Source organism: Mycobacterium dioxanotrophicus (assembly GCF_002157835.1).
GTDB classification, from domain to species: domain Bacteria; phylum Actinomycetota; class Actinomycetes; order Mycobacteriales; family Mycobacteriaceae; genus Mycobacterium; species Mycobacterium dioxanotrophicus.
Genome location: NZ_CP020809.1, coordinates 2,734,514 through 2,847,903, shown reverse-complemented (window position 1 = coordinate 2,847,903; position 113,390 = coordinate 2,734,514). Strand labels below are relative to the sequence as shown.

111 protein-coding genes, 1 tRNA gene, 1 other RNA gene and 4 pseudogenes (1 of these 117 cut by a window edge) are annotated in these 113,390 nt (G+C 68.0%); 44 read left to right on the top strand and 73 right to left on the bottom strand.

Annotated features, from left to right (window positions below):
• On the top strand, positions 1-32 hold the 3' portion of the coding sequence (locus tag BTO20_RS13770) for a response regulator (protein WP_087076673.1). The gene continues 649 nt to the left of window position 1, outside the view; 32 of the gene's 681 nt are visible here — the last part of the coding sequence; its start codon lies off the left edge, out of view; the stop codon is at positions 30-32.
• Between the two features lie 70 nt (positions 33-102).
• Positions 103-1,347, top strand: coding sequence for a cytochrome P450 (locus tag BTO20_RS13765; protein ID WP_087076671.1), 1,245 nt, complete (start codon positions 103-105; stop codon positions 1,345-1,347).
• Here the strand turns inward: BTO20_RS13765 and BTO20_RS13760 are convergent.
• Positions 1,304-1,687 carry a DUF2784 domain-containing protein gene (locus BTO20_RS13760; RefSeq protein WP_087076669.1) on the bottom strand — a complete coding sequence of 128 codons (384 nt, stop codon included), beginning with the start codon at positions 1,685-1,687 and terminating at the stop codon, positions 1,304-1,306. The genes BTO20_RS13765 and BTO20_RS13760 overlap by 44 nt on opposite strands.
• Positions 1,688-1,732: 45 nt before the next feature.
• Here BTO20_RS13760 and BTO20_RS13755 point away from each other — a divergent pair, with 45 nt between their 5' ends.
• Both BTO20_RS13755 and BTO20_RS13750 read left to right on the top strand, forming a co-directional pair.
• On the top strand, positions 1,733-2,455 hold the full coding sequence (locus BTO20_RS13755; protein ID WP_087082050.1) for a type 1 glutamine amidotransferase: 723 nt from the start codon (positions 1,733-1,735) through the stop codon (positions 2,453-2,455).
• Positions 2,456-2,482: 27 nt separating this feature from the next.
• A complete protein-coding gene (locus BTO20_RS13750) occupies positions 2,483-3,166 on the top strand; it encodes a phosphoribosyltransferase (protein WP_087076667.1) in 684 nt (227 codons plus the stop codon).
• Here BTO20_RS13750 and BTO20_RS13745 read toward each other — a convergent pair.
• The 20 genes from BTO20_RS13745 to BTO20_RS13645 all read right to left on the bottom strand — a co-directional run bounded on the left by BTO20_RS13745 (position 3,163) and on the right by BTO20_RS13645 (position 24,986).
• Positions 3,163-3,603, bottom strand: a complete 441-nt coding sequence (locus tag BTO20_RS13745) for a hypothetical protein (RefSeq protein ID WP_087076665.1) — start codon at positions 3,601-3,603, stop codon at positions 3,163-3,165. The genes BTO20_RS13750 and BTO20_RS13745 overlap by 4 nt on opposite strands.
• A 55-nt stretch (positions 3,604-3,658) precedes the next feature.
• Complete coding sequence (gene wag31, locus BTO20_RS13740) at positions 3,659-4,483, bottom strand: DivIVA-like cell division protein Wag31 (protein ID WP_087076662.1); 825 nt, start codon at positions 4,481-4,483, stop codon at positions 3,659-3,661.
• A gap of 218 nt (positions 4,484-4,701) precedes the next feature.
• Positions 4,702-4,992 (bottom strand): YggT family protein, encoded by a 291-nt coding sequence (locus BTO20_RS13735; protein WP_029368355.1) that lies wholly within the window; start codon positions 4,990-4,992, stop codon positions 4,702-4,704.
• Between the two features lie 133 nt (positions 4,993-5,125).
• Positions 5,126-5,767, bottom strand: coding sequence for a cell division protein SepF (locus BTO20_RS13730; protein WP_064945965.1), 642 nt, complete (start codon positions 5,765-5,767; stop codon positions 5,126-5,128).
• Positions 5,764-6,597: a YggS family pyridoxal phosphate-dependent enzyme gene (locus BTO20_RS13725; protein WP_087082048.1), complete on the bottom strand. Its 834-nt coding sequence runs from the start codon at positions 6,595-6,597 to the stop codon at positions 5,764-5,766. Before BTO20_RS13725 ends, BTO20_RS13730 begins: the two co-directional genes overlap by 4 nt.
• Entirely contained in the window at positions 6,594-7,313 is a 720-nt protein-coding gene (gene pgeF, locus BTO20_RS13720; RefSeq protein WP_087076660.1) for a peptidoglycan editing factor PgeF, read from the bottom strand. Before pgeF ends, BTO20_RS13725 begins: the two co-directional genes overlap by 4 nt.
• Positions 7,314-7,350: 37 nt before the next feature.
• Positions 7,351-8,505: a cell division protein FtsZ gene (ftsZ, locus tag BTO20_RS13715; protein ID WP_064945963.1), complete on the bottom strand. Its 1,155-nt coding sequence runs from the start codon at positions 8,503-8,505 to the stop codon at positions 7,351-7,353.
• A 171-nt stretch (positions 8,506-8,676) separates the two neighbouring features.
• Positions 8,677-9,669, bottom strand: coding sequence for a cell division protein FtsQ/DivIB (locus tag BTO20_RS13705; RefSeq protein WP_198344375.1), 993 nt, complete (start codon positions 9,667-9,669; stop codon positions 8,677-8,679).
• On the bottom strand, positions 9,666-11,111 hold the full coding sequence (gene murC / locus BTO20_RS13700) for a UDP-N-acetylmuramate--L-alanine ligase (protein ID WP_408632199.1): 1,446 nt from the start codon (positions 11,109-11,111) through the stop codon (positions 9,666-9,668). The genes BTO20_RS13705 and murC overlap by 4 nt, the downstream gene beginning before the upstream one ends.
• 38 nt (positions 11,112-11,149) lie before the next feature.
• Positions 11,150-12,295, bottom strand: coding sequence for an undecaprenyldiphospho-muramoylpentapeptide beta-N-acetylglucosaminyltransferase (gene murG / locus BTO20_RS13695; RefSeq protein WP_408632198.1), 1,146 nt, complete (start codon positions 12,293-12,295; stop codon positions 11,150-11,152).
• Positions 12,296-12,312: 17 nt separating this feature from the next.
• Entirely contained in the window at positions 12,313-13,944 is a 1,632-nt protein-coding gene (ftsW, locus tag BTO20_RS13690) for a putative lipid II flippase FtsW (RefSeq protein ID WP_087076654.1), read from the bottom strand.
• A 5-nt stretch (positions 13,945-13,949) separates the two neighbouring features.
• Positions 13,950-15,431 (bottom strand): UDP-N-acetylmuramoyl-L-alanine--D-glutamate ligase, encoded by a 1,482-nt coding sequence (gene murD, locus BTO20_RS13685; protein WP_087082044.1) that lies wholly within the window; start codon positions 15,429-15,431, stop codon positions 13,950-13,952.
• Between the two features lie 10 nt (positions 15,432-15,441).
• Complete coding sequence (gene mraY, locus BTO20_RS13680) at positions 15,442-16,521, bottom strand: phospho-N-acetylmuramoyl-pentapeptide-transferase (RefSeq protein WP_087076652.1); 1,080 nt, start codon at positions 16,519-16,521, stop codon at positions 15,442-15,444.
• Positions 16,518-18,029: a UDP-N-acetylmuramoyl-tripeptide--D-alanyl-D-alanine ligase gene (locus BTO20_RS13675; protein ID WP_087076650.1), complete on the bottom strand. Its 1,512-nt coding sequence runs from the start codon at positions 18,027-18,029 to the stop codon at positions 16,518-16,520. Before BTO20_RS13675 ends, mraY begins: the two co-directional genes overlap by 4 nt.
• The gene (locus BTO20_RS13670; protein WP_087076648.1) at positions 18,026-19,645 is read right to left on the bottom strand and encodes a UDP-N-acetylmuramoyl-L-alanyl-D-glutamate--2,6-diaminopimelate ligase; all 1,620 of its coding nucleotides are present in this window, start codon (positions 19,643-19,645) and stop codon (positions 18,026-18,028) included. Before BTO20_RS13670 ends, BTO20_RS13675 begins: the two co-directional genes overlap by 4 nt.
• Positions 19,646-19,683: 38 nt before the next feature.
• Positions 19,684-21,585 (bottom strand): peptidoglycan D,D-transpeptidase FtsI family protein, encoded by a 1,902-nt coding sequence (locus BTO20_RS13665; RefSeq protein WP_087076646.1) that lies wholly within the window; start codon positions 21,583-21,585, stop codon positions 19,684-19,686.
• A complete protein-coding gene (locus BTO20_RS13660; RefSeq protein WP_087076644.1) occupies positions 21,582-22,721 on the bottom strand; it encodes a hypothetical protein in 1,140 nt (379 codons plus the stop codon). The genes BTO20_RS13665 and BTO20_RS13660 overlap by 4 nt, the downstream gene beginning before the upstream one ends.
• Positions 22,718-23,866, bottom strand: a complete 1,149-nt coding sequence (gene rsmH, locus BTO20_RS13655) for a 16S rRNA (cytosine(1402)-N(4))-methyltransferase RsmH (protein ID WP_232491135.1) — start codon at positions 23,864-23,866, stop codon at positions 22,718-22,720. Before rsmH ends, BTO20_RS13660 begins: the two co-directional genes overlap by 4 nt.
• On the bottom strand, positions 23,841-24,272 hold the full coding sequence (mraZ, locus tag BTO20_RS13650) for a division/cell wall cluster transcriptional repressor MraZ (protein ID WP_064945953.1): 432 nt from the start codon (positions 24,270-24,272) through the stop codon (positions 23,841-23,843). Before mraZ ends, rsmH begins: the two co-directional genes overlap by 26 nt.
• 315 nt (positions 24,273-24,587) lie before the next feature.
• Complete coding sequence (locus BTO20_RS13645) at positions 24,588-24,986, bottom strand: DUF3040 domain-containing protein (protein ID WP_083166228.1); 399 nt, start codon at positions 24,984-24,986, stop codon at positions 24,588-24,590.
• Positions 24,987-25,225: 239 nt separating this feature from the next.
• Between BTO20_RS13645 and BTO20_RS13640 the strand changes: the two genes are divergently transcribed.
• The 4 genes from BTO20_RS13640 to BTO20_RS13625 all read left to right on the top strand — a co-directional run bounded on the left by BTO20_RS13640 (position 25,226) and on the right by BTO20_RS13625 (position 29,320).
• Positions 25,226-25,834: a GNAT family N-acetyltransferase gene (locus BTO20_RS13640; protein WP_198344510.1), complete on the top strand. Its 609-nt coding sequence runs from the start codon at positions 25,226-25,228 to the stop codon at positions 25,832-25,834.
• Positions 25,835-25,988: 154 nt separating this feature from the next.
• Entirely contained in the window at positions 25,989-26,609 is a 621-nt protein-coding gene (locus BTO20_RS13635; RefSeq protein ID WP_198344509.1) for an LppM family (lipo)protein, read from the top strand.
• 90 nt (positions 26,610-26,699) lie between these two features.
• A complete protein-coding gene (gene idsA2, locus BTO20_RS13630; protein ID WP_087076637.1) occupies positions 26,700-27,788 on the top strand; it encodes a bifunctional (2E,6E)-farnesyl/geranyl diphosphate synthase in 1,089 nt (362 codons plus the stop codon).
• Complete coding sequence (locus tag BTO20_RS13625; protein ID WP_087076635.1) at positions 27,785-29,320, top strand: alpha-(1->6)-mannopyranosyltransferase A; 1,536 nt, start codon at positions 27,785-27,787, stop codon at positions 29,318-29,320. The genes idsA2 and BTO20_RS13625 overlap by 4 nt, the downstream gene beginning before the upstream one ends.
• A gap of 175 nt (positions 29,321-29,495) precedes the next feature.
• Here the strand turns inward: BTO20_RS13625 and BTO20_RS13620 are convergent, their stop codons facing one another.
• Positions 29,496-29,900 (bottom strand): Rv2175c family DNA-binding protein, encoded by a 405-nt coding sequence (locus BTO20_RS13620; RefSeq protein WP_083166232.1) that lies wholly within the window; start codon positions 29,898-29,900, stop codon positions 29,496-29,498.
• A gap of 36 nt (positions 29,901-29,936) precedes the next feature.
• Here BTO20_RS13620 and BTO20_RS13615 point away from each other — a divergent pair, with 36 nt between their 5' ends.
• Positions 29,937-31,187 (top strand): protein kinase domain-containing protein, encoded by a 1,251-nt coding sequence (locus BTO20_RS13615; protein ID WP_087076633.1) that lies wholly within the window; start codon positions 29,937-29,939, stop codon positions 31,185-31,187.
• 18 nt (positions 31,188-31,205) lie between these two features.
• Here BTO20_RS13615 and BTO20_RS13610 read toward each other — a convergent pair whose 3' ends face one another.
• From BTO20_RS13610 to BTO20_RS13600, 3 genes are read right to left on the bottom strand one after another with little or no spacing between them, the layout of a single operon-like run.
• Entirely contained in the window at positions 31,206-32,594 is a 1,389-nt protein-coding gene (locus BTO20_RS13610) for a class II 3-deoxy-7-phosphoheptulonate synthase (protein WP_083166234.1), read from the bottom strand.
• A gap of 4 nt (positions 32,595-32,598) precedes the next feature.
• Positions 32,599-33,141 (bottom strand): polyadenylate-specific 3'-exoribonuclease AS, encoded by a 543-nt coding sequence (locus tag BTO20_RS13605; RefSeq protein WP_087076631.1) that lies wholly within the window; start codon positions 33,139-33,141, stop codon positions 32,599-32,601.
• Positions 33,141-33,992, bottom strand: coding sequence for a hypothetical protein (locus BTO20_RS13600; protein WP_087076629.1), 852 nt, complete (start codon positions 33,990-33,992; stop codon positions 33,141-33,143). Before BTO20_RS13600 ends, BTO20_RS13605 begins: the two co-directional genes overlap by 1 nt.
• A gap of 83 nt (positions 33,993-34,075) precedes the next feature.
• On the opposite strand from BTO20_RS13600, the gene BTO20_RS13595 reads away from it, so the two are divergent.
• Positions 34,076-35,371: a glycosyltransferase family 87 protein gene (locus BTO20_RS13595; RefSeq protein WP_087076627.1), complete on the top strand. Its 1,296-nt coding sequence runs from the start codon at positions 34,076-34,078 to the stop codon at positions 35,369-35,371.
• A gap of 60 nt (positions 35,372-35,431) precedes the next feature.
• Here BTO20_RS13595 and BTO20_RS13590 read toward each other — a convergent pair whose 3' ends face one another.
• The 5 genes from BTO20_RS13590 to BTO20_RS13570 form a co-directional block, all read right to left on the bottom strand.
• A complete protein-coding gene (locus BTO20_RS13590) occupies positions 35,432-36,160 on the bottom strand; it encodes a lysophospholipid acyltransferase family protein (RefSeq protein WP_087076625.1) in 729 nt (242 codons plus the stop codon).
• Between the two features lie 86 nt (positions 36,161-36,246).
• A complete protein-coding gene (locus BTO20_RS13585) occupies positions 36,247-36,627 on the bottom strand; it encodes a hypothetical protein (protein ID WP_087082040.1) in 381 nt (126 codons plus the stop codon).
• On the bottom strand, positions 36,624-37,865 hold the full coding sequence (locus BTO20_RS13580) for an ArsA family ATPase (protein ID WP_087076623.1): 1,242 nt from the start codon (positions 37,863-37,865) through the stop codon (positions 36,624-36,626). The genes BTO20_RS13585 and BTO20_RS13580 overlap by 4 nt, the downstream gene beginning before the upstream one ends.
• A gap of 1 nt (position 37,866) precedes the next feature.
• A complete protein-coding gene (locus BTO20_RS13575) occupies positions 37,867-38,304 on the bottom strand; it encodes an SRPBCC family protein (protein WP_087076621.1) in 438 nt (145 codons plus the stop codon).
• Between the two features lie 82 nt (positions 38,305-38,386).
• A complete protein-coding gene (locus tag BTO20_RS13570; protein WP_087076619.1) occupies positions 38,387-38,776 on the bottom strand; it encodes a polyketide cyclase / dehydrase and lipid transport in 390 nt (129 codons plus the stop codon).
• Positions 38,777-38,875: 99 nt separating this feature from the next.
• Here BTO20_RS13570 and BTO20_RS13565 point away from each other — a divergent pair, with 99 nt between their 5' ends.
• Positions 38,876-40,672 carry an AMP-dependent synthetase/ligase gene (locus tag BTO20_RS13565; RefSeq protein WP_087076616.1) on the top strand — a complete coding sequence of 599 codons (1,797 nt, stop codon included), beginning with the start codon at positions 38,876-38,878 and terminating at the stop codon, positions 40,670-40,672.
• Between the two features lie 21 nt (positions 40,673-40,693).
• Here the strand turns inward: BTO20_RS13565 and pimB are convergent, their stop codons facing one another.
• From pimB to BTO20_RS13545, 4 genes are all read right to left on the bottom strand, one after another.
• Positions 40,694-41,833, bottom strand: coding sequence for a GDP-mannose-dependent alpha-(1-6)-phosphatidylinositol monomannoside mannosyltransferase (pimB, locus tag BTO20_RS13560; protein ID WP_087076614.1), 1,140 nt, complete (start codon positions 41,831-41,833; stop codon positions 40,694-40,696).
• A gap of 86 nt (positions 41,834-41,919) precedes the next feature.
• Entirely contained in the window at positions 41,920-42,789 is an 870-nt protein-coding gene (locus BTO20_RS13555) for a gluzincin family metallopeptidase (RefSeq protein ID WP_087076613.1), read from the bottom strand.
• Positions 42,758-43,900, bottom strand: a complete 1,143-nt coding sequence (gene ripC, locus BTO20_RS13550) for a peptidoglycan hydrolase RipC (RefSeq protein WP_087076612.1) — start codon at positions 43,898-43,900, stop codon at positions 42,758-42,760. The genes BTO20_RS13555 and ripC overlap by 32 nt, the downstream gene beginning before the upstream one ends.
• A gap of 173 nt (positions 43,901-44,073) precedes the next feature.
• Positions 44,074-44,316 carry a hypothetical protein gene (locus BTO20_RS13545; protein WP_087076610.1) on the bottom strand — a complete coding sequence of 81 codons (243 nt, stop codon included), beginning with the start codon at positions 44,314-44,316 and terminating at the stop codon, positions 44,074-44,076.
• Between the two features lie 184 nt (positions 44,317-44,500).
• Here BTO20_RS13545 and BTO20_RS13540 point away from each other — a divergent pair.
• Positions 44,501-46,309: pseudogene (locus BTO20_RS13540) on the top strand (DEDD exonuclease domain-containing protein); the annotation flags it as partial.
• Here BTO20_RS13540 and trpD read toward each other — a convergent pair.
• Positions 46,247-47,341 carry an anthranilate phosphoribosyltransferase gene (gene trpD, locus BTO20_RS13535; RefSeq protein ID WP_087076606.1) on the bottom strand — a complete coding sequence of 365 codons (1,095 nt, stop codon included), beginning with the start codon at positions 47,339-47,341 and terminating at the stop codon, positions 46,247-46,249. The pseudogene BTO20_RS13540 and the gene trpD overlap by 63 nt on opposite strands.
• Before the next feature lie 131 nt (positions 47,342-47,472).
• On the opposite strand from trpD, the gene ctaE reads away from it, so the two are divergent.
• The 5 genes and pseudogenes from ctaE to BTO20_RS13510 all read left to right on the top strand — a co-directional run.
• Positions 47,473-48,084 carry an aa3-type cytochrome oxidase subunit III gene (gene ctaE, locus BTO20_RS13530; protein WP_087076604.1) on the top strand — a complete coding sequence of 204 codons (612 nt, stop codon included), beginning with the start codon at positions 47,473-47,475 and terminating at the stop codon, positions 48,082-48,084.
• Positions 48,085-48,095: 11 nt separating this feature from the next.
• Positions 48,096-48,926 carry a cytochrome bc1 complex diheme cytochrome c subunit gene (gene qcrC / locus BTO20_RS13525; RefSeq protein ID WP_198344374.1) on the top strand — a complete coding sequence of 277 codons (831 nt, stop codon included), beginning with the start codon at positions 48,096-48,098 and terminating at the stop codon, positions 48,924-48,926.
• Positions 48,923-50,092, top strand: coding sequence for a cytochrome bc1 complex Rieske iron-sulfur subunit (gene qcrA, locus BTO20_RS13520; RefSeq protein WP_087076600.1), 1,170 nt, complete (start codon positions 48,923-48,925; stop codon positions 50,090-50,092). The genes qcrC and qcrA overlap by 4 nt, the downstream gene beginning before the upstream one ends.
• Entirely contained in the window at positions 50,089-51,729 is a 1,641-nt protein-coding gene (qcrB, locus tag BTO20_RS13515) for a cytochrome bc1 complex cytochrome b subunit (protein ID WP_087076597.1), read from the top strand. Before qcrA ends, qcrB begins: the two co-directional genes overlap by 4 nt.
• A 162-nt stretch (positions 51,730-51,891) precedes the next feature.
• Positions 51,892-52,167, top strand: a pseudogene (locus tag BTO20_RS13510) (IS110 family transposase); the annotation flags it as partial.
• 11 nt (positions 52,168-52,178) lie between these two features.
• Here the strand turns inward: BTO20_RS13510 and BTO20_RS13505 are convergent.
• From BTO20_RS13505 to ctaC, 4 genes are all read right to left on the bottom strand, one after another.
• Positions 52,179-52,781, bottom strand: a complete 603-nt coding sequence (locus BTO20_RS13505) for a DUF2561 family protein (protein WP_087076595.1) — start codon at positions 52,779-52,781, stop codon at positions 52,179-52,181.
• Positions 52,781-53,680, bottom strand: coding sequence for an MmpS family transport accessory protein (locus BTO20_RS13500; RefSeq protein WP_087076593.1), 900 nt, complete (start codon positions 53,678-53,680; stop codon positions 52,781-52,783). Before BTO20_RS13500 ends, BTO20_RS13505 begins: the two co-directional genes overlap by 1 nt.
• A 177-nt stretch (positions 53,681-53,857) precedes the next feature.
• Complete coding sequence (locus BTO20_RS13495; RefSeq protein WP_029373780.1) at positions 53,858-54,277, bottom strand: cytochrome c oxidase subunit 4; 420 nt, start codon at positions 54,275-54,277, stop codon at positions 53,858-53,860.
• Positions 54,278-54,289: 12 nt separating this feature from the next.
• Positions 54,290-55,321 (bottom strand): aa3-type cytochrome oxidase subunit II, encoded by a 1,032-nt coding sequence (gene ctaC, locus BTO20_RS13490; protein WP_087076591.1) that lies wholly within the window; start codon positions 55,319-55,321, stop codon positions 54,290-54,292.
• A 182-nt stretch (positions 55,322-55,503) separates the two neighbouring features.
• Between ctaC and asnB the strand changes: the two genes are divergently transcribed.
• Complete coding sequence (asnB, locus tag BTO20_RS13485) at positions 55,504-57,480, top strand: asparagine synthase (glutamine-hydrolyzing) (protein WP_087076589.1); 1,977 nt, start codon at positions 55,504-55,506, stop codon at positions 57,478-57,480.
• 27 nt (positions 57,481-57,507) lie between these two features.
• On the opposite strand, the gene BTO20_RS13480 is transcribed toward asnB, so the two are convergent.
• A complete protein-coding gene (locus BTO20_RS13480; RefSeq protein ID WP_087076587.1) occupies positions 57,508-58,491 on the bottom strand; it encodes a carbohydrate kinase family protein in 984 nt (327 codons plus the stop codon).
• Between the two features lie 172 nt (positions 58,492-58,663).
• Here BTO20_RS13480 and BTO20_RS13475 point away from each other — a divergent pair, with 172 nt between their 5' ends.
• Entirely contained in the window at positions 58,664-59,275 is a 612-nt protein-coding gene (locus BTO20_RS13475) for an Rv0361 family membrane protein (RefSeq protein ID WP_087076585.1), read from the top strand.
• 36 nt (positions 59,276-59,311) lie between these two features.
• Here the strand turns inward: BTO20_RS13475 and BTO20_RS13470 are convergent, their stop codons facing one another.
• A complete protein-coding gene (locus BTO20_RS13470) occupies positions 59,312-59,668 on the bottom strand; it encodes a HesB/IscA family protein (RefSeq protein WP_087076583.1) in 357 nt (118 codons plus the stop codon).
• Between the two features lie 143 nt (positions 59,669-59,811).
• Between BTO20_RS13470 and BTO20_RS13465 the strand changes: the two genes are divergently transcribed.
• From BTO20_RS13465 to BTO20_RS13450, 4 genes are read left to right on the top strand one after another with little or no spacing between them, the layout of a single operon-like run.
• Positions 59,812-60,483, top strand: a complete 672-nt coding sequence (locus tag BTO20_RS13465) for a DUF3043 domain-containing protein (RefSeq protein ID WP_087076581.1) — start codon at positions 59,812-59,814, stop codon at positions 60,481-60,483.
• Positions 60,484-60,509: 26 nt separating this feature from the next.
• On the top strand, positions 60,510-61,049 hold the full coding sequence (locus BTO20_RS13460) for a bifunctional adenosylcobinamide kinase/adenosylcobinamide-phosphate guanylyltransferase (RefSeq protein ID WP_087076579.1): 540 nt from the start codon (positions 60,510-60,512) through the stop codon (positions 61,047-61,049).
• A 14-nt stretch (positions 61,050-61,063) separates the two neighbouring features.
• Entirely contained in the window at positions 61,064-62,107 is a 1,044-nt protein-coding gene (cobT, locus tag BTO20_RS13455) for a nicotinate-nucleotide--dimethylbenzimidazole phosphoribosyltransferase (protein ID WP_087082038.1), read from the top strand.
• Complete coding sequence (locus tag BTO20_RS13450) at positions 62,104-62,826, top strand: adenosylcobinamide-GDP ribazoletransferase (protein ID WP_087076577.1); 723 nt, start codon at positions 62,104-62,106, stop codon at positions 62,824-62,826. The genes cobT and BTO20_RS13450 overlap by 4 nt, the downstream gene beginning before the upstream one ends.
• Here BTO20_RS13450 and BTO20_RS13445 read toward each other — a convergent pair.
• The 3 genes from BTO20_RS13445 to gcvT form a co-directional block, all read right to left on the bottom strand.
• Positions 62,823-63,812 carry an IS481 family transposase gene (locus tag BTO20_RS13445; protein ID WP_087076574.1) on the bottom strand — a complete coding sequence of 330 codons (990 nt, stop codon included), beginning with the start codon at positions 63,810-63,812 and terminating at the stop codon, positions 62,823-62,825. The genes BTO20_RS13450 and BTO20_RS13445 overlap by 4 nt on opposite strands.
• A gap of 108 nt (positions 63,813-63,920) precedes the next feature.
• Positions 63,921-65,027: a branched-chain amino acid aminotransferase gene (locus BTO20_RS13440; protein WP_087076572.1), complete on the bottom strand. Its 1,107-nt coding sequence runs from the start codon at positions 65,025-65,027 to the stop codon at positions 63,921-63,923.
• Between the two features lie 22 nt (positions 65,028-65,049).
• Positions 65,050-66,147: a glycine cleavage system aminomethyltransferase GcvT gene (gene gcvT, locus BTO20_RS13435; RefSeq protein ID WP_087076570.1), complete on the bottom strand. Its 1,098-nt coding sequence runs from the start codon at positions 66,145-66,147 to the stop codon at positions 65,050-65,052.
• 42 nt (positions 66,148-66,189) lie between these two features.
• Here gcvT and BTO20_RS13430 point away from each other — a divergent pair, with 42 nt between their 5' ends.
• The gene (locus tag BTO20_RS13430; protein WP_087076568.1) at positions 66,190-67,272 is read left to right on the top strand and encodes an adenylate/guanylate cyclase domain-containing protein; all 1,083 of its coding nucleotides are present in this window, start codon (positions 66,190-66,192) and stop codon (positions 67,270-67,272) included.
• Between the two features lie 10 nt (positions 67,273-67,282).
• Positions 67,283-68,821, top strand: a complete 1,539-nt coding sequence (locus BTO20_RS13425; RefSeq protein ID WP_198344373.1) for a leucyl aminopeptidase — start codon at positions 67,283-67,285, stop codon at positions 68,819-68,821.
• A gap of 21 nt (positions 68,822-68,842) precedes the next feature.
• Here BTO20_RS13425 and BTO20_RS13420 read toward each other — a convergent pair whose 3' ends face one another.
• Both BTO20_RS13420 and BTO20_RS13415 read right to left on the bottom strand, forming a co-directional pair.
• Positions 68,843-70,579: an SDR family oxidoreductase gene (locus BTO20_RS13420; RefSeq protein ID WP_087076565.1), complete on the bottom strand. Its 1,737-nt coding sequence runs from the start codon at positions 70,577-70,579 to the stop codon at positions 68,843-68,845.
• 81 nt (positions 70,580-70,660) lie between these two features.
• Positions 70,661-71,011 carry an oxidoreductase gene (locus BTO20_RS13415; RefSeq protein WP_087076564.1) on the bottom strand — a complete coding sequence of 117 codons (351 nt, stop codon included), beginning with the start codon at positions 71,009-71,011 and terminating at the stop codon, positions 70,661-70,663.
• 193 nt (positions 71,012-71,204) lie between these two features.
• On the opposite strand from BTO20_RS13415, the pseudogene sucB reads away from it, so the two are divergent.
• The 5 genes and pseudogenes from sucB (at position 71,205) to BTO20_RS13390 (ending at position 76,301) form a co-directional block, all read left to right on the top strand.
• Positions 71,205-72,983: pseudogene (gene sucB / locus BTO20_RS13410) on the top strand (2-oxoglutarate dehydrogenase, E2 component, dihydrolipoamide succinyltransferase).
• 5 nt (positions 72,984-72,988) lie between these two features.
• On the top strand, positions 72,989-73,897 hold the full coding sequence (locus tag BTO20_RS13405) for a TIGR01777 family oxidoreductase (protein ID WP_087076562.1): 909 nt from the start codon (positions 72,989-72,991) through the stop codon (positions 73,895-73,897).
• 23 nt (positions 73,898-73,920) lie between these two features.
• Positions 73,921-74,595 carry a lipoyl(octanoyl) transferase LipB gene (gene lipB, locus BTO20_RS13400; RefSeq protein ID WP_087076560.1) on the top strand — a complete coding sequence of 225 codons (675 nt, stop codon included), beginning with the start codon at positions 73,921-73,923 and terminating at the stop codon, positions 74,593-74,595.
• A gap of 4 nt (positions 74,596-74,599) precedes the next feature.
• Positions 74,600-75,544, top strand: coding sequence for a lipoyl synthase (gene lipA, locus BTO20_RS13395; protein WP_087076558.1), 945 nt, complete (start codon positions 74,600-74,602; stop codon positions 75,542-75,544).
• Positions 75,545-75,548: 4 nt separating this feature from the next.
• Positions 75,549-76,301: a DUF4191 domain-containing protein gene (locus BTO20_RS13390; RefSeq protein WP_087076556.1), complete on the top strand. Its 753-nt coding sequence runs from the start codon at positions 75,549-75,551 to the stop codon at positions 76,299-76,301.
• Between the two features lie 79 nt (positions 76,302-76,380).
• Here BTO20_RS13390 and BTO20_RS13385 read toward each other — a convergent pair whose 3' ends face one another.
• Complete coding sequence (locus BTO20_RS13385) at positions 76,381-76,869, bottom strand: RDD family protein (RefSeq protein ID WP_198344372.1); 489 nt, start codon at positions 76,867-76,869, stop codon at positions 76,381-76,383.
• Between the two features lie 144 nt (positions 76,870-77,013).
• Between BTO20_RS13385 and glnA the strand changes: the two genes are divergently transcribed.
• The 3 genes from glnA to BTO20_RS13370 all read left to right on the top strand — a co-directional run bounded on the left by glnA (position 77,014) and on the right by BTO20_RS13370 (position 79,551).
• Complete coding sequence (gene glnA / locus BTO20_RS13380; RefSeq protein WP_087076554.1) at positions 77,014-78,450, top strand: type I glutamate--ammonia ligase; 1,437 nt, start codon at positions 77,014-77,016, stop codon at positions 78,448-78,450.
• A 205-nt stretch (positions 78,451-78,655) separates the two neighbouring features.
• Positions 78,656-79,087: a D-aminoacyl-tRNA deacylase gene (dtd, locus tag BTO20_RS13375; protein ID WP_087076552.1), complete on the top strand. Its 432-nt coding sequence runs from the start codon at positions 78,656-78,658 to the stop codon at positions 79,085-79,087.
• Positions 79,088-79,119: 32 nt separating this feature from the next.
• Positions 79,120-79,551: a DoxX family protein gene (locus BTO20_RS13370; RefSeq protein ID WP_087076549.1), complete on the top strand. Its 432-nt coding sequence runs from the start codon at positions 79,120-79,122 to the stop codon at positions 79,549-79,551.
• Here BTO20_RS13370 and BTO20_RS13365 read toward each other — a convergent pair.
• The 7 genes from BTO20_RS13365 to BTO20_RS13335 form a co-directional block, all read right to left on the bottom strand.
• Positions 79,548-80,405, bottom strand: a complete 858-nt coding sequence (locus tag BTO20_RS13365; RefSeq protein WP_087082034.1) for a TIGR03619 family F420-dependent LLM class oxidoreductase — start codon at positions 80,403-80,405, stop codon at positions 79,548-79,550. The genes BTO20_RS13370 and BTO20_RS13365 overlap by 4 nt on opposite strands.
• On the bottom strand, positions 80,402-81,031 hold the full coding sequence (locus tag BTO20_RS13360) for a hotdog domain-containing protein (RefSeq protein WP_087076547.1): 630 nt from the start codon (positions 81,029-81,031) through the stop codon (positions 80,402-80,404). Before BTO20_RS13360 ends, BTO20_RS13365 begins: the two co-directional genes overlap by 4 nt.
• Positions 81,032-81,157: 126 nt before the next feature.
• Positions 81,158-84,142, bottom strand: coding sequence for a bifunctional [glutamine synthetase] adenylyltransferase/[glutamine synthetase]-adenylyl-L-tyrosine phosphorylase (locus BTO20_RS13355; protein WP_087076545.1), 2,985 nt, complete (start codon positions 84,140-84,142; stop codon positions 81,158-81,160).
• A gap of 10 nt (positions 84,143-84,152) precedes the next feature.
• The gene (locus BTO20_RS13350; RefSeq protein ID WP_087076543.1) at positions 84,153-85,493 is read right to left on the bottom strand and encodes a glutamine synthetase family protein; all 1,341 of its coding nucleotides are present in this window, start codon (positions 85,491-85,493) and stop codon (positions 84,153-84,155) included.
• Between the two features lie 60 nt (positions 85,494-85,553).
• The gene (locus BTO20_RS13345; RefSeq protein ID WP_087076541.1) at positions 85,554-87,071 is read right to left on the bottom strand and encodes an alpha/beta hydrolase; all 1,518 of its coding nucleotides are present in this window, start codon (positions 87,069-87,071) and stop codon (positions 85,554-85,556) included.
• An 87-nt stretch (positions 87,072-87,158) separates the two neighbouring features.
• Positions 87,159-88,673, bottom strand: a complete 1,515-nt coding sequence (locus BTO20_RS13340; protein WP_198344371.1) for an alpha/beta hydrolase — start codon at positions 88,671-88,673, stop codon at positions 87,159-87,161.
• Positions 88,674-88,739: 66 nt separating this feature from the next.
• The gene (locus BTO20_RS13335; protein WP_408632197.1) at positions 88,740-90,071 is read right to left on the bottom strand and encodes a WS/DGAT/MGAT family O-acyltransferase; all 1,332 of its coding nucleotides are present in this window, start codon (positions 90,069-90,071) and stop codon (positions 88,740-88,742) included.
• A 219-nt stretch (positions 90,072-90,290) separates the two neighbouring features.
• Here BTO20_RS13335 and panB point away from each other — a divergent pair, with 219 nt between their 5' ends.
• Complete coding sequence (gene panB / locus BTO20_RS13330; protein WP_087076535.1) at positions 90,291-91,127, top strand: 3-methyl-2-oxobutanoate hydroxymethyltransferase; 837 nt, start codon at positions 90,291-90,293, stop codon at positions 91,125-91,127.
• Between the two features lie 6 nt (positions 91,128-91,133).
• On the opposite strand, the gene BTO20_RS13325 is transcribed toward panB, so the two are convergent.
• Both BTO20_RS13325 and BTO20_RS13320 read right to left on the bottom strand, forming a co-directional pair.
• Positions 91,134-91,919, bottom strand: a complete 786-nt coding sequence (locus BTO20_RS13325) for an enoyl-CoA hydratase/isomerase family protein (RefSeq protein ID WP_087082032.1) — start codon at positions 91,917-91,919, stop codon at positions 91,134-91,136.
• 11 nt (positions 91,920-91,930) lie between these two features.
• On the bottom strand, positions 91,931-92,611 hold the full coding sequence (locus tag BTO20_RS13320; protein WP_087076533.1) for a TetR/AcrR family transcriptional regulator: 681 nt from the start codon (positions 92,609-92,611) through the stop codon (positions 91,931-91,933).
• A gap of 117 nt (positions 92,612-92,728) precedes the next feature.
• Here BTO20_RS13320 and BTO20_RS13315 point away from each other — a divergent pair, with 117 nt between their 5' ends.
• The gene (locus BTO20_RS13315) at positions 92,729-94,210 is read left to right on the top strand and encodes a CYTH and CHAD domain-containing protein (RefSeq protein WP_087076531.1); all 1,482 of its coding nucleotides are present in this window, start codon (positions 92,729-92,731) and stop codon (positions 94,208-94,210) included.
• 29 nt (positions 94,211-94,239) lie between these two features.
• Here BTO20_RS13315 and rnpB read toward each other — a convergent pair.
• Positions 94,240-94,619: RNase P RNA component class A (rnpB, locus tag BTO20_RS13310), an RNA gene on the bottom strand.
• A gap of 28 nt (positions 94,620-94,647) precedes the next feature.
• On the opposite strand from rnpB, the gene BTO20_RS13305 reads away from it, so the two are divergent.
• Both BTO20_RS13305 and BTO20_RS13300 read left to right on the top strand, forming a co-directional pair.
• Entirely contained in the window at positions 94,648-95,142 is a 495-nt protein-coding gene (locus BTO20_RS13305; protein WP_232491133.1) for a helix-turn-helix transcriptional regulator, read from the top strand.
• On the top strand, positions 95,139-95,564 hold the full coding sequence (locus tag BTO20_RS13300) for a VOC family protein (RefSeq protein ID WP_087076529.1): 426 nt from the start codon (positions 95,139-95,141) through the stop codon (positions 95,562-95,564). The genes BTO20_RS13305 and BTO20_RS13300 overlap by 4 nt, the downstream gene beginning before the upstream one ends.
• On the opposite strand, the pseudogene BTO20_RS13295 reads toward BTO20_RS13300, so the two are convergent.
• The 3 genes and pseudogenes from BTO20_RS13295 to BTO20_RS13285 form a co-directional block, all read right to left on the bottom strand.
• Positions 95,565-96,853: pseudogene (locus BTO20_RS13295) on the bottom strand (HNH endonuclease). It lies immediately after the preceding gene.
• Between the two features lie 36 nt (positions 96,854-96,889).
• Positions 96,890-97,516 carry a class I SAM-dependent methyltransferase gene (locus BTO20_RS13290; protein ID WP_087076527.1) on the bottom strand — a complete coding sequence of 209 codons (627 nt, stop codon included), beginning with the start codon at positions 97,514-97,516 and terminating at the stop codon, positions 96,890-96,892.
• The gene (locus tag BTO20_RS13285) at positions 97,503-98,456 is read right to left on the bottom strand and encodes an NAD(P)/FAD-dependent oxidoreductase (protein ID WP_087076525.1); all 954 of its coding nucleotides are present in this window, start codon (positions 98,454-98,456) and stop codon (positions 97,503-97,505) included. Before BTO20_RS13285 ends, BTO20_RS13290 begins: the two co-directional genes overlap by 14 nt.
• A gap of 46 nt (positions 98,457-98,502) precedes the next feature.
• On the opposite strand from BTO20_RS13285, the gene BTO20_RS13280 reads away from it, so the two are divergent.
• Positions 98,503-99,081, top strand: coding sequence for a helix-turn-helix domain-containing protein (locus tag BTO20_RS13280; RefSeq protein WP_087076523.1), 579 nt, complete (start codon positions 98,503-98,505; stop codon positions 99,079-99,081).
• 2 nt (positions 99,082-99,083) lie between these two features.
• Here BTO20_RS13280 and BTO20_RS13275 read toward each other — a convergent pair whose 3' ends face one another.
• The 4 genes from BTO20_RS13275 to cobC are packed head-to-tail and all read right to left on the bottom strand — an operon-like array spanning position 99,084 to position 103,048.
• Complete coding sequence (locus BTO20_RS13275) at positions 99,084-100,151, bottom strand: bifunctional RNase H/acid phosphatase (RefSeq protein ID WP_087076522.1); 1,068 nt, start codon at positions 100,149-100,151, stop codon at positions 99,084-99,086.
• Entirely contained in the window at positions 100,148-100,876 is a 729-nt protein-coding gene (locus tag BTO20_RS13270) for a zinc ribbon domain-containing protein (RefSeq protein ID WP_087076520.1), read from the bottom strand. Before BTO20_RS13270 ends, BTO20_RS13275 begins: the two co-directional genes overlap by 4 nt.
• 13 nt (positions 100,877-100,889) lie before the next feature.
• The gene (locus BTO20_RS13265; RefSeq protein WP_408632196.1) at positions 100,890-102,017 is read right to left on the bottom strand and encodes a Nif3-like dinuclear metal center hexameric protein; all 1,128 of its coding nucleotides are present in this window, start codon (positions 102,015-102,017) and stop codon (positions 100,890-100,892) included.
• A gap of 8 nt (positions 102,018-102,025) precedes the next feature.
• Entirely contained in the window at positions 102,026-103,048 is a 1,023-nt protein-coding gene (cobC, locus tag BTO20_RS13260; RefSeq protein WP_087076516.1) for an Rv2231c family pyridoxal phosphate-dependent protein CobC, read from the bottom strand.
• A gap of 86 nt (positions 103,049-103,134) precedes the next feature.
• On the opposite strand from cobC, the gene BTO20_RS13255 reads away from it, so the two are divergent.
• From BTO20_RS13255 to BTO20_RS13245, 3 genes are read left to right on the top strand one after another with little or no spacing between them, the layout of a single operon-like run.
• Positions 103,135-103,782, top strand: a complete 648-nt coding sequence (locus tag BTO20_RS13255) for an HAD-IA family hydrolase (RefSeq protein WP_087076514.1) — start codon at positions 103,135-103,137, stop codon at positions 103,780-103,782.
• Positions 103,775-104,305 carry a low molecular weight protein-tyrosine-phosphatase gene (locus BTO20_RS13250; protein WP_269770350.1) on the top strand — a complete coding sequence of 177 codons (531 nt, stop codon included), beginning with the start codon at positions 103,775-103,777 and terminating at the stop codon, positions 104,303-104,305. Before BTO20_RS13255 ends, BTO20_RS13250 begins: the two co-directional genes overlap by 8 nt.
• Entirely contained in the window at positions 104,305-105,123 is an 819-nt protein-coding gene (locus BTO20_RS13245; RefSeq protein ID WP_087076510.1) for an SURF1 family cytochrome oxidase biogenesis protein, read from the top strand. The genes BTO20_RS13250 and BTO20_RS13245 overlap by 1 nt, the downstream gene beginning before the upstream one ends.
• Here the strand turns inward: BTO20_RS13245 and BTO20_RS13240 are convergent.
• A complete protein-coding gene (locus BTO20_RS13240) occupies positions 105,077-106,039 on the bottom strand; it encodes a cobalamin biosynthesis protein (RefSeq protein ID WP_087076508.1) in 963 nt (320 codons plus the stop codon). The genes BTO20_RS13245 and BTO20_RS13240 overlap by 47 nt on opposite strands.
• A 35-nt stretch (positions 106,040-106,074) precedes the next feature.
• On the opposite strand from BTO20_RS13240, the gene BTO20_RS13235 reads away from it, so the two are divergent.
• From BTO20_RS13235 to BTO20_RS13225, 3 genes are all read left to right on the top strand, one after another.
• Positions 106,075-106,902: an oxygenase MpaB family protein gene (locus BTO20_RS13235; RefSeq protein WP_087076507.1), complete on the top strand. Its 828-nt coding sequence runs from the start codon at positions 106,075-106,077 to the stop codon at positions 106,900-106,902.
• Positions 106,903-106,909: 7 nt separating this feature from the next.
• Complete coding sequence (locus BTO20_RS13230) at positions 106,910-107,305, top strand: VOC family protein (protein WP_087076505.1); 396 nt, start codon at positions 106,910-106,912, stop codon at positions 107,303-107,305.
• A gap of 93 nt (positions 107,306-107,398) precedes the next feature.
• Complete coding sequence (locus BTO20_RS13225) at positions 107,399-107,767, top strand: hypothetical protein (RefSeq protein WP_232491132.1); 369 nt, start codon at positions 107,399-107,401, stop codon at positions 107,765-107,767.
• 8 nt (positions 107,768-107,775) lie between these two features.
• On the opposite strand, the gene BTO20_RS13220 is transcribed toward BTO20_RS13225, so the two are convergent.
• The 8 genes from BTO20_RS13220 to BTO20_RS13185 form a co-directional block, all read right to left on the bottom strand.
• Positions 107,776-108,468: a PAS and ANTAR domain-containing protein gene (locus BTO20_RS13220; protein WP_087076503.1), complete on the bottom strand. Its 693-nt coding sequence runs from the start codon at positions 108,466-108,468 to the stop codon at positions 107,776-107,778.
• 138 nt (positions 108,469-108,606) lie between these two features.
• On the bottom strand, positions 108,607-109,593 hold the full coding sequence (locus tag BTO20_RS13215; RefSeq protein ID WP_087076501.1) for a hypothetical protein: 987 nt from the start codon (positions 109,591-109,593) through the stop codon (positions 108,607-108,609).
• A gap of 426 nt (positions 109,594-110,019) precedes the next feature.
• Positions 110,020-111,075 (bottom strand): hypothetical protein, encoded by a 1,056-nt coding sequence (locus tag BTO20_RS13210; RefSeq protein WP_087076499.1) that lies wholly within the window; start codon positions 111,073-111,075, stop codon positions 110,020-110,022.
• A 54-nt stretch (positions 111,076-111,129) separates the two neighbouring features.
• Entirely contained in the window at positions 111,130-111,387 is a 258-nt protein-coding gene (locus tag BTO20_RS13205; RefSeq protein ID WP_087076497.1) for a hypothetical protein, read from the bottom strand.
• Positions 111,388-111,561: 174 nt separating this feature from the next.
• Positions 111,562-111,636: transfer RNA gene (locus tag BTO20_RS13200), tRNA-Val, on the bottom strand.
• A gap of 45 nt (positions 111,637-111,681) precedes the next feature.
• Positions 111,682-112,143: a peroxiredoxin gene (locus BTO20_RS13195; RefSeq protein WP_087076495.1), complete on the bottom strand. Its 462-nt coding sequence runs from the start codon at positions 112,141-112,143 to the stop codon at positions 111,682-111,684.
• Between the two features lie 3 nt (positions 112,144-112,146).
• Complete coding sequence (locus BTO20_RS13190; RefSeq protein WP_198344508.1) at positions 112,147-112,578, bottom strand: DUF3052 domain-containing protein; 432 nt, start codon at positions 112,576-112,578, stop codon at positions 112,147-112,149.
• 95 nt (positions 112,579-112,673) lie between these two features.
• Positions 112,674-113,249, bottom strand: coding sequence for a hypothetical protein (locus BTO20_RS13185; RefSeq protein WP_087076491.1), 576 nt, complete (start codon positions 113,247-113,249; stop codon positions 112,674-112,676).
• Between the last annotated feature and the right edge of the window lie 141 nt (positions 113,250-113,390).

The following is a 113,390-nucleotide window of genomic DNA, read 5'->3' as shown; positions in this document are numbered from 1 at the left end:
ACCGCGCGGTGTCCGCACCGACGGTGAGGTAGCGCGCTACTCACCCCGACGGCCCCCGACCAGCGCACCATCACAGTGGGGGTTGTTCAAGGGAAGGCTGCGATGACCACGATGACCGCGCCGACTATCCGACGCACCTACCCGGACGTGTTCGACGCGGGCCTGCCATCCGTCGCCTACGAGCACGCCGGCGACCCAGAGGAAGCTCACCGGCTCATCGCGCGAGCCCGCAGGAAGGCGCCGATCGCGATCGGGCCGCACGGTCCGGAGATCCTCAGCTATCCGTTGGTGCGTGCCGTGCTGCGCGACGACCGCTTCACGCCGCCCAAGGGATTGTTCCTGGCCGCGCAGGGCGTCACGTCGGGACCGCTGTGGGACCGCGCCGCGGCCAACCTGCTCAGCCTGGGCGGCCCCGCGCATCACCGGTTGCGCCGATTGGTGGCAAAGGCTTTCACTCCGAGGGCCGCCGAGCGGCTGCGCGGCACGTGTGTCGAGGTCATCACCGAGCTCACCGACCAGTGCGCGCCGGTCGGCGCCTGTGATGTCGTGGCCGACATCGCGCGTCGCTATCCGATCCCGGTCATCTGCGCCCTGCTGGGTGCGCCGCCGAGCGACTGGGACCTGATTTCGCGATGGGCCGACGACATCTTCAAGATGTTCAGTTGGAATGTCGACGGCAACGGGGCCGTCATAGAACAGGCCGGCTGCGAATTCGACGAATACATCGAAGCGATGGTGGCCGGGCGCCTGTTCACCCTCAGCGACGATCTGCTCTCCGACCTGATTCGCGCCGAGGTCGACGGCGACCGGCTCACCCACGCCGAGCTGCTGATGCTGGCCGGCGGTGTGCTGCTGGCCGGCACCGACACCACCCGAAACCAACTGGCCGCTGCGGTACAGGTGCTGTGCGAGCATCCTGCCGAGTGGCAGCTGCTGGCCGAACATCCGGAACTGGCACCGGTTTTCGTCGAGGAACTGATGCGGCACACGCCAATTGCGTTGGGCACCATCAGGATGGCCCGCGAAGATGTCGAGCTGGGCGGGGTGATGATCCCGGCCGGAACTGTCGTCGTCGCCAATACCGCTGCGGCCAACCGGGATCCGGATATCTATCCGGATCCGGACCGCTTCGACGTCACGCGCGAGCAGCCACCGGCGATGCTGACCTTCGGCGGCGGGGCGCACTATTGCCTGGGCTCGCACCTGGCCAGACTCGAGCTCACCCAAGCGCTCACCGTGCTGACCCGCCGGTGGCGCAACGTCCGGCTCGACGGTCCGGTCCGGTGGAAGCCGCTGACGGGCATCAGCGGCCCGATGGTCCTGCCGGTGAGCTTCGACGCCGCCTGATCAGCACCAGCGTCCACGACGCGACGACCAGTGCGAACACCGCCGCCTGGACCCCTACTATCCAGCTCGCGGGATAGAGCACGCCGGTGATGTAGTGCGCGATGAACCCCGCGGATGGCAGGGGCGGCATCCCCGCGCGGGCCCGCGCCCACCGCTCCAGCGCGGTGAGCGGGCAGGGCAGATCGAGTGCGACGCTGCCCAGACCCCACAGCACGGCCGCCACGTGCAGCGCGATCGTGCGCGGCCACCGACAGGCGATGAACCCGCCCAGCAAAAGGTAGGCGATGAAGCCGAAATGAACCGCGACGGTGAGGGCGACCAGCGCCGAGTACACCGTCATGGCCCCAGCCCCTGTTCACGGCAGCTTCGCGCGATAATGTGTGGCGTGACATCGAGAGTACTGTTCATCCGCAACGACCCGACGGCGCCCGAGGCGATGCTGGGCGATGCCTTCAGCGAATGTGGTTTCGAGATCGACACATTCGACGTGGTGCCTGCCGACCGTCTCGATTCGCCGGTAGCCGACGTGGAGTTTCCCGACCTGACCCGCTATGACGTGGTGGTCCTGTTGGGTGCGCGTTGGTCGGTGTACGACGAAACCCTGCGCGCCAGCTGGATGGGAACGTTGATGACCCAGCTGAAGGAGGCCTCCGACGCAGGCGTGGGCCTCTTCGGCGTGTGCTTCGGTGGTCAGTTGCTGGCGGAGACCTTCGGTGGGTCGGTCAGCAGGTCCGACTCACCGGAGATCGGCTGGTACGAGGTCACTACCGACGATCCCGAGCTGATCCCACCCGGTCCATGGTTCGAATGGCATATCGACCGCTGGACGGTGCCGCCGGGCGCCACCGAGATCGCCCGCAACGGCAACGCATCCCAGGGGTTCGTGCTGGGCCGGTCACTGGCCCTGCAGTTCCACCCCGAGCTCGATGCGACCGTGTTGGAGTACTGGCTGGCCGACGACCGCGACGGCTACGCCGGCAAGGTCGGCCGGACCCACGACGAATTGCGCATCGCGACAAAGGAACTGAGCGACGGCGCGGCGCAGCGCGTCCGCGCGTTGGTGCGCAGTTACCTGTCACGGGTGGTCGGCGACACGGCAGCGCCGTAGGGTGGTCACTGGAAGTCCAGATTCGCCATGTGTGCATGGGGCAGCGTTACCCGGCACGATGCCGGGCGGGTATTCCAGGACCGCCGCGAGGCGGGCCAGGTCCTGGCCCAGGAGCTGATGCCCTACCGCGGCCAGTCTGACGTGGTGGTGTTGGGTCTGGCCCGCGGCGGCGTTCCGATCGGCTGGGAAGTGGCGGCCGGTCTCCAGGCTCCGCTGGATGTGTTCCTGGTGCGCAAGCTGGGTGTGCCGCAGTGGCCCGAGTTGGCGATGGGCGCGCTGGCCAGCGGTGGCGGAATCGTCATCAATGAGCAGCTGGTGCAGCGGCTCGGGATCAGTCACGAAGACCTCGACGCCGCGATCGAGCGGGAGACGGCCGAGTTGACCCGGCGTGAGCAGGCCTATCGAGGTGGCCGCCCGCCCCCCGAGCTGGCCGGTCGAACCGTGATCCTGGTCGACGACGGCATCGCGACCGGTGCGAGCATGCTCGCCGCGGTACGGGCGGTGCGCGCCGCGCGCAGGCTGGTGGTCGCGGTACCGGTGGGGCCGACGTCGGCCTGTCAGGAGCTCGCCCGGGAAGCCGACGAGGTGGTGTGCGTGAGCACACCTACCGAGTTCTCGGCCGTCGGCCAGGCGTTCGCCGACTTTCACCAGGTCACCGACGACGAAGTGCGGACCCTGCTGGCAACACCGACCGTGAGCGCGTCGGACTAGCTCTTGTGTTCCTCTGCCGCTTCCTCGGCGGTGGGCTCGACGTCGTGCGCGTCGCCCTCCGCGGACTCGGCGGTCTCGTCCGACGCAGCGGACTCCGACTCAGCGGACTCCGACTCAGCGGACTCCGACTCAGCCGACTCCGGCTCGGCGGTTTCAGCGGTCTCGTCGGCGGATTCCGCGTCTGCGGCCGGCTCGGCCTGCTCATCGGGATAGTCCTCGACAGCGTCCTCGGTGGTCTCCGCGGCCGCCGGCGTCTCGTCGGCCGACTTCTCGGCGGCCCCACGTGAACGTTCCCGCAGCGCATCGACGATGAGCAGCACCACGCCGAGCACGCTGGCGCCGATGCACACCCAGGCGATCAGCTCGTTGCTGGTCACCACGGCGGTCACCAGCGCGGCCAGACCGATGACGGCAAGCACTAGCGCAATGATCAGCATCAATCAACCCTAGCTAGGTAGGTGGCCTGACGAACGGTCGCGTTCCGGTCAGGGGTCAGTTGTTGCCCCGGTTGAACTGGCCGAAACCGCTGGCGTCGCTGTTGGCGCTGGAATCGACCGGCGCAGCCAAACCGCGCTGACCGAGCTCTTCGAGCTGAGATTCCAGATAGGTCTTCAGACGCGTGCGGTATTCACGTTCGAACGTCCGCAGCTGTTCCAGCCGACCTTCCAGCACCGTGCGCTGCTGGTTGATGGTTCCCATGATCTCGGAGTGCTTGCGCTCGGCGTCGGCCTGCAGTGCGTCGGCCTTCTCCTGGGCCTGACGCAGCTGGGTCTCCGAGCGGGTCTGCGCGTCGGCCAGCATCGCGTCGGCGCGCTGCCGGGCCTCGGTGACCGTCGTCTCTGCCGTCTTGCGGGCGTCGCTGACCATGGCGTCGGCCTGTGCCCGCGCATCGGCGAGCATCTTCTCCGACTCGGCCTTGGCCGAACCGGTGAGCCGGTCGGCCGTGTCCTGCGCCAGGCTGAGCACGCGCGCGGCGCGGGCCGCGGTGTCCTCGTTGGTCGCCGCCGGGGCTGCCGGCGCAGCCGGTGCCTCGTAGACCGGCTTCGGCGCGGGGGCCGGCTCCGGCTCGGGCTCAGGCTCGTAGAGCGGGATCGACTTGGTCGGCTGAGCAGCGCCACCACCGGAGCGCGCGGATGCCAGCTCGGAGTCGAGCTCGGAGACGCGCTGCCGGAGATCGGCATTCTCTTCGATGAGTCGAGTCAGCTCATTCTCAACCAGATCGAGAAAGGCGTCGACCTCATCCTCGTTGTACCCGCGCTTGCCGATGGGCGGCTTGCTGAACGCGACGTTGTGGACGTCCGCCGGTGTGAGCGGCATTGTCTGCCCCCTTGGAGTCTTGGACCGTCAATCGATCTCGAAGTGTAGAGCCTGTTGTGTAGAGCCTTGTTTGGACGCAACTGGCGTCCATCCTGTCACACCAGAACCGGAGGTTGCAGTCGAGGCCAATTTTTAAGAACGAATTTCAATCTTCTTACGCGTTTTCGGACGCTCCGGCAAACGATCTCAGCGCAGGTGAAGCGCCGTGACCGGCCGGGTCAGCCCGCCGCCCCGAGCGCCAGTTGCATGCCGATGAACACCACGAGGAGCAGCACCATGATCGACAGATCCAGCCGGACCGCGCCGATGGTCAGCTGCGGGATGATGCGGCGCAACAACTTCACCGGCGGATCCGTGAGCGTCAGGATGACCTCCAGGATCACCACCGTCAGACCCTTGGGGTGCCAGTCACGACTGAACGACCGGATGAACTCGACAACGACCCGCGCGATGAGCAACAGCCAGAAGATGAACAGCGCGAAGAACAGGATCTCGAAGAGCAGCGACAACTGGGCCGACCTCACTCAGGCAGATGTATGACATTCGATACAGGTCGCCTCAGCGGTACAACCGGCCGATTGTGCGACGCTGCCAGCCTACCCGGCCGCCGGGTAGGGGCTGCGCACGCGAGGGGCTCGGGGGCTACTGGTAGGCGTAGAAGCCGGCCTCGGCGATCCGGCGGCGCTGCTCGGCACTGACGTCGACGTCGGCGGGCGACAACAGGAAGACCTTGGTCGCCACCTTGTCGAACGACCCGCGCAGCGCGAAGGCCAGCCCGGCGGCGAAGTCGACGAGTCGCTTGGCGTCGGCGTTGTCCATCGACACCAGATCCATGATCACCGGCGTGCCGTCGCGGAACCGCTCGCCGATGGTGCGGGCCTCGCTGTAGTCCTTGGGCCGCAGCGTGGTGATCTTCGACAGCGGGCTGCCCGCTTCGAACAGCTCGGCCATGCGCCGCGGGTCCATGGCCAGTGCGCCGCGGGTGGAGCCGGCCAGAGTGCCCAAACGCTGTGCCGGACGCTCGAATTCACGCGGGGTGCGCATGCGCGATTCGAACCGGGGTTCCTCGGCGTAGCCACCGCCCGGGTAGCCGCCGCGGTAGGCGGGGCCCTCGTCGAACTCACGGCCCTCGTAGCCGTAGCCCTCGTCCTCGAAGCGCTCTTCACGCGGGCGCCGGGCGTAGCTACGGGCGGCGCCACGGTCGTCGTCCTCGTAGTACTCGTCGTCGTAATCATCCATCGGCGCCATGCCGAAGTAGGCCTTGACCTTGTGCAGTGTGCTCATCTCGGCGACCCTTCTGCTGACCGTGGGAGTTGTGATGTCTGTGATGAAGATGTGACTGGTGTGACAACTGGTGGTGACGTTAGCGGCCGCCGTCCCATAAGCGCGGTACCGACACGCACACACGTCGAACCGTGTCGCACCGCAACCTCCAGGTCGTTCGACATCCCCGCAGACAATCCCAGGCGCTGCGGATAGTTCCGCTGCACCCGCTCCAACTCCCCTGCCAGCCGTGCGAAGGCCTCGTCAGGGTCGACTTCCAGCGGCGGTATCCCCATCAACCCGACGAACTCCAGACCCTTCGCGGCCTGGGCCGCCGCGCAGAGTTCGTCGACAAGAGCGGGCTGGCCGACATCGACCCCACCACGTTCGGTATCCCCGTCGAGGCTGATCTGCAGATAGACGCGCAGCGGCTCGGTCCGGACACCGCTCTCCAGCGCGCCGATGGCCCCGCGGTCCAGCGCACCGACGAGCCGGACGCTGTCGACGGAGTGCGCGGCGTAGGCCCAACTGGCCACGGCGCGAGCCTTGTTGCGCTGGATGCTGCCGACCATGTGCCAGCGAATCGGCTCGCCGGGCAATTCCTCGCGCACCGTAGCGACTTTCGCCGCCGCTTCCTGTTCGCGGGATTCACCGAATGCGTGACAACCTAAACGGTGCAAAATGAGAATATCGGTGGCCGGAAAGAATTTTGTAATGGGAAGTAATTCGATCTCATTGACATTTCGTCCGGCCGATTCGGCGGCCCGCGCCAGCCGCGCCCGCGCCGCTCCCAGCGCAGTGGTCAGTTCACCGACTCGATCGGCATCACGCGACTGCTGCTCGCTGCTCATCGGCGGCTCGACTCCATCCACACCAGCGACGCCAGGCGTCCCGTCGGTGCGTCCCGGCGATGACTGAACAACGTTCGGTCATCGACCGTACAGCGCGGATCCACGTCGACCGCACGGACGCCCAAATCCTTTAATTGCCGGGCTATTCCGGCACGCAGGTCCAATCCCGGCGTGCCCCGTCCCGTCGTGGTGCGGCTACCCGGCAAGGCCGCCTCCACCTCGTCGGCCATCTCGGCAGGCACCTCGTAGTTGCGGCCGCTGACCGCGGGGCCGAGCAGGACCGACACGTCCTGAATATGTGCGCCACCGGCCAGCATCGCCTCCAAGGTGCGCACCACGACGCCCAACTGCGCGCCCACCCGACCGGCGTGCGCCGCGGCGATGACACCCGCACGTGCGTCGGCCATTAATACCGGAACGCAATCCGCGGTCACGACCGCCAATGCCAAACCCGGGGTGGTGGTCACCAATGCGTCGGCATTATCGACCGCGGCGCCCGATTCGGGCGGAGCGGTCACGGTGACCACGCGGTCCCCATGGACCTGGTTCATCCAGACCACGGCGTCGGCACCGATGGCCTTGGCCAGCCGGCGACGGTTGGCCGAGACAGCGGCGGGATCGTCGCCGACGTGGTCGCCGAGATTGAAGGAGTCGAAGGGCGGGGCCGAGACACCACCGGCACGGGTGGTGGTCACCCGACGTATGCGAACACTCACAATCCCAGTATCCGAAGTCCGCAGTCGCGGGCCCGACTCAGTGCCGCATGAACGGCGGGACGTCGACATCGTCGTCAGCGATACCGCCGTCCCCGCCGATGCTGACCGTGGCCCCGTTGGTGTGCGCGGGAACGCTGACGGCATCCGTCGGCTCGAACAGCGACGTGGTCATCTTCCCGGAGCGGGCCGTCGCGATCGGCTGGGTCGGGGCCTGGCTCGGGCTGGTCACCGGCTTACGGCTGGGACCGGCCATGTCGAACCCGGCCGCGATGACGGTGACCCGGACCTCGTCGCCGAGCGAGTCGTCGATCACCGTGCCGAAGATGATGTTGGCCTCGGGGTGCGCGGAGTCCTGCACCAGGGAGGCGGCCTCGTTGATCTCGAACAGCCCCAGATCGCTGCCACCAGCGACGGACAGCAGCACGCCCTGCGCGCCCTCCATCGAGGCTTCCAGCAGCGGCGAATTGATCGCGATCTCGGCGGCCTTGAGCGCGCGGCCGTCGCCGCGGGCCGAGCCGATGCCCATCAGGGCCGTGCCCGCGCCGCTCATCACGCCCTTGACGTCGGCGAAGTCCACGTTGATCAGACCCGGCGTGGTGATCAGGTCGGTGATGCCCTGAACGCCGTTGAGCAGCACCTCGTCGGCACTGCGGAACGCGTCCATAAGCGACACCGCGGCATCGCCCATCTGCAGCAGCCGGTCGTTGGGGATCACGATCAGGGTGTCGCAGCTCTCGCGCAGCGCGGTGATGCCGGCCTCGGCCTGATTGCTGCGGCGCTTGCCCTCGAACGAGAACGGCCGCGTCACCACGCCGACCGTCAGCGCACCGAGCTTGCGCGCGATGGTCGCCACGACGGGCGCGCCGCCGGTGCCGGTGCCACCGCCCTCGCCCGCGGTGACGAACACCATGTCGGCGCCGCGCAGCAGTTCTTCGATGTCGTCCTTGGCGTCCTCGGCAGCCTTGCGGCCCACTTCGGGGTCCGCGCCTGCGCCGAGCCCACGGGTGGAATCGCGGCCGACATCGAGCTTGACGTCGGCATCGCTCATCAACAGCGCCTGGGCGTCGGTGTTGATGGCGATGAACTCAACGCCCTTGAGGCCCTGCTCGATCATCCGGTTGACGGCGTTGACGCCGCCGCCGCCGATGCCAACCACCTTGATCACTGCCAGGTAGTTATGCGGGGGGGTCATGGATCGTCTTCCTCCCTGGTTGGGGTGTTCGTGACGCCGAACCCCTCTCCTGCAAACCCTCAACCTCAACCATAGGCTTAGAGTTATGTCAAGTAGTTCCGCGCAAACAGAACGGTAGGGGGCCAACCCGCGCGAACGCGTCAGGCGCGCCGACGCGCCGCGCGGCAATTTCTACTTGACCGTCGGGAGGTCCGGGCTCGAGACGTCGTAGGTGTGACCGGGCTGAGTCAACAAAGCCGCGAGCTTCAAGGCCTTTTCGTCGGTCCGGTCGTTGGTGCCCCACACCACGATCCGACCGTCGGTGAGCGTCAACGTGATCGACGCCACGGACGGTGCGGCGATGCGGCCGACCTGCCCGGCCACGTCGGGCGGTAGAGCCAACATCACCTTGAGCGCGGCCAGGGTCGGCAGATCACTCGGTCCCGGGTTGTCGGTGTCCAGGTACGGCAGCGACAGCGGGGCCGGCCCGGTCGCGAAATCGACCCCGTCCCGGTCGAACAGGTGGGGGCCGTCCGGATAGTCCTTGACCACCACCGGAACTCGCTCGACCACGGTGATGCGCAGCGTCGACGGATACTCCCGCTGCACTCTGGCGGTGGCGACCCGCCGGATCGCGGCCACCCGTTCGGCGACCGCGTCGGTGTTCACCTGTAGCAGCGGCGTGCCGGACGGGACGCTCGCGGCGGCAAGTACCTCTTCGCGGCTCACTGTCGAGAGCCCGGCCACCACCACATCGCGGGCCGACATGATCGGTGTGAAGTACAGCAAGAGCCCGATCGCGACGGCCACCACGCTCGCCAGCGCCGTCCACAACAACACCTTGACGCCCCGAATCGCGCCCGAGGCAGGCACTTTCACCGATTCACCGGCGGACCCAACCACCCGGCGCTTGGCTTCCCGGCGGGCTTGTTCGATGGCTATCGCGCGATCGCGGGCCGCGCGCCGCTCCTCGCGTTCGCGTCGCGCGCGTCGGCGTGGACCCTCGTAATCTTCCGCCGCCGCAGGCGGCAAGTCGGCCCCGGCCGCCGCAGGCGGCAAGTCGGGCCCCGCCGCCTCGGGCTGCGACTCCGCCCCAACCGGTGGCGATTCGGCCTCATCCGGCCCGGCCTGTGCGGGTCCCTGTTCCTCGACGGCGTCGGCCGTTTCCGGATCAGGTCCGGTCACGGCGTGCCCTGTCCGTCGCGCCGGGGCGGCGCGCTGCGGTTCGACTTGATCTGCAACTCGGTGAGAATCTCGCTGCCCAGCATGGTGACATCGCCGGCGCCCATGGTGATCACCACGTCACCGGGACGGGCCGCGGCCGCGACCTCGGCGGCCACCGCCGAGAAATCCGGGACATAGGTCACCGGGACACCGACGTGCCCTGCGACCGTTGCGCCACTGACCCCGGCGATCGGCTGTTCCCGGGCGCCGTAGACGTCGAGGACGAAAACCTGGTCCGCGGCGTCCAGGGCTGCACCGAAATCACCCGCGAAAGTTGCTGTGCGCGAATACAAATGGGGTTGGAAAGCGACGATCAACCGACCGCCGGTCGCCGTCACCACCGAACGGGCCGCTGCAAGGGTGGCGCGCACCTCGGTGGGATGGTGCGCGTAGTCGTCGAAGACCCGGACGCCGTCGGTGCTGCCGACCAGCTCGAAACGCCGGCGCACCCCCTCGAATCCGGCCAGCCCGTCGAGGACCGCCTCGGCGGGTGCGCCGACGGCCACCGCGGCCAGCACCGCCGCCAGCGCGTTGAGTGCCATGTGCCGGCCGGGCACCGCGAGCCGGATCGCCCGCGGATGCGGCTCGCCGGCGAGTTGGATGTGCGCCACCGCGCCGGTCCCCTGCTGGTCCCAGCTGAGCAGCGTGCCTGCCAGGGCAGAAACTTCATCGCTCCTCGCGTGCGCACCGCCGGTGCTGCCGTAGCGCAACACCCGGATCCCGAGTGCGTCCGTGCGGTCGGCCAGGGCGGCGGCGCCCGGATCGTCGGTGCACACCACAAGGGTCCCGCCCGGCGCGATCCGCTCGACGAAGGAGTCGAACACCGCGACGTAGGCGTCCTCGGTGCCGAAGAAGTCCAGGTGGTCGGCCTCGATGTTGGTCACCACGGCAACGTCCGGGGTGTACTCCAGCAGCGAGCCGTCGCTTTCGTCGGCCTCGGCGACGAAGCAGCGACCACTGCCGTGATGCGCATTGGTTCCGGCCTCGCCCAGCTCACCGCCCACGGCGAAGGACGGGTCGAAACCGCTGTGCTGCAACGCCACGATGAGCATCGAGGTGGTCGTGGTCTTGCCGTGGGTTCCGGTCACCATCAGCGTGGTGTATCCGGCCATCAGCTTGGCCAGCACCACGGGGCGCAGGATCACCGGAATCCCGCGGCGGCGGGCCTCGACCAGCTCGGGGTTGGTCTTGGGGATCGCCGCGTGGGTGGTGACCACCGCGGTGGCGCCACCGGGCAGCAGATCCAGCGACGACGCGTCGTGGCCGATGCGGATCTGCGCGCCGCGGGCCCGCAGCGCCACCACGCCGCGCGATTCCTTGGCGTCCGAACCCGACACCATGGCACCGCGATCCAGCAGGATCCTGGCCACGCCGGACATGCCGGCTCCGCCGATGCCGACCATGTGCACCCGCTGCAGCTCGGCGGGTAGCGAATTGCCGTTCACTGCAGCTTCTTTCGTCTGTCGCGGGCCACATCCAGGGCGACCTGCGCCACCCTGCGCGCGGCATCGCGATGTCCCGACAGCGAGGCGGCCGCCGTCATCTGTGCCAGCCTGGTGTCGTCGGTCAACAGCCCGACGACCGTGTCGGCGACGAATTGCGGGCTCAGATCGGCATCGTCGACGAGTATCCCGCCGCCCGCGGCCACCACCGGCTGGGCATTGAGCCGCTGTTCACCGTTGCCGATCGGCAGTGGGACGTACACCGCGGGCAGCCCGACAGCCGTCACCTCCGCCACCGTCATCGCGCCCGAGCGGCAGATGGCCAGGTCGGCCGCCGCATACGCCAGGTCCATCCGGTCCAGGTAGGGCACCGCGCGGTACGGCGGCCGTTGCCCGCCAGGCGATTCCGGGAGATCGAGGGTGTTCTTGGGACCGTGCGCGTGCAGTACCGAGATGCCTGCCGCACCCAGTTCGTCGGCCGCCGCCGACACCGCCCGGTTGATCGACTGGGCACCCTGGGAACCGCCGAACACCAGCAGCACCCTGGCGTCCTCGGCGAAGCCGAAGTGGGCGCGCGCAGCCTGCCGCAGCGCCGCCCGGTCCAGCGACGTGATCGCCTCGCGGACCGGCATCCCGACCACCTCGACGCGGCGCAGGCCCGGATCGGGCACCGCCGAGAGCACCCGGCGCGCCGAAAGGGCGCCCACCCGGTTGGCCAACCCGGCGCTCGCGTTGGCCTCGTGGATCACCACCGGCACCCGCCGGCGCCGGGTCAGCTTGCTGCCGCGGGCCGCCAGATAGGCGGGCAGCGCGACGTAGCCGCCGAAGCCCACCACCACATCGGCGTCGACGTCGGCCAGCACCGCGCGGGTCTGACGGATCGCCGTGCGGACTCGTAGCGGCAACCGGGCCAAGTCGCCCGACGGTTTACGGGGCAGCGGCACGGGCGTGATCAGTTCGAGGTCATAGCCTCGCTCGGGCACCAACCGGGTTTCCAGGCCGCGGGCGGTCCCCAGCGCGGTGATCCGGACGTTCGGGTCGAGGGCGCGCAGCGCGTCGGCCACCGCCATCGCCGGTTCGACGTGGCCGGCAGTGCCGCCACCGGCCAGGACGACGGAAATCGCCTGATCGCTGGGTTCCGACATGCCCCGAGAAGCCTCGCTCACCCGTAACGCTGACCTTCCAGTGCTCGGGCCCGACGGCCCTGGTTCCGCTGGCCCGAACCATAGCGGACCGATGACGATGCCGCCCCAACCGGCTGGTCGGCGCGGGTGCGATCAGACCGGCGCGCCGTTCGATCGCCCGGTTGCGGCTTGCGCCGGTTGGCCACCGCCTTGCGGTCGGGGCGCCGGTCCATTCTGCGGTCGGGTTTGCGCTCGGGCCTGCGCTCCGGTTTGCGGTCGGCCTTGCGTGCCGGCTTGGCCTTGGCCTTGGCCGGCAACGCGGCCTTGCGGGTGCGCAACCGGTCCCGCGCCGATTCCAGCCGGGTCGGGACATAGGGCTCGGGCATCGGTAGCCGCAGCAGCCGGTTCACCCGGTCGTCGCGGCCCGCGCGCAGCGCGGCGACCGCCTCTGGCTCGTGCCGGGCCGCGTTGGTGATCAGGCCCATCATCAAAAGCGTTGTGGCCTGGGCTGATCCACCCGCCGATATCAGTGGCAGCTGTAGGCCGGTGATCGGCAGGAGGCCGACCACGTACCCGACGTTGATGAACATCTGGCCGACCAGCCACAGCGTGGTGGTCGCCGTGAGCAACCGCAGGAACGGGTCGGCCGAACGACGCGCGATCCGCATACCGGTGTAGGCGAACAGTCCGAACAGGGCGAGCAGGCCGACCGCACCGACCAGGCCGAGTTCCTCGCCGATGATCGCGAAGATGAAGTCGTTGTGGGCGTTGGGTAGATAATTCCACTTGGCGGTGCCCTGCCCGAGCCCGTCACCGAACACGCCGCCGTTGGCGAGGGCGAACCGCGCCTGCCGCGACTGGTAACCCGAGCCCTGGCCGTCCGCTGTGGGGTTCAGCCAGGACTGCACGCGGTCGGACCGGTAGCCGGCGGACACCGCGAGAACCGCAGCCGCCGCGACCGCAGCCATCAGTGACGTCACGAACACCCGCAACGGCAGGCCGGCGTACCAGAGCAGGCCGAGCAGGATGATGCCCATCGACACCGTCTGACCGAGGTCCGGCTGGGCCACGATGAGCGCGAGCGCGACGACCGCGCCGGGCACCAGCGGGATCAGCATCTCGCGCAGCGAGGCGTGTTCGAGGCGGCGGGCCGCCAGCAGGTGCGCACCCCAGATCGCGAACGCGATCTTGGCCAGCTCGGAGGGCTGCATGGAGAAGCCGGCGACCACGAACCAGCCGCGGGATCCGTTGGAGTAGGTGCCGATACCGGGGATCAGGACCAGCACCAGCGCCACGATCGTCAGGGCGAACATCGGGAACGCGAAGCGACGCATCGTCTTGATCGGCACGCGTAGCACGACATAGAACGCGATGAGTCCGACGACGGTCCACATCACCTGGCGGCCGAACACCGCCCACGGCGAGCCGTCCATGTCGTAGGAGTAGACGCCCGACGCCGAGAGCACCATGATCAGGCCGAGGGTCGTCAGCAACGCCGTGATCGCGATGATGAGGTGGAACGATGTCATCGGCCGGCCCAGCCAGGCCCCGAACCGCGTGCGCGGTTCCTTCACCGTCGCGGCCGACTCGGAGCTGCCCGCGGCCGGATCGGCGGCGGGCGCGACCTCACTCCCCTTGCCCCGGCGCAACCGGTTGAGGATGTTGCCCACAGCAGCTACCCGGTGACGGCACGCACGGCCGCAGCGAACATATCGCCACGCTGGTCATAGCCGCTGAACTGATCGAACGATGCTCCGGCCGGGGCCAGCAACACCGTGTCGCCGGGCCTCGCCAGCTGGCGGGCGGCGTCGACTGCGGCGGCCATGACAGCTTCGGAGACCGGCCGCTCCGCCACATCGATCACACGAGTCACATGATTACCAATAGACCCACTAGTCTCAAGCACCCCAGAATCCTCCCCCGTCACAAGCTCGACGACGGGGACATCCGGTGCGTGTCGCGATAACGCCTCGGCAACCGTTCGGCGGTCACGACCGAGCACAATCGCGCCGGCAAGCCGGCTCGCGACGTGTCGTACCAGCTCATCGACCGAAGCGCCCTTGAGTAGACCGCCGGCGATCCACACCACCCTCGGGTAGGCGGTGATCGACGCCTGCGCGGCGTGCGGATTGGTGGCCTTCGAATCGTCGACGTAGCGCACGTCGTCGACGGTCCCGACCTCTTCGGCCCGGTGCCTGCCGACCCGGAAGGACGCGAGTGCGGCCGCGATGGCCTCGGGCGGTACGCCGACGGCCCGCGCCAACGCCGCCGCTGCGAGCGCGTCGAGCACACCGACCGGGCCCGCGACCCCGATGCTCGCCGCGTCAGCCAACTCGACGTCGTCGCCGAAGGCCCGGTCGACGAGCTTGCCGGCGCGCACCCCGAGCTCCCCCGGCGCGGGCTCGGCGAGCCGGAAACCGACCCGCACGGGCGCAGCTGCGGAACCGAGTAGCCCGGCGGCGACCGGGTCGTCGAGCCCCACGACGGCCACCCCGCCGTCGAGCACGCGAGACTTGTCCCGCGCGTAGGCATCCATCGACCCGTGCCAGTCGAGATGGTCCTCGGCAACGTTGAGCACCACACCGGCCTCGGGGCGCAGCGAAGGCGCCCAGTGCAGCTGGAAGCTCGACAGCTCGACGGCCAGTAGCTCGGCGGGCTGATCGAGCACCGCCAGCACCGGGTCACCGATGTTGCCGCACAGCACGCTGCGTCGCCCGCCCGCCAGCAGCATCTCGTGCAGCATCGAGGTGGTCGTGGTCTTGCCGTTGGTCCCGGTGACCACCAGCCAGCGTCGCGGTGGGCCGAAACATCCCGCCGCATCCAGCCGCCAGGCCAGCTCGACGTCACCCCAGATGGGCACGCCCGCAGCCGCCGCGGCCGCCAGCACCGGCGCGCTCGGGGGAAAACCCGGACTCGTCACCACCAGCGCGTAATCAGCGATCGCCGCGACCGCCCCGGCCGGATCCACCACGGCCACACCCTCGTCCGCGTACGACCGCAACGCCTCGACGTTGTCATCACACAGCGTGGCGGCGACCCCCAGCGGCGCCAGAACCGTCAGCACGGCCCGGCCGGTGATGCCCGCGCCGGTCACCAACACCGGCGCCCCCGCGGTCAACGGCGCGGGAAGTTTTCTGTCCTCCTCGCGTACGGGCAACCCGACCACGTCAGGCCCCGACAGCGGTCAGCCATTCGCTGTAGAACAGCGCGACGCCAAGTCCGCACGCGATCGCCGTCAGCAGCCAGAACCGGATGATCACCGTCGTCTCAGCCCATCCGACCAGCTCGAAGTGATGATGGAACGGCGCCATCCGGAACACCCTGCGGCCCGTCGTGCGGAACGCGAGGATCTGCACCACGACCGAGGTGACCTCGGCGACGAACAACGCACCCAGGACCACCGCGAGGATCTCGGTACGGCTCATCACCGACAGGCCGGCGATGATGCCACCCAGGGCCAGCGAGCCGGTGTCGCCCATGAAGATCTTGGCCGGGGCGGCGTTCCACCACAGAAAGCCGATACAGGCGCCGGCCGACGCCGCCGCGATCAGTGCCAGGTCCAGCGGGTCACGCACGTTGTAGCAACCCAGTCCGGGTGCGGTGGCACAGGCATTGCGGAACTGCCAGAACGTGATCAGCACGTACGCCGCACAGACCATCGCCATCGCACCGGCGGCCAGACCGTCCAGGCCGTCGGTGAAGTTCACCGCATTCGACCAAGCGCTGACGATCACCACGCAGAACAGCACGAACACCCACGACGCCAGCGTGACCGTGGCGATCTCACGCACATAGGACAGCTCGGGACTGGCCGGCGTCAGGCCGTCGTTGTTGCGGAACTGCAGGGCCAGCACGCCGAACAACACCGCGGCGAGCAGCTGACCGACCGTCTTGGCGGTCTTGTTCAGCCCCAGGTTGCGCGACCGCCGCAGCTTGATCAGATCGTCGAGGAAACCGACACCGCCGAGCATGGTGGCCAGGCCGAGCACCAGCATGCCCGACGCCGACGGACCGTCGCCGCCCATGGCCATGCCGACCAGGTGGGTGCCCAGGTAGCCGGCCCAGATGCCGGCGACGATGGCCACGCCGCCCATCGACGGGGTGCCCCGCTTCTTGGCGTGGCTGGCCGGGCCGTCTTCCCGAATCTCGTGGCCGAGCCCCCGCTTGGTGAACAGCCGGATCAACGCCGGGGTCAGCAGAATGGAGACCGTCAACGCGATGCCGACGGCGATGAGGATCAACTTCATCGGCTGCCTCCGGAGTCAGAAGCGATGGCGTCGGCCAGCGCCCCGAGCCCCGCCGAATTGGACGCCTTCACCAGCACCACGTCCCCCGGCTGCAGCTCGGCACGCAAAAGCTCCAGTGCGGCATCCGCGTCGGCGACCATCGTGGACTCCGCACCCCACGAACCCTCCATTACCGCCCCGTGGTGCATGGCGCCCAACGACCTCCCGGTTCCGACGACGATGAGTCGAGAAACATCTAAGCGCACAGCCAGCCGGCCGATGCGATCGTGCTCGGATATCGCGTCCTCGCCCAACTCGGCCATCTCACCGAGCACCGCCCAGCTGCGCCGCCCGGTGCGGCGGTCGCCGGTCTTGTCGCTGGCCATCCACGCCAGCGCCTTCAGGCCGGCCCGCATCGAATCCGGGTTGGCGTTGTAGGCATCGTTGATGACCGTCACGCCGTCGGCGCGGGTGCTCACCTGCATGCGGTGCCGCGACACCGGCCCGGCCCCCGCCAGCGCCGCGGCGACCTGCTCCAGCGTCGCCCCGCATTCCAGGGCCACCGCCGCCGCGCTCAACGCGTTGGAGACCTGATGGTCCCCGTGCACCGCCAAGGCGATCTCGACCTCACCGTCTGCGGTGTGCAGGGTGAACCGCGGACGGGCCAGCTCGTCGAGCGTGACGGGACCGGCCCACACGTCCACCGTCGTTCCCGGCTCGCGCGACACCCGCACCACCCGCGCGTCGGTCAGCGCGGCCATCGCCGCAACCGCGGTGTCGTCAGCATTGAGCACCACCACACCGGAACTCGGAACCGCTTGCGGCAGTTCACCTTTCGTCCGGGCGATGACCTCACGCGAGCCGAACTCGCCCAGATGCGCGGTACCGACGTTGAGGACCACGGCGATCGACGGCCGGGCGATCGCGGCCAGCGCCGCGATATTGCCGGGATGCCGTGCCGACATCTCCAAGATCAGATAGTCGGTGTCTGTGGTGGCGCGCAGCACCGTCCACGGATGGCCGAGCTCGTTGTTGAACGACCCGGGCGGGGCGACCACCTCACCCAGCGGGGACAGCACCGCCGCCAGCAGATCCTTCGTCGAGGTCTTACCGGACGACCCGGTGACCCCGATGATCTTCAGCCCGCCTTCGGACAATTCGACGGCCACCGCGGCAGCCAGCCGAGCCAGCGCCGCCAGCACCGCCGCCCCAGAACCGTCGGTGTCATGTTCGAGCGCGCCCGACGCCGCGTCGGCCGCCCCGGGTTCAGGCCGGACGACAATCGCCGGTACCCCGACCGGCCGCGCCGCGAGCACCGCGACGGCACCCGCCGCCACTGCCGTCGCGGCGAAGTCATGGCCGTCCGACCGGGCCCCCGGCAACGCAAGGAACAATCCACCCGGGCCGACGGCTCGCGAATCGAACTCGACGGTGCCGGTGACCCGCGTCTGCTCCGCCTGCTCGGCGGTGATGTCGGCCAGCTCCCCGCCCACGATCTCGGCGATCCTGGCGACACTCATCTCGATCATGCGCCCGACTCCCCTGGCTCCCCGACCCGCTGTGTCCCTGCCTGCAACTTCTCCAGTGCCGCCGCCAGCTCGTCGCGATCGTCGAACGGCCTGGTCTGCCCACCGCCGGTCTGCCCGGACTCATGGCCCTTGCCCGCGATCAACACGATGTCGCCCGGCCGCGCCCACGCCACGGCGTGCTCGATGGCTGCCCGCCGGTCACCCACCTCGACCACCTCGGCGGCTCCTGCGGCAGCGCCGGCCATGATGGCGGCCCGGATCGTCGCGGGATCCTCGTCACGCGGGTTGTCGTCGGTGACGACCACCAGGTCGGCCAGGTCCGCGGCCACCCGGCCCATCGGCTCACGCTTGCCCGCGTCGCGGTTGCCGCCCGCCCCGAACACCACGGCCAGCCGGGCGCTTTCGCCGCTCGCCCGAATCCCTTCCCCCGTCGCTGCGCTCGCCCGAAGCTCTTCCCCCGTCGCTGCGCTCGCCCGAAGCGTGTGCAGCACCGCCTCCAGCGCACCCGGCTTGTGCGCGTAATCGACCAGCGCAAGGAACGGCTGCCCACGATCGATGGCCTGCAGCCGGCCCGGAACGGCCGCGTCACGCAGCCCGGGCGCGGCCTGCTCCGGCGAGACCCCGACCGCGTCGAGCAGCGCCAGAGCCAGCGCGGCGTTGGCCACGTTGTAGCCGCCGGGCAGCCCGATGCCGAGTTCGTGATGCACACCGGCCGGGTCGGCCACGGTGAATTCCTGGGCGCCTGGCCCCGCCGCGGCGACGGCCTGCACGGCCCAATCGGCGGAACGGCCGGTCGCGCTGACCGTCACCGGATCCTCGGCGCGCTGGGCCATGGCACGTCCGGCCTCGTCGTCGACGCAGATCACGGCCGCGGCCGCGTGATTGGGCGATGCGGGATCGAACAATCGGGCCTTGGCCTCGAAGTAGTCCTGCATCGTCGGATGGAAATCCAGGTGATCGCGCGAGAGGTTGGTGAACCCGCCGACCGCGAACCTCAGCCCGTCCACCCGACCGAGTACCAACGCGTGGCTGGACACCTCCATCACCACGGTGTCGACCCCTCGCTCGACCATGACGGCCAGCAATGCCTGCAGATCGGGCGCCTCCGGGGTCGTCAGCGCGCTCGGCAGGTCATTGCCGTCGATCCGGACTCCGACGGTGCCGATCAGGCCCGCCACCCGGCCCGCGGCCCTCAGCCCCGCTTCCACCAGATAGGTGGTGGTGGTCTTGCCCGAGGTTCCGGTGACACCGATGACCCGCAACCGGTCGGCCGGGTTGCCGTACACGGCGGCCGCCAGCTCGCCGAGAACAGATCTCGGGTCCGGATGGATCAGTACCGGCACGCCGGGTAGGTCGGCGAGTTCGGCGACGCCGGTCGCGTCGGTCAGCACGGCCACCGCGCCGCGCGCCACCGCGTCGGCGGCGTAACGCGCGCCGTGGGCGGCCGAACCCGGCAGCGCGGCAAACAGATCGCCGGGCCGGGCATCCTGGCCACGCAGCGTCACACCGGTCACCCGGAGCTCGGGTAATCCGGACGCACCTGAGGGAACAGCCTGGATCTGTTCGGCGAGCGACGCGAGAAGTTCGCCGGCGGAATGACTGGGACGCGGCTTCATGGCCCTGCCACAGTACCTACCGCCGATCCGGCGAGCCGTCAGGTCGCCTGCAGCGTCAGCCGTGGACCGGGGTCCGCCGACAGCGGCACATTGTGGCGCTGCAGCAACCACGACGCGATGTTGTGGAACAACGGCGCCGCCGACGAACCCGGCGAGCCGTCGGCCGCACGCTGCGGCGCGTCCATCATGATGCCCACCACGTAGCGCGGATCATCCGCAGGCGCCATGCCCGCGAAGGTGATCCAGTAGACGTTGTCGAAGTAGCAGCCGCACGCCGGGTTGATCTGCTGGGCGGTGCCGGTCTTGCCGGCGATCTGGTAGCCCTCCACCGCTGCCTGCGGACCCGTGCCCTGCTGGTATCCCATCGGATCGCGCTGCACGATCGCACGGAACATGTTGCGCACGGTGCGTGCGGTATCGGGCGACACTACCCGCACGCCGTCGGGGCGCGGCTCGTCCTTGACGCTGCCGTCCGGGCCGATGGTCGACTTGATGATGCGCGGCGGGATCCGGACGCCGTCGTTGGCGATGGTCTGGTACATCGACGTCATCTGCAGCAGCGTCATCGAAAGGCCCTGGCCGATGGGCAGGTTCGCGAATGAGCTACCCGACCACTGGTCGATGGGCGGCACCAGCCCGGAGCTTTCACCGGGCAGGCCGACGTTGGTGCGCTGCCCCAGCCCGAACTTGCGGACCATGTCGTAGAACTTGTCCGGCCCGATCCGCTGGGCCAGCATCAGCGTGCCGACGTTGGACGACTTACCGAACACCCCGGTCGTCGTGTACGGCATCACGCCGTGATTCCAGGCGTCGCGGACGGTGACGCCGCCCATGTTGATCGAACCCGGAACCTGCAGCACCTCATCGGGATTGGTCAGGCCCAGCTCGATCGCCGTGGACGCCGTGATGATCTTGTTGACCGAACCCGGCTCGAACGGCGAGGACACCGGCAGGTTGCCCATCTGCCGTTCGCCCTGCCTGCCGATGTCCTGGGACGGGTCGAACGTGTTGTCGTTCGACATCGCCAGTACTTCACCGGTTTTCGAGTCGAGTACCACCGCGGAGACGTTCTTGGCGCCGGAGGCGTCCTTGGCCATCTGCACTTGCTGCTGCACGTAGTACTGGATGTCGTCGTCGAGGGTCAGCTGCACCGTGGAACCGTTGACCGCGTCATGGCGGTTGCGGTAGCTGCCCGGGATCACCACACCGTCCGAACCCCGGTCATAGGTGAGCGAGCCGTCCGAACCGGACAGTTCGGCGTCGAGCGAATCCTCCATGCCGAGCAGTCCGTGACCGTCCCAGTCGATACCGCCGACGATGTTGGCGGCCAGCGCTCCCCCGGGATACTGGCGCAGGTCCTGTCGTTCCGCGCCGACCTCGGGGAACTTGTCCATGATGGCGCTGGCGACCGCGGGATCGACCGCACGCGCCAGATATACGAACGAGTCGTCGCTCTTGAGCTTGCGCAGCACCGTCTTTGCGTCGGGCTTGTTGTTCAGCCGCGCCGCCACCTCATTGGCGATGTCGGAGAGCCTGCGATCGGGATCCGGCGCCTTCGGCGACTTGGCCTTGGCGTCGGCAAGCTGCTTGCGGACCCGGACCGGCTGGAAGGTCAGGGCCTTGGCCTCGATGGTGAACGCCAGCTTGTCGCCGTTGCGGTCGATGATGCTGCCGCGCAACGCCGGTTCGACATCGGTGACCTTGAGCTGGCTGGCCGCCTCGGCCCGCAGCCCCGCAGCCCGCGGAACCTGCAGGCTGAACAGCTGCGCCACCGCGATGGCCAGTACGGAGAAGATGACGATGTTGCCGGTCCGGTGCCGGAACATGAACGACGCACTGCCCGAACCACTTTCGGTGGCGACTCGAACCCGCCGGGCCCGCGCCGGCCGCCCCTGGCCGGTCTGGTCCGCCTTCTTGGGCGGCTGCGGCCGCCCCCTCATGCCGCCGGTGCGGGGACGGGAGCGGGGGCCGGGACGACCTGTTCGGCGCCTGGTACCGGGCCGGCAGGCAACGGCACGCCTGGTACCGGGCCGGCAGGCAACGGCACGCCTGGTACCGGCGCCGCGGGCACGGGAGCAGCCACCACCGGCGCGGGTGGGGCCTCAGGTGGAGGCGCCAGCGCGGGCACAGGCGCCGCGAGCACCGGCGCGGATACCTCGGCCGGCGGCCCGGCCGGCGGCGCTGCAGGCGGTGCGGCGACCTGCGGTGCGGCCGCGGGAACCGGTGCCGGAACGACGCCGGGTGCCGCCGGTGCGGCCAATGGCTGACCAGGCAGTTGCCCCGGGACCATCTGCCCGGGAACCGGCTGGCCGGGCAGCACCTGGCCGGCGGCCGGCATGTGCACGGTCACCTCGCGGGGATCGACCACTCGCGGCGCGGGAGGTGCAGGCGGCGGCGTGGTCGGATCGGGCAGCGGAACGTTCATCGGAGGCGGCGGTACGCCTTCGGCGGGCTTGGGGGTACCCACCACGGTCCAACTCCCAGTGGGGTCCTGAACCAGGTGCGCGGTGTCGCGCGACGGAATCATGCCCAGGTTGCGGGCCGCCTCCGCCAGGGCGGGAGCGGCCTGCGCTTCGAGAACATCCCGTTCCAGCGCCTCTTTCTGCTGCTGCAGACCCTGCGTCGTCTGCCGGGCATGGCCCAACTGGTAGGACCGCTCGGCGGAACCGGTGGACAGCCACAGCGTCACACCCAATCCGAAGCCCAGCGCTGCGATCACAAGGGCGACGAACGGAACCCTGGCGATCAGCTCACGCGGGTTCAGTTCGACAGAAGCCAGCCTGACCAGCAACCGTTCCCGCAGTGGCGGGCGTACAACCTTGGGCGCCTTGGCTTTCCGGGCCTTGGCCCGGGCCTTGGCCTGGCTGGCACTCTTGGGACGGGCCGGCTGGGTCTTGGGCCGCGGGATGGGACCGGTGGCGGGCGCCGAACGGGCGCGCCGCTGATCGACATCGGGCCTGCGGGTGCGGGCGCGGGGCGGCGCCTCGGTGGCGCGCCGGGCCACAGCCCGGCCCGGCTTGCGTGCGTCGCGCCGACGCTTACTCTCAGACGCCGGTGCAGGTCGCTTCGTCTTCATGAGTTGCCCCTTCCCCCAACCTTTTCGAGTGCTCGCAGCCGCACCGGGGCGCTACGTGGATTACGTTCGATCTCGTCGGCACGGGCCCGCTCGGCGCCTCGGGTCAGAGTCACGAATTCCGGTTCGTGCCCTGGTAATTCGATGGGCAGGCCAGGTGGCGTCCGGGACGCCGTCGCGGTGGCGAACGCGTTCTTGACGATCCGGTCCTCCAACGACTGGTAAGCCATCACCACGATGCGTCCCCCGGGCCGCAGTGCCGCCAACGCGGCAGGCACCGCGGCGCGCAGCGATTCGAGCTCACCGTTGACGGCGATGCGCAGGGCCTGAAACGTGCGTTTGGCCGGGTGCCCGCCCGTCCGTCGCGCCGGAGCCGGGATGGCCTCGTAGAGCAGCTCGACCAGTTCTGCCGTGGTCTCGAAGGGCTGCTGGGTACGCCGCCGGACAATCTTGTCGGCGATCCTGCCGGCGAACCGCTCCTCGCCGAAGTCCCGCAACACCCGCGCCAGCTCTTTGGCGTCGTACGTATTGAGGATCTCGGCGGCAGTCAGCCGCGCGTCGGGATCCATCCGCATGTCCAGTGGCGCATCGACCGAGTAGGAGAATCCCCGCTGCTTCTGGTCGAGTTGCATCGAGGACACGCCCAGGTCGAACAGCACGCCGTCGACCCGGTCGACACCGGCTTCGGCCATGGCTGCGGGGATGCCGTCGTAGCGGGTACGCACGAACGTCACCCGATCGACGAACGGCGCCAGCCGCGCACCGGCGATGGCCAGCGCATTGGGATCGCGATCCAGCGCGATCAGCCGCAGACCCGGAAACTGGGTGAGAAAGCGCTCGGAGTGCCCGCCGGCACCGAGCGTGCCGTCGATGAGCACCGCCTCGGATCCATCGCCGTGGCGACGGGTCAGCGCAGGGCCGAGCAGTTCGACACAGCGGTCCAGCAGGACTGGGATATGACCGTGGTCACCCACGTTCGCGTCCACACCAACACCTCCGCTATGGCCTGCCCCTGCGACGAGGTCTCTGTCCGAAACCTTGGACCTGGCGTTGGGGAAGTACGCCAGGGCCGGCTCGGGCAGAGGCCACGCCGCACGGGCCTCGTTCGGGTCAGCGTCCGAATCAAATGATGTCGCGCAGAGTTTCATCAGTGGCCGCGGAGAAGTTCTCTTCGTGGATCTGTTGGTACTCCTGCCAGGCTTGGGCGTCCCAGATCTCCAAGTAGTCGACCGAGCCGATCACCACGCAGTCCTTGGAGAGGTTCGCGTAGCGACGGTGATCTGCCGACAGGGTGATCCGGCCCTGCGCGTCGGGGTGCTGCTCATCGGTTGCGGCGGCCAGGTTACGCAGGAACGCACGGGCTTCCGGATTGCTCCGGGAGGCCTGTGAGGCGCGTCGGGCCAGCTTTTCGAACTCGTCGCGCGGGTAGACGGCGAGGCTGTGATCTTGGCTTTTGGTGACCATCAGTCCTCCTGCCAGCGCGTCGCGGAACTTGGCGGGCAGCGTCAGCCGCCCCTTGTCGTCGAGCTTGGGCGTGTAGGTGCCCAGAAACATCTGGCCACCTCCCACACGGGGTTCCGGTTTCCCCGCTGGCCGCCACTTTACCCCACAATCCCCCACTTTGCTCCCATTGATGGCACGAGTTGGTTGCAACGCCCCACACTCGGCCGCAAAGTGCTGGTGGTTTCCCGCCCGTCCCCCGCCGTCATCCACCTATCGACAGAAAATCCGCAGGTCGATAAGCATGCGGCAGAAGTGGGGCGGAGTGGGGGAAATGACCACAGACGGCCCTGCGCTGGCGTGTCGGAGACCGGCCGGACGCACAAAAAAGGGGTAGCCCATGTGGGCTACCCCGGAACCAGTCCCGGCTTACTCGTCGAAACGCCTGCGGAAACGGTCTTCCATCCGGTTGGTGAACGAACCACCACGCTGACGACGCTGCCGCGGCGAACCGGGTGCCGCAGCCGAGCGATCACGCCCGCCCGTGACCCGCGGGCCCGTGATGGCGAACACCACGCCGGCGAACATCACCACAAAGCCGAGGACCGACAAGACCGGGAAGCCGCCGATCATGGTCGCCTTCACGGCGACCCCGACGACGAGCATCGCCAGGCCGAGGACGAACAGGAGCGCACCCTGCAGCCTGCGGCGCGCCGAAGGCGCGCGTAGAGTCCCACCGCGAACGCTCGACGCGAACTTGGGGTCCTCGGCGTAGAGCGCGCTCTCGATCTGATCGAGCATGCGCTGCTCATGATCGGAGAGTGGCATTCGTCCCTCCTTGCCGACGCCGCCGTCGCATTGTCCGAAGTAGTCTGACCAAATTCTTCGATGCCCGTTCATCACGGACACCTAACAGTAATGATACGAGGTCGATCCGAGCCGTACCACCTAGTTCGCCGTCGATTGTATGTCGTTGGGCACAACAGGGACCGGGCACCTCGCTGCCCGGATAATGACTTCGATAATTGAGTGCGACCGCAACGACAGCCGCCGGGAGGGCTACCGAATTGGCGATGTATCTCATCGATCTGTCGCCGGAGGACATGCAGCGCCGGCTTGCCGACGCGCTGCGGGTCTACGTCGACGCCATGCGATACCCCCGTGGCACCGAGGAGCAGCGGGCGTCGCTGTGGCTCGAACACACCCGACGGCTCGGATGGAAGGGCGTCGCCGCCGTCGAGGTCGACGATGCAGCGCTCAGCAACGACGCCACACCCAGTAACGACGCGCTGGCCACCGCCCCACTGCTGGGCATCGCCTACGGCTACTGCGGCGCGCCCGATCAGTGGTGGCAGCAGCAGGTGGTGGCGGGTCTGCGTCAGGTCGGCGCCGACCCTGCGCACATCGCCGAGCTGATGAGCAGCTATTTCGAGCTCACCGAACTGCACATAGAGCCCCGGGCCCAGGGCCGCGGATTGGGCGAGGCCCTGACCAGACGCCTGCTCGCCGGACGCGCCGAATCCCACGTGTTGCTGTCCACCCCGGAGATCAACGGTGAGGCCAACCGCGCGTGGCGACTGTACCGCCGATTGGGATTCACCGACGTCATCCGCGGTTACCACTTCGCCGGCGACCCGCGCGCCTTCGCCATCCTGGGCCGCGCCCTGCCGCTGTGATCCTCACCCCATCTGGCACGATGACCAGGTGCGCAAGCGGTTCATATGGTCCTCCTCACGTGCGGGGTCCGGTTCGTCGCGTGCCGGACGACCCCGCTCCAGGAGCAGGAGCCGACTCCCGGCACTGGTGATCCTGCTGTTGCTGGTGCTGCCGATGGCGGTGGGCTGTGTCCGCGTCCGCACGTCACTGACCGTCTCACCCGACGATCGCGTGTCGGGCCAGATCATCGCCGCTGCCAAACCGCGTGACGCAGGCGACAAGGGCCCGCAGCTGCTGAACAACCTGCCGTTCGCCACCAAGGTCGCCGTGAGCCCCTACAGCCGCGACGACTACGTGGGCTCGCAAGCGGTGTTCTCCGACCTCAGCTTCTCCGAGGTGCCGCAATTGGCCGGGATGAACCGCGACTCCGCGGGCGTGGACATCTCCCTGCGGCGCGCCGGTGAACTCGTCATCCTCGAGGGGCGCGTCGACCTGACCACCCTCAACGACCCGCAGGCCGACGTGTTGCTGACCGTGTCCTTCCCCGGCGAGGTGACCTCCACCAACGGTTCCCGGGTGAGCTCGTCCATCGTCGAGTGGAAACTGCGCCCCGGCGTGGTGAGCACGATGAACGCGCAGGCCCGCTACACCGATCCCAGCGCCCGCTCGTTCACCACGGCCGCCATCTGGCTCGCGGTGGGCGCGTTCGTGGTCGCCGGTGTCATCGGAGGGCTGGCCTGGCACAGCCGGGACCGCACGCCCAAACCGGGCGAACCGGTGACCACGCGCGACTGACGAACCGTTCCTGAAAAGACCGCAGCAGGCTCTACGCTGAAGGCACCGCGGGGGGCGCGAACACACAACGAAAGGGGTAGGGCGCTGAGCGTGGATGCAGCGGCACCATCGGCTGCGGAGTTGGCCGGCGCCGTCACCGAACAGTTGCGCGAGTACCTGCACGAACGCAGGCAGGACTGCGCCTATATCGGCACCGATTACGCCGAGCTGACCGCGGCCCTCGAAGAATTCGTGCTGCGCGGCGGCAAGCGGGTACGGCCGGCGTTCGCCTACTGGGGTTGGCGTGCGGTCGCCGAAGCCCCGGACACGCCGGCCGACGCCGGGGTCCTGCGGCTGTTCGCCGCCCTGGAACTCCTGCAGGCGTGTGCGCTGGTGCACGACGACGTGATCGACGATTCGGCAACCCGGCGTGGCCTGCCCACCGTGCACCGTCTGTTCACCGAGCGCCACCGCGAACGGCACTGGCGCGGATCCTCCGAACAGTTCGGCCTGTCGGCCGCGATCCTGCTCGGTGACCTCGCCCTGGCCTGGGCCGACGACATCGTGGCCATCGCCGATCTGCCCGCCGACGCGCGGCTGCGCGTCCAGCAGGTGTGGGCGCACATCCGCACCGAGGTGCTCGGCGGCCAATATCTCGACATCGTGGCCGAATCCAGTGGTGCCGAGTCCGTGGCCTCGGCGATGAACGTCAACACCTACAAGACGGCGTCCTACACCGTGGCCCGGCCACTGCAACTGGGCGCCGCCGCGGCCGCCGACCGGCCCGATGTGCAGGAGATCTTCCACCACATCGGCAACGACCTCGGCGTGGCGTTCCAGCTGCGCGACGACGTGCTCGGCGTGTACGGCGACCCCGCGGTCACCGGGAAGCCCTCCGGCGACGACCTGCGGTCCGGTAAGCGCACGGTACTGCTCGCCGAAGCGCTCGAACTGGCCGACAAGACCGATCCCGTCGCGGCCAAACTGCTGCGCACCTCCGTCGGCACCGACCTGACCGATATCCAGGTCCGAGAGCTGCGCCTTGCCATCGAATCGGTCGGAGCACTGGCCGCCGTGGAGGAGCACATCGGGATGCTCACCCGGCGTGCGCTCGAAGTGCTGGCCGCGGCTCCCGTGCACGCCCCGGCCAAGGCCGGCCTGGCCGAACTCGCGCGGCTCGCCGCCAACCGGTCGGCATGACCGCGCCCACCGCCTCTCAGACCTCGAACAGCGGTTTGATGCACCATGTTTCGCGTCTCGTCGGGTTCGCCATGTCTCCGCAGGGCGCCCAGGCGCGGCTCGGTTTCCTCGGTGCCGTGCTGCTGACGATCGGCGGACTCGGTGCGGGCAGCACCCGACTGCACGATCCCCTACTGGAGTCACTGCACCTGTCCTGGTTACGGTTCGGCCACGGCCTGGTGCTCTCGTCGGTGCTGTTGTGGGTCGGTGTCGCCGTGATGCTGATGGCCTGGCTGTGGCTGGGACGACGGGTGATCGACCGCACGGCAACCGAATACACCATGGTCGCCACGACCGGCTTCTGGCTGGCTCCGCTGCTGCTGAGCGTGCCGTTGTTCAGCCGCGACACCTACTCGTACCTGGCTCAGGGCGCCCTGCTGCGCGACGGCCTCGACCCGTATGTGGTTGGGCCGGTGGACAACCCGAACTCCCTGTTGGACGACGTCAGCCCGATCTGGACCACCACCACCGCACCGTATGGGCCGGCGTTCATCCTCGTCGCAAAATTCGTCACGATGCTGGTCGGTAACGACATCGTCTCGGGCACCATGTTGTTGCGGCTGTGCATGCTGCCCGGTTTGGTATTGCTGATCTGGGCCTCGCCGCGGGTCGCCCGCCATGTCGGGGCCAACGGTGCTGCGGCGCTGTGGATCTGCGTATTGAACCCGCTGGTGATCATCCATCTGATGGGCGGCGTGCACAACGAGATGCTGATGGTCGGGCTGATGATGGCCGCGATCGCGCTAACGTTCGCGGGGCGCCCGGTGTGGGGAGTCAGCCTCATCGCGGTGGCAGTCGCGGTGAAAGCCACGGCGGGACTTGCCCTTCCGTTCCTGGTGTGGGTCTGGATGCGGCAACTGCAAGAACGCCGCAACCTGCGCCCGGTGCGGGCGTTCGCGATCGCCACGGCGGCGTCCGCGCTGATCTTCGTGGCGGTCTTCACCGTGTTGTCACTGGCGGCCGGGGTCGGGTTGGGGTGGCTGACCGCGCTGGCTGGCTCGGTGAAGATCATCAACTGGCTGACCATCCCGACCGCGGCGTCCAACCTCATCAACGCCGTTGGCGGGCTGCTCTTCCCGGTCAACTTCTACGCGGTGCTCGAGGTGGCTCGGATCATCGGCATCGTCGTGATCGTGGTCGCGCTGCCGCTGCTGTGGTGGCGCTTCCGGCACACCGACCGCGAAGCGCTCACCGGTATCGCGCTGGCGATGGTCGTCGTGGTGTTGTTCGTGCCTGCGGCACTCCCCTGGTACTACACCTGGCCGCTGGCGGTCGCCGCCGCGTTGGTCCAGACCCGGCCCGCGATAGCGGCGGTCGCCGGGTTCTCCACCTGGATCATGGTGATGTGGAAGCCCGACGGCGCCCACGGCATGTACTCGTGGGCGCATGTGCTCCTCACGACGGCGTGCGCCGCGATCGCCTGGTATTCGCTGTACCGGGCACCCGAACCCGACGCCGCCGCGGCCGACGAACCCGAGCCTGCCGCGGCCTAGGCTCGCCGAGCGTGCGTGTCTGCCGGCCAACACGCCGGGTTACGCCGTCATTCCGCGCACGCTCGCCTCGCATGAGCGTGCGTTAAGCGTTGGCGGTCAGCGGCGTGTCGGGCAGCAGACACGCACGGTCGCGGTGCAACTGCAAGTGCAAGTGCAAGTGCAAGTGCGAACGGGATCAGTACGCCATGGCCTGGGCCCGGCGGACCACCTCACGGGCCTGGTGGGAATGCAGCGCGTCGACCGGGCGCGCGTTGGCCTGCCGGTCGGTGGAGCCGTCGCGGCTGATGGTCAGCGACGCATCGGGCGTGAACAACCAGCGCACGATCTCGGTGCTGCGATAGCCACCGTCACTGAGCACCACGAGCAATCCCGGCAAGGACTTCACGACATGCCCGGAGGCATCGAAAAAGATCTTCGGCACCACGAGCACCCCGTCGCGGCGCACCGCGATGAGATGGCCTTCACGCAGTTGTTGATGCACCTTGGTGACGGATATGCCGAGCATGTCGGCGACAGTAGGAAGGTCATAGACGGCTTCGCCGGGATCAAGAACGTCATCGGCGGCCGGAATGCTGCTCACCGCACCGATTCTAGGACTACCCGGGCGACTCGTAACATGTGTTCGGTGGAGGCGCACCAGCAATCGGACCCGCTCGTCGGCACCGTGCTGGATCGGCGGTATGAGGTTCAGACTCCGATCGCCACCGGTGGGATGTCGACGGTCTATCGCGGGCTGGACACGCGGCTCGACCGTCCGGTCGCCGTCAAGGTCATGGATTCGCGGTACGCCGGTGACGCCCATTTCCTCGCACGGTTCCAGCGCGAGGCCCGGGCGGTGGCCCGGCTGAGCCATCCCGGGCTGGTGGCGGTCTACGACCAGGGCGGCGGAGGCACCGCCCATCAGCCGCCTTTTCTCGTGATGGAGCTCATCGAGGGCGGAACGCTGCGCGAGTTGCTGACCGAGCGGGGCCCGATGCCGCCGCACGCAGTGGCCGCCGTCCTGACCCCGGTGCTGGGCGGGCTCGCCGTGGCGCACCGAGCGGGCCTGGTGCATCGTGACATCAAGCCGGAGAACGTGCTGATCTCCGATGGCGGCGACGTGAAGATCGCCGATTTCGGGCTCGTACGTGCGGTCGCCGAAGCCAAGATCACTTCCACCAGCGTGATTCTGGGCACGGCGGCCTACCTGTCGCCCGAGCAGGTCAGTACCGGTGACGCCGACCCACGCAGCGACGTCTACGCGGTGGGCATCCTGACGTACGAGCTGCTCTCGGGCGTGACGCCGTTCACCGGTGACTCCGCGCTGTCCGTCGCGTATCAGCGGATGGATCACGATGTACGGCCGCCCAGCACCGTAATCGCCGGTGTGCCACCGGAGTTCGATGCGCTGGTGCGCCGGGCCACCGCGCGCGACCCCGCGGACCGCTACGCCGACGCCGACGCGATGAGCGACGATCTGCACGACATCGTCGCCGAACTCGGACTGCCCGCCTTCCGGGTCCCGGCACCGCGTAACTCTGCGCAGCACCTGGCGGCGACGAGGGTCCACAGCCGTCAGGATCCGCCCACCGAGATGACGCCGCCGCCTATGCCGCAGCCGGCGCATCCTCCGGTGCCGCCCCGGCAACTCACGCGCGAACTGACCCGTGACCAGGACTGGGCGCCCGTTCCGGACGGCTCCGCCGACTACAACGAATACCCTGCTGCGGCAACACGATTCGCCGGCATCGAGATGAGCGAGTTCTACTGGGCGCAGCAGCGCGCCAAGCGCGCACTGGCGTTCTGGGTGATCGCGGTGCTGACGTTCACCGGGCTGGTGGCCGTGGCGGCGTGGACGCTGGGCAGCAACATCGCTGCGCTCATCTGACCGCCACGGCCGAATGTCCTAGTCGCGCAACATCTCCGCGACGAGGAACGCCAGCTCAAGGCTCTGCTGGGTGTTGAGCCTCGGATCGCACGCCGTCTCGTAGCGGCCGGCCAGGTCCGAGTCCGAAATATCCTGGGCGCCACCGAGACACTCGGTGACGTTCTCGCCGGTGATCTCGACGTGGATGCCACCCGGATGTGTGCCGAGGGCGTGGTGCACCTCGAAGAAGCCCTGAACCTCGTCGACGATGCGATCGAAATGCCGGGTCTTGTAACCGGTCGACGACTCGTGGGTGTTGCCGTGCATCGGGTCGCACTGCCAGACCACCTGATGACCGGTGGCCTGCACCTTCTCGATGATCGGAGGCAGCAGATCGCGCACCTTGTTGTTGCCCATCCGGGTCACCAGCGTCAGCCGGCCGGGCTCGTTGTGCGGGTCGAGCCGTTCGACGTACTCGACGGCGAGCTCCGGCGACGTGGTCGGGCCCAGCTTCACCCCGATCGGGTTGGCGATCACCTCGGCGAACGCGATGTGCGCGCCGTCGAGCTGACGGGTGCGCTCACCGATCCACAGATAATGCGCGGACTGGTTGTACAACCGGGGGGTGCCGTCCAGTTCGTCGGACAGCCGCAGCATCGCGCGCTCGTAATCCAGCACGAGGGCCTCGTGGCTGGCGAAGATCTCAGCGGTCTGCAGGTTGCGATCGGCCACACCGCAGGCCGACATGAACCGCAAGCCGCGGTCGATCTCACCGGCGAGCGCCTCGTACCGGGCGCCCGCGGGCGAGGTCCGCACGAATTCCCGGTTCCAGTCGTGCACCAGGTGCAACGAGGCCAGGCCCGACGACGTCAACGCGCGAACCATGTTCATCGCCGCGCTGGCGTTGGCGTAGGCACGCACCAGCCGCGACGGATCGTGGGCGCGGACCGCGGCGTCCGGGGCGAACCCGTTGACCATGTCGCCGCGGTAGGACTCCAGGCCCAGCGCGTCGATGTCGGTCGAACGCGGCTTGGCGTACTGCCCGGCGATCCGGGCCACCTTCACCACCGGCATGCTCGCGCCGTATGTGAGTACGACGGCCATCTGCAGCAATGTGCGGATGTTGGCCCTGATGTGGGGCTCGGTGTTGTCGACGAATGTCTCGGCGCAGTCGCCACCCTGCAGCAGGAACGCCTTGCCGAGCGCAACCTCGGCGAGCTGACCCTTGAGCTTCTCGATCTCCGACGGCACGGTGACCGGCGGGACGCTCTCCAGAACCGTCCGCATGGCCTTGGCGGCATCGGCGTCCCAGCTGGGCTGCTGTGCGGCCGGCCGGGCCAGTGCGGCGTCCAGACGCTGCCGCAGCTCGTCGGTCAACGGTGGCAGCGGCGGCAGCTGCTCGATGGGGATGTCGACGGTCCAGTTCACCCGTTCATGGTAGCCGCCGGTTAACCCCTGTTTCTGCCGCCTGAGTGGACTCGACCTGCGGCGCCGACCCCGTTTCCCTGATCAACTGAAACCGCTCCAGGTTCTGCCGCGCGTCGACGAGCGCGTCGTGCGCATCGCGTGATCGCGGTGGCATCCGCGGCGAACCGCGATCCTCCCAGAACTGGCGCAGCTCGCGGGTGAACCGAGGGATGGCCTGCGGCAGCTCGGTCATCGGGCCCCACAGCTGACACAACACCACATGGTCGTAGGCCCCCACCCAGGCCCACAGCTCGATCGGCTCGTCACCTTCGATACCGAAGAACTCCTCGAGCTCCTCGCGAATCTGACGGCGGGACCGCCACAGCTTCGACGACGGCGACGGCAGCTTGGGCAACACGTGCTTACGCACCCAGCGGCCCGCCCGGTCCGGATCGAATTCCGTTGATATCGCGTAGTATTCGCGGCCGTCTTCGGCCACCACGCCGATCGAGATCAAGTCGATGGTGCGGCCGTCGTCGATGAACTCGGTGTCGTAGAAGTAACGCATCAGGCCACCTGTCCCGGTGCCGGCGCGGCGTGGATCTCCCGATCAAGCTGCTTGTCGACGGCAGCGTCGTCGGGGAACTTCGGCGTCCCGGCGATCACGTCCTGGACCCACAGCTTGGCCTGCACCACCGGTCGGCGCAACCAGCGCTCACGCTCCAGGGCGCGGTGCATCTTGCGGGGCCGCGTGGTGTAACGCCAGCGCGCCCAGGGCGCATGCGGCCGCGACAGCCTGATAGCCCCGACGAACAGCAACGGGGTGATGAACATACCCACCAATCCGGTCCACACCTTGCCTTTGAGCAACACCACGACCGCGAGCAGCAGAGTGGTCACCGCGACCACCACCACGATCGTCCGGGCGAACACGGACTGGTCCTCCCGCCAGATATTGATATCGAAAAACGACAGCGGATTGAAACCCAGGATCAACAACCCCGCCACCGCCACCGCGGCGAACACCGCATCCACCGAGGTGCGGCCGTCCTCCTCCCAGTACACGTCGGACAGGTGAAGGACCAGCGCGAACTCGTCGAGCACCAGCGCGGCGCCGATACCGAAGAATGTCGAGGCCACGGCGAACTCGGGAACCCCGCCGCTGACCGACAGCGTCACCATCGTGATCCCGGAGAGCATCACCAGGATGATTCCGATCACCATGTGGTGAATGTGCAGCGTGCCGTGACCGATGTTGCGGGGCTGCCACCACTTGGGCGGCTTGTCGCTGTTGGCGTGCCGACGGATGTAACGCACCACGGTCCGGGTCACGAAGAACGTGAGGATGAACGCCACCAGGCAGCACAGCAAGGGCAGGCGATCGCGGGTCACGAGGTAGAGGTGGGCGGTCACGTGCACGCTGAGAAAACTTACGCCGAGCAGAGCGCGCCGGGGCCGTGGATTCACCTGTGCCAGGTGGCCACCGATAGTCTGTTGAGGACATGAGTAAGCGGAAGGCGCCCGGCTGGGCTGGTTGGGCACCGACCATCGCATGGCGAATTTTCCAGCTGCTGACTTTGGCGGCGCTGGCCTGGGCAGGTTACAAACTGCTCGGACACACCCCGTACCGGATCGACATCGACGTCTACCGGATGGGTGGGCGGGCCTGGCTGGACGGCAAGCCGCTGTACCCCGACGGTGCCATCTTCCACACCCAGGGCGGGCTGGACCTGCCGTTCACCTATCCCCCGCTGGCCGCCATCTCGTTTGCCCCGTTCGCCTGGCTGTCCCTGCCTGCCGCCAGCGCCGCGATCACCCTGACCACGCTGGTGCTGCTGATCGCCTCGACCGTCATGGTGCTGACGCGGCTCAACGTCTGGCCGCAGACCACGGTGACCTCCGAACCGGCCTGGCTGCGTCGCTGCTGGCTGGCAGCCGCTGTGGTCGCCCCGGCGGTGGTCTATCTCGAGCCGATCCGGTCCAACTTCGAGTTCGGCCAGATCAACGTCGTGCTGATGACACTGGTGATCGCCGACTGCGTGCCGCGGCGCACCCCGTGGCCGCGCGGCATCCTGCTGGGCCTGGCCATCGCGGTCAAGCTCACCCCAGCCGTGTTCCTGCTGTATTTCCTGTTGCGCCGCGATATCCGGACCCTGCTGTGGACCGCCGGCTCGACAGTCGTCGCGACACTCGCCGGCTTCGCCCTGGCTGCTCGGGATTCGGTGGAGTACTGGACCGAAACCGTCCGCAACACCGACCGGATCGGCACCGCGACGCTGAACACCAACCAGAACATCGCGGGTGTGCTGGCTCGACTCGGCCTGAGCGAGGCACCCCGCTTCGTGCTGTGGGTGCTGGCCTGTCTGGCGGTGCTGGCGCTGACCGTGTGGGCCGCGCACCGCGCGTTGCGTATCGCCGTGGTCGATCCGGAGCGGGCCGACGCGTCATCGATGCTGGCGTTGATCTGCGTGGCGATGTTCGGGCTCGTCGTCTCCCCGGTGTCGTGGTCGCACCACTGGGTGTGGACGCTGCCGACGCTGCTGGTCACGGGAGTCACCGCCTACCGCCGCCGTAGCGCCGCGCTGACCACGGTCACAGTGGCCGGGATGGCGCTGATGATCTGGACGCCGATCACCCTGATGTCACCGCACCACGAGACCGCCGCATCGCTGTGGCGGCAGCTGGTCGGCTGCTCCTATGTGTGGTGGGCGCTGGCCGTGATCGTGGTGACCGGCCTGACGTCGACGACGCATGCCGGCGACCGGACCAGCCAGGCTGCGGTCGCGTCGTACCGATAAAACCGGCTCAGCCGGCTGGAGTTGAACTGCCGGCTCAGCCGGCGGAGTTGAACTGCCGGCTCAGCCGGCGGCCGCCTGCGGAAGGCGCGCCGCGGGATTCCCCGCCCCAGCGCTGGCGGGGTTGCTCTTCACGTCCGCGGCGTAGAGGTCGACGTACTCCTGGCCGGACAGGCCCATCAGCTCGTACATCACCTCGTCGATCACCGCACGCTCGATGAAGCGGTTGCCGGCCAGACCGTCAAAACGACTGAAATCCATCGGCTTGCCGAACCGCACCTCGACGCGGCCGAACTTCCACATCTTGCTTCCGGGCGGGTTCACCACATTGGTTCCGACCATCGCGACCGGAATCACCGGAACGCCGGTCTGCAGAGCCAGCCGGGCCAGGCCCGTCTTGCCCTTGTAGAGCCGGCCGTCCGGGGAGCGGGTGCCTTCGGGGTACATCCCGAGCAGCTTGCCCTCGCTGAGGATGCGCTCGGCGGTGCTCAATGCGCTCTGCGCCGAATCGGCGTCGGTCCGGTCGATCGGGACCTGTCCGGCCACCGTGTAGAACCACCGGGTCAACCGGCCCTTGATCCCGGTTCCGGTGAAGTACTCGGCCTTGGCCAGGAAGGTGATCCGGCGGCTCACCACCAGTGGCAGATAGAAACTGTCTGCCACCGCCAGATGGTTACTGGCCAAGATCACCGCACCGGACGCCGGAACATGCTCAAGCCCAGTGACTTTCGGCCGGCCGAGCAAGGACAGCAAGGGTCCCATGAAGATGAACTTGAAAAGCCAGTACCACATGGACCCTCCCCATCGGAATGCTCTGGGACAACTGTACTCAGGGGTTGTGGCGGCTACCACTTGACCGCCCGTCTACGGGAGCGGTCTCATTCCTCGACGGTGACGGGAATGTGCTGGTAGCGGCCGGGCCCTGCGGGTGGTGAATCGTCGGGCGACGGAGAATCCGGTCCCCCGTCAGGCCCAGGAGTTTCGGGGGCATGCGCATCGTTGTCGAGCACCGCGCGGATCACCGTCAGCAGCGCGACACTGTGCTCGGCGATCACCCCGAGCAGCGGATGCTGCTCACCGTTGATCAGCGCTGCCAGCGCGCACACCGGGCACCACACCTGCTGGCATTTGCCCGGAGCCCCGGCCGCGCTTGCCGCCAAACCGGCCGCCGCGAGCCGTACGGCAGGGTCGAGCCGGTCGAGGATCGCCTGTGCCAACTCCCGTAGTTCCGGGCCCAGGTCGGGATGAGACCCACTCATGCCGGCCATACCTCCGGATCCGGTCGAAAACGCACCGTCAGCTCACTGCCTCGTAACTGGGCGTCCGTGACGATGCATCGCCGCAGCACGGACGCCAACCGAACCCGGCGTCGCACACCTGAAACACCGATGACCAAGTCGTCGCCGACCCGGCCAAGCGTCAGCGCGGATGAGTCGACCTGCGGCAACTCTAGCCGCAACCGGTAGACCGCCTCGAGGCCAGACCCCGATTCCCGGTCCACGACCGGACGCAACGGCCCCGGCGGTGGCGTCCCGTCGCGGCGGCGCGCGCACTCGAGCAGCTCCCCCAGCGCCTTGGGCCCGATCGGTTCCCCGGCCAGGTGCGGCACCATCACCAACTGCACATCACCGATGGAGCCGGCCAGTTGGTCCAGCACGTTTCGCTGCTCGGCGATCCGTTCGGAGTACCAGTCGAACGCAGGATGCGCGGGAAGGTTCGAATACTCGAACGAATCATCCTGCACCAAAACCTGATTGACGATCAGTTCGGCCACACCTACGCCCATCAACGCCAGCGAACCCAGCGTACGGATTGCCTCGGCAGCCACCACACGCTCGGCCGTGAGCACCAGATGGGCGCTCACGTGCTCGCCGTCGGTGAGCAGGGAGCTCAGCCGCGAGACGCCGGCATCGATGCGCTCGAGCAATGCCACGATGGCCGCGTTCTCGGCGCCGCCCGACAACCGGCGATGCCGGGGCCAGGCCCGTTCCAGGTACAGCCCGAACGTGGCAGGCAGAGTGAGCATCCGCAACGCGTCGGCGGTCGAGGCGCAGTCCACCACGACGTGGTCCCACCGACCCGATGCGGCGAGCTCACCCACCTCGTGCAGGCCGAGCACTTCCTGAATTCCCGGTAACGCCGAAAGTTCCTCCGGCGCAACGTTTCCCAGATCCGATTCACTGAACCGCTCGGACAGCGGCGTGACCACCTCGACCCAGCGGGCCTCCAGCAGGGCCAGCGTGTCCAGCGCCAGGGCATCGAGAAAACCGCCCCCGACATCGGCGTCGTCGGCCAGGACCCTGGTGGGCGCCCGCTGCCCGGTCGCGGTCAGCACAGTGCCGAGGACATCACCCGTCGAATGCGCCTGGTCGGTGGAGACGATGAGCACCCGCAGCCCGGCTCGGGCGTCACGTACCGCGGTCGCGGCTGCCAGCGTCGACTTGCCCACCCCGCCCTTGCCGACGAACAGGCTGATCCGCGCACCATCACCGCTCAGGTCAGTGCACCTCGACTCGCTTCTTGAGGTCTTTGAGCGCGGTGTCGGTGAGCCGCCTTTCCGCCTTCCGCTTGAGCAACCCGATCATCGGGATCATCAGGTCGACAGACAGTTCGTAGGTGACGTCCGTGCCGGATCCCTTGGGCGCCAGGCGATATGTGCCCTCCAGCGCACGCAGCAACGAGCTCGACTCCAACGTCCAGCTGACCGACGTGCGGTCAGCGGGCCATACGTAGGACAACACCATGGTGTCCTTGAGCACCGCCGCGTCGAGAACCAGCCGGGCCTTTTTCGGCAGGCCGTTTTCGTCGACGTCGAGTACCTCGGTCTCCTTGTACTCGGCCACCCACTCCGGATAAGAGCCGATATCGGCGATGACATCCATCACCGTCGACGGATCGGCCTCGATATAGATGGTCTGCGCCGTCTTGTCGGCCACTGCACGCCCTTCTCCCCACCACGCGGCGTTGCCACCGCCTTCGCGGAAAAATCTACTCTCCCGCATCGCCTGCGGCGCATTGTCAGACCAGGCGGGAAACCCCGACCGGTCGGGATGCCTCCAGCCGCTGCTTGATCTCGAACGACATCACCTTCCCCGCCACGCGGCGCTGGTGATTCAGTTTGGCCAGATCCATCTTGGCCAGTTCCCATGCCGCGGCACCTGCGGGTTCGGCGTGCAGGAAGTAATGCAGGATCACCCCGTCGAGCACTTCTTCGAGCCAGACCTCCATGGTGCCGGTCAAGGCGCCGGCAACGGTCCAGCGCTGCCCCTTCTCGGCCCGGTCCTCGATGACTGTGAGCCGCAGGTCCGGCCACCAGCGCCGCCAGTTGGCGGAATCGGCAACGGCACGCCCGACGTCGGCGGGATCTGCGCAGACGAAGGTCTCATCCGCGATCTGGACGCTGTTCATGAGCACCTAGCTTCACATATGCGCTGCCGGGTGATCGACGGGGCCGACTAGGCTTGTCGCGCGGAAGTTCTGCCACCGGCGACTAAGGGGCCCAAGATCGTGCGTGAGTACAGCGTTCCGGCAACGTTTCAGATCGGCGAACACGACACGGTTGTCGACGCCGTATACACCCATGAGCGCGAGGATCCCCACCACGTCATCTTCCAGCGGCTCGTCAACGGCGCCTGGACCGACGTCACCTGCGCGCAGGTTGCCGCACAGATCCGCCTCACCGCTTTGGGTTTGATCGCCGAAGGGGTACAGCCCGGCGACCGGGTCGCGATCCTGTCGGCCACCCGCTACGAATGGCCGATCGTCGATTTCGCCATCTTGTCGGTCGGCGCGGTCACGGTGCCGATCTACGAGACCTCGGCGCCCGAGCAGATCCGCCACGTACTCGACAACTCCTCGGCCGTGCTGGTGGTCGCCGAGACCGATGCCCACGCCGAACGGGTCGAGCAGCTGCGCGATCAGCTGCCCACCGTGCGCAAGGTACTGCGGATCGACGGCACCGGCCCGGCCGCACTGGACGCTCTGGCCGAGGCGGGCGCGGCGACCGACCCCGCCGAGCTGCAAACCCGGTTGGCCGCGGTGAAGTCCTCGGATCCGGCCACCCTGATCTACACCTCGGGCACCACGGGCCTGCCCAAGGGCTGCCAGCTCACCCACGCCAATCTGCTCTCGGAGATCCACGGCGCCAAAGCCGCGTTCCCGGACCTCTTGACCAAGGGCCAGCGGATGCTGGTGTTCCTGCCGCTGGCCCACGTGCTGTCGCGGGCGATCACCGTGGCCGCCTTCACCAACAAGGTGGCGCTCGGCTTCAGCAGCGACATCAAGAACCTGGTCCCGATGTTCGGGGTGTTCAAGCCCACGCTGGTGGTGTCGGTGCCCCGGGTGTTCGAGAAGGTGTACAACACCGCCGAGCAGAATGCCCGCAACGACGGCAAAGGCTGGATCTTCGACCAGGCCGTGGCCACGGCGATCGAATACAGCCAGGTGCTGGACCAGGGTGGCCCGAGCCTGCTGCTCAAGCTCAAGCACGGCCTGTTCGACAAGCTGGTGTACGGCAAGCTGCGCGCGGCGCTCGGCGGAGACTGCCGCGCGTCGATCTCCGGCGGCGCACCGCTGGGCGCGCGGCTCGGGCACTTCTACCGCGGCGTCGGCCTGACCATCTACGAGGGCTACGGGCTGACCGAGACCAGCGCGGCCATCACCGTCAACCAGGTCGGTGCGCTCAAGGTCGGCTCGGTCGGAAAGTTGTTGCCCGGCAACAGCATGCGCCTCGCCGACGACGGTGAGCTGCTGGTCAAGGGCGGCGTGGTGTTCAACGGCTACTGGCACAACGAGCAGGCCACGGCCGAGGCCATCGAAGACGGCTGGTTCCACACGGGTGACCTCGGCGCCATCGACGACGACGGCTTCCTGACCATCGTGGGCCGCAAGAAGGAAATCATCGTCACCGCGGGCGGCAAGAACGTCGCCCCCGCCATCCTGGAAGACCGCCTGCGGGCGCACCCGCTGATCAGCCAGGCCATGTGCGTCGGCGACCAGCAGCCTTTCATCGCCGCGCTGATCACCATCGACCCGGAGGCGTTCGAGGGCTGGAAGCAGCGCAACGGCAAGGACGCCGCGGCCACCGTGGCCGACCTGGCCAACGATCCGGATCTGGTTTCCGAGATCGACTTGGCGGTCAAGGAGGCCGACGAGGCGGTGTCCAAGGCCGAGGCGATCCGCAAGTTCCGCATCCTGCCGGTGGACTTCACCGAGGAGACCGGCGAGTTGACGCCGACGCTGAAGGTCAAGCGCAAGGTCGTCGCGGAGAAGTTCGCCGACGACATCGCGGCGCTCTACGGCTGAGCGCCGCGAGCCGTAATCGGCTCAGCCGGAAAGCAACTCGGCGAGGCGGGCGCCCTTGGCCCGCCACTGCCAGTTGTCCACCGCCCAGTGCCTGCCCGCGACGCCCATGGCGGCGGCCCGTCCCGGATCGTCGAGCAGGTCACCGACAGCGGTCACGATCGCGGTGACGTCGGTGCCGTCGACGACGGTGCCGGTCTCCCCGTCGAGCACGGTTTCCGGTGCCCCGCCGGAGGTTCCGGCGACCACCGGCACACCACTGGCCGAGGCCTCCAGGTAGACGATGCCGAGGCCCTCGACATCCAATCCGGCGCCCCGCGTGCGGCACGGCATCGCGAACACGTCCGCCATGGCGTGGTGGGCGGGCAGTTCGTCGCTCGGCACCCCGCCGGTGAACACCACATGCTCGGCAACGCCGCACTCGTGTGCCAGTTGCTTGAGCTTGTCGAGATACGGCCCACCGCCGACGACGACCAGAATGGTGCCGGGCACTCGCCGCCGGATCGCCGGCAGCGCCCGGATCAGCATGTCCTGCCCCTTGCGCGGCACCAGCCGCGACAGGCACACCACCACCGGGCTGCCGCCCAGGCCGTATCGCTTGCGCATCTCGGCGCGGGCGGCCTGGTCGGGCTGGAACCGGTCGGTGTCCACGCCTGGCGGCAGGTGTTCGAGGGCGGCACGGGGTCCGAACGCTGAGGCGAACCGCCCCCGGGTGTAGTGGCTGACGAACGTCACGACGTCGGCGTCGTCGCCGATGCGGCGCAACGCGCTGCGGGCCACCGGCAGCATCGACCAGCCCACCTCGTGCCCGTGGGTGCTTGCGACCACCCGGCTGGCTCCGGCCCGCCGCGCCAGCGGTCCCAACAGGGCCAGCGGTGCCGCCGCACCGAACCAGACCGTGTCGATGTCGTGTTCACCGATGAGCCGGCACATCCGGGTCGCGACCGTCGGCTCCGGGATCATCAGCGTGGTCGGGTGCCGCACCACCTGGTAAGCGGCCGCGGCGGTCTCGTCATAGGCCTCGGCGCCTTTCCATTTCGGCGCATAGACCGTCAGCCGGTGCTCACCCGAGCTCGTCAACTGCCCGACGAACGCCTCGAGATATGACTGGATGCCCCCACGCCGCGGCGGAAAATCGTTGGTGACCAACAGAACCCGCGTCATTGTGCCCTCACCTTACACATCGGCGTTCAGGCCGCGCACGCGAGGAGCACAACCAGGTCGCGCGCACGCGAGGAGCACAGTCAGGTCTAGCGGCTGAGCCACTGCCGCCAACCGGCGAGTACCCGATCAAGATCGATCCCCAGTACGTCGTGCACCGCGGTGGCGACATCGGGATGCCCGAATCCGCAGGCCCGCAGATAGAGATCCCGCAGTGCACGCGGGCCGTATCGGTCGGCCACGTAACGGCTGAACCACCAGGCCCGGTCGTAGGCGAGCGATCTCGCGGCACCGATCGAGTCCAGGTCGGCGTCGCTGGGCAACTGGGCCAGTTCGGCGGCGCGGGTCGGGCCCGGGAGCGGTTCGGCCGGGCGCCCGACGTAGTCGGCGACGCCTTCGGTGAGCCAGCGGGGGGCGTCGGGCGCGGTACGTGCCCTCGACGCGTAATGGAACAGCTCGTGGCGCAGCACGATTCGCAGCGCCGGCCGGCTCATGTCGGCAGCGCCCGGGGCGAACATGATGCGCTGTGCGGTGGTGGTCGCGGCGATGTCCTCTGCCCCGCCGGCCAGCACACGGAATTGGTCGTCTGATCCGGCGACGACGAGGTTGATCTCGTGGGGCCAATCGGGTCCCCAGAAGCCGGTGACCACTGTCGCGGCGGTACCGAGCTCGGTGTCGAGGCGGCCCAGCAGAGCCGCGGTGCGTTCACCGCCCAACCCGAGCAACTGTGCGGTGCGGCCGTCGGGCAGGACCACCGCCGTCACGGGATCCGGGGCACTGACGGCGGGGACGACGCCGACAGCGGGCAGGGCCGACGGCGCGGGTGGCGGAGATTGAGCGGGCGCGGCAGCAGGCCACAGTACTGCGGCCGCCACAATCAGCTCAGCCAGTAAAGCGGTGCCCAGAACCGGCCGAGAGACGGACGGATCAGTACCGACGGATGTCGTAGATCGGCGCATTGTTGACCGGGGCGACCCGAACGGGGACGCCATAAGTCGACGCGTGCACCATCATTCCGTCGCCGATGTAGATGCCGACATGCGAGGCATCCGAGTAGTACGTCACCAGGTCGCCGGGCTGGATCTGGTCCATGGAGACCGGCTGTCCACCCGCGGCCAAGGCCTGGCTGGAGTGCGGCAGCGAGATACCGGCCTGCTGGAACGACCACATCACCAGACCCGAGCAGTCGAACGAGCCCGGCCCGGCCGCACCCCACGAGTACGGCGAGCCGATGCGGCTCAGCGCGGCCTGGATGACCGTTGCCGAATGCCCGCTACCGCCGGGTGTCGCGGCCTCCGGCGGAGCGACGTCGCCGGGCGGGATGCCGTCGGGTGCGGAGGCCTGGATGCTGGGATCCTGCGCCGGTGGCAACGCCTCCGGAGCTGGTGGCGGCGGGGCCACCGGTGCGGGCGGCGTGGCGGCGAGCGCTTCGCGCTGTCCCGGGGTGAGGGCCTGGTACTGCGACTTGACGATGGCGATCTGGACCTGCAGCTGGCTTTGCTTGGATTGCAGGTCGGCGCGCACGGCGGCGGCCTGCTCGGCTGCGGTCTTGGCGTCGGCAGCGGACTTGGCCGACGCCGCCTCGGCGTCGGCGGCCTTCTGGCCGACCTCGCGGTAGTTCTGCATCTGCCCGGCCATCTCTGCGGCCATCACGCGCTGGACGGCGAGTTGATCGATCAGCTGCTGCGGCGAGTCGGCGGTCAGCATCGCGTCGAAGCCCGACGTCCGGCCACCCATGTACTGCGTTGCGGCGACCTTGTCCACGGCGACCTGGAACGTTGCCAGCTGCGCCTTGGCGGTATCGACAGCCGCGACGTCGTCAGCATGCTGCTTGTCCGCAACCTCTTGTGCCGCAAGCTTTTTGTTCAGGTCGATTTGTGCCGAGTGCATCGCCTCGGTAGTCTGTTCGGCCTGCCTAGATAACTCATTGAGCTTTGCCAGAGCGTCCTGCGCAGGGTCCGCCTGCGCAGCGCCGGCAAGAAGTCCGGCCATTACGGTCAAGCCCGCGATTGCACCTGCAATGGGTCGCTTGACACGACTTGTGGGCCCGTGCGCGCGGTCGTGCCTCAAGTTTTCGTCCTCACAACTGGCGTTAGCGAGCCGCCTCGAACTGCTCTTAGGTCTCAGATAGGTTACGAAACGGCATCGGTCTTGTCCAACAGGAGATGGAAATCTCCGACGGGAGATGCAAATCTAACAGCCCCGGAGGAATATTTTTCCTGTGCGCCAGGCGATGCGTGTCGTCAGGCGACCCCGGGTGTGCCGTTTCGGTGAATCGGCACGAGCCGCAGTCGCGGTGCCAATCCCACGTCTGCCAGCACTTCCAGGGCCCGGCGCTCGTCGTCCAGCAACTTCTCAGGCACGCCGAGCAAAACGCTGACAACGCAGTCCTGGCAGCCGGGACCGCGGACCGCGCAGTCGTCGCAGTCGATGGTCACGCTGCCGATGTCAGGCGCGGGCCTGCCTGGTTGGTGCGCAGATGTCATCTTGACCGTCCTCTCGATCGGTGTTAGGCGCACGGTAACGACGGGGACCGACAAGTAGCGCAGCGGATTGGAGCGAGAGACCCGACAAGTAGCGCAGCGGATTGGCGCGACAGACCCGACAAGTAGCGCAGTCGCGGGCGCGGCGGCGTCGCGTTGTCGGTGGTTGTGCCTAGCGTCTTGTGCCATGGGCCAGCGTCGCGTTGCCGATTCGGGGCAGCTGCCGTTGGACTTCGAGAACGAGTTGGAGGCGGTCAGCCTCGCCGACACCACTTTCGTGGTGGTCGACCTGGAAACCACGGGCGGGCGCGCCACGGCGACGCAACCGGGCGGCGGCTACGACGCCATCACCGAGATCGGCGCGGTCAAGGTGCGCGGTGGCGAAGTGCTCGGTGAGCTGGCCACCCTGATCGACCCCGGCCGGGCGATCCCACCGCAGATCGTCCAATTGACCGGCATCACAACGGCTATGGTGCGTGACGCGCCGCGAATCGACAGCGTCCTGCCCGCATTCCTCGAATTCTCTCGGGGCGCGGTGCTGGTGGCCCACAACGCCGGCTTCGACATCGGCTTCCTGCGCGCGGCAGCGCAACGTGCGCAGCTGCCGTGGCCGCGTCCGCCGGTGCTGTGCACGGTGAAGCTGGCCCGGCGCGTCTTGACCCGCGACGAGGCGCCGAGCGTTCGGCTCGCCGCGCTGGCCCGATTGTTCGGTGCGTCGACCACGCCGACGCACCGGGCCCTCGACGACGCCCGGGCCACCGTGGACGTGCTGCACGGCTTGATCGAGCGGGTGGGCAATCAGGGCATCCACACCTTCGCCGATCTGCGGTCGTACCTGCCCAACACCACACCCGCGCAGCGCCGCAACCGGGCGTTGGCCGACCGGCTACCGAACCGGCCAGGCGTGTATCTGTTCCGCGGGCCGTCCGACGAGGTCCTCTACGTCGGCACCGCCGTCGACCTGCGCCGTCGGGTGCGCCAGTACTTCACCGGTGCCGACCCTCGCGCCAGGATGAAGGAGATGACGTCGTTGGCCCGCGCGGTCGACCACGTCGAGTGCGCACACGAGCTGGAGGCCGGGGTACGCGAGCTGCGGCTGTTGGCCGCGCACGCGCCGCCCTACAACCGCCGGTCCAAGTTCCCGCAGCGCTGGTGGTGGCTGGCGCTCACCGATGAGGCGTTCCCACGTTTCTCGGTGGTGCGAAACCCTGGGCAGCGCACCGCCATCGGGCCGTTCTCAGCCCGCGCCGACGCCGTACTGACCGGCGACCTGCTGGCCCGGTTCGCCGGGATTCGCACCTGTACCGCCCGTTTCGGCGTCGCAGCCGTGCACCGGTGTCCGGAACGTGAGCTGTCGCCGTGTCCGGCGCCCCAAGGCGCCGACGCCGCCGCGTACGGCGCGGCTCCCGAGCGCGCCACCGCGCTGATCGACGGGACCGCAAGCGCGCCACTGGCAGCCGTGCTGGCTCATATCGACGAGCTGGCCGCGGCCAACCGCTACGAGACCGCGGCGCGGATGCGTGACCATGCCGCCATGGCCATCGAGACGCTGTGGCGGGGTCAACGGCTGCGTGCCCTGGTCGCCGTGCCGGAACTGGTGGCGGCGCGCAGCGACGGCACCGGCGGTTGGCAGCTGACGGTCATCCGGTCCGGTCAGCTGGCCGCGGCCGGTACTGCTGCGCGCGGCGTTCCGCCGATGCCGGTCGTGGACGCGCTGTGCGCGGCGGCGCAAGTGGTGCTGCCGGGTGACGGACCGCTCGGCGGTGCACTCGTCGAGGAGACGGCGCTCATCGCCCGCTGGCTCGCCCAGCCCGGGGTGCGGATCGTTCGAGCCGACGTGGGTTGGGCGACGCCGCGGGAGTCGGCGGGCCGCTATGCACAGTGGGCGGCGACGGCACGCTCGGCGCGCCTGGCGGCGCACCAGGAAGTGGCGTCAGAGCTGCTGACCGAACCGCACCCAACGCGCGAGCAGTTGTTCGGCCGCCCCGGAGTCGATGGCCTCGGCGGCTCGAGCCAAACCGGACTCCCACGCAGGAACCCACTTGGCGTCGCTGGCTAGTCCGGCGTGGGCGACCATCGCCCCCGCCGCGTTGAGCACCACGGCGTCGCGCACCGGCCCCTTGGCCCCGCCCAGGACGGCTCGCGCCTCGGCGGCGTTGGTTGCGGCGTCACCGCCGACCAGCTCGGTGATCTCCGCGCGGGCGAAGCCGAAGGCGGCAGGGTCGAACGTCAGGCGTTCCACGGTGCCGGCCTGCACGCGCCAGATGGTGCTGGTGGTCGTGGTGGTGAGCTCATCGAGGCCGTCGTCACCGTGGACCACGAGCACACTGGATCCGCGGGAGGCGAAGACGCCCGCCATCACCTCGGCCAGGTCGGCCCACGCGCACCCGATCAGACCGGCCCGCGGCCGGGCCGGGTTGGTCAGCGGCCCAAGCAGATTGAAGACCGTGGGCACGCCGATCTCGCGACGCACCACCGACGCGTGCCGGTAGGACGGGTGGAACTGCGGCGCGAACGCGAAGCCGATGCCGACCTCGTCGACGCTGCGGGCCAGGTCGTCGGCGCCCAGGTCGATCTTGACGCCGAGCGCTTCGAGCGTGTCCGCCCCACCGGACAGCGACGACGCCGCGCGGTTGCCGTGTTTGACGACCGGGACACCGCACGCGGCCACCACGATGGCCGCCATCGTCGACAGGTTCACGGTGTTGGCCCCGTCGCCGCCGGTACCGACGATATCGACGGTCTCGGTGCCGATCCGGTCAGTGGGGACCAGGCGGGCGTGCGACAGCATGTTGTCGGCCAGCTCGCCCACTTCTGCCGAGGTCGGCCGTTTCATCTTCATGGCGACCGCGAAACCGGCGATCTGCGCGGGAGTCGCCGAGCCCGTCATGATCTGGTCCATCGCCCACGTCGCGTGCCCGTTCGGCAGGCTCTGCCCCGTGGTCAGCCGCCCCAGAACGTGCGACCACGTCGGCGCTCCGTCGGGGCGAGACGGGGACGAGGACGGCTGTGAAGATGCGGTGACCACCGCCGAATGCTATCGCCCGGCCCGATCGCGGCTGTCGATCCGCCCGGTTCAGCCCGGGCTTCGCGACACGAATCCGACCAATTGCTCGACCCGGGTGGAGTTCGACAACTACAAAGCGTCATACTTGCGGGGTGACGAGCGCTGTAGGCACCTCGGGAACCGCCATCACCTCGCGTGTTCATTCGCTGAACCGCCCGAATATGGTGAGTGTTGGCACCATAGTATGGCTTTCCAGTGAGTTGATGTTCTTTGCTGGGCTATTTGCGATGTACTTCACGGCCCGCGCCCAGGCAGATGGTGTGTGGCCACCACCACCCACGCACCTGAACCTCGCCGAGGCAGTGCCGGTGACGCTGGTGCTGATCGCGTCGTCGTTCACCTGCCAGATGGGTGTGTTCGCCGCCGAGCGCGGTGACGTGTTCGGCCTGCGCCGGTGGTACGTCCTGACGTTCTTCATGGGCGCGTTCTTCGTCGGCGGCCAGGCTTACGAGTACTTCATGCTCGTCAGCGAGGGCACCACGATCCCGAGCAGCGCCTATGGCTCGGTGTTCTACCTGGCGACCGGTTTCCACGGCATGCACGTGATCGGCGGTCTGGTTGCGTTCATCTTCCTGCTCGCGCGCACCAAGATGAGTAAGTTCACTCCCGCGCAGGCCACCGCGGCGATCGTCGTCTCGTACTACTGGCACTTCGTCGACATCGTGTGGATCGCACTGTTCGCCACCATCTACTTCGTCCGCTAGTCGGACGGCCGATGAGTCCGATGAGAAGGAGTTCGATGACCAGCAAGTCGCGCCGTCGGCTGCGCCGGCGATTGTCAGCAGGCCTACTGCTGTTGATCGGCCTGGCAGTCGCGGGGGGTGTGGCGGCAACGCTGACGCCGACACCGCAGGTAGCGGTCGCTGATGAATCACAGTCGGCCCTGCTGCGCACCGGCAAGCAGCTGTTTGACACGTCCTGCGTGTCTTGCCATGGCGCCAACCTGCAGGGTGTTCCCGACCGTGGGCCCAGCCTGATCGGTACCGGCGAGGCCGCCGTGTACTTCCAGGTGTCCACCGGCCGCATGCCCGCCATGCGCGGCGAGGCCCAGGCCCCGCGCAAGCCCGAGCACTTCGACGAGTCCCAGATCGACGCGTTGGGTGCCTACGTGCAGGCCAACGGCGGCGGCCCGACCGTCGTCCGGGACGCCAACGGTGGGGTTGCCCAGGAGTCGCTGCTGGGTCCGAACGTGGCCCGCGGTGGCGACCTGTTCCGCCTGAACTGCGCGTCGTGCCACAACTTCACCGGCAAGGGCGGCGCGCTGTCCTCCGGTAAGTACGCACCGGATCTCGGTGAGGCCAGCCCGGCCCAGATCTACACCGCGATGCTGACCGGTCCGCAGAACATGCCCAGGTTCTCCGACCGCCAGCTCTCGCCCGAGGAGAAGCGCGACATCGTGGCCTACGTCCGCGAGTCGGCCGAGACCCCGAGCTACGGCGGGTACGGCCTCGGCGGCTTCGGCCCCGCGCCCGAAGGCATGGCGATGTGGATCATCGGAATCGTCGCGGCCATCGGCATCGCGATGTGGATCGGAGCACGCGCATGAGCGCCAATACCCCTGAAGGCACGCCGACCGACGCCGAACTGGCGTCGATGACGCGTGAGGAACTCGTCGAGCTCGGCGGCAAGATCGACGGCGTCGAGACCATCTTCAAGGAGCCGCGCTGGCCGGTTCCGGGTACCAAGGCCGAAAAGCGCTCCGAGCGTCTGGTTGCGTACTGGCTTCTGCTGGGCGGACTTTCGGGCCTGGCGCTGCTGCTGGTGTTCATCTTCTGGCCGTGGGAGTACAAGCCCTTCGGTTCCGAGGGCCAGTTCATCTACTCGCTGGCCACCCCGCTGTACGGCCTGACCTTCGGTCTGTCGGTCCTGGCCATCGGCGTCGGTGCGGTGCTGTTCCAGAAGAAGTTCATCCCCGAGGAAATCTCGATCCAGGATCGCCACGACGGGCAGTCCACCGAGGTTGCCCGCAAGACCGTCGCGGCCAACCTGACCGACGCTCTTGAGGGCTCGACCATCAAGCGGCGCAAGCTCATCGGCCTGTCGATGGGTATCGGTCTCGGCGCGTTCGGTGCAGGCACCCTGGTGGCGTTCATCGGTGGTCTGATCAAGAACCCATGGAAGCCGGTCGTTCCCACCGCCAATGGCAAGGAAGCCGTGCTGTGGACCTCGGGCTGGACGCCCCGGTTCCACGGCGAGACGATCTACCTCGCCCGTGCCACCGGTGTGCCCGGTTCATCGCCCTTCGTCAAGATGCGGCCCGAGGACCTCGACGCCGGCGGTATGGAAACCGTGTTCCCCTGGCGGGAATCGGACGGCGACGGCACCACGACCGAGTCCGAGCACAAGCTGACCGAGATCGCCATGGGCGTGCGCAACCCCGTCATGCTGATCCGCATCAAGCCTGCGGACATGCATCGCGTGGTCAAGCGCAAGGGTCAGGAGAGCTTCAACTTCGGTGAGCTGTTCGCCTTCACCAAGGTGTGCTCGCACCTGGGCTGCCCCTCGTCGCTGTACGAGCAGCAGACCTACCGCATCCTGTGCCCGTGCCACCAGTCGCAGTTCGACGCGTTGCACTTCGCCAAGCCCATCTTCGGTCCGGCTGCGCGCGCGTTGGCGCAGCTGCCCATCACCATTGACAAAGACGGATACTTGGTTGCCAACGGCAACTTCATCGAGCCCGTCGGACCGGCATTCTGGGAGCGCAAATCATGAGCCCTGACCTTGCCAAGATGGCTGCCGCGCAAGGCAATGCGATCGACTCGCGGTATCACCCGTCAGCGGCGGTACGCCGTCAGCTGAACAAGGTGTTCCCCACCCACTGGTCGTTCCTGTTGGGTGAGATCGCGCTGTACAGCTTCATCGTGCTGCTGATCACCGGTGTGTGGCTGACCCTGTTCTTCGATCCGTCGATGGCAGAGGTCACCTACAACGGTGTGTACCAACCACTTCGGGGCGTGCAGATGTCACGTGCCTACGAGACGGCGCTGGACATCAGCTTCGAGATCCGCGGCGGCCTGTTCGTCCGTCAGATCCACCACTGGGCCGCCCTGATGTTCGCCGCATCGATCATGGTGCACATGGCCCGCATCTTCTTCACGGGTGCGTTCCGGCGTCCGCGTGAGGCCAACTGGGTCATCGGCTCGCTGCTGTTGATCCTGGCCATGTTCGAGGGTTACTTCGGTTACTCGCTGCCCGACGACCTGCTGTCCGGCATCGGTCTGCGCGCCGCGCTGTCCTCGATCACCCTGGGTATGCCCGTGATCGGCACCTGGTTGCACTGGGCGCTGTTCGGCGGCGACTTCCCCGGCACCGTGCTGATCCCGCGCCTCTACGCCCTGCACATCCTGCTCATCCCGGGCATCATCCTGGCGTTGATCGGTGCTCACCTGGCGCTCGTGTGGTTCCAGAAGCACACGCAGTTCCCCGGCCCGGGCCGGACCGAGACCAACGTCGTCGGCGTGCGCGTCATGCCGGTGTTCGCGGTCAAGTCCGGTGCGTTCTTCGCGATGATCACCGGCGTGCTCGGCCTGATGGGCGGTCTGCTGACCATCAACCCGATCTGGAACCTCGGCCCCTACAAGCCATCTCAGGTCTCAGCGGGTAGCCAGCCGGACTTCTACATGATGTGGACCGAGGGCCTGGCCCGTATCTGGCCGGCCTGGGAGTTCTACCCGTTCGGTCACACCATCCCCGCGGTGGTCTGGGTCGCGGTGATCATGGGTGTGGTCTTCGGCCTGCTGATCGCCTACCCGTTCATCGAGAAGAAGGTCTCCGGGGACGACGCGCATCACAACCTGCTGCAGCGTCCGCGCGATGTACCGGTGCGCACCGCCATCGGCTCCATGGCCATCGCGTTCTACATGGTGCTCACCCTGGCCGCGATGAACGACATCATCGCACTCAAATTCCACATCTCCCTGAACGCCACCACCTGGATCGGCCGCATCGGCATGGTCGTCCTGCCCGGCATCGTCTACTACATCGCCTACCGCTGGGCCGTCTCCCTACAACGCAGCGACCGCGCCGTCCTCGAACACGGCATCGAAACCGGCATCATCAAACGCCTACCCCACGGCGCCTACGTCGAACTGCACCAACCACTGGGCCCCGTCGACGACCACGGCCACCCCATCCCGCTCGAATACCAGGGCGCCGCCCTACCCAAACGGATGAACAAACTCGGCTCCGGCGGCGCACCCGGCACCGGCAGCTTCCTCTACGCCGACCCGGCCGTCGAGCAAGACGCCCTCACCGAAGCCGCCCACGCCTCCGAGCAGAAGGCGCTCACGGCGCTCAAGGAGGCGCAGGACCGCATCCACGGAGACGGGGAGACCAACGGTCACCACTGACCGTCCCCATCCGGCTTGACGCAATCGCCGCAATCTCCCCAGGGAGGTTGCGGCGATTGCGTTTTCACGGCCGGTGCGGATAAGCGGGCGTCTGAGCGGCTGCGCCAGCAGTCCCTTGCGCACCTCCCCTCCCCTACCGCGCATCTGCCAGTCCGACAGACGATCAGGAGCCACCGCGCACGGCAGCACCCGGGAGCCAGGAGCCTGGTGCAAGGGAACTGGGAGGTGTTGGAGCTCAACCCTGCTCATGTCGCCGAACAGCGCCGGGTACAGGGCCGGCGGCGGGTCAAGACCGACGTGATCCACGTGGAGGCGATCACCGAACTGGTGCCGTCCGGGCATGGCAGCCCGGTCACCGATCGCGATGCCGTGATGGGAGAACTGAGCGCGTGGGCCGCGCATCGGAGCCGACGGGTCGCTACCCGTAGTGCGACGAAGGGGGCAACCGGCTAGGCCGCGGCCAGCTCGTCGAGTTGACGCAGCGCAACGATCGGCAGGGCCACCATGCCGACCGTGATCAGCCCGGCCACGCCATAACAGATCCAGGCGCCGAGATCGCTTTCCGTGGCCATCAGATACGTCGCGATGCCGATGGCTGCCGTGGCAGCGCCGATCGCGGCGGTGATCGCCAACGTGTAACGCAACCACACCTGCTCGACGGCGGCCGCAGCTACGTCGTCGCCGCCGTAGCGGCTCACCAGTAACGGCGGCTCCGAGGTACGCCCCGGGGTTACCACCCGGCGCCCGGGCATGTCCTGCGGCGGCCTGACGGCAGCGCGTGCGGGCTGGGGCTGTTGCCGGTTGCCCGCCTGGGCCCGGGCCCGCAGCAGCAACGGCACGGCGCCGACGATGACGACGGCCGATGTGCCGATCACGGTGTAGAGCAGCCACGGGGTGCCTGCCGAGTCCGAACCTTGCGCATGGGTACGGCCGAGGTCCACGAGCGCGACGATGGCGGCGACACCGGCCCCCAACGCCGCGAGCCAGGCAGCCACGCAGGCGCCCAGGAGGATGCGGTCGGTGCTGTCGAGGTCGTCGAGAGGTCCGGTCATCAGCAGGCCGTCTGTGCGGAGTTGTTGGCGTTGGAGCTCAAGACCGTTCCGTCGCTGGTGGTGATCGAGCAGTTGAGCCGGCTCACCAGGAACAGGCTGGAGGCCTCGACCGAGCCGACGTCGGAGTTGGAGATCGGGGTCATCGTGAAGGTCCACGGGATGTAGACGTTGCGCAGGGTGCGGCGGTTACCGTTCCCGTCCACATAGGTGATGGTGATGATGTCTCCTGGTGCCTTGGTGCCGGTCACCGAATAGGTGACCTGTCGCGGCCCGGTGTGCGTCGTGGTCGGCCGCGCAGGCGCGGCGCTGGTGGTCGCAGGCGGGGGCGGCGCCTCCGGGCTCGGCTCGGGGGCCGGAGCGGGCGGCGGTGGCGGTGGCGCGGTGACCGTGACGGTCTCCGGCGGGGGCGGAGGCGGCGGCACTTCCGATGTCGGCGGGGGCGGCGGAGGTGGCGGGGTCGTCGTGGTGATCTCGTCCTGCACGGGCGGCTTGGACACCGTGGTGCTCGTCGACGGGGTCGCCAGGTTCGACGTGTGGTCGTCGCGGGTCACCAGGACCGCGACCGAGGCCACCAGTGCGATGGCAGCGACGATCGCGGTGATCCCGACAATCCACGGCCACCGCGGCGGCGGACGGTCGTCAGCCAGCTCGGAGGCCGGGTCGTAATTGTCGTAGTCGTAGAGCGCGAGATCGGCGGGCACGTACGGCCCGCTGGTGAACTGCTCGGATTCCGGCGCGGAGTATGCCTGTGAATAGGCCTCGGTCACCGACTCGCCGGTTGCCGGCCCGGCGTCACCGGCGACCTCTGCCGGCTCCTCGGGGGCGGCATGCTTCCCGGGTTGCTCGTCCGGCACATCCGAACCGGCGGCAACCGGCTCGGTGGGATTCGGCCCGCTCATCTACGCATATCCTTCTCGACTGCTTCACCACGCCCGCCGATGGCCGTAACGGTTCCGGCTGACGGTGCCCCGGCAACATTACCCAACCGGGTGGCGGCAGTCAGAAAGGCAATGCCGATGACCGCAGAAGTTATCGCCCTCTTGTGACCTTGACCGGGTGTTACTGCCGCAGTGCGGTCAGTGCTTCTCCGGGCCCCAGTAGAATTCGAAGACCAGGCCGGCAGCCGTCGTCAGGACGAAGCAGACGCCCGCGAAGATCAGCCACGGCAGCCACAGAGCGGCGCCGACAGCCGCCGTCGAGAAGGACAGCGCGATCATGATGGGCCACCAGCTGTGCGGGGCGTAGAAGCCCAGTTCGCCTGCACCGTCGCTGATCTCGGCATCCTCGTAGTCCTCTGGACGGGTGTCGAGACGACGGGCCACGAACCGGAAGAAGGTTCCGGTGATCAGGGTCAGACCGGTGGTCAGCACCAGGGCGGTGGTACCCGCCCACTCGACACCACCGGTGGCGAACATCGCGGTGAGCACGCCGTACACCACGGCCGACAGCGCGAAGAAGGCGGTGAGGATCTCAAACAACCGAGCTTCAATATGCATGAGTCGTAATCCCTACTTGCTCGCCTGCGGAACCTGAGCCTGCTCGCCGCGCCGGCTGTCGAACGGGTGGGTTGTGGTTGCCAGCGGGGCCTGATGGATCGCCTGCAGCGCTTCGGCATTCGTCTTACCGGCGACGCGCGCATCCATGTAGGTCTTGAAGTCGTTGGGCTCCACCACGCGCACCTCGAAGTTCATCATCGAGTGGTAGGTGCCGCACATCTCGGTGCAGCGGCCCACGAACGCGCCCGTCTGCTCGATCTTGCTGACCTGGAAGACGTAGTCGGAGTGGTTGGCCTCCGGGTTGGGCATCACGTCGCGCTTGAACAGGAACTCCGGAACCCAGAAGCCGTGGATGACGTCGGCGGAGTTGAGGATGAACTCGATGCGCTTGCCAACCGGCAGGACCAGCACCGGGATCTCGCTGGACGAGCCCAGCGTCTCGACCTTGTCGAAGTTCAGGTACGTGCGGTCCTCGGGGTTCAGGCCGCGCACCGCGCCGACCCGCTCCTCGCCGTGCTCGTCCTTGCCCTCGGGCTTGGACGTCATGGCGGCCTTGCGTGCCGGATCCGCGCCGTCGAAGTTGAACGTGCCGTCGGCGTAGGCGATCTTCTGGTAGCCGAACTTCCAGTTCCACTGGAAGGCGGTCACATCGATGACCACCTCAGGGTTGGGGTCCTTGTGCAGCATGCGCTCCTGCACCACCACGGTGAAGTAGAACAGCACCGAGATGATCAGGAACGGGATCACCGTCAGAACCAGCTCCAGCGGCATGTTGTAGCCGAACTGGCGCGGAAGTTCCTTGTCGCCCTTCTTCTTCCGGTGGAAGGCGCTGGACCAGAAGATCAGTGCCCACACGATGGCGCCAACGACGAACGATGCGATGACTGACCCGAGCCAGAGATCCCGGTTCAATTTGCCTTCCGGCGTGATGCCGTTCGGCCAGCCCAGGCCCAGCACGTCCTGCCAACTGCAACCGCTCAGCAGTAGCGCCGTGCCACCCAGGACCATTGACAACGCCACCACCCGGAGCCCGCGAGGTGTCACGTTGGCGCCTCCTAGAAGTCGGTAAAACTAGACCGCGATCGGTCATCAACTCAGCGAATACTACGCAGCGTAGACCACGCCCGTACGCCGGAGCGAAGCGACCGCCGAATGTGTCGTCGGGCAGCGGCGAATGTGTTCGGGTGCTGCGCTGCGAAGCCTCCGCGATTAGGCATACTGGCCCGGTGTGCGGACTGCTGGCGCTGGTAACTGACCCTTCACTGGCCAAGCCGGGTGAGGCCGCCCCTGATGCCGGATCCCGGCTGGTCGACGCGGTGGCCGAGGCTGCCCATCTGATGCGTCATCGCGGCCCCGACGAGCCAGGAACGTGGTCGGACGCCGGCCCGGACGGATCGGGCCCGGCGGTGGTGCTCGGCTTCAACCGGTTGTCGATCATCGACATCGCCCACAGCCACCAGCCGCTGCGCTGGGGTCCCACCGAGTCGCCGGACCGGTACGTGCTGGTGTTCAACGGCGAGATCTACAACTACCTGGAGCTCCGCGAGGAGCTCCGGGACAAGCACGGTGCGGTATTTCACACCGACGGTGACGGCGAGGCCATCGTCGCGGCCTACCACTACTGGGGTACCGAGGCGCTGCACCGGCTGCGCGGCATGTTCGCCTTCGCGTTGTGGGACACCCAGGAACGCGAGATGTTCTGCGCCCGCGACCCGTTCGGCATCAAGCCGCTGTTCATGGCGACCGGTCCGGGCGGCACGGCCGTGGGCAGCGAGAAGAAGTGCCTGCTGGACTTGGCCCCGGCGCTCGATCTGGACCTCGGCATCGATGAACGCGCCGTGCAGCACTACACCGTGCTGCAGTACGTGCCCGAACCGGAGACCCTGAACCGCGGCATCCGGCGGCTCGAATCGGGCAGCTACGCCCGGATCCGGCCCGGCTCGCGGCCCGAGGTGACCCGCTATTTCGAGCCGAAGTTCTCCGCTGTGCCGGTCATCGCCGGCGAGGAGCAGGCCCGCTACGACGAGATCACCGCGGCGCTGGAGGACTCGGTCGCCAAGCACATGCGGGCCGACGTGACGGTGGGCGCGTTCCTGTCGGGCGGCATCGACTCGACGGCCATCGCCGCGCTGGCGATGCGACACAACCCGCGGCTGATCACGTTCACCACGGGCTTCGAGCGCGAGGGATTCTCGGAGGTCGACGTCGCCGTCGCGTCCGCGGAAGCCATCGGCGCCCGGCACATCACCAAGGTGGTCAGCCAGGCCGAATTCGTCGAGGCACTGCCGGAGATCGTCTGGTATCTGGACGAGCCGGTGGCCGACCCCGCGCTGGTGCCGCTGTTCTTCATCGCCCGAGAGGCCCGCAAACACGTCAAGGTGGTGCTCTCCGGTGAGGGCGCCGACGAGTTGTTCGGCGGTTACACGATCTACCGCGAGCCGCTGTCACTCAAACCGTTCGATTATCTCCCCCGCCCGGTCCGTAAATCGCTGGGCAAGGCATCGAAACCGCTACCGGAGGGCATGCGCGGCAAGAGCCTGCTGCACCGCGGTTCGTTGACGCTGGAAGAGCGCTACTACGGCAACGCCCGCAGCTTCTCCGACGACCAGCTGCGCGCTGTGCTGACCGGTTTCCGCGAGGACTGGACCCACACCGACGTCACGAGCGCGATCTACGCCCAGTCCGACAGCTGGGATCCGGTGGCCCGCATGCAGCACATCGACCTGTTCACCTGGCTGCGCGGCGACATCCTGGTCAAGGCCGACAAGATGACCATGGCCAACTCGCTGGAGCTGCGGGTGCCGTTCCTTGATCCCGAAGTGTTCGCGGTGGCCTCACGGCTGCCGGTCGACCAAAAGATCACCCGGTCGACCACCAAGTACGCGCTGCGCCGGGCGCTGGAGCCGATCATCCCGGCCCACGTGCTGCACCGCCCCAAGCTGGGTTTCCCGGTGCCGATCCGGCACTGGCTGCGGGCCGGTGAGCTGCTGGACTGGGCGTACGCGACGGTGGCCGCGTCCCAGGCCGGTGAGCTGATCGACCTGGCGGCGGTGCGCGTCATGCTCGACGAGCACCGCAGCGGGGTCAGTGATCACAGCCGCCGGTTGTGGACCGTACTGATCTTCATGCTGTGGCACGCGATCTTCGTCGAGCACAGCGTGACGCCTCAGATCAAAGAGCCGCACTACCCGGTACAGCTGTAGGCGGCGCTTCGATCTGGGCGTGAGCCCTCAGCGCTGGGTGCCGAGGGCCGCACCGATCTCGGCGCCGGCGTCGGCGCCGTAGGCGTCGGACAGCCGCTGCACGGCCTCGTCGCGGTCCCAGCCCCATTCCTGGGGGCCGGTGGCCTCGAGCACCAGCACGGCGACCAGCGAGGCCAGCTGAGCGGAGCGTTCCAGGCTCAATCCGGCGCTGCGGCCGGTCAGGAAACCGGCTCGGAAGGCGTCACCGATGCCGGTCGGGTCGGCTTGATGCTTCTCGGGCACGACGTCGACGTGCACGAACGTGCCGTCCGAGCTGACCAGGTCGACACCCTTGGCGCCGAGCGTGGTGACGCGCATGCCGATCTGGCCCATCACCTGGGCTTCGCTCCAGCCGGACTTCTGCAGCAGCAGATCCCACTCGTAGTCGTTGGTGAACAGGTAGGTGGCGCCGTTGATGAGCTTGCGGATCTCTTCGCCGGACAGCCGGGCCAGCTGCTGCGACGGGTCGGCGGCGAAGGCCAACCCGAGCTTGCGGCACTCCTCGGTGTGCAAGAACATCGCGTCAGGGTCATTGGCGCCGACGATGACGAGCTCCGGAGTGCCGACGCGCGACACCAGGTCGGCCAGCGAGATGTTGCGGGCTTCCGACATCGCGCCGGGGTAGAACGACGCGATCTGGGCCATGTCCTCGTCGGTGGTGCACACGAAGCGTGCGGTGTATGCGCTCTCGGAGATCAGCACGCTGTCGCAGTCGACGTTGGCCGCTTCCAGCCACGCCCGGTAGTCACCGAAATCCTGGCCGGCCGCACCGACCAGGGCCACGTCACCGCCGAGGGTGCCGATGGCGAAGGCCATGTTGCCCGCGACTCCCCCGCGATGCACCACCAAATCGTCGACCAGAAAGCTCAGCGACACCTTCTGCAGATGGTCGGCCAGCAGTTGTTCGGAGAATTTGCCGGGGAACCGCATCAGATGGTCGGTCGCAATGGAGCCGGTAACTGCGATGGTCACGAAGCGTCATCCTTAATTTCGTTAAGTCGTCTAGATAAGGCTACGCGCGCGCCCCCAGCACCGTCGTCGTACGCGGTCGGGCCCCGTGGGGTGCGCTAACCTGCCTGTAGCTGTACGCCAGATCACCGTCGAGCGGTGATCCACAAAACATACCTGCGGGGAGCGCCATTTAATGACTGGTCCCTACCAGTACCCCGAATCCGTTCCGCCAGAGCCTTATCCGGAGGATGCGTCGTCGGTCTATCCGGGGACGCTCCCGCCGCCGGTGCAGTACCCGAAACGGCGGCGCTGGCCACGGATTCTCGCCGTCGTTGTCGCGCTGGCAGTCTTCGCCGGGGTCATCGCCGTGGTGGTCGTGACCCGCAAGCCCGCGCAGCAGCCGGGCGTGGTGTCCGACGAGCAGGCCAAAGCGGCGATCCAGCAGTATCTGAACGCGCTGACCGACGGGGACGACGAGACCATCGCGCGGCATACGCTGTGCGGTCTCTACGACGCGGTCAAGGACCGCAAGGCCGATCTCGCGGTCGCCACGCTGGCCAGCGATGCATTCCGCAAGCAGTTCGGCCGCGCCGACGTCACCAGCATCGACAAGATCGTGCCGTGGTCGGGCACGCAGGCACAGGTGCTCTTCACCATGTCAGTCGCACCGGCGCGTGGCCAGCAGGCACCCCGGGAGGACGCACAGGGTGTCGCGCAGCTACTCGTCGCCAAGGACGCCAAAGACGGCGGGCACGACGAGGTGCTCGTGTGCTCTTACGTGTTGCGCACCGGTGGCCAGTACTGACGAGCAGTACTGGCCAGGGGCGGCGTCAGAACGAGATCAGTTGAAGGAATCGCCGCAGGCGCAAGAGCCGGTGGCGTTCGGGTTGTCGATCGTGAAGCCCTGCTTCTCGATGGTGTCGACGAAGTCGATGGTGGCGCCCTGAACGTACGGGGCACTCATCCGGTCGACAGTCAGCTTGACGCCGCCGAATTCGGAGGTCAGGTCACCGTCGAGAGTGCGGTCGTCGAAGAACAGGTTGTAACGAAGGCCCGCGCAGCCGCCCGGCTGGACCGCGATCCGCAGCGCCAGGTCATCGCGACCCTCCTGGTCCAGCAGCGCCTTCGCCTTGGTGGCCGCGGCGTCGGACAGGATCACGCCGTGAGTCTGAACGGCCGATTCGTCCTGAACAGTCATTGCTCTCCCTAAAGCATCCGTGGGCATCGCCTGATGCCGAAGTCTATGAGTCAACGGTACCTCGTTCTTGCGCTATTCCCGACTCCTCACCGCGTGCGGGGCATGTGGCCGGGCGCCGTCGGGCGGGCAGTAACCTGACTTGCGTGAATCTGCTGGGCCGTAAGAAGCGCGATGACGGCGAGAACGACGAGGCCAAGGGCAGCGCCGCCGAGGCGTCCGACACCACGATCGGTGGCGGCACGGCGCCCAAGGGCCGGCCTACCCCCAAGCGCAATGAGGGCGCCAAGAAGCGTGGGCCGGTGGCGCCGGCCCCGCAGACCGCCGCCGAGGCACGGCGCCGGCGCAAGGAGCTGCGCGGCCCGAAGCTCACCGGCGAGGAACGCAAGGCCGAAAAGTTGACCCGTCGCGCCGAGATGGCCGAGCGCCGGGAAAAGATGATGTCCGGCGACGACGCCTACCTGCTGCCGCGCGACAAGGGCCCAGTGCGGCGGTACGTCCGCAACATCGTGGACTCGCGACGCAATCTGCTGGGCCTGTTCATGCCAGCGGCGCTGGTGATGATCGTGTTCATGATGGCGTTGCCGAGCCTGCAGTTCCAGCAGATCATGTCCTACACGATGCTTGGGCTCGTGGTGATCATGGCGATCGACGGTGTCCTGGTGGGCCGCAAGGTCAACCGGATGGTCGACGAGAAGTTCCCGGGCAACACCGAAAGCGGCTGGAAGCTCGGCTTTTACGCGGCCAGCCGGGCCTCCCAGATTCGTCGGATGCGCGCGCCGCGGCCTGCGGTCAGTCGCGGCGACAAGGTTTCTTGATGTCCGTCGAACCGGCCTGACGTCGGGTGCGCACCCTCGTGCTCGGCGGGATCCGGTCGGGCAAATCGCGGTGGGCCGAGGCGGCGGTCGAGGCTGCTGCCGACGGCCCGGTGCGCTATCTGGCCACCGGTCCCGCGGCTGACACCGATCCGGACTGGTCCGCTCGCGTCGCGGCGCACCGCGGGCGCCGCCCGGCGCACTGGAGCACCGTGGAGTGCGGAGCGGGATCTGACGACGTGGTCCGGCAGTTGGGCGCCGAAACAGTCATCGCGACGCTGCTCGACGATGTCGGCGGCTGGCTGACTGCGACGATGGACCGCCGCGGCGCGTGGTCGGGTGCCCCGGTGGATTCCGATGTCGACGAGCTGGTGGATGCGGTCGCCGCGTTCGCCGCTCCCCTCGTCCTGGTCAGCCCCGAGGTCGGGCTGACCGTGGTGCCCGCCACCGAGGCCGGCCGCCGGTTCGCCGACGCGCTCGGCACGGTCAATCAGCGCCTGGCGGCGGTGTGCGACCGGGTGGTACTCGTCGTGGCCGGTCAGCCGGTCACAGTGAAGGAGCCGTCGTGACCGAACCCGATCCGATGTTCGCCGGCCTCACCGCGCCGGACGCGGCGGTGGCCGCGGATGCGCGGGCCCGGCAGAACCGCTTGACCAAACCACCCGGCTCGCTGGGCCGGTTGGAGGACCTGTCGGTGTGGGTCGCGTCGTGTCAGGGGGTGTGCCCGCCGCGGCAGTTCGTGCGGCCCCGGGTGGTGGTCTTCGCCGGCGATCACGGCGTGACCGCGGCAGGTGTCTCGGCGTTTCCGGCGGCGGTGACCGGCCAGATGATCGCCAACTTCGACGCCGGTGGCGCCGCCATCAACGTGCTGGCCGAGTTGGCGGGCGCGACGGTGCGGGTGGCCGACGTCGCCGTCGACTGCGACGAGCCGCTCTCCCCCGCGATCGGCGCCTACAAGGTCCGCCGCGGGTCGGGAAACATCGCGGTCGAAGACGCCCTCACCGCCGCCGAAGCAGCCGCGGCGGTCGCGGCCGGTGCCCGCATCGCCGACGAGGAAGTCGACTCCGGTGCCGATCTGCTCATCGCCGGCGATATGGGCATCGGAAACACCACCCCCGCAACAACTTTGATCGCGGCCGTGACGGGCACCGAGCCGGTCGCGGCGGTCGGCCGAGGCACCGGCATCGACGACGAAGGCTGGATGCGCAAGACCGCCGCAGTCCGCGACGCGCTGTACCGTGCCCGCAACGTGACCGGTGATCCACTCGGCCTGCTGCGGGTGTGCGGCGGCGCCGACCTGGCGGCGATGGCAGGTTTCTGCGCGCAGGCGGCGGTGCGGCGCACGCCGGTGCTGCTCGACGGCGTGGTGGTGACGGCCGCGGCACTGCTGGCCGACCGGCTCGCGCCCGGCGCGCGGGCCTGGTGGCAGGCCGGTCATCGGTCCACCGAACCTGCACACGCCCTCGCCCTGGCACACCTCGAGCTCGAGCCGATCGTCGATCTCCGCATGCGGCTCGGCGAGGGCACCGGAGCGGCCGTGGCGTTGCCTGTGGTGCGGGCCGCGGTGGCCGCACTGACCTCGATGGCGACGTTCGATGAAGCGGGCATCTCCGAAGAATCGTCGTGATCGGTTCTGTCGCTTCGGCTTTCGCGTTCGGCACGGTTCTGCCGGTGCGTTCGGCGGCCGGGGTGGGCCGTGGCGCGCTGACCGCACTGCCACTGGTGGGCCTGGCGTTGGGCGGGCTGGCCGCGGCGGTGGTGTGGGCCGGTACGCATGCATTCGGGCCCGGGCCGCTCACGGGGGTGCTCGCGGTCGCTGCGCTGATCCTGGCCACCCGCGGGTTGCACATCGACGGACTGGCCGACACCACCGACGGCCTGGGCTGTTACGGCCCGCCGGAACGTGCACTGGCGGTGATGCACGACGGCTCCGCGGGCCCGTTCGGCGTCGCGGCGCTGGTGCTCACGATCGCCGTTCAAGCCTGCACGTTCGCGCAACTGAACACCGTGGCGGTGGTGATCGCGGTGGCCACGGGCCGGGTGGCCGCGGTGCTGGCCTGCCGACGAGGGGTGCCCGCGGCGCCGGGCAGCTCGTTGGGTGCGGCGGTGGCAGGCAGCCAACCGGCCGCAGTCGTCGTCGCATGGGCGTTGGCGCTGGCCACGTCGGCGGTCTGGGCCGGCCCCCGCCCATGGCAGGGGCCGGTGACCGTGCTCATCGCCCTCGGCGTGTGCGCACTGCTGGTAGCCCACTGCGTGCGCCGCTTCGGTGGGATCACCGGCGACGTGCTGGGCGCCGCCGTCGAGGTGACGACGACGCTCGTCGCCCTCGGCCTGGCGGCGCGCTAGTTGTACTGACCTGAGAGGTTAGGCACGCGGCTGGCAGGTGGTTGACCCTTGAGTGCTGTGTGGCCGCGGTGGTGATTGTAGTTGTGTAGCCATCGCGGGTACTCGGCGCAGCGGTCGGTGTCGCTGGTGTAGAGCCGGGCGTAGGCCCATTCGTCGGCCAGGGTGCGGTGGAAACGTTCCACTTTGCCATTGGTTTGTGGCCGGTAGGGGCGGGTGCGCCGGTGCTCGATGTCACCCAGGGCATCGCGAAATTTGTGCGACCGATAGCAGGACCCGTTGTCGGTCAACACTTTCCGCACCGTAAAGCCGCAATGATTGAACCAGGCGTTGGCCCGCAGCCAGAACGCTGCGGCCGTCTCTTTGCGTTCGTCTGCCAGTAGTTCGGAGTAGGCCAGCCGTGAGTGCGCATCGATGGCGGTGTGCAAGAAGTGATACCCCCGCACCGGATTGCCGTACTTGCTGGTCTGCCCTGAACTCTTGTCGGCCTGCCTGTTGCGGCCACCGATAGGTTTTCCCAACATCCGCCAGCCGCCTCCGTCCGGGATCTTGCCCAGCTTCTTGACATCGACATGCACGAGATCGCCGCAGGCCGCGGATTCCATCCGGCGGATGACCCGCCCGGTCGGGCGGTCGAGCCAGCGCAGTTTGGCCAGGCCGTACCGGGTCAGCACGCGGTGCACCGTCGAGGGATGCAACCTCAGCAGATAACCGATACGCGCAGGCCCCCAACGCCGGATGACCCGGACTTTGATGATGCGCCGCTCAGTTCGGGTGGGTGTTCTCTTGGGGCTGTGGTGAGGCCGTGAGCTGCGATCAGCCATGCCGGCATCACCGAGTTCGCGGTACCGCCCGGCCCAGCGAGCTGCGGTGCTCACCGAGACCTGGAACCGCTCGGCAGCCCGCCGCAGCGGCCAACCGTCCTCAACAATGCACCGAGCTAGGCGCAGACGTCCGGTTTCTGACAACGGGGCATTACGGTGGGACATGAAGACCTCCGGAGTGAGTTGGTGCGTTCCTCGACAGCTCGCACTTCACTCGGAGGTCTTCGTCATGTCACTACGCCACGCCGTACCTAACGTCGGTGGTCAGTACAGCTAGTTCAGCCGCGTCATCCAGCCGTGCGTGTCGGCGAAGGTGCCACGCTGGATTCCCGTCAGGGTGTCCCGCAGGGCCATGGTGATCTCACCCGGCTGTCCGTCGGCGATGGTGAACTCGCCCTCCCGATGCTTGACGTGCGACACCGGCGTGATCACCGCGGCGGTCCCGCAGGCGAACACCTCGGTGATCTCGCCGGCGGCGGCCTTCTTCTGCCATTCTTCGACATCGATCTTGCGTTCTTCGACGGCGAATCCGGCATCGGTTGCCAACTGCAGCAACGATTCCCGGGTAATACCGGGCAGCAGCGAACCCGACAGCTCCGGAGTGACCAAACGCGCCGAACCTCCGCTGCCGAAGACGAAGAACAGGTTCATCCCGCCCATCTCTTCGACGTAGCGCCGTTCGATGGCATCCAGCCAGACCACCTGGTCGCAGCCGTTGTCGGCGGCCTGGGCCTGCGCCAGCAGCGACGCCGCGTAGTTGCCGCCGAACTTGGCCGCACCGGTACCGCCAGGAGAGGCCCGCACGTATTCGTGCGACAGCCACACGCTGACCGGCTTGATGCCGCCCTTGAAGTACGCGCCGGCCGGCGAGCCGATGGCCAGGTAGCGGTACTCGTTGGCGGGCCGCACCCCCAGGCCGGGCTCGGTGGCGATGATGAACGGCCGCAGGTACAGCGATTCCTCGCCGCCCGCGGCGGGCACCCAGGCCTCGTCGACCGCGATGAGCTGGCGCAACGACTCCATGAACAGCTCTTCGGGCAGCTCCGGGATGGCCAGCCGGCGTGCCGAGTTCTGCAACCGGGCCGCGTTGGCCTCGGGCCGGAACGACACGATGGACCCGTCGGCCCAGCGATAGGCCTTCAGACCTTCGAAGATCTCCTGCGCGTAGTGCAGCACGACAGCCGACGGATCCAGCTCGATGGGGCCGTACGGGACCACCCGCGCGTTGTGCCAGCCGTCGGCCACGGTGTAGTCGATGGACACCATGTGATCGGTGTGGAACTTGCCGAACCCCGGATTGGCCAGAATGGATTCGCGTACCGCATCGGTCGCTGGGTCCGCGTTGACCGAAACCGTGAACTCTGCAAGACCGCTTGTCATAAGGCGATTGTATCGCCGGTGGCTAGCGAGTATTGGCCGCCACGAACGGTGGCTTCACGACCTCGCATTCGACCGCCCGGCCGCGCACGTCCACGGCGACGTGCTGACCGTCCGCGATGTCATGGGCGGTGTCGAGCAGGGCCAGCGCGATGCCGACTTTCAACGTCGGCGAGAACGTTCCCGACGTGGTGATGCCGACCGGCGTATCGCCGTCGAGCACAGTCATGTCAGCCCGCAGCACACCGCGTCCCAGCGCCTTGAGCCCGTGCAGCACCCGGCGCGGACCGGCCTGCTTCTCGGCCAGCAGCGCGTCGCGTCCCCAGAACGCGTCCTTCTTCCAGCCGATGGCCCAGCCGCAGCGGGCTTGCAGCGGCGAGATCTCCGGGGACAGCTCGTGGCCGTGCAGCGGGTAACCCATCTCGGTGCGCAACGTGTCACGGGCACCGAGGCCGGCGGGTTCACCACCGGCTGCCTGCACCGCGGCCGCCAGCGCGTCGAACACCGTGTCGGCGCCGTCCCACGGCGGCAGCAGTTCGTAGCCGTGTTCGCCGGTGTAGCCGGTGCGGCAGACCCGGGTCCGGACGCCGTCGATGTCGGCGTCGGCGAAGGCCATGTAGTCCATGTCGGTCGGCAGCCCCAGCCCGCGCAGCACCTCGGCGGATTTCGGACCCTGTACCGCCAGCACCGCGTACGAGCGGTGTTCGTCGGTGATGGTCAGCCCGGCCGGCGCGTAACGCTGCAGTTCGGCCACCACCGCGGCGGTGTTGGCCGCGTTGGGCACCAGGAAGATCTCGTCGTCGGAGACGTAGTAGGCGATGAGATCGTCGATGACACCGCCGGACTCGTTGCAGCACAACGTGTATTGCGCTTTGCCCGGCCCGATCCGGTTCAGGTCGTTGGTCAGGGCCGCATTGACGTAGGCGGCCGCCCCCGGCCCGCTGACCAGCGCCTTGCCGAGATGGCTGACGTCGAACAGGCCGACAGTGGTGCGGGTCGCGGTGTGTTCGGCGACGGTCCCGGCGTAGGACACCGGCATCGACCAGCCACCGAACTCGGCGAAACTGGCGCCGAGGGCGCGGTGGCGGTCTTCCAGCGGGCCGTGCAACAGGTCGTCACTCACGAGCTCACCCTAATCCGGCAGGTGAACTGCCACACTTGACTGGTGGTCGATTTCGATGCGCTGCAGGCCGCCGGGGTGGCCGACGCGCGGGATCGTGCGCCGCTCATCGAATACCTCGACCGCCTGGGGTTCACCGCCGAGGAGATGGTCGAGGCCGAACGCCGCGGCCGGCTGTTCGGCCTCGCCGGCGACGTCCTCCAGTGGTCGGGACCACCGAAGTACAGCCTGGCCGACGCCGCCGCCTCGCTCGGGCTGCCGTTGGCCGACGTCGAACACGCGTGGGCGGCACTGGGCCTGACGGCCGCAGGCGCCGAGGTGCCCACGCTGAGCCAGGCCGACCTGGACGGGCTTCGGACGTGGGCCGAGATGCGCGCGCTGCTGGGTGAGGTACCCGCGACCGGGCTGCTCCGGGTGATCGGCTCGAGCCTGGCCAGGATCTCCGAGGCCGAGTCGTCCATGATCCGCTCCAGCAGCCCCGACATGCAGATCGACATCTCTCACAACGAGCTGATCACCGCGCAGGCCTACCGCGCCGCCGCCGGGTTCATCCCGCGGATCGGCGCGATGATGGATGCGGTGCATCGCCACCACTTGATGAGCGCCCGCACTTATTTCGAGCACGTGATCCGCGACGGGTCGTCAAGTGTGGTGTGCGGCATCGGCTTTGCCGATCTGTCCGATTTCACGTCACTGACGCAGACGTTGACCACCGACGAGCTCACCGCGCTGCTCAACGAGTTCAGCGGTGCTGGAGCCGATGTGGTTCATGCCGCGGGCGGCCGGGTGGTCAAATTCATCGGCGACGCCATCATGTGGGTGGGTTCCGAACCTGAGCAGGTGCTGCAGGTCGCGGTGGATCTGGTCGGGCATCCGCGGGCGCGGCAGGCGAAACTGCAGGTGCGGGCCGGGGTGGATTTCGGCCAGGTGCTGGCGATCAGCGGGGATTACTTCGGCAATCCGGTGAACCTGGCGGCACGGCTGGTGGCTTCGGCCGATCCGGGTCAGATCCTGGTTTCGACGCGACTGCATGACGCGCTGCCCGACCGGCGGTTCGGGCCGCCGCAATCGCTGACCTTGAAGGGTTTCGCGACGCCGGTGACGGCCTACCCGCTCGCCCGCATCTAGGGTGAACCGGGTGAGCAGCGCACCCGGCTACCAGGCCCCCACCGTCACCGTCAGCTCGGCCGTGCCCCGCAGGGGCGTCGCCGACGCCGTCCTGATCGTTCCCGTCGTCACCGGAGATTCCGGCCCGAAAGTGCTGGGTGGCGAGCCTTATTTGGACGACGACGCCGTCGCCGCCATCGAATCGGGCCTGCAGGTGCTGGGCGCCTCGGGCGCCGAAGGCCAGTCGCACCGGCTCGTCGTGGCCGGGCTCCCTGTCGCCAGCGTGCTCGCGGTGGGCCTGGGCAAGCCGCGCGACGAGTGGCCTGCCGACGTGATCCGCCGCGCCGCAGGCAGCGCCGCCCGGTCCCTGGACAAGGTCGACTCGGTGGTGACCACGCTCAGTGCCATCGATCTGGAGGCCGCGGTCGAGGGCCTGATCCTGGGCGCCTACCGGTTCAGCGAGTTCCGTAGCGCCAAGACCGCTCCCAAGGATCCGGGGCTGAGAAAGATCGTCGTGCTGGCCGCCGATGCCAAGGCTGCCACCAAGAAGGCCGCGCAGCGTGCCGTCGACGTGGCAGCGGCCGTGGCCACCGCGAGAGATTTCGTCAACACCCCGCCGAGCCACCTGTTCCCGGCCGAATTCGCCAAGCGGGCAAAGGATTTGGGCGAGGCGTACGGCCTTGAGGTCGAGGTTCTCGATGACAAGGCACTCACCAAGGCCGGCTACGGCGGCATCATCGGGGTGGGCAAGGGATCTTCCCGCGCGCCGCGGCTGGTGCGGTTGGCGCACCGCGGTGGTAGGCCGCGCACGCGAGGAGCAGGATCAGCCGGAGCGAAGACCGTCGCGCTGGTCGGCAAGGGCATCACGTTCGACACCGGCGGCATCTCGATCAAGCCGGCCGCGAACATGCACCACATGACCTCCGACATGGGCGGCGCGGCCGCCGTCATCGCGACGGTGGTGCTGGCTGCCCGGCAGCAGCTGCCCATCGACGTGATCGCCACCGTCCCCATGGCCGAGAACATGCCGTCGGCCACCGCGCAGCGCCCCGGTGACGTGCTCACCCAGTACGGCGGCACCACCGTCGAGGTGCTCAACACCGACGCCGAGGGCCGGCTGATCCTCGCCGACGCCATCGTGCGGGCCTGCGAGGACAATCCGGATTATCTGATCGAGACGTCCACCTTGACGGGTGCGCAGACCGTCGCGCTGGGGGCTCGCACACCGGGTGTGATGGGTAGCGACGAGTTCCGCGACCGGGTGGCGACGCTGTCGCAGGCCGTCGGCGAGAACGGCTGGGCCATGCCGCTGCCGGAGGAACTCAAGGACGACCTGAAGTCCACGGTCGCCGACCTGGCCAACGTCAGCGGCTCGCGCTTCGCCGGAATGTTGGTCGCCGGAACGTATCTGCGCGAGTTCGTCACCGACGGCGTCCAGTGGGCGCATATCGACGTCGCCGCGCCGGCCTACAACACCGGCAGCCCGTGGGGTTACACCCCCAAGGGCGGCACCGGCGTTCCGACGCGGACCATGTTCGCGGTCTTGGAAGATATCGCCGAGAACGGCTGATTCAGCCAGAGCCGAGAACGGCTAGCGCGAACCTGCCCGGGCCGCCCGGCGCAATACCGACGGCACCAGCCGCGACACCCCGTATGCCGCATAGGCTTCCGGGGTGACGGGGCGGACCGCCTTGTTCTTGCGCACCGCCGAGACGATGGCCTTGGCGACCTTTTCCGGGCCGTAACGGCGTGCGGCGAAGACCTTTTTGGTCTTGGCGCGCAGTTCATCGACCTGCCCCTGCTGGTCGGCGGGCAGGTCGAAGCGCGTGGTGTCGATGATGTTGGTGTCGACCATGCCCGGGCAGATCGTGGTCACACCTATTCCCGCCGAGTTCAATTCAGCCCGCAGGCAGTCGGAGAACATGAACACGGCAGCCTTGCTGGTGGAGTAGGCGTTGGCCGTTTGCGACGGCGAATACGCAGCCATCGAGGCCACGTTGACGATGTGGCCGCCGGTGCCACGTTCGACGAGCCTGCGCGCGAACGACCGGCAGCAGTTGACGACGCCTCCGAAGTTCACGTCGAGCACCTTGTCGAACTGCTCTGCCGGGGTGTCGAGGAACTTGCCGCCGTGCCCGATACCGGCGTTGTTGACCACGATGTCGGGCACGCCGTGCTCGGTGCATACCTGCTCGACGAAGCGCTCGACCGCGTCGGCGTCGGCGACGTCGAGTGCGTAGGCATGGGCGACGCCCCCGCGCTCGGCGATCTGGGCGGCGGTTCTCTTGGCGGCGGCTTCGTCGATGTCACTGACGACCACTTCGGCCCCCTCGGCGGCGAACGCCAGCGCGGTCGCCTGACCGATGCCGCTGCCCGCACCCGTCACCGAAACCACTGTGTCGCCGAAGGTTTCGCGCGGTCGGCCGACCTGCGCACGCCGCAGGGCGCGGCTCGCGGTCGCTCCCTGCAGGTGCTCGATGAGTTCGTCGACGGCCGCTGCGATGGCCCGCGGATGCGAGAACGGCGCCCAGTGCCCGGCTTTGAGGTCGCGACGCCACAGCCGCGGCACCCACTTGGCCTCGTCGTCGTAGCCGTGCCCGCGCACCACGGGGTCGTTGTCGTTGCAGATCAGCTGTACCGGAACCGCCACGTAGTGGTCTCGCCGCAACCGGGTGAACGAACGAATCGCGTTGGCCCGGTAGATCTTCAGCGAATTGGCGGCGTCGATGTCGAGGTTCTCCGACTGGAACTTGGGCCCCGGGGTGTCGATCGCCTGCAACCGGCGCGCCGCCCCGCGCCGCATCAGCGCCGGCGCGATCACCGGCACCGAGAACGGGATCCAGTAGCTGAACCGCGACGCCAGGTTCACCGCCCTGGCGAACTGGACGGGCCGGTACGGACGCGCCAGCCGGCTGCGCACGAACGATCCGTAGTGGTCGGTGCTGGGTCCCGACACCGAGGTGAACGAGGCCACCCGCTCGGCCGATCCGGGCCGGCTCAGGTATTCCCAGACGCCGACCGAACCCCAGTCGTGGGCAAGCACGTGGGCAGGCACGCCGGGGCTGAGCGCGTCGAGCACGGCCGAGAGGTCGTCGGCGAATCGCTCCATGGTGAACGCAGCGACGCGCTTGGGGACGTCGGAAGCGCCGGCCCCGCGGTTGTCGTACCGCACGATCCGGTAGCGGTCCCCCAGCTCGGCGACCACGCCGTCCCACAACACGTGCGAGTCGGGCCAACCGTGGGCCATCACGAGCGTCGGCCGGTCCGGGTCGCCCTGTTCATAGACCGCGATGCGGGTCCCGTCTGCACTGTCGACGTAGCGCTGCATAGTCCACCCTCCGCGAGGTTGTCTGTGACCACTATCCGTTACGGACAGTATCCAATACCGACGGTATCGACTACCCCGGCCCTAGCTTCCGTCCAGTTCCCGGCGCATGGCGCGTTGCCGTTCGATGCGACGACGCGCGTCGTGGTCGCGCATTCGCTGGGGGTAGCCGACCTTCTGCACGTCGTACACCGGGATCTGCAGCCGATCGCTGAGTCGGCGGGCGCCGGCATCCCCGCCCGCGCGCCGTCTGGTCCACTCGCCGTCCGCCGCGACGAGCACGACGGTGACGTCGGTGACGGTGGTCCGTGGTTCGACGTAAGCCTCGACTCCGACGTGCTCGGCGACCCACCGGCGCAGGTACTCCAGATCACCGGCGGCATCTCGACCGGCGCGCCCCGAAGCACGCGCGCGAACCTTGTCGAACAACCCCACCGCAACGATCTCCTCTACCTGTATTACCCAGTTCGATAGTGCCAGAGCCGCAGCCAACCCTGAGTGCGTGCGAATTGCTGCGCAGTGACAGGATGGTCCGGACAATCCACCTAGGTGCCGCACCCGGTGCACCTAGCTGTGGTAAGCCAGAGTTCGAGTCGTCACGAGTGACCGTCCGAGGGAGTCAATACACATGGCCATCTCCGTCCAGATGCCCGCGCTAGGTGAGAGTGTCACTGAGGGGACCGTCACCCGCTGGCTTAAACAGGAGGGCGACACGGTCGAACTCGACGAGCCGCTGCTGGAGGTCTCCACCGACAAGGTCGACACCGAAATCCCGGCCCCGGCCGCGGGTGTGCTGACCAAGATCGTGGCCCAGGAAGACGACACCGTCGAGATCGGCGGCGAACTGGCCGTGATCGGTGAGGCCGGCGAAGCCGCCTCCGAAGCCCCGGCCCCCAGGCCGAAGCCGAGCCCGAGCCGGAGCCGGAGCCCGAACCGGCTGCCCAGGCCCCCGAACCCGAACCGGCCACACAGCAGGCCCCGGCCGCGCAGGCGCCCGCGGCACCGGCGTCGTCGGGTGCGGCGACCTCGGTGGTGATGCCCGAACTGGGCGAATCGGTCACCGAAGGCACCGTGACGCGCTGGCTGAAAAAAGTCGGCGACAGCGTCGGCGTGGACGAACCCCTCGTCGAGGTGTCCACCGACAAGGTCGACACCGAAATCCCCTCCCCGGTCGCCGGCACCCTGCTCTCGATCAGCGCCGAAGAAGACGACGTCGTCGCTGTCGGCGGCGAACTGGCCAAGATCGGCGACGCCGCCGCCGCACCCGCACCGGCCACCCCGGAGCCCAAGCCGCAACCCGAGCCCAAGCCCGAACCGAAGCCCGAACCGAAACCCGAACCCAAGGCCGCCCCAGCACCCGAACCCAAGGCCGAACCCAAGCCGCAACCGGCCCCGCAGCCCAAGGCCGCCCCGGCCCGCAGCCCAAACCCGCCGCCCCGCGGCGGCGGCCGGTCTGCCGATGGCGCCCCTACGTGACCCCGCTGGTGCGAAAGTTGGCCGCGGAGAACAACATCGACCTCACCGCGGTCAAAGGCACCGGTGTCGGCGGCCGCATCCGCAAACAAGACGTCCTCGCCGCCGCCGACGCCAAAAAAGCACCCCCCGCCCGGCGGCAGCCGCCGCACCCGCGGCAGCATCACCCGCGGCACCCGCCGCGGCGGCGCCCGCACCGGCGTTGGCGCACCTGCGCGGCACCACCCAAAAAGCCAACCGGATCCGCCAGATCACCGCCAAGAAGACCCGCGAATCCCTGCAGGCCACAGCACAATTGACGCAAACCCACGAGGTCGACATGACCAAGATCGTGGCACTGCGGGCCCGCGCCAAAGCCGACTTCGCCGAACGCGAAGGCGTCAACCTCACCTACCTACCCTTCATCGCCCGCGCCGTCATCGACGCGTTGAAGATCCACCCCAACGTCAACGCCAGCTACAACGAAGACACCAAAGAAATCACCTACTACGACGCCGAACACCTCGGCTTCGCCGTCGACACCGACCAGGGCCTGCTCTCCCCGGTCATCCACAACGCCGGTGACCTCTCCCTCGGTGGGCTGGCCCGCGCCATCGCCGACATCGCCGCCCGCGCCCGCTCAGGCAACCTCAAACCCGACGAACTGTCCGGCGGCACCTTCACCATCACCAACATCGGCAGCCAGGGCGCCCTGTTCGACACCCCCATCCTGGTACCGCCACAAGCAGCCATGCTGGGCACCGGCGCCATCGTCAAACGCCCCCGGGTGATCTCCGACGCCTACGGCAACGAATCCATCGGCGTACGGTCGGTCTGCTACCTGCCCCTGACCTACGACCACCGCCTCATCGACGGCGCCGACGCCGGACGCTTCGTCACCACCATCAAACGCCGGCTCGAGGACGGTGCTTTCGAGGCAGACCTGGGGCTCTGACCTAGGTGGGCACTGCTGTCGTTGCGATCGCGGGGTCCTCTGGTCTGATCGGCTCGGCACTGACGTCGGCGTTGCGTGCCGCCGACCATCGGGTGCTGCGGATAGTGCGCCGGGCACCGTCCAGTCCCGACGAGCTGTTCTGGAACCCGGACACGGGTGAGTTCGACGCGGGCGCGCTGCGCGGGGTCGACGCCGTGGTGAACCTGTGCGGGGTCAACGTCGGGCAGAAGCGCTGGTCGGGCGCGTTCAAGCAGAGCTTGCGCGACAGCCGGATCGGGCCCACCGAGGTGCTGGCCACCGCGGTGGCCGACGCCGGGGTACCGGTGCTGGTCAACGCCAGTGCGGTCGGTTATTACGGCAACACCCGTGATCAGGTCACCGACGAGTCGGCCCCGGCGGGCCTCGGCTTCCTGGCCCGGTTGTGTGAGGACTGGGAAGCCGCGACCGCTGCGGCCGCCGACGCCGGGGCCCGCGTGGTGCTGATGCGCACCGGTTTGGTGCTGGCGCCGGCCGGGGGCTTGCTCGCCCGGTTGAAGCCGCTGTTCTCGTTGGGCCTCGGCGCGCGGCTCGGTAACGGCCGCCAGTACCTGCCGTGGATCAGCCTGGAGGACGAGATCCGGGCCGTGCTGTTCACCATGTGGACCGAGTCGATGTCGGGGCCGGTCAACCTCACCGGTCCGGCGCCGGTGACCAACGCCGAGTTCACCGCGGCGCTGGGCCGCGCCGTCAACCGCCCGACCCCGATGATGGTGCCGGGTTTCGCACTGCGCACTGTGCTCGGCGAGTTCGCCGACGAGGGTCTGCTGGCCGGTCAGCGGGTGATTCCCGCGGCGCTGGAACGGGCCGGTTTCGAATTCCACCACCACACCGTTGGCGAAGCGCTCGCCTATGTCACCGCCCCCAAAGACGTGTGACGAATACGAGTAGCGTCAACCCTGTGACATCGATTCGCGCAGCTGATTCGGCCGTCGAGGTGCGCCGACTCGGCACCATCGACTACCAGTCGGCATGGCAGTTGCAGCGGGAGATCGCCGAGGCGAGGATCGCAGGCGGCCCCGACACGCTGCTGTTGCTTCAGCACCCGGCCGTTTACACCGCAGGCAAACGCACCGAACCGCACGAGCGCCCGGTGGACGGTACGCCCGTCGTCGACACCGACCGCGGCGGCAAGATCACCTGGCACGGTCCCGGTCAGCTGGTGGGTTATCCCATCATCGGCCTGACGGAGCCCCTCGACGTGGTGAATTTCGTTCGGCGCCTTGAGGAAGCACTGATTGCGGTGTGCGGTCAGCTGGGCCTCACCACCGGCCGGGTGGCCGGCCGCTCTGGGGTCTGGGTGCCTGCTGACGCCCGCGGTCCGGCCCGCAAGGTGGGTGCCATCGGCATCCGGGTGGCACATGGGACGACGCTGCACGGGTTCGCACTGAACTGTGACTGTGACCTGTCGGCGTTCTCGTCGATCATCCCGTGCGGTATCGCCGACGCCGGTGTGACGTCGTTGACCGAAGAACTGGGACATCACGTCGGGGTCGACGACGTCATGGACCGGGTGACCCAATCGGTGTGCGACGCGCTGGACGGCCGGCTGGAAGTCGCCCTGAACGTAGGATGAACCAGTGAGTGTTGTGCCAGAGGGGCGGAAGCTCCTCCGCCTCGAAGTCCGTAATGCGCAGACCCCCATCGAGCGCAAGCCGCCGTGGATCAAGACGCGCGCCAAGATGGGCCCCGAGTACACCGAACTCAAGGGGCTGGTGCGCCGCGAAGGTCTGCACACCGTGTGCGAGGAAGCCGGCTGCCCCAACATCTTCGAATGCTGGGAGGACCGCGAGGCCACCTTCCTCATCGGCGGCGAGCAGTGCACCCGGCGTTGCGACTTCTGCCAGATCGACACCGGCAAGCCGGCCGAGCTCGACCGCGACGAACCGCGCCGGGTCGCCGAGAGCGTGCAGGCGATGGGCCTGCGGTACTCCACCGTCACCGGCGTCGCCCGTGACGATCTGCCCGACGGCGGCGCCTGGCTCTACGCCGAGACGGTCCGCCAGATCAAGTCGCTCAACCCGGGCACCGGCGTCGAGCTGCTCATCCCCGACTTCAACGGCATCCCCGAACAGCTGGCCGAGGTCTTCGAATCCCGTCCGGAAGTGTTGGCGCACAACGTCGAAACGGTGCCGCGCATCTTCAAGCGGATCCGTCCCGCATTCCGCTATCAGCGCAGCCTCGACGTGATCACCGCGGCCCGCGACGCGGGTCTGGTCACCAAGTCCAACTTGATTTTGGGCATGGGCGAGACCATCGAGGAGATCCACACCGCGCTGCGCGACCTGCACGACGCCGGCTGCGACATCGTCACCATCACGCAGTATCTGCGGCCGTCGCCGCGCCATCATCCGGTCGAGCGCTGGGTGCATCCCGACGAGTTCGCCGCGCTGTCGACCTTCGCCGAGGAGCTCGGTTTCGCCGGTGTCCTCGCCGGTCCGTTGGTGCGTTCGTCCTACCGCGCGGGCAAGCTCTACGCACAGGCCGCGCGGCTACGTTTCGCCGGGCAACCCCCCGTATCCTGATCCAATGGCGAAATCCCGCAATGCCGCGGAAACCAAGGCGGCAAAGGCCGAGGCGAAGGCCGCCCGCAAGGCGGCCTCGAAGCAACGTCGCAGCCAGCTGTGGCAGGCCTTCCAGATTCAACGTAAAGAGGACAAGCGGCTGCTGCCGTACATGATCGGCGCGTTGGTGCTGATCGTGGCGGTGGCCGTGGCGGCGGGCATCCTCCTCGGCGGTATCAGCATGTACACGCTGCCGGTGCTCGGCATCGTGCTGGGCTTGCTGGTGGCGTTCATCATCTTCGGCCGGCGCGCGCAGAAGTCGGTGTACAGCAAGGCCGAAGGGCAGACCGGCGCGGCCGCCTGGGCACTGGAGAACCTGCGCGGCAAGTGGCGCGTGACCCCGGCCGTCGCAGCGACCGGGCACTTCGACGCCGTGCACCGCGTCATCGGCCGCCCCGGGGTGATCTTCGTCGGTGAGGGCTCCCCCGCGCGCGTCAAACCGCTGCTGGCACAGGAGAAGAAGCGCACGGCCCGACTGGTCGGCGAGGTCCCGATCTACGACATCGTGGTCGGTAACGGCGAGGGCGAGGTGCCCCTGGCCAAGCTCGAGCGGCACCTGTCGAAGCTGCCCGCCAACATCACCGTCAAGCAGATGGACTCGCTGGAGTCGCGGCTGGTCGCGTTGGGGTCCAAGGCCGGTCCGGGTGCGGTGCCCAAGGGACCGTTGCCTGCGTCGGCGAAGATGCGTGGAGTGCAGCGCAGCGCGCGCAGGCGCTGAGCCGTCACCGCCGCCGAGCGTGAACAAGATCGCGAGAATTCTCGAAAATCTCGCGATCTTCTTCACATTCACCGAAGAGCTAGCGACGCAGCACTGCGGTGAGCGTGACGCGGTCGTGCAGACCGCGTAGATCACTGTCGGTCACGAGCGGCGGGATGACGAGGGCGATCAACAGCACCCGGACCAGGGCGCGCCCGATCCCGACCTTGTCCCGGCCGTCGGTGCCCGCCACCACCAGGCCCAGCGCCAGCTGGCCCGGGGTGAACGAGAACAGTCGGACAGCCACCGTGCCCAGCACGAGCCACACCACCATGACCGCCGTCGACAGTGTTGCCAGCGAGATGAGGCCGGATGCCAGTGCCAGGCCCGCCAGCCCGTAGGCCACGAGCCAGTCGACGAACAGCGCGCCGACGCGCCTGCCGGTCCTGGCCAGCGAGCCCGGGCCGGATTCGGGCAGGCCGAGGCGTTCGCCGGGGTACTTCGTGGATCCGTCGGACTCGCCGTCGGAACCATCACCGGAATCGAAAGGTCCGGGACCTGACAACCAACTCCCCATCGTGCGGGCCATGGTGTCAGGATAGGCGGGCCCGCATCGTTACCTCAGGTCACCATCAGGCAGATTGCGTAACCTCAGCGCAACATGCGGTTGATGATCGCGCAACATCGTGTCCTTAGCGTCAACCCGCGGGTTACCAGTAAAGGAGAACACTCAGTGGCAGAAAAGACGTCCGACGACATCTTCAAGCTGATCAAGGACGAAAACGTCGAGTACGTCGACATTCGCTTCTGCGATCTGCCCGGCGTCGTCCAGCACTTCTCGATCCCGGCGACGGCGTTCGACGAGAGCGTGTTCGAAGACGGCCTCGCGTTCGACGGCTCCTCGGTGCGCGGCTTCCAGTCGATCCACGAATCCGACATGATGCTGCTGCCCGACCCCGACACCGCGCGCATCGACCCGTTCCGCGCCGCCAAGACGCTGAACCTCAACTTCTTCGTGCACGATCCGTTCACCCGTGAGGCCTACTCGCGCGACCCCCGCAACGTCGCCCGCAAAGCCGAGAACTACCTCGCCAGCACCGGGATCGCCGACACCTGTTTCTTCGGCGCCGAGGCCGAGTTCTACATCTTCGACTCGGTGGCCTTCGATTCCAAGATGAACGGCACCTTCTATGAGATCGACTCCGAGTCGGGCTGGTGGAACAGCGGTGAGCCCTTCGAGGCCGATGGCAGCGCCAACCGCGGCTACAAGGTCCGCCCCAAGGGTGGCTACTTCCCCGTCGCGCCGTACGACCACTACGTCGACCTGCGCGACGAGATGTCGACCAACCTGATCAACGCCGGATTCATCCTGGAGCGCGGCCACCACGAGGTGGGCACCGCCGGCCAGGCCGAGATCAACTACAAGTTCAACACCCTGCTGCACGCGGCCGACGACGTGCAGTTGTTCAAATACATCATCAAGAACACCGCCTGGGCCAACGGCAAGACCGTGACCTTCATGCCCAAGCCGCTCTTCGGTGACAACGGCTCGGGCATGCACGCCCACCAGTCGCTGTGGAAGGACGGCAAGCCGCTGTTCCACGACGAGTCCGGCTACGCGGGCCTGTCGGACCTGGCGCGCCACTACATCGGCGGCATCCTGCACCACGCCCCGTCGCTGCTGGCGTTCACCAACCCCACGGTGAACTCCTACAAGCGTCTGGTGCCCGGCTACGAGGCCCCGATCAACCTGGTCTACAGCCAGCGCAACCGCTCGGCCTGTGTGCGTATCCCGATCACCGGCAACAACCCCAAGGCCAAGCGCCTGGAGTTCCGCTGCCCGGACAGCTCAGGTAACCCGTACCTGGCGTTCGCGGCCATGCTGATGGCCGGTATCGACGGCATCAAGAAGAAGATCGAACCGCTGGCCCCGGTCGACAAGGACCTCTACGAGCTGCCGCCGGACGAGGCCGCCAACATCCCGCAGGCGCCGACCTCGCTGGCCGCGGTGATCGACCGCCTCGAAGAGGACCACGAGTACCTCACCGAGGGTGGCGTGTTCACCGAGGACCTCATCGAGACCTGGATCTCCTACAAGCGGGAGAACGAGATCCTGCCGATCCAGATCCGGCCTCACCCGTACGAGTTCGCGCTGTACTACGACGTCTAAGTCGGCCCGCCGACGCGACGTCTAAGTCGGCCCGCCGACGCGACGTCTAAGCCGGCCCGCCGACGCGACGTCTAAGCCGGCCCGCCGACGCGACGTCTAAGTCGTAGCGCGAGAAGACGCAACCGTCCCCCAAAACTCCGGTTTTGGGGGACGCTTGCTGGGGGCACCGGGGACTCGTCGGCATGAGAGTCTGCACAATCGACGCATGCGAGTTCTGGTGCAGCGGGTGAGGTCGGCGAGCGTGACGGTCGACGGCGAGGTCGTCGGTGAGATCCGGCCGGCCACACAGGGTCTGCTCGCCTTGGTCGGTGTCACCCACGAGGACGACGCCACCAAGGCCCGCAGGATGGCCGAAAAGCTTTGGCAATTGCGGATTCTCGATGACGAACGCTCAGCGTCGGACGTGTCCGCGCCGATTCTCGTGGTGAGCCAGTTCACTTTGTATGCCAATACCGACAAGGGTCGGCGCCCCTCCTGGAACGCCGCGGCGCCGGGGCCGGTCGCCGAACCCCTTGTGACCGAGTTCACCGACGCGCTCACAGCGCTGGGCGCGACTGTGCAAACAGGGGTTTTCGGTGCGGATATGCAGGTGCATCTTGTCAATGACGGACCGGTAACGGTGCTTTTGGAGCTGTGAGCCTCCGGCCGGTAACAGCGTATGGTCTTCGCATGACGACCAACCTGGACACCCGACTGAATACCATCTCCCCGGCGGTAATCAGCCTGTTCCGCATAGTGTTCGGCCTTCTGTACACCATCCACGGAGCGCAGAAGTTGTTCGCGTGGCCGGTCGGCATGCCGGACAAGGCAGGCAACCTCGTCGGTTCGGCAGTGCCCGTGGGCACGTGGCCGTATTGGTACGGCGGCCTCATCGAATTCGTTCTGGGCCTGCTGATCCTGACCGGTTTGTTCACCCGCATCGCCGCGTTCTTCGCCGCAGGCGAGATGGCGTTCGCGTACTTCACCCAGCATCAGCCCAAGGCCCTGTTGCCCATCGAGAACGGTGGCGAGCTCGCCGTGCTGTACTGCTTCGGTTTCTTCCTGCTGGTGTTCATCGGCGGAGGCGCCTATGCGCTGGATGCGGTACGCAGAAGGCGCTAGTCGAGCGCAAGGTCCTTTCGGAAGCGTTTCAACCCGTCGATCTTCTCGGCGAGCGTGCAGTCCAGGCCGGCGTAGAACACCCACGGCATCGTCAGGATGTGGGTGATCCCGCCGGCTTCGGCGCGCTCGTAGTCGGCAATCGTCAGGGCGTCGGTCAGTGGCGTGATGACGGTGAAATCGTCCATCGCCAAACCGGATTCGGCCCGCAGCTGCCGTAGTCGAGCCACCGAGGCCAAGGCACGCTCGGTGGAGATGAGGTCGCCGATCCAGCCGTCGTTGCGCGCGGCCCGGCGCAGGGCCACCTCGCTGAGCCCGCCGGCGTAGATCGGGATGTGCGGCGGCGACGGTTCCATCTCCAGCCGGGGCGTGCTGTAGAACTCGCCGGAGAATTCGGTCCAGCCCGGCGCCCAGAGTTCCCGCATCAGCGTCAGCATCTCGTCGGTACGCTTGCCGCGCCGCTCGAAAGCTTGCCCGACCAACTCGAATTCGTCGCGGCACCAGCCCACACCTACGCCCAGCTCGAGCCGCCCGCCAGCCAGAAACGCCGCGGTACCAATGGCTTTCGCCGCCGCGTAGGGATCGCGCATGGCAGGTATGTAGACCGTGGTCACGAACTTCAGCCGTGTGGTGGCCTGCGCCAGAGCGCCGACCAGCACCCACGGATCGGGCCAGTGGGTGAACGGCTGCCAACGCCGTTGCCCGTCCCGCGTATACGGATACGGCGTGGAGAGCGACTCCAGATTGACGATGTGATCGGGAATCCCCATCCCGTCGTAGCCGAGATCATCTGCAGCCTTGGCGATCTCGACAAGCTCGGAGGTGTCGAGAAAGCCGGTCGCCACATAGAACCTCATCCGGCGTCGCGCGCCCACGCCGGCGTGATGAAGACGCCTTCGGCCTCCACGGTGACCCCGTCGGCGTCGATCAGTCGGCCGCGCGCGAAGGTCTTCACACCCTCGATGCGGTCAACCGAAGCCTCGGCGCGCAGCGGTCCGAGCGGCGTGCCGCGAAGGTAGCGGCAGGTGATGGTTCCGGTGTACCGGGGTTGCGCCAACGCCCCGCTGGCGACTTCGCCGAGCACGTGGTCGAGCACCAGGGCGCAGATGCCACCGTGCACCCATCCCAGCGGGCCCTCGTAGGCCGCACCGAGAGTGAACTCGCTCCAACAGGTGCCGTCGTCGGAGTGATGGATGGTCAGCGGCGGAGCGACGGCGTTGCGCAACCCGACGACCGGATTGGCCCACACCACCGGGCGGCCCGTCTCGCCGTGGATCATCGCCATGGGCCCGTCGCGCTGCTCCCGACGCAGCGATGCGGTGACCGCCTCGATCGCGGTGGTGGCCTCGGCGATGGCGTCGGCATCGACGCCGGTGCGGATGCTGGCATCGAGCAGACCTCGCACCGCCTGCGCCAACGGCTCGTAGAGCGCCTGCAGCCGATCGTGCTCGTCGGCGGTGACGATGTCGAACGTGGGGTTCATAGACATCCTTACTAACACCACGGTGAAGACCGCCGTGCCGCGGGGCTGAATTCAGCCGCTCCGGCCTACTGGCGGCTCAGCCGCTCCGGCCCACTGGCGGCTCAGCCGCTCCGGCCCACTGGCGGCTCAGCCGCCGAAAACCTTGCGGACGACCGTCTTGGCCCGCCGCGTCACCCGCAGATAGTTGTCCAGGAACTCGCCGCCGTCGTCGCTACCCCAGCCGGCCGCCAGGGCGACCGCGTTGAGCTGGCTGCCCGGCCCGGGCAGCTGATCGGTCGGCTTGCCGCGGACCAGCACCAGCGCATTGCGTGCCCGTGTCGCGGTGAGCCACGCTTCCCGGAGCAGGTCGACGTCGGCTTCGGAGACCAGCTCGGCCGCCCCGATCGCGTCGAGCGCCTGCAGGGTCGAAGTGCTGTGCAGCGCAGGCACTTTGTGCGCGTAGCGCAGCTGCAGCAGCTGCACGGTCCACTCGATGTCGGCCAGCCCACCGCGGCCGAGCTTGGTATGTGTGTTCGGATCGGCCCCGCGGGGCAGCCGTTCGGCATCGACCCGCGCCTTGATGCGCCGGATCTCCCGTACAGCCTCTGCCGATACGCCGCCCTCGGGATAGCGCGTCTTGTCAGCCATCAGCTCGAAGCGTTCGCCGAGTTCGAGGTCGCCCGCCACACGGTGCGCCCGCAGCAGCGCCTGGATCTCCCAGGGCTGCGCCCACTGCGCGTAGTACACCTCGTAGGAGGCCAGCGTGCGCACCAAGGGACCGTTGCGGCCCTCCGGGCGCAGCCCGATGTCGACCTCGAGCGGCGGGTCGGCACTGGGTATGCCCAGCAGCGCGCGCACCTGTTCGGCGATGCTCACCGACCACTTGACGGCCACCGATTCGGCGGTGTCCCCCACCGGTTCGCAGACGAACATGACATCGGCATCCGAGCCGTAGCCGAGCTCGCGGCCGCCGAGCCGTCCCATACCGATCACGGCGATGCGCGCGGGTACCCCGGATTCGGGTGTGTTGGCCCGGATCACCGCGTCCAGTGCGGCCTGTAGCACCGCGACCCAGATGGAGGTCAGCGCATTGCAGACGTCGGTGAGGTCGAGCAGGCCGAGCACATCGGCCGACGCGATACGTGCCAGCTCGCGGCGGCGCAGGGCGCGTGCGGCAGCGATGCCGCGTACCGGGTCGGCGTGGCGGCCGGCCGAGGCCACCAGCGCACCCGCGACGCTGTCGGGGTCGCCCTCAAGCAGTTTCGGTCCGGACGGTCCGTCGGCGTAGAGCTGGATCACCTCGGGGGCCCGCATGAGCAATTCGGGAATGTAGGCCGACGTGCCGAGTACCTGCATCAGCCGTTTGGCGACCGCGCCTTCGTCGCGCAGGGTCGAGAGGTACCAGCGCTGTTCGGCGAGCTCCTCACTGATCCTGCGGTAGGCCAGCAGCCCGGCGTCGGGATCCGGTGTGTCCGAAAGCCAGTCCAGCAGGGTCGGCAGCAGCACCTGCTGTACGCGGCCGCGGCGTCCGTTCTGTCCGGTGAGCGCGGCCAGGTGGGTCAGGGCGCTCTGCGGTCCTTCGTAACCCAGTGCGGCGAGCTGACGTTCGGCCGCCTTGGTGCTCATCCCGGCGCCGATGCCCAGCGCGGGCTGGCCGACGGATTCCAGCAGCGGTTGGTAGAACAGCTTGGCGTGCAGCCGCGAGACGCGCATGCTCTGGCGTTTGAGCTCCTCGCGCAACACGCCCTGGGCGTCGTGGGTGCCGTCGGGACGCACATGCGCGGCTCGGGCCAGCCAGCGGTAGGCCTCGTCGTCGCTGTCGTCGGGCAGCATGTGCGTGCGTTTGAGCCGCTGCAGCTGCAGCCGGTGCTCCAGCAGGCGCAGGAACTCATACGACGCGGTCATGTTGGCGGCGTCGTCACGTCCGATGTAACCGCCTGCCCCCAGCACGGTCAGGGCGTCGACCGTCGACTTCACATGCAACGATTCGTCGTTGCGGCCGTGCACCAATTGCAGAAGCTGTACGGCGAATTCGACGTCGCGCAGGCCGCCGGTGCCCAGTTTGAGTTCGCGGGCGCGCACGCCGGCGGGTACCAACTCCTCGACCCGGCGCCGCATGGCCTGCACCTCGGAGACGAAATCCTCACGCTCGCAGGCTGTCCACACCATCGGCATCAACGCCTCGGCGTACGCCTTGCCCAGCTCCGGGTCGCCCGCGGCCGGGCGGGCCTTGAGCAGGGCCTGGAACTCCCAGGTCTTGGCCCACCGCTGGTAGTAGGCGATGTGCGAGTCCAGCGTCCGCACCAGCTGGCCCTGCTTGCCCTCCGGCCGCAGCGCCGCGTCGGCCTCGAAAAAGGCGTCGCCGGCGAACCGCATCGACTCGCCTGCCACCCGGGTCGCCATCGACAGATTGGGGTCCGCGCTGTCGTCGCCGACGAAGATGATGTCCACGTCGCTGACGTAATTCAATTCGCGCGCACCGCATTTGCCCATCGCGATGATGGCCAGCCGCGGGGTCGGCCCGTCACCGCACACCACCCGGGTCGCCACGGTCAGCGCAGCGTCGAGCGCGGCGTCGGCCAGATCGGACAGGTGTGCGCCGACGGTGATGAACGGCAGCACTGGCTCGTTCTCCACCGTCGAGGCGACGTCGACGGCGGCCAGCACCAGCAGCCGGTCGCGGTACAGGTCACGCAGTGGCGGCACGGCTGAGCTTGTGCCCCTGGCGATTTCGGCCTTCTCCGCAGCTGCGGTGAATGTCTCGCGCAGCTCGTGGGCACTCGGCAGCTCGACGTCGCCCGCCAGCAGCCGCCACGACTGCGGATGAGCCACCAGATGATCACCGAGGGCCACCGAGGACCCCAGCACACCGAACAGCCGGCCCCGCAGCGCGCGGTCGGTGAGCAGTTCGGCGTTCAGTTCCTCCCAGTCGGCACCGAGAGCGTCGGCCAGCCGCACCATCGCCAGCAGGGCGACATCGGCATCCGGAGCGCGCGACAACGACCACAACAGTTCGACGTGGGCATCGGTGTTCCAGCCAAGCCGATCCAGTTGTGCCGGCGCCTGCGGCTGCACCAGCCCGAGCCTGCCGACACTGGGCAGCTTCGGGCGTTCGGTAGCGGGTTTGGCCACGTGGTGAACGTTACAGCGACAGATACGTCTTGAGCTCGTAAGGCGTGACGTTGCTGCGGTAGACCTCCCACTCTGCCCGCTTGTTGCGCAGGAAGTAGTCGAATACGTGCTCCCCCAACGCTTCTGCGACCAGCTCGGAGCTCTCCATGGCCTCCAGCGCGTTGCCCAGGCTGGACGGCAGCTCCCGGTACCCCATCGCGCGGCGTTCCTCGGGGGTCAGGCTCCACACGTTGTCCTCGGCCTGCGGCCCCAGCACGTAGCCCTTCTCGATACCGCGCAGGCCGGCCGCCAGCAGCACCGCGAACGCCAGGTAGGGGTTGCACGCCGAGTCGGGGCTGCGCACCTCGATGCGCCGCGACGAGGCCTTGCGCGGGGTGTACATCGGAACCCGCACCAGCGCCGAGCGGTTGGCGGCGCCCCAAGACGCCGCGGTGGGCGCCTCGTAGCCGTGCACCAGACGCTTGTAGGAGTTGACCCACTGGTTGGTCACGGCGCTGATCTCGCTGGCGTGCTCGAGGATGCCCGCGATGAACGACTTGGCCACATCGGAGAGCTGCAGCGGGTCGTCGGCGCTGTGGAAGGCGTTGGTCTCACCCTCGAACAGACTCATGTGGGTGTGCATGGCCGAGCCGGGGTGTTCCTTGAACGGCTTGGGCATGAACGACGCTCGCACGCCGTCGGCCAGCGCCACCTCTTTGACGACGTAGCGGAACGTCATCACGTTGTCGGCCATGGACAGTGCGTCGGCGTAGCGCAGGTCGATCTCCTGCTGGCCCGGCGCGCCTTCGTGGTGGCTGAACTCCACCGAGATGCCCATCTGTTCGAGGGCGTCGATGGCGTGGCGGCGGAAGTTGGGCGCGGCGTCGTGCACGGCCTGGTCGAAGTAGCCGCCGTTGTCGGCGGGGATGGGCACGCTGCCGTCGTTCTCGCCCGGCATCAGGAGGAAGAACTCGATCTCGGGGTGGACGTAGCAGGAGAACCCGAGGTCGCTGGCCTTGGCCAGCTGGCGGCGCAGCACGTGGCGGGAGTCAGCCCACGACGGTGAGCCGTCGGGCATGGTGATGTCGCAGAACATGCGCGCCGAATAGTGCTGCCCGTTGCTCGTGGTCCAGGGCAACACCTGGAACGTGGAGGGGTCGGGACGGGCTACCGTGTCCGATTCATAGACGCGGGCAAACCCCTCGATCGACGAACCGTCGAAGCCGATGCCCTCCTCGAAAGCGCCCTCCAACTCGGCGGGCGCGATGGCCACCGACTTGAGGTATCCGAGGACATCTGTGAACCACAGCCGGACGAACCGGATGTCGCGTTCCTCCAGCGTCCGCAGCACGAATTCCTTCTGGCGGTCCATGACCGCAGCGTAGGCACCGGCTGTTAAATCTGTGTTACGGCGTCAACACGGTTGGGCGGATCAGCACTGCAGGCCATTGGCCGGCGACACCTGATCCACGAAGAACCGCAGCACAGAGGTGTCCACGCAGGCGTTGCCGTTGAACACCACGGTGTGCTGAGAACCGTTGAACGTCACCAGCGCCGCGTCCAGCTGGCGCGCCAGGTCGACGCCCGCCTGGTACGGCGTTGCGGGGTCCCCGGTGGTCGACACGACGACGATCCGGCCCGGCCCGGGGCCGTGCACCGCATGCGGCGTCGACGTCGGCGGAACGGGCCACAGGGCGCAGATGTCCCGCGGGGCGTAACCGGTGAACTGGCCGTAGGACAGGAACGGTGCCACCGCCCTGATGCGCCGGTCGGCGTCGGCCCACACCGCCGGGTCGGTCGGGTATTGCGCGTCCACACAGCGGATCGCGGTGAACGCGTCCTGCAGATTGGCGTAGTGCCCGGCACTGTCGCGGTGCTGGTAGTCGTCGGCGAGCAGCAGGAGGTCGCCGGGGTCGGTGCCACGTTGCAGGCCGAGCAAGCCGCTGGTGAGGTAGAGCCAGTACCGCGCCGAGTAGAGCGCGTTCCCGGTACCGGTGGTCGCGTCCTGGTAGCTCAGGCCGCGGGGGTCCGACGTCGCCGCGGGATGCTCCACCAGCGGGTCGACGAGCTGGTGGTAGCGGGCGACGAACTGGGTGGGGTCGGTGCCAAGCGGGCATCCGGGAGATTGCGCGCAGTCGGTCGCGTAGGCGTCGAAAGCCTTTTGGAAACCCGCCATCTGGCGGATGTTCTTGGTGATGGGGTCCAGGCTCGAGTCGACGGCGCCGTCGAGCACCATGGTGCGCACGCGGTCCCCGAACCGTTCGGCGTAGGCCGCGCCCAGTTGGGTCCCGTAGGAGAATCCGAGGTAGTTGATCTGCTGTTCACCGAGCGCCGCACGCACGGCATCCATGTCGAGCACCGTTGACGCGGTGCCGATGTTGGCCAGGAACGGTGCCCCCATGCGGTCGAGGCACTGCTGGGCGAGCTGTCGGTACAGGGCTTCGATCTGGGCCACGCCGGCCGGGCTGTAGTCGGCCATCGGTTCCCGCCGGTAGGCGTCGAACTCGGCGTCGGTGCGGCAGCGCAGCTGCGGCGTCGAGTGCCCGACGCCGCGCGGGTCGAAGCCGACCAGATCGAACCGCCGACCGATGTCGGTTTCGGCAAGCGCCGCACCCATTCCCGCGACCGTGTCGACGGCGGATGCGCCCGGGCCTCCCGGGTTGACCATCAGCGTGCCGATCTTCTCGCCGCTGGCCGGGATCCGGATGACGGCCAATTGTGCTTGTGCGCCTTGCGGATTCGCTGCGTCGTTCCAGTCGACCGGCACCGTGACGGTGCCGCACTGAGCGGTCGGGATCGACGACGTTTCGACCCACGATGCGCAGCTTCCCCACACTGGAGGCTGACCGTACGGCGTCTCGGCCGCGCCTTCGGGGGTCGCGTTGGCGACGGGGCAGGCCATCGCGAGCACCACTGCCAGCACTGCTCCCACCCACCGCACGGCTGACATGTTCGCACACCGCAGATGCGCGAACCGCGGCCGACACCGAGCGGAGATCGGTCGGCAACCGGACGGTGACCTAGCCGGCCGCCGAGATCAGCAGCGCGAGTCCGGCGGCGGCAGCTTCACGTCGATCAGATAGGTCGCGGCGATGTCGTCGACGCACTTGTTGCCCTGGAACACCACGGTGTGCTGGGTGCCGTCAAAGGTCAGCAGTCCGCCGCCGAGTTGCTGGGCGAGGTCCACGCCCGCCTGATAGGGCGTGGCCGGATCGTTGGTGGTCGAAACCACCAGCACCGGAGGCAATCCCGCGACCGAGATCTTGTGTGGCGTGCTGGTCGGCGGCACCGGCCAGAACGCACAGGTGCCCAGTGGGGCGTGGCCGGTGAATTCGCCGTAGCTCATGAACGGGGCGACCTCGCGCAGCCGGCGGTCCTGCTCGACGACTTTGGCCCGGTCGGTGATCGCCGGCTCGTCGACGCAGTTCACCGCCACCCGCGCATCCGTCGAATTGTTGTAGTGGCCCTTGGCATCCCGGCCCATGTACAGGTCGGCCAACGCCAGCATGAGGTCTCCGTTGCCGTTCTTGATGCCCGTCAGCGCATCGGTGAGATGGCGCCACAGGTTCGGCGAGTACAGCGGCAGGATGGTGCCGACGATGGCGTCGCTGTAGCCGAGTCCGCGCGGATCCTTGGTCTTCGCCGGGTTCTGGACCAGCGGGTACACCAGGCTCTTGTACACATCGGTGGCCTTGGCGGGATCCGTGCCCAGCGGGCAGTCCACGCTCTTGGCACAGTCGGCGGCGTAGTCGTCGAAGGCTTTCTGGAACGCCGCGGCCTGGCGGATGTCGGCCTCGAACGGGTCGGCGTTCGGGTCGACCGCGCCGTCGAGGATCATGGCGCGCACCCGCTGCGGGAACTGCTCGGCGTATTCCGAGCCGATCCGGGTCCCGTACGAGTAGCCCAGGTACGTCAACTTGTCGTCACCCAGCGTGGCGCGGATGGCGTCGAGATCCTTGGCGACGTTGTTGGTTCCGATGTTGGCCAGGAAGTCGATGCCCATCTTGTCGACGCAACGCTGGACGAAGGCCTTGGTCTCGTTTTCCAGGTGGGCCACCCCCTCCGGGGTGTAATCCACCGTCGGGTCGGCTCGCAGCCGGTCATTGTCGGCGTCGGAGTTGCACCACAGCGCCGGGTTCGACAGGTTCACCCCGCGCGGGTCGAACCCCACCAGGTCGAAGCGTTCCCGCACCGACTGCGGCAGGCTCGGCACCAGGGACACCGCCGATTCCACGCCGGATTCACCGGGGCCGCCGGGGTTGATCACCAGGGAGCCGATCTTCTGCCCGGTCGCCGGGAACCGGATCATGGCGAGCTGCAGGACGTCACCGTCGGGCTTGCTGTAATCGACCGGGACCGACAAGCGCCCGCATTCGGCCCCTGCCGGGATGTTGACGTTGTCCCCCGACCCTGCCGAGCACGGCAGCCACTGCACGGGCGTGCCCGGCCTGGGCATCGCGACCCGGGCCCGACCGTCGATCACCTGGGTACAGCCCGCGACCACCAGCACCGCGACCGCCAGCAGGGCACCGACGGAGAACCTGAGCTTCATGGCACCACATGCTGCCATGACGGCATATCGTCGCAGGCCGGGCCTACTGGTCGACAACTCGCGGCGCTACTTTGCCGCCTGCACCAGCTCGTCGAGCGCCACCGCGAAGTCGTCGGCCATCTCCCACAGGTCGGGCAACAATTCGGGGCAGGCCACGATGCCGACATCGAGCGAGCCGGTCAGCGACATCACCGTGATGTTGAGCCCGGAGCCGTGGAAGATGGGGCCCAACGGGTACATGGCCTTGACCTCCGAGCCCAGGAAATACAGCGGCACCTGCGGGCCCGGCACGTTGGAGACAACCAGGTTGTGCACCGGTTTGGCGCCCGAGAGCCGGCTGGCGGCGTAGACCCGCATTGCCACGCCGAACACGGCAGGCGCGGCGAACTGCGTCCAGTCCTGCAGCAGCGTCGCACCGATCGCCGAACTGTGTTGTTTGGCAACCGAATTGGCTGCGGCGATGGCACGCAGTCGCTCGACCGGGTCGGCGATCTGGGTTTCCAGCGTGGAGAACATGCCCGAGACCTGGTTGCGGCCGGGCCGGTCGGAGCGGTCGTGCACCGATACGGGCACCATCGCCACCAGCGAACTGTCCGGCAACTCGCCGCGGTCGCTCAGGAATGTGCGCAGCACCCCGGATACCAGCGCCATCACCACGTCGTTGACCTTGACGTCGAAATGGTTTTTCACCAGCTTGATGTCCTCGAGGTCGAGCTGGGCGAAGGCCACGTTGCGATGGCCGGTGATGTTGGCGTTGAACGGCGTTTTGGGCGCGGCGAAGGGCGCGGCCATGGTCAGCCCGGCACGGGCCCGCTTGACCGTGTCGACCACCGATGACACCGTGGTGGGCAGCACGTTGGCGAGCTTGAGCGGCCGGGTGACGAACTTCAGCGCCCCGCTCAGCGCGATTTCCAGTTCCGACGCGCCGCCGACCCCGTCCACCGGCTCCGGAGCGGGCGCATCAGGTTCTGTACTGCACAGCTGCGACATGAGGTTCGCTCCTGTCACCCCGTCCACACCGGAGTGGTGCACCTTGGTCATCACCGCGATCCGGCCGCCCGCGTGCGCGTCGGTGCCCGCCACGTTCTCGATGACCCACATCTCCCACAGCGGGCGGCTGCGGTCCAGCGACAGCGACGCGATGTGCCCGCAGATCTCGGACAGCTCGACCCGCCCGCCCGGCGCGGGCAACCCGATGCGGTGCAGATGGCGGTCGACGTCAAAGTCCTTGTCTTCCACCCACACCGGGTGGTCGAGGTTCAGCCGGCTGTCGGCGAGCTTCTCCCGGAACTGCGGCATCGCCTTGATACGCAAGGCAAGTGCGTCGCGCAGCCGGTCGAACGTGTAACCGCCCGGCATGGTCGAAGTGTCGAGTTCGAGGATGGAGCACACGTGCATCGGCTGGGCGGCCGTTTCGAGGTAAAGGAAGCTGGCGTCGAGTCCGCTGAGCCGTTGCATGCCGCTGATCGTAGGTCCGCCCGGCGCGACTGTGAGGAAATCCACTCAACCGCGTCTTTTACCTTCGTCGCCGCGGGTGGCAGACTGACAAACGTCAGACGAACCCGGGGACCGCACAGCGGCCTCGAGGATTCGAACCGACCGTCACGAGGGACAACGATGTCTGAACAAGCTGTATATGGTGCTGCCGACGACAAGCCCCGCACCAAGGTCCGCACCCTTACGCTCCAGAAGTGGAAGAACGAAGGCCACAAATGGGCGATGCTCACCTGTTACGACTACTCCAGCGCGCGGGTCTTCGACGAGGCAGGCATCCCGGTGCTGCTGGTCGGCGACTCCGCGGCAAATGTGGTGTACGGCTATGACACCACCCTCCCGATCTCCATCGACGAGCTGATCCCGTTGGCACGCGCTGTGGTCAAGGGCGCGCCCCATGCATTGGTTGTTGCCGACCTGCCCTTCGGCAGCTACGAGAGCAGCCCGGCGCAGGCACTCGCGACCGCCACGCGGTTCATGAAGGAGACCGGCGCCCAGGCCGTGAAGCTGGAGGGCGGCGAGCGGGTGGCCGAGCAGATCGCGACACTGACCCAGGCGGGCATTCCGGTCGTGGCCCACATCGGGTTCACGCCGCAGAGTGTCAACGGGCTGGGCGGGTTCCGGGTGCAGGGCCGCGGCGACGCGGGCGATCAGACCATCCACGACGCGATCGCGGTGGCCGAGGCCGGGGCGATCGCGGTGGTGCTGGAAATGGTGCCCGCCGAACTGGCCACGCAGATCACCGGCAAGCTGACCATCCCCACGGTCGGCATCGGTGCGGGACCCAACTGCGACGCCCAGGTGCTGGTGTGGCAGGACATGGCCGGGCTCACCAGCGGCAAGACCGCGAAGTTCGTCAAGCGTTTTGGCGATGTGGGCGGCGAATTACAGCGCGCCGCAACGCAATACGCGAATGAGGTGGCGGCCGGGGTATTCCCGGCCGACGAGCATAGCTTCTGATTGCGCTCAGGCGAACTCGGCCCGGCGCTTGGCCAGGAAGGCATCGACGCCTTCCCGCCCGTCGGCCGAGTCCGCCTGTGCAGCGATGAAGCGGCCCTCCGCCTCCATCTGCTCCTCCAGGCTGTTCTTCAGCGAGGAGAGCAACAGCGTCTTGACCGCGCCGGTGGAACCGGCCGAGCCGGAGGCCAGCTGCTCGGCCACGGCGGTGGCCCGGTCGGCCAGATCGGCATCGGCGACAACCTCGGTCACCAAACCCCATTCCTGGGCCTGCGCCGCCGACAGTGTGCGGTTGGTCAGCATGAGTTCCTGTGCCCGGCGGATGCCGACCAGCCGCGGCAGGTAGTACGAGGAGCTGCCGTCCGGGCTCAGTCCCACCTTGGTGTAGGCCATCGTGAATGACGCCGATTCGGCTGCCAGCACCAGGTCGCCGGTCACCGCGATGCTGAATCCCGCGCCCGCCGCGGTGCCGTTGACAGCGGTGATCAGTACGGCGTCCATCCGCGCGAAAGTTGAGATGGCGCGGTGCAGGTCGTCGGCGACGCCCTTGATGAAGCGGCCCCGCGACGGCGCAGTGGCGAAGGCCTTCAGATCGCCTCCGGCGCAGAAGAACCGGCCGGCCCCCGTCAGCACCACGGCCTTGGTACCCGCACCGTCGCAGCGCCGTGCCGCATCGGCCAGCTCACGAGTCATGGTGTCGTTCATGCCATTCGCGGCGTCCGGACGGTTCAGCGTGATGCGTGCGACGGCACCGGATTGCTCGAAGGTGATGGCGTCGTAGGAAGACTCGGTCACGAACCGTGACTCTATCGGGCCGGCGCCTGCACCCCGAGCCGGGCTGCTGTGCACTCGACCAGCGCCGCGTTCTCGCCCGTGAAACCGAGCACCCGCAACGCTCCGGCGCCGATCACCCACGGCTGCCCCGACGGCGCCACGCCGTCGTCGGAACGGCTGTTGATCACCGACTCGACCAGACGGAACGGCAAGTCGGCGGCGTCGGCCGGGCCGTCGCATTCGGCGATCACCGCGGCCGACAACCTGCGGTAAAGCTCCCGCAATTCGGCTCGCCGGCGCCGAAACGGCTCGAACCGGTCGGTCCGCAACTCGGGCAGCAGGTACAGCGCCCCCAGATTCCAGCGTCCGCCGCACAGCTGCATGGCGTCGGCGACCACCAGGGCATGCAGCCGCGGTGCCGCGGGTCCCGCCTCCCCCAGCAAATCGGCGGCCAACTGCAACGGCTCATCGACAGTGCCGGTCAGCAGCGCGTCGAGGATGTCGTCCTTGGTGGCGAAATGGTGGTAGAGCGAGGCCTGCCGCACCCCGACCGCGTCGGCAATCCGGCGGGTAGACGTGCTGCCGTAGCCGTGGTTGGTGAACAGTTCCGCCGCCGCATCGAGGATCTCTTCGCGCGCGGTCCGGCCGGGCCGCCGCGGCTGCTCGAGCCGAGGGCGGCCGCGTCCGGAGCCGCCCAACGCCGCGGTGCTCATCGGCACATTGTGGCACCGGGGGTCGTCGTGTCCCCCGCAAACGCGGCGCGCTTCGGCGCAAACGCCGCAATATGGCAGGCTTATGGCATCCGATTCCGCTGCACAGCGAAGGTGAATATGGCCCCCAAGAAACCGACCCGGCACACCGAGGTCGAGCGGAAGTTCGAGGTCACCGAGTCCACCGTCGCGCCGTCGTTCGCTGGGTTGTCGGCCGTCGCGCGGGTCGAGCGGGCGCCGGAACAATTGCTCGACGCGGTGTATTTCGACACGCCGAACCGGGACCTCGCCGCCCACCGGATCACGCTGCGCCGCCGGACCGGCGGCACCGACGCGGGTTGGCATCTGAAGCTGCCCGCGGGCCCGGACGCTCGCACCGAGGTGCATTCTCCGCTCGGGCTTTCCGAGGACGCGATCCCCGAGGAACTACGCGACATCGTGCTCGCGATCGTTCGGGACAAGTCACTGTCGCCCGTCGCGCGGATCACCAATCGGCGCAATATCGACGTGCTCTACGGGCAGGACGGCACGGCTCTGGCCGAGTTCTGCGACGACCAGGTGACCGCTGCCGCCGAGGGCGGCGATGAACAGCAGTGGCGCGAATGGGAACTCGAGCTGCTCACGCAGCCCGCACCCGAGCTGATGGACCGGCTGGCCAATCGTTTGTTCGACGCGGGAGCGGCGCCGGCGGGTCACGGCTCGAAGCTGGCCAGGGTCTTGGATACGGCCAGCGACGCCGCAAAGGCGCCTGCTGCTCCGGCGGACCCGATCCACCGGGCCATCGCCGAGCAGGTCGACCAGTTGCTGGTGTGGGACCGCGCGGTGCGTGCCGACGCCTACGATTCGGTGCACCAGATGCGGGTGACGACCCGCAAGATTCGCAGCCTGCTGCAGGAATCCAAGGACGCGTTCGGCCTTGCCGACGATGGCTGGATCCTCGATGAACTGCGCACGCTCGCCGCGGTGCTGGGCGTGGCCCGCGACGCCGAGGTGCTGGCCGAGCGTTACCAACGTGCGCTCGACGCTCTGCCCGCCGGGCTCGTGCGGGGCCCGGTGCGGGAGCGGCTGGTGGACGGCGCCAACCGCCGGTATGCCGCAGGGTGGAAGCGCGCGCTGTTGGCCATGCGCTCGCAGCGGTACTTTCATCTGCTCGACGCACTTGAGCAGCTCGTGGTCGCCGAGCCGCCCGCGGAGGCCGGCGAAGAGCGTTCCCCGCTGACCATCAACTCGGCCTACAAGCGAGTCCGCAAGGCCGCCAAGGCCGCTGCCGAGGCCGCCGACCCGGAGCACGACGACCACGACGAAGCGCTGCACCGCATTCGCAAGGGCGCCAAGCGGCTTCGCTATACGGCGGCGGCCACCGGAGACGCCAAGGTGTCGGAGCGCGCCAAGGTGATCCAGACGCTGCTGGGCGATCACCAGGACAGCGTGGTCAGCCGCACTCACCTCAGTGCGCAGGCCGAGGCCGCGCACACCGCCGGTGAGGACACCTTCACCTACGGGCTGCTGTACAAGCTGGAGGACGACATCGCCCAGCAGTCGCGCGCCCAGCTCGACGATGCGCTCAAGCGGCTCGACAAGGCGGTCCACAAGAGCCACTGAGCCGGAGGCGAGACCTCTGGCACGGTGGGCGAACGAGTTGGCTTGTAAGCCGGATTCTGTTCCCCACTCCGGAGAGTGGGGCGGCGACCATCCATCTGGACACACCGTTGCCGGGTGCCTCAAGCGGCCTACCCGCAGGCTCGGGCGAGCAACCCTCAAACGCCTGCGCGGCCGCAACCAGGTTGCGGCCTTCTTGGCCTTGCTTCGGGTGGGGTTTGCCTAGCCACCCCGGTCACCCGGGATGCTGGTGCGCTCTTACCACACCGTTTCACCCTTACCATTGCTGGCGGTCTGTTTTCTGTGGCACTTTCCCGCGAGTCACCTCGGATTGCCGTTAGCAATCACCCTGCTCTGTGAAGTCCGGACTTTCCTCGACACCTGTCGGTGCCGCGGCCGCCTGGCCAACTCGTTCGCGCAGATCACCGTACCCTCAAACCATGCCGCGGGTACCACCGGCCCGTTATCTGCAGCGGGCAAAAGACCTGGCCGACGCCCGTTACGCCGATCCGATCACCGTCGACGACCTTGCCGCGGCCGCCGGACTGTCTCGCGCGCATTTCTCGCGGATGTTCACCCGCACTTTCGGCGAATCGCCACGGGCCTATCTGCAGTCGCGCCGGCTGGAACGAGCCGCGGCGCTGCTGCGCAACACCGATCGCTCGGTCGCCGACATCTGCGTCATGGTCGGGCTGCAGAGCGTCGGGTCTTTCACCAGCAGTTTCGCCCGGGTGTACGGCAAGCCGCCTGCCGCTTACCGGGCCAGTCTGCCGCCAGCGCTGCTGCGCGCTCCGGTGCCTAGTTGCATCCTCGCGCGGGACACCAGGCGGCTGCCGGTGGGGCGGGCCGGAAACAGCACCCCGCACGCGAGGAGGACAAAGAGCACACGGGAAGAAGACGGGCGAGGATCGGCGCCCGTAGCGTCGGGCCCATGATGAAAATCGCTTGCACGCACCTGTGGGTTCACGACCAGGAAGTCGCGCTGAAATTCTGGACCGATCAGGTCGGCATGGAAGTGCGCGAGGACGTTTCGTTCCCCGAAGAGATGGGCCCCTTCCGATGGCTCACGGTCGGCCCTCCCGGGCAGGACGACGTGAGCATCGTGTTGATGGCAGTGCCCGGCGAACCGATGATGGACGAGGCCACGCACAATCAGGTGCTGGATCTGACGGCCAAGGGCTTCGCCGGGACGGTGTTCCTCACCACCGACGACGCGCACGCCAGCTACGAGGAACTGACAGCGCGCGGCGTCGAGTTCACCGAGGCACCGCATCAGATGCCCTACGGCATCGACTCGGGCTTCCGCGATCCTTCGGGAAACAGCGTGCGGTTGACCCAACGCACCGATCAGGGCTGATTAGGCGGCTTGCGGGCAGCGTGCGAGTGCGATCGCGACCTGTAGTTCGGTCGCGCTTTCGTAGAGTTCGACGGGGCCCGGGGGCGGCGGCGCGGTCGAGCGGTAGTGCGCGCCGGTGGGGGTGACGAATTCGGCGGTGTGGACCCCGTTTTCGAGGTAGGTCCGGACCTCCCAGCCGGGTGATTCTTTGACGTAGTTGCACCGCTCACAGGCACCGAGGCCGTTGAGCGCACTGGTCGGCCCGCCGGCGGCGTGCGGGTGGGCATGATCCCGATGCCGGATCGGGGCGTCGCAGTACGGCGTGCGGCAGGTTTGATCACGCAACCCGATGAACTTGGCAAGCGCCCTGGGAAACCGGCGCGACCGCGACTCCATCGCCACCAACGCCCCGGACTTGGGATGCCGATACAGCCGCCGCAGCGTCGCCCGCGACCGCTTATCGCCCACCGCGGCCCGCACCAAGTGGCGGGCCACCGCCGCGGGCATCGGCCCGTAGCCCTCGATGACCGCGGGTGCTCGTCATCACCGAGCAGGGTCTGATCGGAGATGACCAAATTGACGGCAACCGGCTCGGGAACGTCAGCGGGGCGGCCGGTGACCCGCTCGACGAGCGTGTCGGCCATCACCTGACCGCGGGTGCGGCCATCAAAGGTGGTGTCGGCACGGTGTTTCAACGCCGCAAACACCCCGACGCCCTGCTGCACCGGCACCACCACCGTCACCCGCGCCATGCTGTCCGGTGCCGGCCGGATGGTCACGGTGCGGTCCTCGGCGGCCTTGGCGACCCGGTCCACGACGGCCTGCGGGTCCAGGCGGTAGGCAATCTTCTTGGCTTCGGCCTCGATGCGCGCGTCGCCCATCCCGTCGAGTGTGGTGAGGTCGGCACACATCTGGGCGTCCAACACCCGCCGGTCCGCCACCGATAGGCAGGCCGATTCCCGCACGATCAACGTGGCGCGCCATTCGGAGAGCACCCCGGACTCCAACGCGCGCATGGTGTGCGGCATCTCGTGCACCAGGGCCTTGGCCAACCCGAGGTGGCGGTTGCCGCAATTGGGGGAATCGTGGCGGGCCAGGGCGACCTCCGAGGCGACCCCGCGGCCCTGTTTGGCGCGCGGTACGCCCGCGGCCGCGTCGGCGGCGCGGCGCTTCGCATCCAGCAACGCCGCACAGCGAGCTTGCCCGGCCGCCGCCGCGGACTTCACCCGCTCCAGTTCCTCGATCCGCCGATGCAGTGCAGCCTCGTCAGCGTTCTCGCTGACCTGCGCCAACCCCGACAAATCGAACATATGAGCGATACTACGCGCACCCCCCGACACACCAACTCAGGTCACGCGCCGCAACACGATCACGTTGTCGATCAGCGTGCCGTGCTGGCCGTCGGGCCCGACAGCGTCGCGCTCCACCGCGTCCACCCGCACCCGCTGCCACTGGCCGGCAGGCAGGTTCAACTCATCGACGACTTCGGATGCACTGGGGAACGGAAATTCGTGCACATGGGCCGGCGCCCACGGCGGCGCGGCGCCGTGGTCCACGATGACCAGCAGGCCGCCGTGGTCGACCACTTCGGCCGCACGGCGCAGCAGCTGTGCGCGGTCCCATGGCAGCGGGGACTGCAGGAAGCTCGCCGACACGAGGTCGAACGGGCCGGCCGGGAACGTTTCGGACAAGTCGTGACGTTCGAACGAAATCCGTTCTGCCACTCCCCGTTCTGCGGCGTCGGCGGCGGCCCGCTCCAGTGCGGTCGGCGAAATGTCCACGCCCACCACCTGCCATCCGCGTTCGGCGAGCCACATCGCGTCGCCACCTTCCCCACAACCCAGGTCCAGGGCGCGCCCGGGTGGTAGGTCGGCGACGATGGCAGCCATCTGCTGGTTGACCCGACCACTCCAGATCCGGTCTTTGGCTCCGTAGTGGTCTTCCCAGAACTGTTGCGTCTCAAGCGTTGACATGCTGTCTCCATTCCGGATACGGCAGCCCGTAGTCGTCTGCCGACAAACTCTGAACAACGGCCGCTGCGGTCGCTGAGCCTGCCGCGATCGCCGCGGCCACCTGCGGCATCTGACCGGTGATATCCCCGGCGGCGAATACTCCCGGCACCGAGGTACGCCCGATCGGGTCGACCACGACGGGGTCGACGGCGACCGGACCGGCCCCGGTCTCGACCCCGAGTTGCTCGGCGAGCGCCGACCGTTGCCGAAGAGTGGAAGCGACCAGCAGGCCACGGCGCGGCAAGGCGTCCCCGTCGGAGAATCGGATGGCCGCGAGTTCACCGGCACTGCTTTCCAATTCGACCACGGCCCGCTCATCGATGCGCACCCCGGCAGCGGCGAACCTCCGCAGCTCGTCCTCGTCGAATTCGGCTGGGCCGCCGGTCAACACCACGATGTCGGGGCTCCAGTTCCGCAACAGCAGCGCGAGATGGACCGCGCGTTCTCCACGGGCCAGCACTGCCAGCGGCTGATCGGCGACCTCCCAGCCGTGACAGAACGGGCAGTGGAACACCGAGCCGCCCCACAGCCCAGCCATACCGGGCAGTTCCGGTAACTGGTAGTCCATGCCGGTGGCCAGCAGCACGCGCCGTGCCTGTTCGATCTGGCCTGTGCTGAGCTGCACGTCGAACACGCCGTCGGTGCGGCGGACCGTCGCGACGTCCCCGTCCAGCACCTGAACCGTGGGGTAGGACGCGAGCTCGGCGCGGCCCATGCCGTAGAGCTCGGCGGGCGGTCGCCCATCGTGGCCGAGCAGTCCCCCGATCCCGTGCGCCGCCGAATTGCTTTGTGCACCAGCGTCAATCAGCAGTGTGCGCCTGCGGGCCCGGCCCAGCACCAGCGCGGCACTCAACCCGGCCGCACCGCCGCCGACAATGACGCAATCCCATGAGTCGTCCATACCCAGAGCTTGCCCAACTCCGAGAGATCTGCCAAGCTGATTTGCCATGCAGGCAAATCCTGCCGAGGATGACGTCGACGCGCTGGTCCGGCGCCGGCTGCGTGAACTGCGCCGGGAGCGGGGGCTGACGCTGGAGGATGTCGCCACCCGGGCCCAAATCGACGTGTCGACGCTGAGCCGGTTGGAATCCGGCAAGCGCCGGTTGGCGCTGGACCACCTACCCCGGTTGGCGACCGCGCTGTCGGTCACCACCGATGAGCTGCTGCGCGCACCCGAGACCGAAGACCCACGCGTCAAAGGCAGCTCGCACACCCACCACGACATCACCTACTGGCCACTGACCAAACACGGTCCGGCCGGCGGGCTGCACGCCTACAAGATCCGGATCAGCGCCCGGCGCCACAAGCCACCCGCCGAGTTTCCGGTGCACGAGGGGCGCGACTGGATGTACGTGCTGTCCGGGCACCTGCGGCTCATCCTGGGAGACCAGGACTTCACCGTCAAACCCGGTGAGGCAGTGGAGTTTTCCACGTGGACACCGCATTGGTTCGGCGTGGTCGACGGCCCGGTCGAGGCCATCACCATCTTCGGCCCGCACGGCGAGCAGCTACACCTGCACGCCTAGCGCTACAGATAGGCGGTCTGGTTCACCAATCGCACCGACGATGCGCCGTCACCGTAGAACTCGGCGATCGACAGCGAAGCCAGGTCGAGGTGCAACCGGTAGAGGATACCCTCACCGGCGTCGAGCGCCAGCCGCAGCAGCGTCTTGATCGGCGTCACGTGTGATACCACCAGCACCGTGGTTTCACCATGTTCGGCGATGATCCTGTTGCGGACCCGGGCGATCCGCTCAGCGACCGCGTCGAAACTCTCCCCGCCGGGCGGCTCGACACTGGTGTCGCGCAGCCACCGCCGGTGCACTTCCGGATCTCGTTGCGCCGCTTCGGCGAAAGTCAGTCCCTCCCAGGCACCGAAATCCGTCTCGGTCAGGTCATCGTCGACAGTCACGTCGAGACCGAGTGCCTTGGCGGCGATCGTCGCCGTGTCGTAGGCCCGCTGCAGCGGCGAGGCCACCACCGCCGAAATCCCGCCGACCGAGGCGAGATACCGGGCTGCCGCATCGGCCTGTCCGCGGCCGAACTCGGTCAGGGCGGGATTACCCCGGCCGGAATACCGCCGCTCGACGGACAATTCGGTCTGCCCGTGCCGCAGCAACAGCATCCGCGTCGGCGCTCCCGTGGCGCCGCTCCAGCCCGGGGCCGCGGGCTTCTCGGCCACAACCGGTTTACCGGTACCGGCATCCATGGCCTCGTTCGCCAGTCGGTCGGCGTGTGCGTTCTGTGCCCGTGGAATCCAGGTGTAGGCGACCCGGTCGAACCTCGCTGCCAGCGTGGCCGCTTCCTGTTGCAGCACAACCAGATCCGGATGTTTGACGCGCCACCGGCCCGACATCTGCTCGACCACCAACTTGGAGTCCATCGACACCGCGACCTCGTCGGCGCCCACCGCTGCGGCGGCCTCCAGTCCCACGATCAAACCGCGGTACTCCGCGACGTTGTTGGTGGTGACACCGATGAACTCGTTACGCTCGGCGAGCACCGACACATGGTCGGCGCTGAACACCACCGCGCCATAGCCTGCCGGTCCGGGATTGCCCCGTGATCCGCCGTCGGCCTCGACGAGCACCTTCACGGTTTGACCCGCAACAGGATCGCACCGCATTCCGGGCAGCGCAGCACCTCGTCATCGGCCGCCGCGGTGATGCGGGCGATCTCGCCCCGGTCGATCTCGATTCGGCAGGCCCCACATCGCCGGCCCTGCAGCAACCCGGCCCCGGCGCCGCCGCGAGCCCGCTGCTTCTCATAGAGTTCGACGAGTTCTGCGTCGATCACCTCGGTCAGTGCCTTGCGCCGGGTTTGGCACACCTCACGGGTCTGATCGAGTTCCACCAGGGCGCCGTCGCGTTCCCGCTGTGCCTCCGAGAGCTTGAGCTGCAGTTCATCGATGCGGGCCAGCTCACGGGACTGCTGCGACTCCAGCTCCTCGCGGCGTTCCATGACCTCCAGCAGGGATTCCTCCAGGCTGGCCTGGCGGCGCTGCAGGGTCTCCAGTTCGTGCTGAATCTCGTTGACCTGCTTGGCTGCAACCGTTCCGCCGTCGAGCAGCGCACGGTCGCGATCTTCGCGCTGGCGTACCGAGTCGATCTCGGTCTCGAACTTGGCCACCTGGGTGCCCAAGTCCTCCAGCGCGATACCGAGTGCGGCCAGCCGGTCGTTGGCGACACCGTGCTCGGCCTGTACCTCCGCGAGCCGGGTCTGCTCGGCCAGATTCTTGGCGCGATGGGCCAGCCGCCCGAGCTCGGCATCCACCTCGGTCAGCTCCAAAAGCGAACGTTGCTGGGACACTGCAGCTTTCATAATTCTCGACTCCCTACGCTCGACTCTCGACATTCCACGGATCGGTGCGCACCGCGCTGACCCGCACCGGCAGCGTGTCACCGAAATGTTCACGCAGCACCCCGGCAGCCTGGGCACACCACGGGAACTCGCTGGCCCAGTGCGCCACATCGACCAGCGCCACCTGCGAGGCACGGCGATGCTCGTCGGCGGGGTGATGGCGCAGGTCTGCTGTGACATAAGCGTCGACACCTGCCGCGTCGACCGCACGGAGCAGGGAATCCCCCGCTCCCCCGCACACCGCCACCCGCGACACCATCGCTTCTGAATCGCCCGACGCCCGCACGCCCCACGACGTGGCGGGCAGTGCCGCGCAGACGCGAGATACGAACGCGGACAACGGCTCGGGGCTCGCCAGGACGCCGATACGGCCAAGCCCCAGATTGCCGGGGATCGGCGCCAACGCGATGATGTCGAAGGCGGGCTCCTCGTACGGGTGCGCCGCCCGCATCGCGGCCAGGACCGCAGCCCGCAGCCGTGACGGCGCGATCACCTCGACCCGGTCCTCGGCCACCTGCTCGACGGTGCCGACCTCGCCGATCGCCGGGGTGGCGCCGTCGTGCGGCAAGAACTGTCCGGTGCCGGCCACGCTCCAGCTGCACTGCGAATAGTCACCGATGCGTCCGGCACCCGCCGCGAACAGGGCGGCGCGCACCGAGGCGGCATCGGTTGCCGGGACGAACACCACCCATTTGTCCAGATCCGGGCCGGCCGCGACGGGCTCCAGCACACTGTTCACCTGCAACCCGAGCGCCTCGGCCAGCGCGTCGGATACGCCCGGCGACGCCGAATCAGCGTTGGTGTGCGCGGTGAACAGGGCCCGGCCGGTACGGATCATCTGGTGCAGCAGCGCCCCTTTGGCGGTGCTGGCGGCGACGGTGTCCACCCCGCGCAGCAGCAGCGGATGATGGGCCAGCAGCAGCCCACGCTCGGGCACCTCAGACACGACGGCGGCCGTGGCGTCGACCGCAATGGTCACCGATTCGACGGACTCGTCGGGATCCCCGCACACCAGGCCCACAGAATCCCAGTCCTGCGCGAGCCCCGGCGGGTATGCGGCATCCAGCACCGCGATGACGTCAGCCAGTCTGACGCCGGCCACCCGCGCGCTCACCTCAACACCTCCGTCACCGCGTCCACCAACACCGGCCACTCCGCCCGCACGGCGGCCCGCAGGTAATTCGCCGGCAGACCCACGAACGTATCGCAGCGTCGCACCGCAATACCTTTGCTTTCCAGATGTTTTCGCATCAGCTCCGCATCCGGCACACCGAACAGGACAAACGGTGCTGTCCCGGCCACCACGTCGAGGCCGAGAGCACGCAGCGCTGCGGCCATCGCAGTGCGCAGCGCCGCCAGCCTACGGGCCGCTGCCTCGGCCTCGGCGACCGCAGCGGGCGTGCTGGTGGCGGCGATGGCCTCCAGCTGCAGCGTGCCCAGCGGCCAGTGGGCCCGCCGGGCGGTGAGGCGGGCGAGCACCTCGGGCGCGCCGAGCGCGTACCCGACGCGCAAGCCGGCCAACGCCCACGTCTTGGTCAAGCTTCGCAGCACCAGCACATCGGGCAGCGCGTCACCGGCCAGCGACTCGGGTTCGCCCGGGATGGCGTCGGCGAAGGCCTCGTCGACCACCACCAGGCGCCCTGGCCGGCGCAGCGCCAGGATGTCCTCACGCGAGTGCAGCACCCCGGTCGGATTGGTCGGATTGCCGATCACCACGAGATCGGCGTCGTCCGGTATGGCGACACTCGAGAGCCGGAACGGCGGCTCCAGGACCGCATGGTGAACCGGCACCCCGGCGGCGGTCAGGACCGCCTCCGGTTCGGTGAACGACGGCGCAATCAGCGCGGCCAATCGCGGCCGCAAGTCAACGAGCAGCGCGAAACCCTCGGCACCGCCTGCGAGCAGCGCAACGTCGGATTCACGACGTCCGTGCCGTGCGGCGACCGCCGAGACCGCGCGCCGTTCGTCGGCCGCGCTGGGATAACGGCCCAGATCAGCCAGCCGGGCAGCAAGCCGCGCGGTCAGCCAGTCCGGTGGCGCGCCGGCGCGTACGTTGACCGCGAAGTCCAGCTGCCCGGGCAATGCGGCCTGGTCACCGTGGTAGCGGGCGGCCGCGCGGGTTGGACTTGCCACAGCACGACAGTAGTGGTCGGGACCCTGTCTCGGGCATCGGGGAGAATGGGTCTGTGACTGGTCCTGTAACTGACGCGTCGGCCGCTATGCGCCCAGAGCTGGTGCTCTTCGACCTCGACGGCACCCTGACCGATTCTGCCGACGGAGTCGTGTCCAGCTTCCGCCACGCGCTGGCACAGGTCGGCGCCCCCGTCCCCGAGGGAGACCTCGCCAGCCTCGTGGTCGGGGCGCCCATGCACTACACGCTGGGTGGTATGGGTCTCGGTGCCGACGCCGACGCCGCGATCGCCGCCTACCGCGCCGACTACACGAGCCGCGGGTGGGCGATGAACCGGCTGTTCGACGGCATCGAGCCGCTGCTCGCCGATCTGAAAAAGGCCGGGATCCGGCTGGCGGTGGCCACCTCGAAGGCCGAGCCGACCGCTCGACACATCCTCGAGCACTTCGGTCTCGACGGGTACTTCGAGGTGATCGCCGGGGCCAGCCCGGACGGCACCCGGGCGGCAAAGGCCGACGTGGTGGCCCATGCGCTGGCACAACTGCAGCCGCTGCCGCAACGCGTGCTCATGGTCGGCGACCGCGCCCACGATGTCGAGGGCGCGGCGGAACACGGCATCGACACCGTGGTGGTCGCCTGGGGGTACGGGCGCCACGACTTCACCGGGCCAGCCGCGTTGACCGCGCACGCCCATGTCGAGACCGTCGAATCGCTGCGCGAGGTGCTCGGTGTCTGAGCGGCGGGCAGGAGCGCAGCGACCGGGGAATCGGCACAGCCTGCATGTCACGTTCGTATGCTCGGGCAACATCTGCCGGTCGCCGATGGCCGAGAAGATGTTCGCCCACCAGATCAGCCAACGCGGCCTGGCCGACCGGGTGCGGGTGAGCAGTGCAGGTACCGGCAACTGGCACGCCGGGGACGGCGCGGACCACCGCGCCTGCCGGGTGCTGCGCGCGCACGGGTATCCCACCGACCACCGCGCCGCGCAGATGAACGCCGATCACCTGGGCGCCGATCTGGTCATCGCGCTGGGCCGCAACCATGCCCGGATCCTGACCGAGCACGGCGTCGACGCCCATCGGTTGCGGATGCTTCGGTCGTTCGACCCGCGCTCGGCGGCCCACACGCCCGATGTCGAGGACCCCTACTACGGGTCCCAGACTGATTTCGAAGAAGTCTTGGCCGTCATCGAGGCATCGCTGCCGGGACTGCACGACTGGGTCGACGCTGCCCTGGCCGAGCGAGAAAGCCCGCGCTGATGCGCAGACTCGGGTTCCTGCTCAGGCCACAGTGGCTGGCGCTGTTCGTCGTGGTGATGGCGTTCGCCTATCTGTGTTTCACCGTGCTGGCGCCGTGGCAGCTGGGCAAGAACACCAGGACATCGCGGGAGAACAACCAGATCGCGTCCTCGCTGAAGGCCGAGCCGGTTGCGGTGAAAAACCTTCTGCCGCATCAGGATTCGAGTGCTCCCGACGAACAGTGGCAGCGGGTCACCGCCACCGGACACTACCTGCCCGAAGCTCAGGTCCTGGCCCGGCTCCGCGTCGTCGACGGTGACCCCGCATACGAGGTGCTGACACCGTTCGCCGTCGACGGCGGCCCCACCGTGCTCGTCAACCGTGGCTATGTCCGACCTCAGCAGGGCACCTCGGTGCCGCCGATCCCGGACGCACCCCGCAACCAGGTGACCATCACTGCCCGGCTGCGGGATTCCGAGGCGGTGGTCAGCGGCAAGGAGCCCTTCCGTGCCGACGGCGCCCAGCAGGTCTACTCGATCAGCACCTCACAGATCGCCACCGTGACCGGCGTGCCGCTGGCCGGCTCGTATCTGCAGCTGGTGGAGGACCAGCCCGGTGGTCTTGGTGTCATTCCGCTGCCCCACCTCGACGCCGGACCGTTCCTGTCGTATGGGATCCAATGGATCGCGTTCGGCATCGTCGCCCCGATCGGGTTGGGCTACTTCGTCTTTGCCGAGATCAAGCAGCGGCGCGCCGAACGCGCGTCCCGCCCGGCGACCCCGGCCGCTCCGCTCACCACCGAGGAGAAGCTCGCCGACCGGTACGGCAAGCGGCGCTGAGCGCCGACACCACCACGGCGACCAGCGCGGAACCGGCCTGCACGGCCCGCGAGAGCCGCACCGCGCGGTCCAGATCGGCGACCTCGGGAATCCGCCCGTCGCCCAGCGTGGGCCGGATCTCCAACCGATGGGCATACTGCGTCGGGCCACCGAGGCGCACCCCCAGCGCCCCGGCGAACGAGGCCTCCGCGACCCCGGCGTTCGGGCTGGGATGACGCGCGGCGTCGTTGCGCCAGGCACGAAGCGCCGCCGTCGCAGAGCCATCCACCGCGGGTGCGCACGCCGCCACCAGGATCCCCGTCAACCGGGCCGGAATGTAATTGAGCAGATCGTCGAATCGTGCTGCCGCCCAACCGAACCGCTCGTAGCGCGGCGACCGGTGCCCGATCATCGCGTCGAGCGTGTTGGCGCCGCGGTACACCAGCACACCCGGCACTCCCGCCACGGCAGCCCAGAACATCGGCGCCACCTGCGCGTCGGACGTGTTCTCCGCCAACGATTCCACCGTCGCACGCGCGATGCCCGCCGCGTCCAGCGCCGCCGGGTCCCGCCCGCACAACGACGGCAGTAGCCGGCGCGCCCCGTCGATGTCGCCGGCGGCGAGCAGATCCGCCATCTGCCCGCCCACGCGGTTCAGCGACGTGCCCCCCAGGGTGGTGAACGTCGCAGCGGCCGTCACCCAGATCCGGCCGCGCCGCCCTGCCAGCATGCCCAGCAGCCACAGGCCGCTCAGCAGCAGCCCGGTATGCCGCAGTCCCGCCCGGCGGCTGTCCGCGTAGGTCAGTCGCTCCAACCGCGCCGCGACGGTTCCGAAACCGGCAACCGGGTGGCCACGCCGCGGGTCACCCAGCAGCAGATCGGCGAGGTACCCGGCGGCGATGCCGGCAGCCCGGCCGTGACACGTCGGTGCAAACACGTCGGCAGCGTCTCACAAGTGGTCTACTCGATTTCATGAGGCTGGGTCCGCCGCGACGGCCGCGCAGGGTGGTCGATCTGCTCAACCCCGCTGCGGTGCTGCTGCCCGCGGCCAACGTCATCATGCAACTGTCCTCGCCAGGAGTCGGGTACGGCGTGCTGGAGAGCCCCGTGGACAGCGGCAACGTGTACAAGCACCCGTTCAAGCGGGCTCGCACTACCGGCACCTATCTGGCCGCGGCCACCCTCGGCACCGACGCGGACCGCGCACTGATCCGCGCCGAGGTCGACAAGGTCCATGCGTTGGTGCGCTCGAAAACATCAAGTCCGGTGTCCTACAACGCTTTCGACCCCAAGCTGCAGTTGTGGGTGGCGGCCTGCCTGTACCGGTACTACATCGACATGCACGAGTTCCTCTACGGTCCGCTCGACGACGCGTCGGCCGACGCGATCTACGCCGACGCCCGCAGGCTCGGCACCACCCTGCAGGTCCGCGACGGCATGTGGCCCGCGGACCGGCAGGCCTTCGACGAGTACTGGAAACGGTCACTGGACGGTCTTCGCATCGACCCGCCGGTCCGGGAGCACCTGCACGGGGTGGCCGCGATGGCGTTCCTGCCCGCGCCGCTGCGGTTGCTGGCGGGCCCGTTCAACCTGTTTGCCACCACAGGGTTTCTTCCGCAGGCATTCCGCGACCACATGCAATTGGCCTGGACGGCCGAACAGCAGCGCCGATTCGAGCTGCTGCTGACCGGCCTGCGGGTCGCCGATCGGGTCATCCCTCGCGATGTGTGGGTTTTCTTGTACCGGCTCTACCTCTGGGACATGCGTTCCCGGGCCCGCCGGGGCCGGCGTGTGGTATGACGCTGGCATGGCATTCCCTGCTCTCAACCATGTCGCTGTGACCGTGCGTGACCTCGCCGTCAGTGGGCCCTGGTATCGCGCATTGATCGGAGCCGACCCGGTGCTCGACGAACGCACCGACGCCGGGTTCCACCACCTCGTGTGGCTGCTCGACGGCGGCACCCTCTTCGGCATCCATCAACACGACCAACCGGCCACCGACGAGCAGTTCAGCGAGTTCAAGCTCGGGTTGGACCACGTCAGCTTCGGTTGCGCCGCACGATCCGATCTCGAGGGCTGGGAAACCAAACTCAACGAATTGGGCATCGAACACGGCGGCATCGTCGACGCGCCGTACGGCTCGGGCTTGAGTTTCCGCGATCCTGACGGCATCGCATTGGAATTTTTCGCGCCTGCCGGTTAGACGGTACATCGAGTCTCCGGTTCGTTTCGGCTCAGCCGAATAGTTCAGGCCAACGGGGGAACACAGACCTGAGCCCACCGAGGAGGCGCCACGATGGCCACTACCGACGATCCGGGATCCCGAGCGGCTGAAGCGGCACGCAGAGCCGCTGAACTGCGCCGGCGAACTGAAGGTTTCACTGCAGGACCGTCGCTTGGTTACGACGACGTCGAACAAGCCGAACGCAGCGCGGAAAGAGCGCGTATCCGCGCTGCGCAGGCGGCCCGCTCAGCCGCGCGCAGCCTCGAAAAGACAGCCCGACTTCACGAGCGGGTCGCAGAAGTGGACGAACAAACCGTCCGACAGGGCGCCAGTTCTACCGACGTGCACGACGAGTCTGCGGCATTTCATCGCCAGTCGGCGCAGGGCGACTACAAGCTGGCTGCGGACAAGCGCAATGAGGCAGACGCCGGCGAGAGCTGAGCCAGCGTTCACTCCCCGGCGTCGGCAAGCGACATCAGGAAGTGGTCGATCTGACCGCGTCCGGACGGTTGAAGATCCAGCAGCGCAGGCACTTTCAACACAACCTCACGGGCGATGTCGCGCACCTTGATATTCGCTTCCTGCGACCGCCACCGCAGCAGGTGAAAAGCAGCACGAGCATCGATGGCGTAGGCCACCATCAGCATGCCTTTGGCTTGTTCGATCACCGCGCGGTCGGCGACGATCGTGCGCAACTCATCGCCGACCTCGCGTTGGAGTTCGTCCTCAACCGCACCGGTGACATCGACATACAGGCCCCGTGTCGCGACAATCCGCTTGCTTTCGTCCGAGACCGCCTCCCCGACCACGACGACCTTGCGGATCTCTCCGGTAGTGGTGTAGATGCGGTGGCGGCTGCTGAACGGCGCTTCGGCTTGCCCCAGCAAGGTCTTCACGTGAGCGAGGTCGTCGGGATGCTTGTGGCGAAGCATCAGCTCCGTGGTCGGCTGCACCTCTCCCGGCTCATAACCGTGCATCCGCGCAACAGCGTCGGACCACGTCCACGCATCCGTGTCGTATCGGTATTCGAATCTGCCGACTCGCTGCGGCGGCCCTCCAAGGACCGCCCTGTCGACGTCACCGGCAGCACGCTCATCCACGCCGGTGGCCGATTCCAGCTCGAAATTCTCAGTGGGGGCCACGCCCAAGGAAGTACCACGTAGCCGGGGAAGTCGTGGGTTTCATGTCCAGTCATTTCGCTAATTGGCCACTGCCTGGGTTGTCGACTCCCAGTACGGCGGGGCCTGAGTTTCCGCGATCCCAAACGCTTCGCGCCGGCGTTATATAACGCGCCAGATCGCACCTACACCCTGAGCGGGTGCGCATGGTCGATATGTGAACCGCCCCGGGAGTTCGACGGTGATTTCGATCTTTTGCGATGCCTTCACCGAGACCTTCACTTTTGCACTTACGTCAGATCCCTTTGCCACACCCAGGCTGTAGTCTCGGGCGTTACCTTGTTCGACTGTTCTTTTGATCGTTGTGCCCTCAGAAGCACCGGCGAGATCGATGTCGTCTCCATCCTGCTGACCGACTAGGGCATCAAGTTCGTCCTTGTCACAGTCCGCGACTATGAGTCGTCCGTGACGGGTGTCGTCTTTGACATAGCCCCACCCCAGCAGCTTTGGTCCCGTACTCAAACGGAAACCGTAAGGGACAGCCAGGCATGGCACCTCGAGGTCGCCACGACGGCCCCTTCCGCCCTCGCAGGCGTATTCCTCGGCGACCGTCACCTTGCAGGTCTTGTCCGCGCCCATCCCGTTGCCGAACACCTTCAATTCAAAGCCGGTGTCGCTTGTTGTTTCCGTAGAGCACCTCATCGAGACCTTTGACTTCTTGGCTTTCGGCGAACCAAGAATGAAGATTGGAACGGTCACGACGAAACTGTGCACCCCCGGCAATTCCTCCAGCGGTAGAAAGTACTCCTTGAAGAAGTCGCGGAATTTGCGTTTCTTGTTGAGGTGTTGCAAGAGAAGCTCATCTTGCTTCCGCTCGAACGCCTCCTCACGTGACCCCGGTATCGGATCAGCTTTGCGCAGCGGCCTCGACGGTTTCCACGCAGTGCTCGCCGCGAGCGTGAGTTCCTTGCCGTCCTTGATCAGATCTTCGGGTGCACCCGCACTCAGAGCTTGGTCGAGCAGGGTAACGATGCGTTCTGTTCCGTAACGCGGTACCTCATCGAAGTCCACGGTCTCAATCGTCGTCAGGGGCTGATCGATAACCTCAGCATCCGAAGTCTTCTCACCGTGCTGCTGCATGGACGTCATTAACACCCACCTGACCAATGTTGACCTACCTCAAGTGTCAGCCCAGTTCCCCTCACTGGACTGGCTTTTGCGTGCATCGGTGCGGTCAGCGGCTGTCAGCGCTCGCTTCTCGGACCGACTCACGTATGCGGCCAACAGCGCCTGCAGCCACGCCACCGCAGCGGCACCACCGTGCCGGGCGCGATGCCCGACCAGAAGACGTGCGTTGAATCTTCGCGCAGGACGCTCTCCCTCACGCCCATGAAGGGAACCGCCCCGAGGCTCGTCGGAGAGGGGTCGGGAGAATACGCCTTGCGCCATCCGATCACGGAGGGAATGTCGCCGCCCGTAGCGCTCGGCTGGAACGCGTTCCGAACAGGATGCATGACGGCGTGTGCAAAGGTTGGTTGATGGTCGTGGGCGGTAGCTGGCGCGTGAATCCGCTCATCACTGATAGTCGTTGCGCCCCAGTGGAAACAGCAGCGCCCGGTCTACCGTTCGAATCAGTGCACGTTGGATGGAACGCAGCTGCGCGAGAGCATCGGTGTCGCTGAACGGGCTGACCAGTTCGAACTCCACCCCAGCACCGAACATGTCACTGGCCCAACTGAGCTCGGCGAGGAACTGGATGCGCGACCAGTCCAGCGTCGACAGGTCCGGCTTGTCACGACCCAACTGATGGCGGAGCCGAGTGATATCCGCCTCGAAGTCCGCCCTGCCCGTGTAACCGAGAGCTTCGATCGGCGGCGGGTGGCCAGCGGCGATCCCGTCCCACACCGACAACGCGGAGTCCAGGAAACGCCTCTGTTCCCCGGACAGCACGGGCCCGGCCTCAGCCTCCCGCCGCATCTGCTCGGCGTGGTCGGCAACCGCCGCCGCTACATCGTCTTCCGTCGCACCAATGTGCGCGAGGAAAGCACTCTTCACAGCCTCGGAGAGCGCGCCGATCTCCGCGCCGAGCCGCATCCGCGGACCCGCGCCCGCCGCGACGATCTGCTCAACCAACACCCCTTGATCCGGTTCGGACGAACCCCGCACATACGTGCTGTACCGCACCCACAACGCCTGGTTGTTCAACGCGATGAAGCCGTCGGTGCGCACTCCGCACACCCCGGACAGCTTCGGCATCACCATCGGATCGACGCGGATACCCTCGGCGTTCCATTCCCGGAGGCCCTTGTCGGCGCCCGCTATCAGCAGCTCGGGTTCGGGCATGCCGGTGAACCGGAAAGCGCTCAGCGCTTGCAGTCCCGCCCACCCTGGGTGTCCCTCCACGGTGGTCCCCACGACGCGCAGCGGAGTCGCAACACCTTCGGCGACCGCCAGCGTCCGCCACCCGTCCGGCACCGGGGTGTCGGTCAGCCACCCGGCCTCCGCGGCTGACAGCGGGGTCCACCCGCGCACCTGTGTGGCGATCAGATCGAGCAGCGACGACTCGGCCAGGACACGGCCCCACGAGGACTCGCCCCCGTGGAGGTTCCCGAACGGCTCGGTCTCACTCATCACACATCAACCCCATCCCACGTTCCCGCGTCCGCATCCCCATCACATTCGCACTCAGCCCGGCGACAACAGCAACAGCCCCAGCAGTGCCGCCAGGCTCAGGCCGCCGGCCGCTGCCGCGGGGGCACTGATCTGCCCCGGACTCAGGTCCCCGCCCAAGCTGGGTGGAGCCAGCGCCGCCCGCATGTGCGCATTCCACAGCCGGTCTGCGGAGCCGCTGTTCAGCAACTCGTCACCGAGCTCAGTGAGCTTCAACGTCGCGGGCAGGTCACGCATCAACGCGGCGACGGTGACAGCAGCTGTGTACTCCATCGGGTGTGCCACTACTCGGTGCGATGCTGCGAGATCCGTTGGCGCCGCGCACGATCAACCCTGCCTGATCCGGATTCGCGCCGTGCTCGAGGACCTGGAGAACACCTGGGTTATCGGGGCGCGCGCCGCGGACCCCGGCTCCAGGAAATTCGGGCTCCTGGCCTGGGGGAAGACTGGTGGGCGCGGACGGTATCGAACCGCCGACCGCTGGTGTGTAAAACCAGAGCTCTACCACTGAGCTACGCGCCCCGTCGCAGGCACGGTACACGGCGGGGCACCTTGACCGGAAATCCGCTAGGCGCGCAGGGCCGCCAAGGCCTGCCGCCATACGGATTGATCGCGTGGCTGACCGGGTTCCATCGCCTCGGCGAAGCGGATGACGCCGGAACGGTCGATGACGAAGGTGCCGCGATTCGGGTAGCCGGCATCGTCGTTGAAAACCCCGTAGGCCTGTGAGACGGCGCCGTGCGGCCAAAAGTCGGACAGCACCGGAAAAGTGAAACCGCTTTGGGCAGACCAGATCTTGTGGGTGGGCGGGGGCCCGACGGAGATCGTCAGCGTCGCGGTGTCGTCGTTGTGGTAGGCGGCGAGGTTGTCCCGGATCTCATCGAGCTCGCCTTGGCAGACGGCGGTGAATGCCAATGGGAAGAACACCAGCAGCACGTCTTTGGTGTTGCGGAAGCCGCTCAGGGTCACCGGGCGGCCGTTCTGGTCCCGCAGCGTGAAATCGGGCGCTGCGGTTCCCACCTCGAGCACCGGCTAGCGCCGCCCAGCAGCCTTGGACTTCGGCTGCACCAGCCGGCTCGCTGTCCAGTCCCCCAGCTTGGCCGACGAGGTCTGCATCAACCCGGCGGTCGGAGCCGATTCGGCGATCTCGGCGGGCTGCACGTGCCCGGGCTTGCCGGTCTTGGGCGTCACCACCCAGATGACCCCGTCCTCGGCCAGTGGGGTGATGGCGTCCATCAGCCGGTCTACGAGGTCCCCGTCGCCGTCCCGCCACCACAGCAAGACGACGTCGACCACTTCGTCCGAATCTTCGTCGAGCAGCTCAGAGCCGCACGCATCCTCGATGTCGGCCCGGATGTCGTCGTCGGTGTCCTCATCCCAGCCCAATTCCTGGACTATCTGATCCTTGTTGATGCCCAGACTTTGGGCGTAGTTCGGGTCAGAGTCCTTCCCCGCCGCGACCACCGTCGATCCTCCTTCAGGCTCCATGTGCACTCTTGATGCGTTTTCGTCCTAATCGTCGCACGTCGGTGTCCGAGTACGGGCGCATGCCGGGCAGTTCATCGATACGCCTTGTCGCAGCGGTCCAGCGCGTTGGTCTTGGCGGTGTTGGATCGGTCGGTCGCGGCGTTGATCGTGTCGACCGCCGCGTTGCTCGAAATTGCCGTCGCGAGCGCCCGCGCAGCGTCCACCCATTCGTTCAGTGCGGCGCGCAGATCCGGCGCGAGCGCGTCGACGGAGCCGGAACTGACCAGGTCAGCGCTGTGGTTGAGGGCATCGGCGGCCGGGCCGACCTTCGACTGCACGTCGCCGTGGTTGTTGGCGGCGGTGACATAGGCGTTGACGGCGTTGACCGCGTCGACCGATGAGGTGCTCATGTCCTCGCACACCGCGTGGACCGCTTGGGTGGTCAGCGAGGCCTGCCGTTCGGACTCGCGCGTCGCCGAGCTCGACTTCGACGCGTCGACGGAGGCCGAGATCGAGGCCCGGTACAGCTGGGCGTCCTGCTGGTCGGCGACAGCCGCGCCGTCGGTCATGCGGGTGCAGCCCACGATCACCATGGCGATCGACGCCGCACTGCCCACCGCGAACGCGGCGACGCGCAGCCGCGCCCGACACTGTCCACCCACCAGCACGGTCTGCAGACGTTACCGGCTGGAACCGATTCCGATGGGTTCATTGCACTCGACACCCCAGCGGCACGAATACGGCACGATAGGTGGACGATAGAGGACGCCACAAGCACCCATCAGTTGTTAACCGCCTAACAAGGAGCG

Bases quoted from the DNA above. Each gene is read 5' to 3' on its own strand.
- cobT (WP_087082038.1), top strand. From the start codon at position 61,064: ATGTTCGCCGGCCTCACCGCGCCGGACGCGGCGGTGGCCGCGGATGCG.
- qcrC (WP_198344374.1), top strand. From the start codon at position 48,096: ATGAGTCCGATGAGAAGGAGTTCGATGACCAGCAAGTCGCGCCGTCGG.
- BTO20_RS13660 (WP_087076644.1), bottom strand. From the start codon at position 22,721: ATGAAGACGAAGCGACCTGCACCGGCGTCTGAGAGTAAGCGTCGGCGC.
- BTO20_RS13230 (WP_087076505.1), top strand. From the start codon at position 106,910: ATGGCATTCCCTGCTCTCAACCATGTCGCTGTGACCGTGCGTGACCTC.
- pimB (WP_087076614.1), bottom strand. From the start codon at position 41,833: ATGACGCGGGTTCTGTTGGTCACCAACGATTTTCCGCCGCGGCGTGGG.
- BTO20_RS13370 (WP_087076549.1), top strand. From the start codon at position 79,120: ATGACGACCAACCTGGACACCCGACTGAATACCATCTCCCCGGCGGTA.
- BTO20_RS13315 (WP_087076531.1), top strand. From the start codon at position 92,729: ATGGCCCCCAAGAAACCGACCCGGCACACCGAGGTCGAGCGGAAGTTC.
- BTO20_RS13665 (WP_087076646.1), bottom strand. From the start codon at position 21,585: ATGAGGGGGCGGCCGCAGCCGCCCAAGAAGGCGGACCAGACCGGCCAG.
- BTO20_RS13270 (WP_087076520.1), bottom strand. From the start codon at position 100,876: ATGAAAGCTGCAGTGTCCCAGCAACGTTCGCTTTTGGAGCTGACCGAG.
- BTO20_RS13320 (WP_087076533.1), bottom strand. From the start codon at position 92,611: ATGAGCACCGCGGCGTTGGGCGGCTCCGGACGCGGCCGCCCTCGGCTC.
- BTO20_RS13255 (WP_087076514.1), top strand. From the start codon at position 103,135: ATGCGCCCAGAGCTGGTGCTCTTCGACCTCGACGGCACCCTGACCGAT.
- BTO20_RS13545 (WP_087076610.1), bottom strand. From the start codon at position 44,316: ATGACATCTGCGCACCAACCAGGCAGGCCCGCGCCTGACATCGGCAGC.
- BTO20_RS13280 (WP_087076523.1), top strand. From the start codon at position 98,503: ATGCAGGCAAATCCTGCCGAGGATGACGTCGACGCGCTGGTCCGGCGC.
- murC (WP_408632199.1), bottom strand. From the start codon at position 11,111: ATGGTCGGCATCGGCGGAGCCGGCATGTCCGGCGTGGCCAGGATCCTG.
- BTO20_RS13670 (WP_087076648.1), bottom strand. From the start codon at position 19,645: ATGAAGCCGCGTCCCAGTCATTCCGCCGGCGAACTTCTCGCGTCGCTC.
- BTO20_RS13765 (WP_087076671.1), top strand. From the start codon at position 103: ATGACCACGATGACCGCGCCGACTATCCGACGCACCTACCCGGACGTG.
- BTO20_RS13305 (WP_232491133.1), top strand. From the start codon at position 94,648: ATGCCGCGGGTACCACCGGCCCGTTATCTGCAGCGGGCAAAAGACCTG.
- BTO20_RS13595 (WP_087076627.1), top strand. From the start codon at position 34,076: ATGAGTAAGCGGAAGGCGCCCGGCTGGGCTGGTTGGGCACCGACCATC.
- BTO20_RS13205 (WP_087076497.1), bottom strand. From the start codon at position 111,387: ATGGAGTACACAGCTGCTGTCACCGTCGCCGCGTTGATGCGTGACCTG.
- BTO20_RS13345 (WP_087076541.1), bottom strand. From the start codon at position 87,071: ATGTCAGCCGTGCGGTGGGTGGGAGCAGTGCTGGCAGTGGTGCTCGCG.
- murG (WP_408632198.1), bottom strand. From the start codon at position 12,295: ATGTCGGAACCCAGCGATCAGGCGATTTCCGTCGTCCTGGCCGGTGGC.
- BTO20_RS13360 (WP_087076547.1), bottom strand. From the start codon at position 81,031: ATGAACCCCACGTTCGACATCGTCACCGCCGACGAGCACGATCGGCTG.
- panB (WP_087076535.1), top strand. From the start codon at position 90,291: ATGTCTGAACAAGCTGTATATGGTGCTGCCGACGACAAGCCCCGCACC.
- BTO20_RS13285 (WP_087076525.1), bottom strand. From the start codon at position 98,456: ATGGACGACTCATGGGATTGCGTCATTGTCGGCGGCGGTGCGGCCGGG.
- BTO20_RS13760 (WP_087076669.1), bottom strand. From the start codon at position 1,687: ATGACGGTGTACTCGGCGCTGGTCGCCCTCACCGTCGCGGTTCATTTC.
- BTO20_RS13625 (WP_087076635.1), top strand. From the start codon at position 27,785: ATGACCGCGCCCACCGCCTCTCAGACCTCGAACAGCGGTTTGATGCAC.
- BTO20_RS13675 (WP_087076650.1), bottom strand. From the start codon at position 18,029: ATGATCGAGATGAGTGTCGCCAGGATCGCCGAGATCGTGGGCGGGGAG.
- BTO20_RS13475 (WP_087076585.1), top strand. From the start codon at position 58,664: ATGACTGGTCCCTACCAGTACCCCGAATCCGTTCCGCCAGAGCCTTAT.
- rsmH (WP_232491135.1), bottom strand. From the start codon at position 23,866: ATGAAACTCTGCGCGACATCATTTGATTCGGACGCTGACCCGAACGAG.
- BTO20_RS13390 (WP_087076556.1), top strand. From the start codon at position 75,549: ATGGCGAAATCCCGCAATGCCGCGGAAACCAAGGCGGCAAAGGCCGAG.
- BTO20_RS13555 (WP_087076613.1), bottom strand. From the start codon at position 42,789: ATGCGCCGATCTACGACATCCGTCGGTACTGATCCGTCCGTCTCTCGG.
- BTO20_RS13300 (WP_087076529.1), top strand. From the start codon at position 95,139: ATGATGAAAATCGCTTGCACGCACCTGTGGGTTCACGACCAGGAAGTC.
- BTO20_RS13365 (WP_087082034.1), bottom strand. From the start codon at position 80,405: ATGAGGTTCTATGTGGCGACCGGCTTTCTCGACACCTCCGAGCTTGTC.
- wag31 (WP_087076662.1), bottom strand. From the start codon at position 4,483: ATGCCGCTCACACCGGCGGACGTCCACAACGTCGCGTTCAGCAAGCCG.
- BTO20_RS13500 (WP_087076593.1), bottom strand. From the start codon at position 53,680: ATGAGCGGGCCGAATCCCACCGAGCCGGTTGCCGCCGGTTCGGATGTG.
- BTO20_RS13750 (WP_087076667.1), top strand. From the start codon at position 2,483: ATGTGTGCATGGGGCAGCGTTACCCGGCACGATGCCGGGCGGGTATTC.
- BTO20_RS13225 (WP_232491132.1), top strand. From the start codon at position 107,399: ATGGCCACTACCGACGATCCGGGATCCCGAGCGGCTGAAGCGGCACGC.
- BTO20_RS13215 (WP_087076501.1), bottom strand. From the start codon at position 109,593: ATGACGTCCATGCAGCAGCACGGTGAGAAGACTTCGGATGCTGAGGTT.
- qcrA (WP_087076600.1), top strand. From the start codon at position 48,923: ATGAGCGCCAATACCCCTGAAGGCACGCCGACCGACGCCGAACTGGCG.
- BTO20_RS13605 (WP_087076631.1), bottom strand. From the start codon at position 33,141: ATGCGTTACTTCTACGACACCGAGTTCATCGACGACGGCCGCACCATC.
- BTO20_RS13350 (WP_087076543.1), bottom strand. From the start codon at position 85,493: ATGGACCGCCAGAAGGAATTCGTGCTGCGGACGCTGGAGGAACGCGAC.
- BTO20_RS13385 (WP_198344372.1), bottom strand. From the start codon at position 76,869: ATGGCCCGCACGATGGGGAGTTGGTTGTCAGGTCCCGGACCTTTCGAT.
- BTO20_RS13335 (WP_408632197.1), bottom strand. From the start codon at position 90,071: ATGCACGTGTGCTCCATCCTCGAACTCGACACTTCGACCATGCCGGGC.
- BTO20_RS13235 (WP_087076507.1), top strand. From the start codon at position 106,075: ATGAGGCTGGGTCCGCCGCGACGGCCGCGCAGGGTGGTCGATCTGCTC.
- BTO20_RS13505 (WP_087076595.1), bottom strand. From the start codon at position 52,781: ATGACCGGACCTCTCGACGACCTCGACAGCACCGACCGCATCCTCCTG.
- BTO20_RS13245 (WP_087076510.1), top strand. From the start codon at position 104,305: ATGCGCAGACTCGGGTTCCTGCTCAGGCCACAGTGGCTGGCGCTGTTC.
- BTO20_RS13745 (WP_087076665.1), bottom strand. From the start codon at position 3,603: ATGCTGATCATTGCGCTAGTGCTTGCCGTCATCGGTCTGGCCGCGCTG.
- BTO20_RS13635 (WP_198344509.1), top strand. From the start codon at position 25,989: ATGGCGGTGGGCTGTGTCCGCGTCCGCACGTCACTGACCGTCTCACCC.
- BTO20_RS13420 (WP_087076565.1), bottom strand. From the start codon at position 70,579: ATGCAGCGCTACGTCGACAGTGCAGACGGGACCCGCATCGCGGTCTAT.
- BTO20_RS13645 (WP_083166228.1), bottom strand. From the start codon at position 24,986: ATGCCACTCTCCGATCATGAGCAGCGCATGCTCGATCAGATCGAGAGC.
- qcrB (WP_087076597.1), top strand. From the start codon at position 50,089: ATGAGCCCTGACCTTGCCAAGATGGCTGCCGCGCAAGGCAATGCGATC.
- BTO20_RS13495 (WP_029373780.1), bottom strand. From the start codon at position 54,277: ATGCATATTGAAGCTCGGTTGTTTGAGATCCTCACCGCCTTCTTCGCG.
- BTO20_RS13210 (WP_087076499.1), bottom strand. From the start codon at position 111,075: ATGAGTGAGACCGAGCCGTTCGGGAACCTCCACGGGGGCGAGTCCTCG.
- BTO20_RS13340 (WP_198344371.1), bottom strand. From the start codon at position 88,673: ATGAAGCTCAGGTTCTCCGTCGGTGCCCTGCTGGCGGTCGCGGTGCTG.
- mraZ (WP_064945953.1), bottom strand. From the start codon at position 24,272: ATGTTTCTGGGCACCTACACGCCCAAGCTCGACGACAAGGGGCGGCTG.
- BTO20_RS13470 (WP_087076583.1), bottom strand. From the start codon at position 59,668: ATGACTGTTCAGGACGAATCGGCCGTTCAGACTCACGGCGTGATCCTG.
- dtd (WP_087076552.1), top strand. From the start codon at position 78,656: ATGCGAGTTCTGGTGCAGCGGGTGAGGTCGGCGAGCGTGACGGTCGAC.
- BTO20_RS13445 (WP_087076574.1), bottom strand. From the start codon at position 63,812: ATGTCCCACCGTAATGCCCCGTTGTCAGAAACCGGACGTCTGCGCCTA.
- BTO20_RS13615 (WP_087076633.1), top strand. From the start codon at position 29,937: ATGTGTTCGGTGGAGGCGCACCAGCAATCGGACCCGCTCGTCGGCACC.
- BTO20_RS13730 (WP_064945965.1), bottom strand. From the start codon at position 5,767: ATGAGCACACTGCACAAGGTCAAGGCCTACTTCGGCATGGCGCCGATG.
- BTO20_RS13570 (WP_087076619.1), bottom strand. From the start codon at position 38,776: ATGAACAGCGTCCAGATCGCGGATGAGACCTTCGTCTGCGCAGATCCC.
- BTO20_RS13290 (WP_087076527.1), bottom strand. From the start codon at position 97,516: ATGTCAACGCTTGAGACGCAACAGTTCTGGGAAGACCACTACGGAGCC.
- BTO20_RS13725 (WP_087082048.1), bottom strand. From the start codon at position 6,597: ATGAGCAGCGAGCAGCAGTCGCGTGATGCCGATCGAGTCGGTGAACTG.
- ftsZ (WP_064945963.1), bottom strand. From the start codon at position 8,505: ATGACCCCCCCGCATAACTACCTGGCAGTGATCAAGGTGGTTGGCATC.
- mraY (WP_087076652.1), bottom strand. From the start codon at position 16,521: ATGAAGTTGATCCTCATCGCCGTCGGCATCGCGTTGACGGTCTCCATT.
- BTO20_RS13440 (WP_087076572.1), bottom strand. From the start codon at position 65,027: ATGACAAGCGGTCTTGCAGAGTTCACGGTTTCGGTCAACGCGGACCCA.
- BTO20_RS13590 (WP_087076625.1), bottom strand. From the start codon at position 36,160: ATGTGGTACTGGCTTTTCAAGTTCATCTTCATGGGACCCTTGCTGTCC.
- BTO20_RS13585 (WP_087082040.1), bottom strand. From the start codon at position 36,627: ATGAGTGGGTCTCATCCCGACCTGGGCCCGGAACTACGGGAGTTGGCA.